Source organism: Sphingomonas sp. SL1004, from assembly GCF_057815015.1.
Window position 1 is genome coordinate 3,246,895 of record NZ_JBYMUX010000001.1, and the last position, 115,343, is coordinate 3,362,237.

The following is a 115,343-nucleotide window of genomic DNA, read 5'->3' on the forward strand; positions in this document are numbered from 1 at the left end:
CGGGTCCGACGAAAGCTATATCAGCCTGCCATTGGTGCGCTGAATGTCCTGCATTACCTCGGGTGCGATCCGGGGTAATGTAAGGAAAGAACTGTCCCGCTTATGGTGACGTTTGCTCGCGTAACTGGTTCTTAGGAGCGGTGGGTCATAACCTGTCGCACAACAGACCGGATCGCCGATGAAACGCCTCCCCCTGATCGCGCCCAACCCGCCCCGACTGAGCGAGCATCTCGACGCATTGCGGCGTGTCGAGGCGTCGGGCGTGTTCAGCAACAACGGCCCCGAGGTTCGCGCGTTCGAGGTCGGCGTGACCGATCGGCTGTTCGGCGGCCACGGCGCGAGCCTTGCGGTCGGCAACGCGACGCTCGGGCTGATGCTCGCGATCCGCCATGCCTCGGGCATGCGGACGGGCGGACTGGACCCCAAGCAGGGCACGCTCGCGCTGATGCCCGCGCTTACCTTCGCCGCGACCGCACAGGCGGCGGCATGGGCCGGGTTGACGCCGCTGGTCTGCGATATCGACCCCCATGACTGGGGCGCGTGCGCGTCGGAGGAGGAGCGGTTGCTCCAGCGTTACGGCGAGCGGATCGGCGTGGTCGTGCCCTATGCGACGTTCGGCAACGCGATCGACCTCGACCGCTACGTCCATTTCCAGCGGCGCTACGGCGTCGGCGTGGTGGTCGATGCGGCGTCGTCGCTCGGGACGCTCGACGATGCGGGGCTCGGCTTCGGCGCGCGCGCGCCGTTCGCGGTGGTCCATTCGATGCACGCGACCAAGACGTTCGCGGTGGGCGAGGGCGGGCTGATCCACAGCGGCGACGTCGACCTGATCGCGACCTTGCGCTCGATGGGCAATTTTGGGTTCGAGGGCAGCCGCAATGCGACGCTGCCGGGGATCAACGCCAAGCTGCCCGAGATCACCGCGATCATCGCGCAGGCAAAGCTCGCCGAGATCGACGCGATCGCCGATCATCGTACCGTGCTCGAGGACGCCTATCGCGACACGCTCGATACGTTCCAGTTCCAGGCGGTATCGGGCCGGCGTCGCGCGATGCAGTTCATGCCGGTGCTGCTCCCCGAGCATATCGCGCATCACCGCGACGCGATCGTCGAGAGCATCGAGGCGGACGGGATCGGCTGTGGGCGGTATTTCAGCCCGCATCTCGGCGAACAGCCCTGGTTCCAGGCGACCGCGATGATCGAGCCGACCCCGGTCGCCGACAAGATCGCCGGACGGATGCTGTCGCTGCCGATCACCGATGCGATGGCGGTCGAGGACGCGCGACGTGCGGCGCAGGCGCTGGCAACGGCGTGCGCGGCGATCGTCCGGCCGCGCGATCGGCGGGTGTCGGCGCGGGGGACCGGTGGCATGATCGCGTCGGTCATCGTGATCGGCGGCGGGCCGGCGGGGACCGCGATGCTGACCTCGGCGACCAAGCGCGGGCTGCTGCCCGATTTCGCCGCATCAGGGCTGATGGTGATCGAGCGCGGCAATGCGATCGGTGGCGGGCGTCTCGGTCGATACGCGATCACATCCGATTCGACGGCTCAGACGTTCCTCACCGCAGTGCGCGACAATATCCATCCCGAGCTGGCCCGGTTGGTCGATCATCCCGCCGGGCGTGCCGTCGCGGCGCATGCGGATGCGCTGGGCGTGCCGCTGACCGAGGTCGGGCCGCTGTTGCGCGCGACCGGCGATCGGTTGGCGGATATCGTCCGCGGCAATGGCGGCACGGTGCTGACCGGGCACGAGGCGCTGGGCGCGAAACGCGTCGGTGATGGCCTGTGGAGCGTACAGCTTCGTCGACTGGCCGACGGGCATATTTTTGATCAACTCGCGCGCAACGTCGTGGTCGCCACCGGCGGTCATCAGCCGCTCGACCGGCTGGCGCTGCAGCGCGTCGCCGGGGGCAGCCTGGTCGAAATGGCGAGCGGACGGCTGCTCCAGTCGGACGACGTGCTGACGGTCGGTGGGTTCGAGAAGGTCGCCGATATCCTGACCGGCAAGCGCAATCCCAGGATCGCGGTGATCGGCGGATCGACCAGCGCGCTGACCACGGTCGCGCTGCTGCTCAAGAGCCGCCCGGCACTGCCGCTCGGGGCAGGCGCGATCACGCTGCTCCACCGCCGACCGCTGCGCCCTTTCTATCATTCGGTCGAGGCGGCGCATGCCGAGGGCTTCACCGATTTCGGCGCCGACGACATCTGTCCGGTCTCGGGGTTCGTCTACCGCCTCGCCGGATTTCGTCTCGAAGCGCGCGACCTGGTGTTGCGGATGCTCGGCATCGACGGCCGCGCGCCCGATCCACGCGTCGCGCTGCACCGGATTGCGGGCGACGACGACGCTGCGGCGCGCGCGGTTATCGAGGACGCCGACCTTGTCGTCGCAGCGCTTGGCTATCGACCGATCGCGATGCCGATCGCCGACCGCGACGGCACGCAGATCCCGCTCGCCGCGCATGTGGGCAAGCCGATGGTCGATCGCCACTGCCGGATCGTCGATGCCGACGGCGTGCCGATCGCGGGGCTCTATGGACTAGGCCTTGCCGCCGGTTTCGTGCCTTGGGGTCCGCTCGGCGGCGAATGTAGTTTTACGGGGCAGGCCAATGGGTTATGGCTGTGGCAGAATGACGTGGGGCTGATGATCGTCGACCAGGTGATGGCATCGAAGGCAATGGCGGCAGCGTGAGTTCGACGGGAATGCAGACGACATCCGGCAGGGTCCGCTCGTGAGCACGACGATGGATGCGCCAGCGATCAGCGTGGTGATGGCGGCCTATAATGGTGCCGCCTTGATCGAGGAGACGCTCGCCAGCCTGCAGGCCCAGACGTTCGGCGATTTCGAGGTGATCGTGGTCGACGATTGCTCGACCGACGACACGCGCGACGTGGTGCGCGCCTGGCCCGATCCGCGCGTGCGGCTGGTCACGATGGACCGCAACGGCGGCCCGGTGCTCGCGCGCAACCGCGGCTTCGGCGAGGCGCGCGGCCGCTATATCGCCGCGCTCGACCATGACGATATCTGTCGCCCCGATCGCTTCGCGCGGCAATATGCGTATCTCGAGGCGCATCCGGATACCGTCCTGCTGGGTACCGCAGCCGAGCTACTGGTCGAGGGAAACGTCGGTCCGTCGAGTTATTCGCCGACGACCACGCCCGCGCTGGTCGCGTGGCTGACCTGTATCGAGAATCCGCTGGTCTGGTCGTCGACGATGATGCGGACCGAGATCGCGCGGCGGCTCGATCCGGTGACGCGGCCCGAACTGCTGTATGCCGAGGATTTCGATCTGTATCAGCGGATCCAGCATTTCGGCGCGATCGCGCGGCTCGACGAGGCGCTGGTGCTGTACCGGGTCCATCCCGGCGGCGTCTCGAAGCGGTTCGTCGATATCATGGAGGCGGCATCGGTCCGCGTCCTGGCCGAGCGCTATGCGCAATTGTTCGACGACCGCGCCGACACGGTCGCGCGGTTGGTCGTGATGCACAGCATGGCCAAGCGACCGGTGCCCGATCGCGCCGCGCTGGCGACGCTGGGAAGTGCGCTGAGCGTGATCCAGGCCGACTTCCTGGCGAGGCACGACTGCTCGGCGCACGACATCCGCCTGATCCGCTGGGAGACCGCGCGGCGTTGGGGCGACATCGGCCGCGCCGGCCTGCGCGCGGGCACCGTGCGGCTGGCGGATGTGCTGGCGGTACGGCCCGATCATCTCGGGCTGGGGTATGCCGGGCTCGAAGCGCTGCTGTGGTCGGGGATCGTCGGCGGCGTGCGACGGGCGCGCCGGCGAATGGAGCAAAGTCGAATGGCGCAGACTGCGGGGTAGTCTGAGGAATGGCGGTGGACGTCATCCCGAAAGACCCGTGACGCCAACTCCTGCCTTACCCCAGGCCTCGCCTTACCCAGACCCATGCCCGTTACCCCAGCGGAAGCTGGGGTATCTTACGAGGCGGGTGACGCGTGCCGAACCGGGATATCCCAGCTTCCGCTGGGATGACGATAATATCCCGAATGACGTCTTAGAGGCTTCAGACCTTCGCCGCGTAGATCATCCGGCCGGCGCCAAGCCGTGCGAACACCTGGTCCAGATCACGCTCGCCGACCGCGAAGCAGCCCTGGCTGCGGCCGAGCATGCCGTGGCTCTCGATCATGTCCTTGTTCGCGTACCAAGCCGAATGCACGACGATTGCACGATCGAGCGCATTGTCGTTGGTCGGATCGAGCCCGATCAGCCGCTGCGAGCGGCCATGCTTGCCGACGTAATAATCGTCGGTGACGAACGCGCCCTCCGACGAGGCGTTCGAGCCGAAGCGGTTCGAGAAGCGCTCCAGATAGCCGGTATGCGCTGGATCCGAGCCGCTGCCGTGCGCGACCAGCAACGACGTGCTGCGTCCGCTGGCGAGATCGACGAAGTGGAAGCGCGGCTTGCCCGAGGGTGCCGCAAAATCGGCGATCGCGATCCGGTCATGATGCTGGATGCGGCTGCCATGGCGGCTGAGCGATGCCATCGCCTGCCGCAGCAGATCCGGTCGCACCACGCGCGGGGAGGTGACCGCGACCGTGCTGCGCGGCAGCGGTGGCTGTGTCATCGGCTTCAGGTCCTGCGCGGTCAGCGCACGCCCCAGCCGTGGTGTTGCGGATACGGCGCATGGCACCGCAAGTGCCCCCGCCAAAACAAGTCCGTTCTTCAGCAGCGCGCGTCGTTCGCGCACAAGACCTTCGTCGTGCATCGATTTTCCCGAAATTGCCCCAGTTCCCGTAGACAGGGATATAGCCGATTTCCGGTGAACAATCTGCAACCATTTCCACTGGTTGTGGGTCCGTTCCCTCCAGCCACCCCGATCTAGGGCCGGTTCGTCGACTCCGATCACCAATGGCACGATCGAGAGAATCGTGCGTTCTGTCGGCCAAGGGGATCGAGACGACGGAAGGACGATCGGCATGGCAAGATCGGTAATTGGATTCGGCATCGCCCTCGCGCTGTTCGCTGGCGCGTGTCCGGCACTTGCCGCGTCGGGTGCCGGATCGGGCGTAGACAGCATTGCCTTGCCGATCGAGGAAGCCGCCACCGAACTCTCGCCGAACCAGTTCGTCTGGAAGGACAGCGGCACCGGTGAGGCCTTGAGCATCGTCATCAGCCTGTCGACGCAACGTGCATTCGTCTATCGCGGATCAACGATGATCGCCGCGTCGACGATTTCATCGGGCAAGGATGGCAAGGATACGCCGCTCGGCACGTATCCGATCCTGCAGAAGAACGCGGTCCATAAATCGAACCTGTATAACGATGCGTCGATGCCGTTCATGCAGCGGCTGACCTGGGACGGGATCGCGATCCATGCGGGGCGAAATCCGGGCTTCCCCGATTCGCATGGCTGTATCCGCGTGCCGCTCGGCTTTGCCAAGCAGCTGTTCGGGGTGACGACGCTGGGAACGACGGTTACGGTGACGGAGGATTTCGAGGGTGGGGTAGTGCCCGAGCCGCCGGTTGCCGATCAGGAGACCGCGATCGCCAACCTGCGCCAGTCGGTCTCGCTGGAGCAGTGATCCGGCGATAGGCGAGGGCGGCGCTCCCTTCCTTGTTCTCCCGCGAAGGCTGGAGCCCAAACTGGGTCCCCGCCTTCGCGGGAAACACTCTACGCCGCGATCGGGAGCCCCAGCTCGACCAACCGCGCGCGAAAATCGGCCGCATCGGTGAATAACACCGATTCGATTCCCAACGCCCGCGCCCCCGCCACGTTCGCCGCATTATCGTCGATGAACACCGCCTCCTCCGCCGCCAACCCGAATCGGTCGAGCGCCAGGCGATAGATCGCGGCATCCGGCTTCACCATCTTCTCCTCGCCCGACACGACCACGTCGCGGAACCGGTCGAACAGATGCGCTTCACGCGCACGGAAGGGTGGCCAGAACTCGTGGCTGAAGTTCGTGATCGCGAACAGCGGTACGCCAGCATCGTCCAGCTCGGCGACGATCTCGTGCATCTCCGCGATACCCGCGCCGATGCTCTCGTTGAATCGCGGCCCCCAGGCAGCGATCAGCGCGGCATGCTGCGGATACAGCGCGGCCAACTCCGCCGAGGTGTCGGCGAAGTCGCGGCCAGCATCGTGCTGGAAGTGCCAGTCCATCGTCACGACGTCGCGCAGGAACGCGTCGAGCGCCCGATCGTCGTCGATCAGGCGCTCGTACAGGATCCTGGGATCCCAGTCGTAAAGAACACGACCGACGTCAAAAATGACGGCGGTAACCAGGGGTTTAGCCCTGGCGTGCCTTGAAGCGACGGTTGGTCTTGTTGATGACGTAGGTACGGCCACGACGACGGATCACGCGGTTATCGCGGTGACGATCCTTGAGCGACTTCAGGGAATTGCGGATCTTCATGATCGATTCGCTTCTTTTCAAATCTAGGTGTGCGGAAAGACGGGATCGCCTAATGGCGGGGTGTGTCCAAGTCAAGCAACGGACACGCTCCTACCATCCGGGAACCCACTCGGCTGGTCGGAGCGTTACTATAGCGCAACATTCTAAGGAAGTCCCGATGGCGGTTCGTTCGATCCTGGTTCTGGCGCTGGCAGGCGCATCCCTCACCGCGTGCGCGACCGGCCCGTCGCTGCCGCCCACGGAAGTGCTGCGCTATCATCTCGGCGAGCCGATCGACCGCGGCACCATCGCCGTGCAACCGCTCACCGGCGGCGGCCCCGCCAGCCTCGAATTCAAGACCTACGCCGCCGCCGTACAGGGCGAGTTGCTCAAGGCCGGGTACAGCGTGCCGATGGCAGGCGCGAAGCCGCTGCTCGTCGCGACGGTCGGCTTCACCCGCACCACGCAGGCAGGCCCGCCCAAGCGATCGCCGATCAGTATCGGCCTCGGCGGTGGCGGCTTCAGCGGCGGTCGTGGCGGTGGCGGCGTCGGTCTTGGCGGCGGGGTGGGCTTCCCGATCGGCGGCGGCGGCAGCACCGCGATCCTCGTCTCCGAGCTGTCGGTGACGATCAAGCGCACAGCCGACCAGTCGCCCGTCTGGGAAGGCCGTGCGCAGTCGTTCGCCGACGCCCGCAAGGAAGATGCCCGGACCGATATCCAGGCCGACAAGCTCGCGCGCGCATTGTTCATGGGGTTCCCCGGCGAGTCCGGTCGCACTATTCAGGTGAAATGAACGCGCAAACCATGAGCCCCGTCACCGTCAACGCAGCCTTCGATGGCGGCAACATCCGTGTTGTCGCCATCGAGGGAGACCGAATCGACCTGGAGATCGTCACCGATTTCCAGTCCGATTTCTTCCAGTGGTTCTACTTCCGCGTGGCGGGGGCGGCTGGCCGCACCTTGACCTACCGCATCATCAATGCGGGCAAGTCGGCCTATCCGTTCGGCTGGCCGGGCTACAAGACGCGAGCCAGCACTGATCGCCAGGCGTGGCGGATGATCGAGACGCGCTACGCCGACGGCGTGCTCGAATTCGAGTTCACCGCGGACACCGATCTCGCCTGGTTCGCCTATTTCGCGCCGTACACGATGGAAATGCACGAGGCTCTGGTGGCGCGCACCGCGTTGCTGCCGGGTGTCGCGCACCGCGAACTCGGCCAGTCGCTCGACGGTCAGGCGATCGACTGCTTCACGATCGGCTCGGGACCGAAGCAGGTCTGGATCTACGGTCGCCAGCATCCCGGCGAATCGATGACCGAATGGTGGATGGAAGGTGCGCTCGAGCGGCTGACCGATTCGGCCGACCCGATCACCGCCGCGCTGCTGGCGAAGGCGACCTTCAACGTCGTCCCCAACATGAACCCGGACGGCACGCGCCGCGGTCATCTGCGCACCAACGCGGTGGGCGTGAACCTCAACCGCGAATGGCACACGCCGACACCCGAGAAGAGCCCGGAGGTCCTGTGCGTCCGCAACGCGATGGACCTGACCGGCGTCGACGTCGCGATGGACATCCACGGCGACGAGGCGATTCCCGCGAACTTCATCGCCGGTTTCGAAGGTATCTCCTCCTGGACCGACGCGCACGGCGAGAAATTCTACGAATACGGCCGGCGGCTCGCGGCGCACACGCCCGATTTCCAGACCGAGAAGGGCTATCCCAAGTCCGCACCGGGCACGGCCAACCTGTCGATGTCGACCAACCAGCTCGCCGAGCGCTTCGGCGCGGTGTCGATGACGCTGGAGATGCCGTTCAAGGATCACGACGCCAATGCCGATCCGGAATTCGGCTGGTCGCCCGAGCGGTCGAAACGGCTCGCGCATGCGATGCTCGAGACTCTCGCCGGCATGATCGACGAAATCTGACCTGATAACAATGGCTTGGCACGGTCTGGAGGCTTGGGTTCAAGCGCTGCGGACCGTGCGTTGGCCTAACCTTATCCTAACCTTTGAACCCTTCCGTTCAGTCCCGCCATCGCAGGAGCCCGAATGCCGACCCTAGTCCTGATCCGCCACGGCCAGTCCACCTGGAACCTCGAGAACCGCTTCACCGGCTGGTGGGACGTCGACATGACCGCCAAGGGCGAGGCCGAGGCCAAGGCCGCGGGCGAGCTGATGGCCGCCAAGGGCCTCGACTTCGACCAGACCTTCGTCAGCCTCCAAACGCGGGCGATCAAGACCCTCAACATCGCGCTCGAAGCGATGGGCCGCCTCTGGCTCCCGGTCGAGAAGGACTGGCGTCTCAACGAACGTCACTATGGCGGCCTCACCGGCCTCGACAAGGCCGAGACCGCGGCCAAGCACGGCGCCGAGCAGGTCCATATCTGGCGCCGCAGCTTCGACATCCCGCCCCCCGTGCTCGACGACGGCAGCGAGTTCGACCTGTCGAAGGACCGACGTTACGACGGCATCGCGATCCCCAGGACGGAGAGCCTCAAGGACACCATCGCCCGCGTGCTCCCGTACTGGGACGAGCGGATTGCCCCCGCGCTCAAGGACGGCCAGCGCATCCTGATCTCCGCCCACGGCAACTCGCTCCGCGCGCTGGTCAAGCACCTGTCGAACATCCCCGACGACGAGATCACGAGCCTGGAGATCCCGACCGGCCAGCCGATCGTCTACGAGCTGGATGCGGATCTGAACGCAACGGATCGCTACTACCTCAGCGAGCGCTGACACCCTCCGGGCAAGTGCTACCATCCCGGCGAAGGCCGGAGCCCAATTGGGAAACGTCGCTAACCGGTGGCGGCGCCCCGTTACTGCCACCTTTCCAATTGGGCCCTGGCCTGCGCCGGGGTGGTGTAGTTTTGCGTGGCAGGTACCACCCGACCACCAACAACGTTGCCCTAGCCCCCTACCGTCGCTAGGCACGGCGCTCCTTGAATCAGGGGGCGATCGTGGCTCTAGTCGGCATCATCATGGGCAGCACCTCCGATTGGGAGACGATGCGCCACGCCGCCGAGACGCTCGACGCGCTCGGCGTCGCCTACGAGACCAAGGTCGTCTCCGCGCATCGCACCCCGCAGCGCCTCTACGACTATGCGACCACCGCCGCCGATCGCGGCCTCAAGGTGGTGATCGCCGGCGCGGGTGGCGCGGCGCACCTCCCCGGCATGGCCGCATCGATGACGCACCTCCCGGTACTCGGCGTGCCCGTCGAATCGAAGGCGCTGAAGGGCATGGATAGCCTGCTCTCGATCGTCCAGATGCCCGGCGGCATCCCAGTCGGCACGCTCGCGATCGGCAAGCCCGGCGCCATCAATGCCGGGCTGCTGGCGGCTGCAATTCTCGCGACTTCGGATGACGCGCTCGCCACGCGCCTCAAAGCGTGGCGCGCCGCACAGACCGACGCCGTCGCCACCGACCCCACCTGACCCCATAGCCTAAGGACGCCGAGACATGACGCCGCTTCCCCCCGGATCGACCATCGGTATCCTCGGTGGAGGCCAGCTCGGCCGCATGCTCGCGACCGCCGCGGCGCAGCTCGGCTATCACACGCACGTCCTCGCCCCCGATCAGGAGAGCGTCGCCGCGCAGTCCGCCTCGACCATGACGCGCGCCGACTATCACAACCGCATCGTCCTCGCCGACTTCGCCGATGCCTGCGACGTCGTGACCTACGAGTTCGAGAACATCGACGTCGACCCGGTCGAATGGCTCGCAGACCGCGTCCCCGTCCACCCGAGCCCGCGCGCGCTCCGTGTCGCGCAGGAGCGGATCGGCGAAAAACGCTTCGTGGAGAGCGTCGGCGGCCGTCCGGCACCCTGGGCCGCGGTCGACAGCCTCGAAAGCCTGCAGGCGGGCCTGGAGGCGATCGGCACCCCCGCCATCCTGAAGACCGCGCGGTTCGGCTATGACGGCAAGGGGCAGGTCAAGATCGACACGCCGGCGGCAGCGCACGCCGCTTGGGACACGATCGGCGGCCCCGCGGTGCTCGAAGCCTTCGTACCGTTCGAGTATGAATTCTCGATCCTGATCGCCCGCGGCCTCGACGGCAGCATCGCCCGCTACGATTCGCCGTTGAACGTCCACCGCGACGCGATTCTACGCCACTCGACCGTCCCTGCACCCGCCGCCGTACTGGCACAGGCGGACGAAGCCGTTGCGTTGGCGCAGCGGATCGCAGCCGAACTCGACTATGTCGGCGTACTGGCCTGCGAGTTCTTCGTCGGTGCGGACGGCCCGGTCTTCAACGAGATGGCCCCCCGCGTGCACAATTCCGGCCACTGGACGATCGAAGGCGCCGAATGCTCGCAATTCGAAAACCACATTCGCGCGATCTGTGGCCTGCCGCTCGGCGCGACGACGCTGACGGGGCCTGAAGTGGCGATGGAGAACCTGATCGGCGCCGATGCGGACCGCTGGGCGGAGCTGCTGGCCGAACCCGGCGCGCATTTGCACCTGTACGGCAAAGGCACCGCGCGGCCGGGACGGAAAATGGGCCACGTCACGCGGATCCGCCGCTAACGCCGGTTCCGTTCTACACCCTCCATTCCGTTCGCCCTGAGCGAAGTCGAAGGGTGTGCCCCAGGCGAAGGTGCTTCGACTACGCTCAGCACGAACGGGTTGGGGGGCGATAAGCGCCTATGCGGATGGACCCGCATCTCAATCACAAGAAGAAGAAAATGGTGCCCGGAGACGGGGTCGAACCGCCGACACTGCGATTTTCAGTCGCATGCTCTACCAACTGAGCTATCCGGGCACGTCCGGTCTGGGACCGGAGAAGCGTCCGACCTTGCGATCGGAAGGGCGCGTTTAGTCGGGGTCTTCGGCGCTGTCCAGCCCCGTTTGCGAGATTGCGCGGCCGGGAATGCGATAGCCTTCGCCGAGCCACTGCAACAGGTCGCGGTCGCGGTGGCGGCTCGAGCAGAACGGCTTGTACTCGGCCACCGCAGGCTGGTCGCAGATCGGGCATTTGACGGTCGTCATCGGGCGCTCTCCAGTTCGTGGACGACGCCCGTACGGCGCGTGAGTTCCGCGAGCGAATCCGGGTGCGTCATCAGACGTGCATGGACGGCTGCGGGCAGGGTGTGACGGCGTGAGGCGGTCGGCGGAGTGCGTTCGAGCGTGCGGAGCGTCGCGCGGGTCGCTGCACCGACCGGATCGGCGCGGAGGATCTCGGGGATCGACGCGCGGGGCCTTGGCCGAACGATCTGGAGGAAGCCGAAGCCGTTCATCGCGGTCCGTTCGAAGGGTTGCGGCAATGATTCGTCGATCGCCGCGGCGACGGCGTTGCGCTGTGCCTTGCCGGCGAGGGTCGGGAAATCGATCCCGATCGAGCCACCGATGCCGTGTCGGCGAATCGCGCGCGCCACGACGTGCGCGGCAGCGATGGCGAGCGCATCCAGCGGCGGTGCCCCGTCGACGTCGAACAACGTCATAGCCGGCGTCGGCGACAGGCGGAGCGCGCCGAGCGGGAAGACGATCTCCCCACTCACAGCCTCGTCGAGAAGCTCGGACCAGCCCGCCGCCTCCAGCGCATCGGCTTCATGCGCGCGGGGGGTCAGGACGGGCAAGCCGGTCGCCACGAGGCGCTCGTACAGCGTCGGGGCGGGGCGGGGGGGTAGATCGGTCGGGACGGCCTTGGCAAGCTTCGCCCGGCCAGCTTCGGGGAGCGCCTCGCGGACTATCTCGACAGTGAGGCTGGCACCCTGCGTGATGCCGGGAGGCAGAAAGTTGATCAGCGCCTCGCCGCCGTCGAGCGTCACGCGGCCACGACGACCGGGAAGCAGTTCGACGAGCCGCGCGCGGGCGACCAGGCCGACCTTCAACGCGTTGCCGTCGTCGAGTTCGATCGCCGCTTCGAGAATCTGATCATTGTCTACCAGCGCGGCGCGCGCTTCGCCGATGCCAGCCTCATAAAGCCACTTGAGGCCGGTTTCAGGCAAGCGCGACGCCTGCAGTCTTCAACAACGCGCGCGTTTCGAACAGCGGCAGGCCGACCACACCCGAATGGCTGCCCGACAGGAAGCGGACGAACGCCTCCGCGCGACCCTGGATCGCGTAGCCGCCAGCCTTGCCGAGTCCCTCGCCGCACGCGAGATAATCGTCGATCTCGGCGGACGAGAGCGGCTTGAACGCGACGATCGTGTCGGCGATGCGGGTGCGCACCTTGCCGGTCGCGTCGATCACGCAGACCGCGGACAGGCAGTGATGGCGCCGGCCCGAAAGCTTGCCGAGCAGGTCGCGCTGGATAGCGAGCGTGTCGGCGGGCGGCAGGATACGGCTGCCGAGCGCAATCGTGGTGTCGCCGGCGAGTACGATCTCACCCTCGGCGCGCGCGACGGCGCTGGCCTTCTCGATGGCCAACCGGAGCGCGTAGGCGCGGGGCGGCTCCGCCTTGCGCGGGCTCTCGTCGATATCGGGGGATGCCACGCGCGACGGCACGACGCCAAGCCGCGCGAGCAGATCGCGGCGGCGGGGCGAGGAGGAGGCTAGGACCAGCACAGGTGCCTCGTCATGAAAAGCGGCGGGCGCAAGGCACCCGCCTCTTGATGAAAGCGGCAGGCGCCGGAGCGCCCACGGGCTTATTTGAAGCGGTAGGTGATGCGACCCTTGGTCAGATCGTACGGCGTCAGTTCGCACAGCACCTCGTCGCCGACCAGCACGCGGATGCGGTTCTTGCGCATCTTGCCGGCGGTGTGACCGAGAATCTCGTGGTCGTTTTCGAGCTGAACCCGGAACATCGCGTTGGGGAGCAATTCCACCACGCGGCCGCGCATCTCGAGCAGTTCTTCCTTGGCCAAATATAATCTCTGAATTGGGGGAATTTCGGGACGAGCGCCCTTACCGCAAGTTCGCGAAAAAGGAAAGCACGGCCGGAACGCAGTCACGAGCCCGATGCCCATGCCCGCTTGTGTGAATCGGATATCGGCGTTCCGTGTGGTGGAAACAAGGGCGATCCATCCCGGCATTCCGGCGGGGGCGGGGATGACGAGCTTGGGGCAGCCAGGAGTCACAGCAAGCTTGGCTGGTGCACGGTGGCCTCGCGTGCGGCACGGCGGAAGGCAGCGCGGTCGACGTTGGGGATGCGCGGTCGCTTGCCCTGGAACAGATCGGCCAGCGTCAGGATCTGGAGCTTGGGAAACGCCTCGTCGACGCCGGCGCGATAAATCCCGACCGCGGCGGCACGACGCTCCATCTCGCGCGTCGGCTTGGCGTTCATGATGAGGATGCCGATCGGCGCCTTCTCGCGCGCGATCGTCGCAGCAAGCGTCTCGACCATCGCGTTGTCCGGGTTGAGGCCGCCTTTCACAGACACGATCGCGCGGTGAGTCACCATCTTGCCCGACGCCTGATCATGATCGTTGAAGTAGATCAGCCCGTCGATCCCGCCGTCCGCACCCTTTTTCCTGCCGCCGAACGGGAGCGCGTCGACCATCGATACCGCCCACCACTGGAACTGGTATTTGTCGCGCAGCGCAAGATCACAGGCGGAGGCGAGGTCCTTCGGCGTGCCATCGACGGTGAAAGTGGCGGCGGGAAACGCATCCTTCATGCGCTTTTCGATCAGCGAAATGGCGAGGTGCGTGACGTCGATCCCGATCCAGGTTCGGCCGAGCTTCTGCGCGGCATGCACCGCTGTCCCGCACCCACAGAACGGGTCGAGCACGACGTCGCCTTCGTTCGACGACGCGGTGATGATCCGTTCGAGCAACGCCGACGGTTTCTGCGTAGGATAGCCCAGGCGTTCGCCGGACGAGGCGTTGATGATCGGGATATCCCACCAGTCGCCCAGCCTCACCCCGTCGGCGAGATAGATTCGATACGGCTCGGCATCCTTGCGCTTCTGCCAGCGGAACCAGCGTCCATCGTCGTCCTGACGATAGTGCGAATCCTTCTTTCCCGATGTCTCGCCATACGGAATGCGGATGTCGTTGAAGCGCCGCTGGTCGGTCTTGCCGTAGAACAACAGCGTGTCGTGGAGCCGCTGGAACCGGTTGCTGGCCGCGGTGTAGCGCCGATAGCACCAGATGATCTCGTTCGCGATCTGGCGCTTGCCGAAGATCGCGTCGAGCAGGAGCTTGAGGTAATGGCTCGCGGTCGGATCGCAGTGGAGATACAGGCTGCCAGTGACCTTGAGCACGCGGTGCAGTTCGAGCAGGCGGACCGCCATCATCGCCAGATACGCCATCATGTCGTTGTCGCCGAGGAACCCGCGCATCGCGTTGAGCAGGTCGAACGCCTTGGTGCTGCCGCTCCGCGCGACCTGGTCGAAGGCGTCCTCGGCGCTCTCGTTCCAATGCCAGGTATCCTCGAACGCCTCGATCTGCGCGTTCGAGGATTTGCCGTCGGGCTCCTTGAACAGGATGCCGTAATTGGCGTTCGAATTGAACGGCGGGTCGAGATAGATCAGGTCGACGCTCTCGTCGGCGATCTCCTTGCGGAGGACGGCAAGATTGTCGCCATAGAAGAGGTGATTCTCGGGGCGGTTGCGCATCGGTAGATGATGCAGGGCCACACTGGCATTCGTCCAAGCGAGATGGATCCACAGTCGGCGGGTTTCATCCGTTGCGGCGCAGATCCTGTCTTACGCCGGATTATACTTTGCCAGGAATGCACCCATCGCCTTCAGGAACTCCAGCCGGTCTTCCGCACGCGTGAAATGATGATCGCCGAGCGGCTGTTCGATGTATTCATAGGGCTTGCCCGCGTCCTTCAATGCGGCGGCCATCATCCGCGACTGCTTCACGGGGACGCGCCTGTCCTCCTTGCCGTGCAGGAGCAGGATCGGCATCGAGAACGACTGCGCGCCGAACCGCGGCGAGACGCTCCGATAGTCGGGCGCCTGCTTCTTCAGCCAGTCGCTGCGTGTCTTGCCGTACAGGAACTTGCCGTCATAGCGCTGCATCGCCTGCAGGTCCGACACGCCGGCATACGAGATCGCGCAGCGATACGGCGCCGCGTCGCCCGTGCCGTTGCGCTGCGCCGCACGCATTGCCGCATAGCCGCCATAGGACGCGCCGGCCATGCACACGCGCTTCGGATCGGCGATGCCCTCCTTCGCCAGATGCGTGATCGCATCATCGAGATCATCCTGCATCTTCAGGCCCCATTGCCCTTCGCCGAGCCTGGCGAACGCAGTCCCATAGCCGGACGAGCCACGGTAATTGGGCTGGACGACGGCATAGCCGGACTCGGCCAGATACTGTGTCCACCAGTCCCACTCTTCCGAATCACGCGCGAACGGACCGCCGTGCGGCAACACGATCAGCGGCAGGTTCCGAGCCGCATGTCCGCGTGGCAGCGTCAGCAACGCCTCGATCTCGACGCCGTCGCGCGCCGTGTAGCGGATCGTCGATACCGGCGAGAGCACGCGCGCCTTCAGCGCCTCGTTCTGCCATGCATAGCGCTGCATCGATCCGTTCGCGGTATCGTAGAAATACAGCGCGCCCGCCTGCGATGACGAACCGACCTCGATGAGGAACTTGGTCCGGGTGCGATCCCACGACACGATTCGCGCGTGGCGCTCGCCGACCGCCTTGTCGATCGATGCCTGGACCGCTTTCAGAACCGGGTTCAGCCAGACGATATGGCCGAAGCGGTCGGTCACGGTAATGCCGTCGATGTCGTCGCCCGCCGCGTTCTCGACCACGCCGTCGATGTCGTAGCGATCCGTGCCGTACAGCTTCTTGCCGAGCTTCAGGTCGGGCAGGGAAACCTCGTAGACTTCGTCGCGGCCGCCCGAATCGTCGGTCGCGATCGCGGTGCCGTCGGCACGGAAGGTGAGGGGCACGACGATGTCGCTCCTGCCGCCACGCGCGATGATCTTGAACGGGTCGTCGTTGGTGCCGCGGTACAGCAGCGCGGCCTTGCGCGTCTCGTCGTCGTAGCGATAGCCCATCCGCACGACACCGGCGCCGTCGGCATACCAGTCGAACACGTCGGCCTGGCTGCCCGCGACGGTTCTGGTCTTGCCGGTCGACAGATCGACTTCGGCGACCTGCGGATACCATTGGCTTTCGCTTTCGATTCCCGTCTGGCGCGAGAGCAGGATGCGCGGCGTGCCGTCACGCGCGGTCCACAGGACTTCGTCGGCGCGGACACCCGAATGCGTCCAGTCGATCCGGTTGACCTTGGTCATGTCGGCTTTGACGCCCAGGGTCCGCGTGACGTAGATGTCTTCGCCGTACAGCACGTCCTGCGAGCCGACGCCCACTGCGAGCCAGTCGTCGCCGACCCAGCGCCACCAGTTGATGTCGACGGTCGCTCCGGCTGACAATGCCCTGAGGTTCGCGCCATCGAACAGCGACGCGACGACCAGCACCTGCCGTCCGCCGACCGCCATCTTCGCGGCGATCCGCGTTCCGTCGGGCGAGAGCTTCGGCGTGTCCATGCCCGGCAGCCTCGCGAACGTTTCAACCGGGACGGGGCCAGCCGCCGAAATTGCCGCGGGAGGCTTGGGCCCGGAGGCTTGGGGCAGGACAGGCGCTTGGGTCTGGGCAGCGGCGAAGGCCGGCGTCAGGGCGCCGGCCAGCAAACAGGTACGCCATATACGCCACGCCATCGATACTCTCCCCCCGGCCATCCCCCGACGACCATCGAACCAAGAGTATCGTGTTCGGTTTTAGAGACAAGGGGGCGCGGCGGGGCGCGCGGGGCGGGGGCGCGCGCGGCGGGGGGCCGCTGCGCCGACCCTGAACTCTCCGGGAAACCGCGGTCAGCCGACTCAGCCGACTCCGCCGCCCGCCAGCGCCGCGAGCAGCAGCAACGCGACGATATTGGTGATCTTGATCATCGGGTTCACCGCGGGGCCTGCCGTATCCTTGTAGGGATCGCCGACCGTGTCACCGGTGATCGCGGCCTTGTGCGCTTCGGACCCCTTGCCGCCGTGATGGCCGTCCTCGATGTACTTCTTGGCGTTGTCCCATGCGCCGCCACCACTCGTCATCGAGATCGCGACGAACAGCCCCGAGACGATCACGCCCAGCAGCATCGCCCCGAGTGAGGCGAAGCCGGCGGCCTGGCCCGCCACGGCGGTGATGATGAAATACACGGCGAGCGGCGAAAGGACCGGCAGCAGCGAGGGCACGATCATCTCGCGGATCGCCGCCTTGGTCACGAGATCGACGGTACGGGCGTAGTCGGGCCGGCTGGTGCCCAGCATGATGCCGGGGTTGTTGCGGAACTGCTCGCGGACTTCCTCGACCACGGCACCGGCTGCGCGACCGACGGCGGTCATCCCGAACGCGCCGAACAGATAGGGAAGCAGCGCCCCCAGCAGCAGCCCGACGATGACGTACGGGTTGGACAGGCTGAAATCGACCGTGACGTCGGGAAAGTAGGTTGCAAGATCGGTGGTGTACGCACCGAACAGGACGAGGGCGGCGAGCCCGGCCGAGCCGATCGCATAGCCCTTGGTGACTGCCTTGGTCGTATTGCCGACCGCGTCGAGCGCATCGGTCCGCTGGCGGACGTCGTCGGGCAGGCCCGCCATCTCGGCGATGCCGCCTGCGTTGTCGGTGACGGGGCCGTACGCATCGAGGGCGACGACCATGCCGGCCTGGGCGAGCATCGCGGTCGCGGCAAATGCGATGCCGATGATCCCGGCGAGTTGGTACGCGACGATCACCGCGACGACGATGACCAGCGTCGGCAGCGCGGTGGATTCGAGGCTGATGGCCAGGCCCTGGATGACGTTGGTGCCGTGGCCGGTCTCCGATGCCTTGGCGATCGACTGGACCGGGCGGTGGTTGGTGCCGGTGTAATATTCGGTGATCCACACGATCAGCCCGGTCACGACGAGGCCGATCATCATCGACCAGAACAGGTCCATGCCGGTGAAGCTCTGCGTCAGCGACGGCGCGGCCTGCGTGGTCAGGTCGTCGGTCGTCGGATCGAGAAAGCCTGCGCCGCCGATCACGCGGTGGAGGTCGCCGAGCACGTATTGCGTGGCCAGGTAGATCGCCGGGATCGACAGGATCGTCGAGGTGAAGAACCCCTTGTAGAGCGCGCCCATGATGCTGCCGCCACCGAGCCGGACCATGTACGTACCGATGATCGAGGTGACGATGCACACGCCGCCGACGAGCAGCGGGAGGGTCATCAGCCGCATCAGTTCGGCGCCGCTCGCCTGAATCAGAAGCGCGATCGAGATCATCGTGACGCCGAGCGTGACGACGTAGGTCTCGAACAGATCGGCGGCCATGCCGGCGCAGTCGCCGACATTGTCGCCGACGTTATCCGCGATGACGGCAGGATTGCGGGGGTCGTCTTCGGGGATGCCCGCCTCGACCTTGCCGACCAGATCCGCGCCGACGTCCGCCGCCTTGGTGAAGATGCCGCCGCCCAATCGCGCGAAGATCGAGATCAGCGATGCGCCGAACGCGAGTGCGGTGAGCGCTTCGACGATGATCCGGTCGTTGGGGGCGTGGCCCGCGGGGCCGGTGAGGTACCAGAAGAACGCGCTGATCGCGAGCAGGCCGAGGCCTGCCACGAGCATACCGGTGACCGCGCCCGATCGGAACGCCAGCGTCAACCCGGCCTGCAACGACGTGCGCGCGGCCTCGGCAGTGCGGACGTTGGCGCGGACCGAGATGTTCATGCCGACATAGCCCGCAACGCCCGACAGCACCGCGCCGATGACGAAGCCGATCGTCGAGATCCGCCCGAGCGTGAAGAGCAGGATCGCCGCGACGATGAGCCCGACGATCGCGATCGTGGTATATTGCCGCCCGAGATAGGCCTTCGCGCCCTCCTGGATGGCGGCGGCGATGTCCTGCATCTTGGCGTTGCCGGGGGAGGCGGCGAGCACCTGTCGACTGGTGACGAAACCATATAGGACGGCGATCACGCCGCAGATCATGGCCAAATAGACGGTCGTCATACGGCGCTATCCCTCTTGTCAGGTCCTCTCCGGTCCCGACTTTGCCGAGTCCCGAAGGGGGGAGCCTATCAGTGCGGGGGCATTGCGCAAGTTATCCGCGCGGAGCGTGTTCGTAGCCGAGACTGGCGGGAAGCGGGACTGCGGTACCCGCGTCATGCAGCACGAGGCCGGATCCTTCGGCGAAAAGGCCGATTAGAGTGGCGTTGGTGACGAAATCTTGCGGTGCAGCAAAAAGGAGTTGGTAGTCGTCGCCCGCAGTGGCTGCGGCGAGCCGGTCGCCGGAAAAGGCGCGATAGGCGTCGGAGAGGGGGACGCGCGCGATGTCGATGCTGACGGCGAGGTTGCTGGCGCGTGCCATGCGCGCGGCATCGATGAGCAGGCCGTCGGAGACATCCATCATCGCGTGGACATGGGGTGCGAGGAGGCGACCCTCGGCCAATCGAGGGTGCGGGCGGCGGTAGGCCGCGAGCAGTTCGGGGGGGCCTTCCTGGCCGAGCGCGATCGCGAGCCCCGCGCCCGCGTCGCCGATCGTGCCGGTGACGTAGAGCGCATCGCCTGCCTTCGCACCGTTGCGGGCTGGGGCGGCGGCGTCGCTGCCGAACGCGGTGACGGTCAGGACGCGGGGGGCGTTGGGGGGGAGCGCGACGGTGTCGCCGCCGATGATGCGCGTGTCGAACGCGGTCAGACTTTCGGCGAGGCCTTCGAGGAACGCGCGGTCCCACGCGTCGTCGCCGAGCGGGTAGTTGAGGAGGATGCCTTCCGGCTTCGCCCCCTTGGCGGCAAGGTCGGAGAGGTTGGTCGCGACCAGCTTCCACGCGACGTCCTCCGCTGGGTCGCTCGGCAGGAAGTGCACGCCTTCGACCAGCGTGTCGGTGGTGACGACGAGCGGCCCTGCGTCGAGCAGCGCGATATCGTCGTTGAGGCCTCGCGCGGCAGGATGCAGCGGGAGGCGGCGTAAAGCGGCGATGAAGTCAGCCTCGGTCACGCAAATCCTCCCCGGAACGGGGAGGGGGACCGTCCGCAAAGCGGATGGTGGAGGGGGCGCGCCGCGAGCGTTGCGCCAGAGGGTTGTCTTCCGGCCGCCAAAGAAGGTCCGTAACGCTCAACCACCGGTACGCTTGCGGAAGCCCCCCTCCACCATGCTGCGCATGGTCCCTCCCCGAGTCGGGGAGCATTTAGGCACGCACCTCTTTCGCGATGCCGTCGAGCAGGCCGTTCACGAAGCCCGACTCGCGCTTGTCGTAGAACGCGTGCGCCACGTCGACATACTCGCTGATCACCGCGGCGACCGGCACGTCCTTGCGCGCAAGCAACTCATACGTGCCGACGCGGATGATCGCCTTCATCGGCTTGTCGAGCCGTGCCAGCGTCCAGCCCTTGGCGAGCTTGCCCTCGATCAGCACGTCGATCTCGCCGGCGCGCGCGTTGGCGCCGGTCACCAGGTCGTCGAAGAAATCGACGTCGGCCTCGGCATATTCGACGTCTTCGATCGTCGCGCCGAGCCGGTGCTGGTGGAATTCGTTGAGCAGGACGGGCATCGCGGTGCCCTCCATCTCGTGCTGGTAGGTCGCCTGGACGGCGGCGAGGCGAGCGGCGGCACGCGCCTTGGTGCGGGGGGCGGTTCGAGTCATAAGCGGTTGCCTGTAGGCGCGGGGCGCGTGTGTGTCAGCCCTTTGCGTTTCGCGCGCGTTGGCGAGGAAGAATGGTTCGCGCAGAGGCGCAGAGAGCGCGGAGGTGTATCGCTCGCCGCGGAGCGGCCCTATCATCACCAGCCAATAAGGAATCGAAGCGGCTGCGCCGCGCGCAACACCTCCGCGCTCTCTGCGCCTCTGCGCGAATAAACTAACTGTTGAGCCGCAGCCGCAAAGCCACTGATTTTGCGTGTGCGGGAAGGCCCTCGGCATTCGCGAGGGCGACGGTGGCAGGCCCGAGTTCGCGCAACGCGGCTTCGTCCAACGCCAGGAAGCTGGTGCGCTTCATGAAGTCGAGCACCGACAGCCCCGACGCAAACCGCGCGCGGCGTCCGGTGGGGAGGACGTGGTTCGGCCCCGCGACATAATCGCCGATCGCTTCCGGGGTGTAGCGACCAAGGAACACCGAGCCCGCATGACGGATCCGGTCGAAGAAGCCCTGCGGGTCGGGGATCGCCAGCTGGAGATGCTCGGCGGCAAGGCGGTCGACCAGCGGGATCGCGTCCGCCAGCGTGTCGACGACGATGATCGCCCCATTGGTCTCCCAAGCAACGCGCGCGACCGCTTCGGTCGCCAGGTCGCGCAACTGACGGTCGACGGCATCCGCGACCTTGTCGGCAAACGCGGCATCGTCGGTGAACAGGATCGACTGCGTGGTCACGTCGTGCTCGGCCTGGCTGAGCAGATCGGCGGCGGTCCATTCGGGGTCGTTGAGCGCGTCCGCGACGACAACGATTTCGCTTGGCCCCGCGACCATGTCGATGCCGACGACGCCGTAGACCTGGCGCTTGGCCTCCGCGACCCAGGCATTGCCGGGGCCGGTGATCACGTCGACCGGCTCGATCCTACCCGCGCCATAGGCCAGCGCCGCGACCGCCTGCGCACCACCGACGCGCCACACTTCGTCGACGCCAGCGAGATGCGCGGCGGCGAGGACGAGCGGGTTGATCTGGCCGTCCGGAGTCGGCGTGACCATCGCCAGACGGCCGACGCCCGCGACCTTGGCGGGGATCGCGTTCATCAGCAGCGACGAGGGGTACGCGGCACGTCCACCCGGAACGTAGATGCCGGCAGCGTCCACGGGCAGCCAACGTGCGCCGAGTCTCACACCCGCCGAGTCGACCGAGTCGCTGTCGAGAGGGCGCTGTTTCTCATGATAGGCGCGGATGCGAGTGGCGGCGAGCTCGAGCGCGGCGCGCAGGTCCGGATCGAGCGCGTCGAACGCGGCCTTGCAGTCGGCGGCGTCGATCTGCCAGCCGGTCGTTTCGAGATCGTGGCGATCATGCTTCTGCGTGAGGTCGCGGAGCGCGGCTTCGCTATCGCGGCGGACGGCTGCGATGATCGCGGCGACGTCCTGCGTGACGCCCGCGTCGGACTCGCGACGGTCCTCGACGAGTGCAGTGAAGCGCGTCGCGAAGTCCGCATCGGCCGTGGAGAGACGGATCACTTGCCCCCCTCCCGCAAGCGGGAGGGGCTGGGGGTGGGCACGCGCTCACCGCAGGCATCACGCTGGAGGATAGCGCGAGCCCAGCCCCCGACCCCTTCCCGCATGCGGGAAGGGGAGTAGAATAGCGCGCTCATGCCGCCATCTCCTGCGCTTCGACCGCGCGACGGAACGCCTCGACCAACGGCACCACCCGGCTGCGCGTTTTCATCGCGGCGCGGTTGACCACCAGGCGGCTGGTGACTTCCATGATCGTCTCGACCTCGACCAGGCCGTTCTCCAGCAACGTCCGCCCCGACGACACGAGATCGACGATCCGCGGCGCCAAGCCCAAGGTCGGCGCCAACTCCATCGCGCCGTTGAGCTTCACGCACTCCGCCTGCACGCCACGGCCTGCGAAATGCGCGGCGGTCACGTGCGGGTATTTGGTCGCGACGCGGACGTGGCTCCAACCGCGCGGATCGTCCTGTGCCGCCATCTCGGCAGGCTCGGCTACCGACAGCCGGCAATGCCCGATGCCGAGATCGACCGGCGCGTACAGTTCCGAATAGCCGAACTCCGCAATCACGTCTGACCCGACGATGCCGAGCTGCGCGGCGCCGTGCGCGACGAAGGTGGCGACGTCGAACGCGCGCACCCGGATCAGCGAGATCGCGGGATCATTGGTGGCAAACCGCAACGCGCGCGAATTTTCGTCCGAGAACGACGCTTCGGGATGCACCCCGGCGCGCGCGAGCAACGGCAGGGCCTCGGCGAGGATGCGTCCCTTGGGGACCGCGATGATGATCTGGGAGTCTGGCACGCGCCGGGCTTTACGGGGGGGGCATGGCGGGTGCAACAACCTGCGCATGGCAAATGTAAAGGCAAGTTGCTCGGCGTTCGAAATCCAGGCGGGGTATTGCGCGGCGATGGATGCACCAGTCACGGCGCGGGTTTGCACTGCGCTGGCAGACGCGCTCGATCGTGACAGCGAAACGGGGCGGCGGGTGCTCGACTGGGCGGGCGAGCCGGTTGCCGATGCGCTGGCGCTGCGGCTGGTCGGCGGATTGCACGCGCTGCACCGGTCGGGCGTCGATCCCGCGCTCTCGACCGTGTTCTCCGGTGCGGAGACAAACCCGGAGCGCGTCACGGTCATTTTGAAAGCTACGCTCATCGCGCACGATGCGGCACTGCTGCCCTGGCTCGACGGGCCGCCGCAGACCAACGAGGCGGCGCGGTCGGCGGGCATGATGACCGGTATATTGCACCTCGCCGAGCGGTACGGGCCGCGGTTCGAGGTGCTGGAGATCGGATCGAGCGCGGGGCTGAACCTGCTGATCGATCGCTATCGGTTCGATCTTGGCGGTGTGATGGTCGGGCCGTCCGCCTCGCCGGTGACGATCCGCCCCGAATGGCGAGGGCCGCCGCCGCCGAGCGCCCGGGTCGAGATCGAGTCGACACGCGGCGTCGATATTCACCCGGTGGACGTCGCCGATCCGGCTGCGGCGGCGCGGCTCGAGGCGTATGTCTGGGTCGATGCGATCGAACGCCAGGCGCGGCTCGCCAGGGCGATCGCGATGGTGCGCGAGAGTGGCGTCGATCTGATCGAAGGCGATGCGGCCGACTGGGTCGAGGCGCAACTTGCCGAGCCGCAGCCCGAGGGCGTCACGCGCGTGCTGATGCATTCGGTGGTGTGGCAGTATCTGCCGGCGGCGTCGCGCGAGCGGATCCGGGTCGCGATGGAGGTGGCGGGCGCGCGGGCTACGGCGGAGCGGCCGCTCGGCTGGGTGATGATGGAGCCGAATCGCGATCTGCACCGGCATGAGGTTCGCGTGCGGGGCTGGCCGGGCGAGCGAGCGATGGAACTGGTCGCGCTGACGCATGCGCATGGCGCCTGGGTCGAAGGTCTCGCCGCGCCGTACGAGACGCGCGAGTACGTCATGCGACGCGGGGCGTACGAGATGTAAATCCCCCCCCTTGCGGGGGAGGATTTCAGGTCGTCAGTAGAAGAAGCCGTTGTTGACCTGGGCAACGCGGCCGTTGCGCGTGTCGACCAGGACGACGTCACGGCCGTAGCGGACCCAGCGCTGATAGCCGTAGGCCGGGCGCGACAGGCGATACGTCTGATAGTCGTTGATCCAGTATTGGCGGCCGTAATAGTTCGGCGCGAAGCGGTAGCCGACGCTCACCGGGCGATAGTTATAGCCGCGCGGGCCGACATAGGCGGGGCGGCGATAGACGTTGCCGTGCGTGCGGCGATAGTCGCGCCAGTCCTCGCGGCGCTCCTGGCGATCTTCGCGCAGTTCCTGGCGGGCTTCGCGGATATCGCCGCGGTCGCCGTAGCGGCGTGCGCGCTGGAGATCGCGCTGGCTCTCGCGGACTTCGCGCTGGTCGCGGCGGACTTCGCCGTAGCTCTGCGCGGTCGCGACCGTGGGAACGAGGGTGGCGGCGGCAACGGCCGCGAGGATCATCTTACGCATGACTGCTCTCCTGTGTCTGGCGCCGTTCGAAACGGCATGACACGGGTTTTGCTCCCGTGCCGCTGAACGATCGCCGAATGTGGTCGTCAGGATTCAGACAGGTGTCGTGCGTTGGAGCGAGTACGGATAAACCAGCAAGTTTTCCGATCCTCCCCCGCCAGGGGGAGGTGGCGCCGAAGGCGACGGAGGGGGAGGACACGGAACAGAGGTTTCCCTTACCGCCCCCTCCGTCTGGCAAGCGCCAGCCACCTCCCCCTTGCGAGGGAGGATCGGGAGGGTTCTCAGATTCCCCAGCGGCGCATTGCGGCGATCACCGCGTCGGGTTTTTGCCATGGTACGAAATGGCCTGCATCAATCTTCTCGATCGTGAGGTCGGGGACATGGGCGGCGAGATCGAGCTGGCTCGGGAGCAGCGCGCTGTCCTGCATTCCCCAGATCACCAGCACCGGCATTCTGGTCGGCGGAAACGGCGCATCGAGGAAAGCTGGGCGGGGCGGGGTTTCGTCCATTGCGGGGACGACGATCGCGCTGGCGCGGTACCAGTTGAGCATCGCGGTGATCGCGCCGGGCTGACCCCATTCGTCGAGATAGGCGGCCTTGTCCTCGGCCATCGCGGCGAGATCGGCGTGTTTCGAGAAACTCGTGTCGAAGAAGGTTTCGAGCCCGATCGACTCGATGTGCCTTTCGAGATCGTGGTTGCGGAAGGCACGGATATACTGGCTGGCGGCGCGCTGTTCGAGGTCGTCGAACATGGTCCGCTGGAAGACGAGCGGGTGGGGGGCGTTGATGATGACGAGCCTGGCGATGCGCTCGGGGTGGCGCAGTGCGGCCATCCACGCGACCGCACCGCCCCAGTCGTGGCCGACCAGCGTGAAGCGGTCGATATCGAGGTGATCGGCGAGCGCGATGAGGTCGGCTACGATCTTGTCGGGGGTGTAGTTGTCGACGCCCTCGGGCTTGGAGGAGCGCGCGAAGCCGCGTTGATCGGGGGCGATCACGTAGTGATCGCGCGCGAGGTCCGGGGCGATGGCGCGCCAGGTGCGGTGCGATTCGGGGAAGCCGTGGAGGAGGATGACGGGCGGGTTCGCGGGCGCTCCCGCGATCGCGACGTCTAGGTCGACCCCGGTGGATAATGGGATGCGTTGTAGTGTCATCGTTCCCCTCCCGCTGGCGGGAGGGGTTAGGGGAGGGCCTACCCGTCGCGCTGCCTGCTGGTCATGCCCTCCCCCGACCCCTCCCGCAAGCGGGAGGGGAGATACGCCTTCCGCTCCCCTCCCGTACGCGGGAGGGGCCGGGGGTGGGCTCGCGGCCAGTTTCAAACGGAGCGGGCGGCGATAGCGCGTGCCCACCCCCTACCCCCTCCCGCTTGCGGGAGGGGAGAGATCAGGGATAGCTCACCGTCTTCGGGATCGCCGGAATCTCGATCCATTCCTTTTCGTCGCCGGGCACTTTCGGGAAATTGCCCGCGTTCCAGTCGCGCTTCGCCTGCTCGATACGATCCCGGTTCGAGCTGACGAAGTTCCACCAGACATGGCGTGGCGTCGTGAACGCGTCGCCGCCGCACAGCATCGCACGCCCGCCATGCGCGGACCGCAGTGTCGCGGAGATACCGGGGCGCAGGACGTAGAGGACTTGCGGCTCGAGCTTCACGCCTTCCAGCGTCGCCTCGCCCATCGCGAGGTAGATCGCGCGCTCCTCGGCCGCCGCGTCGATCGGCACGCTCGCGCCGGGATCGAGCGCGATGTCGGCGTAGATCGTCCCCGAATAGGTCGTCGTCGGCGCGGTCTGGCCCCACAGGCTCCCCATGATGATCCGCGAGCGTGCGCCATGCGCCTCGATCGTCGGCAACTGCGCCTTGGTGACATGCTCGAACGCGGGGTCGATCTCCTCGACCGCCTCGGGCATCGCGAGCCAGGTCTGGATGCCCGACAGGTTCGGCCCTTCGGCGCGCTCGTCGCCGGGCGAGCGCTCGGAATGGACGATGCCGTGGCCCGCGGTCATCAGGTTGACCGCGCCGGGCTCGATCCGTGCCTGCGTGCCGAGCGAATCGCGGTGGTCGATCGCGCCGTCGAACAAATAGGTGACGGTCGACAGGTTGATGTGCGGATGCGGGCGAACGTCGATGCCCTGGCCCACCTCCAGATGCGCCGGGCCCATCTGGTCGAAGAACAGGAACGGGCCGACCATGGTCCGTTCCTTGTTCGGGAGCGTGCGGTGGACCTTGAACCCGCCGAGATCGTGCGTCGACGGCAGGATGGTCTGGAGGACGAAATCATCGAGCATGGCGTTATCCCTTGGCAGGTTCCGTGGCGTCGAGGAGCTCGACCAGGTCTGTTGGATAGAGCGTTTCATGGAAGCCCGCGATGTCGTTTCGGGAAAACCAGCGGTGACCGACGAGCAGTTGCTTCTCCTGTTCGGTGAGCTTGCCCGCCTTCACCTCGCAGGTGTCGACGTCGATCCGGAAATAGCGTTCGTCGGCGGTGACCTCGACGCCTTCGAAGGTCAGGAAATCGATGGTGCGTTGCGCGACCTCGGGTCCGCAGTCGATGTCGAGCCCGACTTCCTCCCAAAGTTCGCGGCGGGCGGCGGCGGCGTAGCTCTCGCCGGGATCGACTGCGCCGCCGGGGGTGCACCAGAGCGGCGGGCGATCGGAGGGGGTGAAGCGGAACATGAGGACGCGGTTTTGGCCGTCGACGAGAAGGATGCGGGCAGCCGGGCGCAGGGTGCGCTCGCTCATCGATCCTCCCCCGCCAGGGGGAGGTGGCAGGCATAGCCTGACGGAGGGGGAGGACACGGAACGCCGGTCATCGCTTACCGCCCCCTCCGTCTCGCTGCGCGATCCACCTCCCCCTGGCGGGGGAGGATCGAAGGTGCGTCATTCTGCGTCGAGCTCGGGATACGCCCTGAAAATGCCGTCGGTGTTGAACGCCAACCGCCGGTCGCTTTTCAGGTACGCCTTGATCCCCGGCAGCTCGGCGACCTGATCGTGGAGGCGGATCAGGTTCGGATAGTCGGGTTCGAGCGTCTTCATCCGCTTCGGGAACATGTACCGCAGCCCCTCGACCAGCTGGAACAGCGACGTGTCGGCATAGCTCCACTTGTGATCGATCAGCCAGTCACCCGGATTGGCCTGCGCCGCATCCTCGAAATGACCGAGGAACTTCGGCAGGCGCTCCTCGCGGAACTGCTTCGCCGCACGCGCCGCCTCGGGCTTCTGGTCATCGTAATAGTCCATCATCGCGACCGGATGATGGACGTTGTGGACCTCCGCGACGAGGTCGGCGATCGTCAGCTGGAGCTGATTGAGCCACAGCCGGTCCGCCATGTTCGAGGGCGCGAGGCCGTGGCGCTCGCCGAGATACATCAGGATGTTGGCAACCTGCGCGATGACCAGACCGTCGAGCTTCAGATAGGGCGGCGCGAACGGGGTGCGGCCGGTGCGGTCGTTCAGATCGGCCATCAGGCCGTCCTCGCCCACGCTGCGCGCGCAATCCTCGTAGGCGATCTCAGCGCCTTCGAGTGCGAGCCGGACGAATTCGCCGCGCCCCTGGATGGAGGGCCAGTACCAGAGCTTGTACGCCATCAACTCTCCCCGGGTGCGCGGGCCTTGATGGCGAGCGCGTGGATCTTCGTGCTCAACAGTTCGGCGAGCGCCTGGTTCACGAGCCTCTGGCGGGCGACGCGATTAAGGCCTTCGAACTGCGGAGTTTCCACTTCGACGCGGAAATGCGTCTCGCCGGTGCCGTCGTCGCCCATATGGCCGGCATGGAGCCCGCTCTCGTTGACGACGATCAGGTGAGTCGGGGCGAGCGTTGCGGTGAGGCGCGCGGTGATCTGGTCCTGTACGGAGCCGGTGGCGAGGTCTGTCATGCTCCCTATATAGCCCGTTTTGAAAAGCGCGGGGAGCCGGTGGCGGACGACGATCGAAAAGAGCGGAAGGAACGCCCCAGCCCACGGTTTCACGGCCGCGTGGAAGGGACTGGGCGCGTCTGCATGTGGCGCGATTGCGAGGAGCCCGGCGAATTTCGCGCGCCACCACTGGAGGGACCGAGCGACGGCGGCCCGCCGCAATTCCGCTGGTTCTGCCTTGAGCATGTCCGCGCGTTCAATTCGGGGTATAATTTCTTCGACGGGATGACCGCGGATGAAATCCACCATGCCCAGCGACCGATGGCGGGCTGGGAGCGCGAGACGCGGGCGTTCGCGCATGGCGGCGGCGACACTCCACCCAAATGGGCGGATTTCGCGGATCCGATCGATGCGATCGGCGCGAGGTTCGGCGAGCGGATGACGGCGGCGCGGAAAGATGGCCGCGTGCTGTCCGATGGCGAGCGGCGGTCGTTGCGCGTGCTCGGGCTCAGTACGGACACCGACCGCTCGCAGCTGCGCAAACGCTACAGCGAACTCGTCCGGCGCTATCATCCCGACCGCAACGGCGGCGACCGCGCGCATGAATCGGAATTGCAGAAGGTGATCGCGGCCTACCAGCATCTGAAGGGCGCCGCCGCGTTCGCCTGACCTCCCCGATCTGCGGGCGCGTAACTCATGCTTACTCTGATCGATATTTCACGCCGCCCGATCCGGAACCCGCTGCTATCCCGGCGGTTCGTCTAACTCATCCGGTCAATCGCCCGACCAATCGTACAGCGGCGGTTGAGTAACAGCCCGCGCTTGGCCTAGAGCTACCGGGAACACGAGGCCAACATGACCGATATCCCGAATACCCAGCCAGACAGCCGCGAGACCACGATCCTCGACGCACCCGACCGCATGGTGAAGGTGCGCGAGATGTTCGGGATCGATTCCGACATGGAAGTACCGGCCTTCTCCGAAGCCGACGAGCGCGTGCCCGATCTCGATCCGGCGTACGTCTTCGATGCCGACACGACGCTCGCCGTGCTGGCGGGCTTCGCGCATAACCGTCGCGTGATGGTCCAGGGCTATCACGGCACCGGCAAGTCGACGCATATCGAGCAGGTCGCGGCGCGGCTGAAATGGCCGTGCATCCGCATCAACCTCGACGCGCACATCAGCCGCATCGACCTGATCGGCCGCGATGCGATCGTCCTGAAGGACGGTCAGCAGATCACCGAGTTCCGCGAAGGCCTGCTGCCCTGGGCGTTGCAGACCCCGACCGCGCTGGTGTTCGACGAATATGACGCCGGCCGCCCGGACGTAATGTTCGTGATCCAGCGCGTGCTGGAGACCGAGGGCAAGCTGACGCTGCTCGACCAGAATCGCGTGATCCGCCCGAACCCGTGGTTCCGCCTGTTCGCGACCGCCAACACGGTCGGCCTCGGCGATACGAGCGGGCTGTATCACGGCACGCAGCAGATCAACCAAGGCCAGATGGACCGCTGGAATATCGTCGTCACGCTCAACTACCTGCCCGCCAAGGTCGAGGCGCAGATCGTGCTCGCCAAGTCGGGCGAATACGACAAGCCCGAGGGCAAGAAGACCGTCGAGAACATGGTGCGGGTGGCGGACATGACGCGCAAGGGTTTCGTCAACGGCGACATCTCGACCGTCATGAGCCCGCGTACGGTGATCACCTGGGCGCAGAACGCGCTGATCTTCGGCGACGTCGGCTTCGCGTTCCGCCTGTCGTTCCTCAACAAGTGCGACGAGGCGGAGCGGCCGCTGGTCGCCGAGTACTACCAGCGCGTGTTCGGCAAGGACTTGCCTGAGAGCGTGGTGGGCAAGGCCTAAACCTTTGGCCAACGAAACCCCTCTCGATCGCTTCAAGGCGGTTCTTGCCGGCACGGCGCGTGCGATTTCGGAGGAGCCGGAGGTCGAACTCGCCTTCACCGCCGACGCGCCCACGCAGTCGGGCAAGCACATCAAGGTACCGATGCCGGCGCGCGCCCTGCCGCTGGAGCAGGTCGCGGAGGCGCGGGGGTTCGCGGACGGATTTGCGCTCAGGTTGAAGCACCACGACATCGCGCTGCATAACCGTGCAGCGCCGATCGAGGCGGTTGCGCGTGCGGTGTTTGATTCCGTCGAGACGGCCCGCGTTGAGGCGCTTGGGTCGCGCGGCTATGCGGGCATTACCGAGAACCTCGAACGCGCGCTCGACGTACGTCTGCGGGCCGACCCGATCACGCGCGCGCGCAACCGTGACGAGGTACCGTTGTCGACCGCGCTTGGCCTCATGGTGCGCGAGCGGCTGACCGGACAGGAATCGCCTGCGATCGCCGCGCCCGGCCTCGCGCTGCTGCGTGAGTGGATCGAGAGCAAGACCGACCTCGACGCGCTGGCCTTTGCGCTCGACGACCAGAAGGCGTTCCAGGGCCTTGCGCGGAAGATGCTGCAGGAACTGGAGCTGGTCGAGGGCGATCAGGTCCCCGAGGAGAGCGACGAAGGCGGCTCCGAGGACGAGGGCACCGACGAGCAGCAGCAGGACGAGGGCGACGAAGGCGACGACCAGGGCGAGGACGGCCAGGGCGAAGTCGAGGCGCGGGGCGAACAGTCCGAGCAGCAGAACGAGGAAAGCGACGGCCAGGAGCAGAGCGACGAGTCGATGGACGACATCGACGGCGAGCCCGGTGACGATGGCGAGGAAGGCATGCAGCCGGTCCGCCCGAACCGTCCTTTCGCGGACATGGGCGGCGCGTTCGACTACAAGCCGTGGACGACGCAGTTCGACGAAGTGATCGCCGCCACCGAGCTGTGCGACGCCGACGAACTGGCCCGCCTGCGCGGCTATCTCGACCAGCAGCTCGTGCACCTGCAATCGACCGTGTCGAAGCTCGCCAACCGGCTTCAGCGGCGGCTGATGGCGCAGCAGTCGCGCTCATGGGATTTCGACCAGGAAGAGGGCATCCTCGACGCGGCGCGGCTGGCGCGCGTGATCGTCAACCCGACGCTGTCGCTCAGCTACAAGGCCGAACGGGAGACCGACTTCCGCGACACCGTCGTGACGCTGCTGATCGACAATTCCGGCTCGATGCGCGGCCGCCCGATCTCGATCGCGGCGATCAGCGCGGACATTCTAGCACGCACGCTGGAGCGCTGCGGCGTGAAGACCGAGATCCTCGGCTTCACGACGCGCGCCTGGAAGGGTGGGCAGAGCCGCGAGACGTGGCTGGCCGCCGGGCGTCCGCCGCAGCCGGGGCGGCTCAACGACATCCGTCACATCGTGTACAAGCGTGCCGACGAGCCGTGGCGCCGCGCGCGCAACTCGCTCGGGTTGATGATGCGCGAGGGGTTGCTGAAGGAGAATATCGACGGCGAGGCGTTGATGTGGGCGCATGCCCGGCTGGTCGCGCGGCCCGAGGAGCGCCGCATCCTGATGGTGATCAGCGACGGCGCGCCGGTCGACGATTCGACGCTGTCGGTTAACTCGGGCTCGTATCTGGAGCGGCATCTGCGGCAGGTGATCGGCTGGATCGAGAGCAAGTCGCCGGTCGAGCTGGTCGCGATCGGCATCGGCCACGACGTCACCCGCTATTACGCGCGCGCCGTGACGATCATGGACGTCGAGCAACTCGGCGGGACGATCATCGAACAGCTTGCGTCGTTGTTCGATACGGCATGAGCGGCCAGTGATCGAAGCGCCAGCCGGCGGATTCCGCGGGCCGGTCAAGCGCTCGATCACGATCGCTGGCCATCAGACCTCGATCAGTCTCGAACCCGTCTTCTGGCAAGCGCTGGAGGCGACGGCAGCACGTCTCGCCTTGCCGCTATCCGCCCTCGTCGCGGAGATCGACGCGATCCGCATTGTGGCGGAGTATCCCCCCAATCTCGCTAGCGCCTTGAGATCATGGCTGTTCGCAAACGCCGTATGAGAATTAGTCGCAATAGCGTTGACAGTGAGAACGACTCTCAATAGCGAGCCCGCAACAATAAGGGGTTTCGCATGTCTGGTCTCTCGTCGCGTTCGTCTGCCGCGCCTGCATTTCTCGCGCTCTCCTGCGTGGGGTTCATCGCCAGCGCCCCCGCTTACGCAGCCGAGAAACCTGCCGATTCCGCCAAGACTCATGTGGTCGACGACCAGGAAAAGCAGCTCAACCGCGACGAAATCATCGTCAATGGGAAGAACGTACCTGCCACGACGCTGGAGAGCCCGAAGGCGACCCGCAGCCTGCTCGACACCACGCAGACCGTGACGATCATCGGCGACCAGACGATCCGCAAACAGAATCTGCTGACGTTGCGCGACGTGTTGCAGACGATCCCCGGCATCACCTTCGGCGCGGGCGAAGGTGGCGGTGGCTATGGCGACAGCATCAACCTGCGTGGCTATTCGGCCAATAACGACATCACGATCGACGGCGTCCGCGACAGCGCGCAGTATAGCCGCAGCGAGACGTTCAACCTGCAACAGGTCGAGGTGTATAATGGCGCGAACAGCGTGTTCGGCGGCGGCGGATCGGTCGGCGGCACGATCAATCTCATCACGAAGCGCCCGCAGGCGGAGACGCTGACGGTCGTGTCGGGCGGTATCGGCACCGACGATTATTATCGCACCACGCTCGATTCGAACGTCCGCGTCAGCGACCTCGTCGCGGTCCGCCTGAACGCGGTCGCGCACAAGAACGACATTCCCGGTCGCGACGTCGAGTATAACAAGCGCTGGGCGGTGGCGCCCTCGCTGATCGTCGGTGTCGAAGGTCCGACCAGCCTGACGCTGCAATATCTGCATCAGGAGGACGAGAACGTCCCCGTTTATGGTGTGCCGTACTTCCGCAATGCGGTGAACAATGGACCGCTGCCCGGCGCCGACAACTCGGCCTATTACGGCATCCGGAATCTCGACAAGCAGGACATCACCGTCGACCAGGCGACCGCCACGGTCAGCCACAGCTTTTCCGACAAGGTCTCGATCCGCAATCTGAGCCGGTGGCAGCGCGTCCAGCAGGATTCGTTGACCAGTGCACCGCAAGGCGTGTTCTGCCTGTCGACCGGGTTTCAGCCGCTGCCTGCGACCAACGTCGCGACCACTCCGCTCACCTGCGCCGCAGGCCAGGCAACACCCGGCACCTATTATCCGAGCGGCCCACGCGGTTTCGTCCGCAATCAGGAGAACCAGATTCTCTACAATCAGACCGATCTGCGCTCGGTCTTCGATACTGCCGGGCTGGAGCACACACTGGTGCTCGGTGCGTCCTTCTCGCAGGAGGATTATACGATCGTGACGGGCAATACGCTGCGTACCGCGACCGGTGCGACCGTCGCCCAGCCACCGATCAACCTTGCCAACCCGAACACGAATTATACCGGTGCATTCAACTTCATCGAGGCGGGGCGTTCGCAGGGCGAGACCAGCAATGCGGCCGTCTACGCTTTCGACACGATCAAGCTGATCCCGCAGATCGAGGTCAACTTCGGTCTGCGCTACGAACATGCCAAGGGGACGTTCCGCGCGGATACCTTCTCGGTCGTGACCGGGCCAACGCTCGGCGCCTACACGCGCGGCCTGAACCAGACGAGCGACGAGACGCTGTTTTCGTATCGTGGCGGAATCAACTTCAAACCTATCGAGACCGTCAGCCTCTATGCGTCGTACGGCAACGCGACGACGCCGACATCGGCGACCGTGCGGCTCGGGTGCGGAACGCTGATTGCGGCACCCGCCGGCCAGCTCGATCCGTGCGACGTGAAGCCCGAAAAAGCGGTGAATTACGAAATCGGCGCGAAGGCCGACCTGTTCTCGCGCAAGCTTCAGCTGACCGCAGCGGTGTTTCGCAACGAGCGCACCAACTACCGCGTCGCCACGAATGACCCGATCGTCACGACGCTCGGCGTCAACGACGGCCGTTCGCGCGTCGACGGGATCGCGCTCGGCGCCAGTGGCAGCATCAGCCACGCCTTCTCGATCTTCGCCAACTATACCTATCTGAAGGCCAAGATCCTCCAGAGTGTCTCGAATTTCTGCCTTGCCAACCCAGGACCGGTCAGCACCCGCGTGGGGACGACCGTCACGGTCACCAACCCGTGCGGCAATTCGCTGGCGGTGCTAGATCCGCAACAGGACCAGCAACTCACCAACACGCCCAAGCATTCGGGCAGCCTGTTCACCACCTACACGCTGCCGTTCGGTCTGCAGCTAGGCTACGGCCTGACCTATCAGGGGGCGTTCGCGCTTAACAACAGCGCATTGGCGACTCCGCTTGCGCCGACGACCGTGGTGACGCCGGTGTTCCATTCAGCGGATTACCTGACGCACCGCGCGTTCCTGTCGTATACCGTGGGCAACGGCCTGACCGCGCAGCTCAACGTGCAGAACTTTACCAACGAGAAATATTACACCGGCATCCGCAACAATGGCTGGGCGACGCCGGGCGAGGCGCGGTCGGTGCGGTTCACGCTGTTCTACAGCCTGTGATTCAAGCGTCCCGCGGCGGTTTGCCGGCGCGGGACTGCGGCGATAGGATGACGCCATGTTGATCGCGATCCCCGATATTCTCGATGCGGCCGGCGTCGCGCATGTCCGTACGCTCATCGATGCCGCGGACTGGATAGACGGCAACGCGACGTCGGGACCGCAATCCGCGCTGGCTAAGCGCAACGAGCAATTGCCGGAGGACTCGGCGGTCGCGCGCGAAGCTGGCGGGATCGTGCTCGATGCGCTGGGACAGTGCGCGCTGTTCGTCGCCGCCGCATTGCCGCTGAAAGTGTTCCCGCCGCTTTTCAACCGCTATGCCGGCGGGCAGGATTTCGGGCTTCATGTCGACAACGCGATCCGGATGAAGCGCGGCACCGACTTCCGGATCCGCAGCGATCTGTCGGCGACACTCTTCCTCGACGACCCTGCGACCTATGACGGCGGCGAACTGGTGATCGAGGATCAGTTCGGGCCGCAAAGCGTCAAGCTGCCTGCGGGGCACATGGTGCTGTATCCCGCGTCCAGCCTGCACCGGGTCACGCCGGTCACGCGCGGGGTGCGGACCGCGTCGTTCTTCTGGCTGCAGTCGATGGTCCGTGACGATGGTGCGCGGCGGATCCTGTTCGATCTCGACCAGGGTGTGCAGGCGGTCGCAGCGGCGCAGGGCCAGGGCGATCCGGCGACGGTGCGGCTGACGGGAGTGTACCACAATCTTCTGCGCCGCTGGGCGGATGCCTGATCCCCCCGTCACCCTGATGAAAGTCAGGACGACGGGCATCGCGGTGGATGGACTTGCGCCCGTCGGCCATGCCACGCTCGCCCGCACAGGGAGTAGAGAATGAGCAAGCTGGCGATGCGACGGGCGTGGTTCCAGGTCCACAAGTGGATCGGGCTAGTGCTGGCGGTCCTGATCATCCCGCTGTCGCTGAGCGGCGCGGCGCTGGTGTGGCACGATGCGCTCGACCGCATCGTCGATCCTGCGCGCTATGCAGTCACCGGCAAGACCGTGCTCGGCCCCGACAGCTATGTCGCGGCGGCACGCGCGGCGCTGAGGCATGGCGAGCGGATCGCGACGTTGACGATGCCCGACGACGGCGGTCCGGTGGTTGTCGCAGCCAGCTCGGCCGATGTGGCAGCCCGACCCGGTCCGCCGCAGCGGACGATGGTGTATCTCGATCCGCCAACCGCGCGCGTGCTGGAGGTGTCGCCTTCGAACGGCGGGCTCGTGCGTTTCCTCCACGGGCTCCACGGAAGCCTGCAGTTGCCCGGCGTCGGGCGCTTGATCGTCGGCTGGATCGGCGTGGCGATGATGGTGTCTTGCTTTACGGGGCTCTGGCTGTGGTGGCCGACGGTGGGCAAATGGACGCGGGGGCTGCGGTTCCGGCGGCACCGCGACGTCGAGACCAACCTGCATCATCTGTTCGGCTTCTGGATCGCGCTGCCGCTGTTCGTGTTGTCGCTGACCGGCGCTTGGATTTCGTTCCCACAGGTCTTCGGCAAGATCTCGGGCGACGCTTCGCGGTCGAGGGGTGGGCCCGATCGCGGTGCGATGATGCGCGCGCGGCCGTTGGCGTCACCCGCGCAGCCACTGGCGGTGGCGATCGGCAAGGCGCGGGGCCTCGTCGACACTGCACCGTTGCGGAGTGTCGCGTGGCCGACCGACCTCAGCGCGGACTGGACGGTAACGTTCAAGAGCGGGAGCACGCCGATCGGGGTAAAGGTGGCCGACGACACCGGTGGCGCGACCGCGGCACCCGCGCGGCCTCAAGGCGGCGTGGCACGGTGGATACGGCGGATCCACGATGGCACCGACATGGGTGCGCTGTGGCAGGCGATCATCTTCGTGGGTGGGATCCTGCCCGCGGTGCTGGCGGTGACCGGGGTGATCATGTGGGTGCGGGCACGCAAGTGGAAGGCTGAGCTGGCCGCGCGGCGGGCGTAACCTGTCCCTCGCCCCTTCGGGGAGAGGGAAGGAGGAGCTTTTCGGCGACGGGAGGGTGAGGGGCGGTTGGGACTCGCGCCCCGAGCCTCATTCCCCTCACCCTCCCACGCGCAAGCGCGCGCGGGCCCCTCCCTCTCCCCGTGGGGGAGAGGGGTTGGAGGTCACCGTCCCAATAGCACCCGCGCTTGCCCGGCGATCTGCGCCAGCATGGCCGCGTTCGGGACGGCCGCATGGCGCGCGCGGTCGATGACCGCCTTGAACTGCGCTACGCGTGTGGCGTTCGCCGTCAGCCAGGTCTCCACTGCACCTTGCGGATCCTGCGCGCCGCGGCGGGCGAGGAATTCGAGCCGCAACTGCTGGAAATCGCGCGCGAGGCCTGCGATCAGCAAGCGCTCCCAAGGGTCGGTGGGGCTGATCCGCGCCGCATTCGCCTGCGCCCAGTCGAGCCCCAGCGCCTGCCCCAGATGCGTGAACGCCCGCGTGAGGACCGCCTCGTCGAGCGTCATCCGCTCGCCGAGATCGGCCAAGCCGACCGCGCCGTCCATCTCAAACAGGCGAACGACCTTGCGCACCAGATCGCCCGGCGCACCGACCGCTTCGAGTTGCCCCGCGATACGATTGCTCTGCGCGCTCGCCTCTTCGAGCAGTAGCGCGGCGGTCTGGCTGTCGAGCTGCGTGATGCCCTTCGCCAACCGTGCGAGCACGTCGCCCGGTGCCGTTCCCGGTGCCGACACGCGCAACAGATCGGCGATCTGTGAGCGCGTCGCGACCGCCACCTCGTCGAACAGCGCGATCCGTGCCGCCTCGGGCATCACCGCGGTCTCGATCTCCGCCCACAGTGCCGGCAGGTCGAACAGGCGCTCGGCGACGACGAACATCGCCGCGATATCGCCCATCGCCGCGCCTTCCTCTTCCGCCAGTTCGAACGGGTAGAGAATGCCCAGCCGGTTGACGATCCGGTTGGCGAGCTTGGTCGCGACGATCTCGGGCCGCAGTCGATGCTCGTCGATCGCCGTCGCAAAGCGGTCGCGCATCGCCGCGGGGAAGGCGGCGTGCAGATCGGGCTTCAGCGCGTCGTCCCTGGCAATGTCGCCATGCTCGATCGCATCCTGCAACCCGAGCTTGGCGGTCGCCAGCAGCACGGCGAGTTCGGGACGTGTGAGGCCCAACCCATCCTGACCGCGACGCAGCAGGATGTCGTTCGACGCCAGCCCCTCGACCGCCCGATCGAGCCGCCCGGCGCCCTCAAAGATCTCGATCACGCGGACATAGCTCGGCATCGCCACCGCGCCGTCCGCCTCGGCGATCGACAGCGCCAGCGTCTGGAGCCGGTTGTCCTCCAGCACCAGATGCGCGACGTCGTCGGTCATGCTGGCGAGCAGCGTGTTGCGGTCCTCATAGTCGAGCCGCCCCTCGATCATCTCGCGGTTGAGCGCGATCTTGATGTTGACCTCGTTATCCGAGCAGTCGACGCCTGCCGAATTGTCGATGAAGTCGGTGTTGATCCGCCCGCCGCGTGCGGAAAACGCGATGCGCGCCGCCTGCGTGACGCCCAGGTTCGCGCCTTCGCCGATCGCGATCACGCGCAGATCCTCGGCATTTACGCGCAGGCGGTCGTTGGCCGGATCGCCGACCGCGACGTTCGCCTCGGACGCTGCCTTCACATAGGTGCCGATGCCGCCGAACCAGAGCAGGTCCGCCGGCGCCTTCAGGATCGCGGAGATCAGCGCGCCCGGCTCCATCTCACTTGCCGTCACGCCCAGTGCTGCCTGCACCTCAGGCGACAGCTTCACGACCTTGGCGGTGCGCGCGAACACGCCGCCGCCCTTCGAGATCAGGCTGGCCTCGTAATCCGCCCAGCTCGACCGCGGCAGCGCGAACATCCGGTTGCGCTCGTCCCAGCTGGTCGCCGGATCGGGATCGGGATCGAGGAAGATGTGGCGATGATCGAACGCCGCGATAACCTTCAGCGTCTTCGACAGCAGCATGCCGTTGCCGAACACGTCGCCCGACATGTCGCCGCAGCCGACGACGGTGATGCTCTCGCTCTGCACGTCGAGGCCACGTTCGGCGAAGTGCCGCTGGACGCTGAGCCATGCGCCCTTGGCGGTAATCCCCATCGCCTTGTGGTCGTACCCGACCGAGCCACCGGAGGCGAACGCGTCGCCGAGCCAGTAGCCGCGTTCGAGCGCCAGCGCGTTCGCCACGTCGCTGAACGTCGCAGTGCCCTTGTCGGCGGCGACCACGAAATACGGGTCCTCGCCGTCGAGGATCGTCACGCCGTCGGGATGCACGACCTTGCCCTCGACGATGTTGTCGGTGATCGACAGCAAGGTGCGGATGAAGATCCGGTAACTCTCGGTGCCCTCGGCCAGCCATGCGTCGCGGTTCGACGGGGCGGGGAGTTGCTTCGGATAGAAGCCGCCCTTCGCACCGGTCGGCACGATGACCGCATTCTTGACGCGCTGCGCCTTCATCAGCCCGAGGATCTCGGTGCGGAAATCGTCGCGACGATCGGACCAGCGCAGGCCGCCACGCGCAACCGGGCCGGCGCGGAGGTGGATGCCTTCGACGCGCGGCGAATAGACCCACACTTCGCGCCAAGGCACGGGCGCGGGGAGGCCGGGGATCAGATGGCTGTCGAGCTTGAACGCAAGCGCTTCCGAGGCGGCGGGCGTGAACGCGTTGGTCCGCAGAGTCGCCGCGATCAGGTTGCGATACGCGCGCAGGATACGATCGTCGTCGATCGCGGTAACCGCGTCGAGCCCGGCTTCGATCGCCTGATCCGCCTCAATCGCATTGCCGGGATGATCGGGGTGATGGACCGCAGTGAACCGCGCGATCAGAGCCGCCGCAACTTTCGGCGCACGCCGCAACGCATCGACCACGGTGGTCAGGCCATACGGAAGCCCCGCCTGGCGCAGATACCGGAACCACGCGCGGAACAGCACGATCGCCTCGGGACGCATGCCGAGTTCGACGATCAGCCGGTTGAACGCATCGTTCTCGGCAGCGCCTTCCAGCACCGCCGCGATCGCCCCTTCGAGTACGGGCGCATCGCTCTGCTGCGCGGCGTCGTTCGCCTCCAGCACGAAATCATGCACGAACGGCACGCTGTCGTCGCGCAGCCGCGTCGGCAGCTCGCCAATCACGCGGAAGCCGAAATTCTCCAGCACCGGGACCGCGTCCGACAGGGGGAGAGCGCCGCCGAGCTTGTAGATCTTGAGCTGCGGATCGGCGCCGGCTTCACCCGGAACCAGGCGTACGCCGCGCGCTTCCGGGTCGGCCAGCGCGGCGATCCGCTGGATATCCTCGGCGGCCTCCGCGGGCGTGCTGAGGTTGCGGTAATTCTGCGGGAACGCGGCCGCCCATTTCAGCGCGAGCCGTGCGGCGCGCGGCGGCGGCAAGGTCTCGACCAGCGCGGCCTCGACGTCCGACACCCACCCGCGCACCATCCGCTGTAACCGCAGCGCGAGCGGCGCGACGTCCGGCATCCGGCCATCGCCGCGCAGGTCGAGCGTGTAGCGGATCATCGCGACCTCGCCGTCCTCCAGCGCGATCGACCAGTTGAGCACGCTGGCATTCGCCGCCTCCGCCAACATGTCGCCGATCGCGACCCGGCGGGTGTTGGTAACGTCGTCGCGCGGCAGCCAGACGAACCCGAACAGGTGACGGCCGAGCGCGGACTCGACCAGCACGAGCGCCGGCCGCGGCCGATCCGCCAGACTCATCGCCGTCAGCGCAAGATCCTCCAGCGCATCAGGTGCGAACGCGATGACCAGATCGTGCGGGAGCGCGGTAAACGCATGCGTCAGCGCCTTGCCGGCATGACCGCGCGGGTCGAACCCGAACTTCGCCTTCATTGCGGCCAGGCGCGTACGCAACACAGGCACGTCCCGCGGCATCGCGGCGAGCGCGGCGCTGGTCCATAGGCCGCTGTAGATCGACAGCCCGGCAACCGTCGCGCCCTCCATCACCGGCACGACGACTAGGTCGAGCGGCACCGCGCGGTGGACGGTCGAAATCAGGTTCGACTTCAGCAGCAAGGGCGCATCGTTGCCCGCCTCGAACCACTTGATCGCCAGTGCGCGCGATGATTCGGCGAGGATCGGCACACGGTGTTCGTTGCGCGCGACGCCCAGTGCGGCGTGACCACTCCCGTCACGGAGCCAGATCTGATGCCCCAATAGCGTCAGGTGGCCGTTCAGGAACCACTGCAGCAACGCCGCACCTTCGCCCTCGGGCAGCTTCGCGATATCGTCGTCGAGGGCCGCCTGCATCGCGCGCCAATCGGTCACCGCCGCACGGACGTCGGCCAGCACCGCGGTCAGATCCTCGATCAATCCGCGACGGTCGCGTGCGTCAGCGCGCTCCATTTCCAGATAGATCATCGATTCGGGCCGACCTGCACCCAGGCCGTCCGCGTCGATCGCGTGCAGCGTACCGTCGGGCGCGCGCGTCGTTCGGACGACGGGGTGGATGATCCGATCGACCGCGATGTCCTGCGCGCCGATCGCCGCTGCGATCGAATCGACCAGGAACGGCATGTCGTCGTTGACGATCGCGAGCCGCATCCGCCGCCGCGTATCGTCGCCGCTGATAGGCTCGATCGCGATCGCCGGTGCGCCGTCGTCGCGGTGCGCGGCGGTCGCGGCGACGAACGCCGCGGCCTGCGCCACCTCGCTCGCACCGAAGTCCTTGAGTTCGCCCGGAAGGGCCCGTTCGGTCAGCCGGCCCGCAAGGGTCTCGGTGAGCGTGTTCAACGATTGGTTCGCCATAGGTCGGGGCCTATGCGCCCCCCGTCCGGCTATCTCAAGGCTTGTGGCAGGTGCGAAGGGATATGCTGCGCTGCAGCTAAATTGCCAGCTGTTCGGCAGCGGCAATCGCGGGCAAGTCGCCGCCGAAGCCGTCGAGAAAGCTCTGGAGCCCACCCGTCGGCACCTGGTGCCGCTGCGCATGCAACAGAACCGCGGTGAACTCGGTCAGGCGGGACGCATCGAAATCCGGACCGAATACCAACACGACGATGTGCATCATCGCGTTCGCTTGACCAAGGCGCGTCGCCGCCGGCAACGGCGCATAATCATCGCGTTCCCGCTCAGCCGACAGCGCAAGATCATGCGCGCGACCCAGCGTACGGCGAAGGGCGGCTTGCGCGCGCGTCTCGGTGGCACGAACCTGCGCGGCGCTTTCGCGCGCCATCGCCAGTTGCTCGCCGAGCGGGCCGGTAAGGACGTATTCGGCGGGCAGCGGATCGTCGAGCACGAGTTCGGGTACGGCATTCCCGCCCGCCTCGGTCGCCACGAGATCGGACGCCGCCTCGGTGTCGAACCCGCCGCTCGGCCCATCGGCCCAGACCTGCGCGACGTCGGTCGACTGGGGCGTCGCGCGAACCGCGGCGTCGAGTTCGGCCGCAAGCGTCGCCTGCATGTCGGCGTCGGCCAGTTCCTTCCAGTTGATCACGCCGTAGATGAAATCGATCGCATCGCCGCTCGATGAGAACGGCATCAGGATCCCGCGGTACAGCGTCGTGCGCCCCCGGCTGCTGACGAACTCCGCCTCGAAGCCGATCGGCGCGCGATTCGCGATGATCTGCAGATAATGATCGGTCAGCCGCGACAGCAGCGAGCGGCTTGGCACATCGGCGATCGTCGCGATCGGCCCGACCAGACCGCATTCCTCGCGCAACGCACGGCCGAGATAGGCAATCTTGGGATCGCCCATGCCGTGGCTGAAATCGAGCAGCACGCTGTGCGGCCCGAAATCGGTGATCGTCTCTGGCTCGAGGTCCGCGATCGACGGGTAGGGGCGTCCCTTCAGCAGCGAGACCCAGTGATTATAGGCGCGCACGTGCATCCGCCGCTCGTCGCCGCCGAGATCGAACATCACGTCGTTGACGCCGGCATCCGCGGAATCCTGCGCGCCGTCGCCCGTACAGGCCGAGGATGCGCCGCCGCCGCCACGCGCGAGCATCGTGGTCGCGTCCACGCCGCCGCTCCGCTCGTCGTCCAGCCCACGTACCGTATCCATGCAAGCGTCCCCAATCACCGAACCGGTTGTGCACCGCCCGTGGTAAACGATGCGTAAACGCGCAAACCGCTTGTCAGCGCAAAAAACCCCTGTTAATCGCCGCCCCCTCGACCGGAGACATCCATCGTCGGGCCGCTTTAGCTCAGCTGGTAGAGCATCGCATTCGTAATGCGGGGGTCACAGGTTCGAGTCCTGTAAGCGGCACCAGTCCATATAGAGAACATCTCTGGAAAACCGCAGAAATCTGCGGTAAACTGCTCGTCAGCGGTCCCACGAAATCTCACTTTGTTCCGCCGTGGCCCACCCAAAAGGGGCCACGAATCATGGGGCCACGAACGATGCAGGAGGCGTGGCCCCATGCTTACGGTTGTGCAGATTCGGGCGCTGAAACCGGCAGAGCGTCCCTATAAAGTTGCTGATGTCGATGGGCTGTATCTGCTGGTGCAGCCATCCGGCGCGCTGCTTTGGCGCTTTCGCTACAGATGCTGCGGTATCGAGCGGAAGCTTTCACTCGGCAGTTTCCCGGACGTCAGTCTGGTGCAGGCGCGCCGAAAGCGCGACGAGGCCAAGGCGGAGCTCGACGACGGGATCGATCCGGTCGAGGAGAAGCGCCAGCGGCGCCTAAAGGCCGAGCTGGCCGCGCAGACGACCTTCGAGCTTGTCGCGGAAGAATATATCCAGAAGATGGAACGCGAAGGGCGCTCGCCGGCGACCCTAAAGAAGGCGCGCTGGTTTCTTGAGCTCCTCGCCGGCATCGCCAAGCGTCCCATTGCGTCGGTGACGCCTCACGAACTTCTCGACGTTTTGAAACGCGTCGAGCGCCGGGGTCATCACGAGACGGCTCTTCGGCTACGATCCTTCGCAGGACGGGTCTTTCGCTATGGCTTTGCCACCCTTCGGACCGAACGCAATCCGGCAGACATCCTACGCGGCGCGCTCACCGTCCCGCGGGTCAAGCACCATGCTGCGATCGTCGAGCCCAAGAAGGTTGGCGAATTGCTGCGCGCGATCGACGGCTACACCGGGCGGCCGGAAACGCTGCATGCGTTGAGGATCGCGCCACATGTCTTCCTGCGCCCCGGTGAGCTGAGGCAAGCGAAATGGAGCGAGATCGATTTCGCGGAAAAGGTGTGGCGGGTGCCGGCCGAGCGGATGAAGATGAAACAGCCACACGCCGTGCCGCTATCTCGACAGGTGCTGTACCTTCTTCAGGATCTGCGATCGCTTGCGCGGGATAGCGAGTATCTGTTTCCAGCGCTTCATACGACCAAGCGGCCTCTGTCTGATAACACTTTGAATGTCGCGCTGCGCCGCCTTGGGTTTGAACATGACGAAATGACCAGTCATGGCTTCCGCGCGATGGCCAGCACCTTGCTCAATGAATCCGGGCTCTGGCACCCCGACGCAATCGAGCGCGCGCTCGCGCATGGCGAACGGGACAGGGTACGGGCCGCCTATCACCGCGGGGCGCACTGGGCTGAGAGAGTCCGAATGGCTCAATGGTGGTCGGATTACCTCGATCAACTTCGCGTCGGCGGAAAAGTGATCAAGGGCAAATTTCGGAGCCGCGCATGAGGACGCGGCGGCATTGTTAGCTATCGTCTCGGGGGTGCAACTCCACGCGGTTTGCGATCGCCCTTTGTTGCGCAGCTTCGCGATGGAATTTCGGTGATTTATAAACTGGAACCTGGTTTGTAAATGACATATAATGCTTAGCATGACTGAGCGTTTTACAGGTAAGCTAAACCAACTCCAGCGCTTGCCCGAACACGTGCTGGTCGATGCCGCATGGCTGGAGCGCCACGGATACTCGTCGTCGCTACGCAGCCAATACGTTAAGTCGGGCTGGCTCACTCAAGTCGCGCCACGTGTCTATCGTCGCGTGCAGGAGCCGTTGTCCTGGCAACAGGCTGTTATGTCGCTGCAGAGCTTCATGGGTTATCCGCTGACCGTGGGCGGGCGCACCGCTCTCGAAGAGCAGGGTTTTCGCCATTACCTCGGCGAACGGCACGAAGTGCATCTCTACGGCCCCGCCAAGCCGCCGGGCTGGCTCGCAAAGTTGAAGCTAGAGGTGCGATTTGTCTGGCACAACGCAACAAAGCTGTTTCCTGAGGAGCCGCTTGATCCGTGCGGACCGCGAGAAGCCTCCGATGACTTTTTACCAGCCAATTTTATGATCGGAGCTCAGGGCATGACATGGCCATTACGCCTGTCGTCCCCTGAGCGCGCCTTTCTGGAACTGCTCGACGAGCTGCCTGACCGTGAGAGCTTTCATCAAGTCGATGTGCTCGCGGAAGGGCTGGTCAATCTGAGCCCAACCAGATTGAAGCTGCTGCTCAGCCAGTGCCGTAGCGTAAAGGTCAAGCGGCTGTTCTTCTTCTTCGCCGATCGCCACCGCCACGCGTGGCGCCGTCATGTCGATCCCGCAGCATTCGATCTGGGTGCCGGAAAGCGGGCTCTGGTACCGGGCGGTCGCTTGTCGAAAGACTATGATATCACGGTCCCGGAGGATCTGCTTGGCCCTGCTTGATGCCTATCGCCAGCAAGTCGCTTTGCTGGTGCGCGTCCTTCCCTTCGTCGCGAGCGAACTCGAGTTCGCATTGAAGGGCGGAACCGCGATCAACCTGTTCATTCGCGATATGCCGCGGCTCTCGGTCGATATCGACCTGACCTACCTGCCCATCACCGACCGGACTTCGTCGTTGGTCGCGATCGATGCCGCAATGCTGCGGATAGCAGGCCAGATCACTGCGGGGATCAAGGGTGCCAAGGTCACCCCGAGCCGGCTCCAACCGGATAACAAGATCACGAAGCTCGTGGTTCGCCATGAACGCGTGCAGATCAAGATCGAAGTGACACCGGTTCTGCGCGGTGCGGTATACGCCGCCGAAATGCGGGCTGTGGCGCCGCGGGTCGAAGAAGCCTTCGGCTTTGCCGAAATTCAGGTGACGTCGTTTGCCGATCTCTACGCCGGCAAGATCGTCGCGGCGCTCGATCGTCAGCACCCGCGCGACCTGTTCGACGTCCGCGATCTCCTCGTGAACGAAGGCATCGACGATGCTCTGCGATCCGCCTTCCTCATCTACATTTTGAGTCACCCGCGCCCGATCGCGGAACTCCTGGCGCCGATACGCCGCGACCTCGATGACGAATATGCCCGAGGTTTCGTAGGCATGACCGACGAAGCAGTACCACTAGAAGCGCTGATCGAGACCAGGGAGGCTATCATCGCCGCCATGATCGGTGACATGCCGGATGCCCATCGCAGCTTCTTGCTAGGATTCAAACAAGGAACCCCGGACTGGGCAGCACTTGGCATGGAGGAAGCGGCGCGGCTGCCGGCTGTACAATGGAAGATTCGGAATCTGGAGCAGCTTCCCGAGGACAGGCGTCTTGGCTTGGCCAGTCGGCTAGAGAGAGTCCTCTACCCCGACTGAAAGCAACAGCGAGACACGGGCTGAGCGGATTCAAGAAGTTGACAGGAACCAGCGCGATCGATTCGCCGGAATATGCCCTCAATATACGGAAAAGCGTATTTCGTGCCCTTATGCGCTTTTCCGTATAAATTGCTCAGCGCGACCAGAAATCAAATCGCCTGAGGGCGAATGATATCGGCAGCCATTCAGTCTTGAGGGGCCAGAAAATACACGGGTACCAGCGGCAACCGCCGTCGCGCTACATCGGCAAGTTTGTCGTAGGTCTCGACCCACAGACTGACAAAGCGCTGTGCATCGATCAGTGTGATCCGTCGATTCTCTTGGTTGCGTGCGTATTGTTGCGCGTCCTTTGTGAACCCTGCCAGGCAGACATAGAGCCCGACGTCCCCGTTCGCGAGAGACGCGAGGAACGACTTCAACCCATCGCTATCAACCTTGGATTGCCAACGCTTTACCTGAACTTTGATGCGCGGACCCGTAGCGCCCAGCGGGTCAGTGAAGGCAATGACATCTACGCCGCCGTCCTTGCCTGGAGGAGATACCCAGGGAACGTGGTAGCCCATACCTCTTAGCAGATCTGCGACCATTTCTTGGAACTCGAAAGGATCGCTGGCGTGGAGAAACGCAGAGATTTCGGCCCAGGCGTGATCCTGGGCTGCTTCGACCGTGACGCTAAGCTTTTCAGCGGCCTCCTCGATAGCCACTGCGTCAACGCCTGACGGAGGCAATGCGAGCGCCGCATCTCTCCCATCCTTCCATAGTGCAGTCGCCGCAAAGCTACAGGGCGCGCCAGTTGCCCCAATCGAGCCGATCGGTAACGCCATCCGCCAAAGGATCGCGGCGATCGACCTGTTGTGATTAACTGGACCGCGTCATTGCTTGAAGCAATGATCGCGGTGCCAGGCTAGGAAATGGGGGTGCGGCCGGTCGGTCATCCGATTGGGCGTCAGCGCATAGCCGGTCTTGTTGATGACGGCGCGGATGCTCTCGGGATCGTTCGCCTGTCGCGACACCAAGATTTCGAGATCGTCGGCAACGCTCAGCAGGCCACGGTCGAACATCCAGTGTGCCGTTCCCGAAAGGGCCAGTCCATTGTTGACGATATCGGGACCGCCCGCCTCGACCGGGCGGATATGGGCGGCTTCGACCTCGGCACGCCCACCGCCGTTGATCAGTTTCAGGCCGGTGATCGCGCAGCGCTCGTCATAGGCGCGTAGCACGACGCGGCGGAAGACGCGGTCGCGCACGATCCGTGAGGTGAAGGTGGCAACACGCGTCCGATCTTGTTCGAAGGCGAACGGCATCGCGTCTTCGTGCAACCGGTCCTCCGGTTGCGCTTCCCCTGTTCGGGGCAGCAGCGGCGCATCATCATCGAGACCGCGCGTCACGATCCGGTTGAAGTCCGCCGTCGACACGGGGCGAACGGCAGATTGCGCCCGGCCTGAGATCTTACCCTGATCGTTCAGGATGCCACGTTCCGCAGGGCCGTCCGGCCCGGCAAACGGTACCGGCGTCGCGAAATCGAGATAGGAGCCGGGTTCGATGAGCGCGAGATACATGTCAGGGGCTGACGGATCGGGAATGATCCGCTCGACCTTGGCGACCGCGAAATAGCCCCGTGTGTTAGCGACCTTGCGCGGCTCGTAATAAAGGATCCAGTCGCCGATGCTTGGGGTCGCTCGACCGAGATATTGGGCGGGAAACTGGTATCGTTCCGCGGGACTGTCATCATAGATCGAGTCGACGCGGTGGATGAAGACGCCAAAAGCCATGCATCAGCATAGCGGCCGCGATTGTCGCGGCTAGCGGCGATCGCGGCGCGTCCATGATCCGCGTGTCCGTGATCTGGCCTGGTGGTGGTCAGATGGCGACGGGGCGGCTCTGCCAGATGGCCTTTGGCGCTTTGCGGGGATCAGGCGTCCGGATGATCGTCCTGATGGTAGAACCGAGGATTGCTGAGCCAGACCTTGATCGCGGACTCGCGCCAGCCGACGCACCGTTCGCTGATCGACACCTGTTCGGGAAAGGTGCAGGCCTGGAGCCGTCGGTACAATGTCGATCGGCTGAGACCGGTGCGGTCGAGTACGGTCTTCATCCTGAGGATGCGGTCAGTTTCGTCAGTCATGATGCCTCACTCCGTTGCGGCTGGTGTCGGGAGGTCTGAGCAAGGCGTCTCACCGTCTGGCGGGCAATGGCTGGGACGTCGGGCGAGCGCTATCCAGCCCGAAAGCGCCAAACAGATCCCATAAACTTGGCGCACAGGGCGTCCCCGCGCAGGCGCGGGGCGCGCTCTATTCCGCTGACGCTCCACCGAGCCGCATAACTGCGTCTCGTCGGCAGGGCCGTCACGATCGCTGACGCTTGGTCGGGCGTTGCCCGACATGCGGACGCCCGCGCTGCGCGCGGCCGGCATGGCGCTACCGCGCGTCGGATAGCGGGGGTGGGCGTCGCTGCCCTCTAGTCCCGCCGCGGCGGGTCGCAACACCGGCTGCGCCGATGCCCTCCACTCCGTTTCGGCCCTGCGGGTGCAGCCCGCCGCTCCGGCGGGACTGCCGGTTCGCTCCTGCCGCCCACCCCCGCCATTCCGGCGCCGGTTGCGGTGATTTTAAGGAGTGAGGACAATGGCAAAGGACACCCTGACCAAGACCACCTGCACCTTGTACGCCGAGGTCACCGACCGGATCATCGCGCAGCTGGAGGCGGGGCGGGTGCCGTGGGTACAACCATGGGACGGGTCGAAACTGGAAAGCGGGCTGCCACGCAACGCCGGGACCGGACGGCGCTATTCGGGAATCAACGTCCTGATCCTCTGGGCGACCGTGTTCGAGCGCGGGTTCGGGACGCAGGGGTGGCTCACCTACAAACAGGCGCAGGCGCTGGGGGGGAATGTCCGCAAGGGCGAGACCGGCACGACCATATGTTACGCCGATCGCTTCACGCCGAAGGACGAGCGCGACACACCCATTGCCGACGCCAGCGACGAGCATCGCCGGCAGGTGGCGTTCCTCAAGCGGTTCACCGTCTTCAATATCGACCAGTGCGAGGAGCTGCCCGACGCGCTGTCGGTCGGCGGTGGAGCGTTCCTCGGCGAGCGCGAGACCATCGAATGCGCCGAAAGCCTGATGACTGCGACCGGCGCGCAGATCTGCATCGGCGGCGACAAGGCGTTCTACATGCCGGCGGCGGATCGCATCCAACTGCCCCCACAGCAGACCTTCCACGATCAGGTGAATTTTTACCGGACCGCGCTGCACGAGTTGGGCCACTGGACGGGGCATCCGAGTCGGCTCGACCGAGACCAGAAGGGTGCGCCGCGTAGCGCCTCCTACGCCCGCAAGGAACTGATCGCCGAGATGTGCAGCGCCTTCATCTGTGCGGAACTGGGTATCGTGCCGACGGTGCGCCACGCCGATTATATCGGCGCGTGGCTGGACGTGCTGCGCGAGGACTCGCGGGCGATCTTCCGCGCCGCCAGTCAGGCCAGCAAGGCGGCGGACTATCTGCTGGCGTTCCGTGCCGATGCGAAAGGCGATGACGGGCATGACATGACCGCATGATCGACAGGCCTGCTAGCTGAAGGCGCGCGTGGCGCGCCTTCTTGCATTCAGCAAGGCTGGCAATGGCTTGGTTTGGCGCGCCTATCGGTATCATTCTCGAAAGCCCGGCGGGCTCGCTTCGCTCGCCGTCACAGGATCGGCGTTCGGTCCGCCGCGATCCGACAGCCGCTGCTTTAATCGCCCACGTGATCATCGACGCTGTAGAACATCGGGTTGCGCATCCAGTCACTGACCGCGGACTCGCGCCACCCCGTGCAGCGGGTCGCGATGCGTACCTGCTTGGGAAAGGTGCCGGTCTGAATTTTCCGGTACAAAGTCGACCGGGTTAGGCCCGTACGGTTGAGCACGGCGCCAAGACGAAGAATGCGGTCAGGTGTTTCGGTCTGCATGACAGTCTCCTGTACTCAGTGCGTTTAAACGTTCACCAGTGGCAGATCTTGAATATCCGATTTGTAGTGTCAAGTATTGGTAATTATAGGAGGAAGCGTATCGTGTTAAATATTCGGTGACGCCAAGGTGTATCTCCGGGCCGTGGTGATATTTTTACGGGAAACTGAGGCCGCGAGATTTATTTTAGTGGTCAGAATTGCAAGTATTGTTTGATCTAACTGTTTGCGGCTTGCTGTTGTGCTTCGGGTTCGTGTGGGCGGGTTTGTTAACCCGATGGCGCGCGGCCCACAACGTTTCCACAGTGCACTGACGACAGCGGTCTTTGGTCGCAGGTCGAAGAGAACCTAGAGTTTGGCAGCCGCCAACAGCTCGGAGGCAGAGGACTGCAGAACCCCCGCAATTCGCATAATGTTTAGCAAGGTAACGTTGCGCTCGCCCCGCTCAATTTTGCCCATGTGCGAGCGATCCAGCCCGGCAGCGTTGGCGACGGCTTCCTGGGAAAGTCCCATAGATGTTCTGCGGACGCGGATAGCTGCTCCCAGCGCGAGAAGCGCGGTTGAATTCGTCTGAGCTCCCGAAACCCTTGCCACTGGCCGAAACGTCGTTTGCCAGCGCATTTATGGCCACGGTATTTACGACCCATTTGTCTTATGGCACACTTGTCATCTGGATTGTTTTTGGAAAAGATTGGAGCCACGCCGTGGCTGAATCGGACGCAAATCGCTGGCAAGATGCTGATCGCGCGAGGGCACTTTCGGTCACAGGATTGTATCAAGACCATGCCGACTGGCTTCGGCGTCTGGTCGCCGGTCGTCTGCGTTTGCAGCCCGCCGATGTCGACGACATCGTGCAGGATACCTGGGTGCGCGCCGCTAGGCCCGGCGCTCCAGAGATCACACATCCGCGAGCGTTCCTGTTCCAAACAGCCCTCAACCTGTTTCGTGACGCCAAGCGTCGGGACACGGTCCGCCAGCAGCATTCAAGGACCATCACCGCCGATCACGGCGGCGGCATCGGTCACGGGATGTCGGAGCAGGAAGCCAAGGTCGAGCTGGAGCGTATCGTGCTCGACCTTCCCGACAAATTGCGTGACGTCTTCGTCCTGAGCCGTTTCCGGCATATGACCAATGCAGAGATTGCGGTGAAGCTCGGTATATCGGTCAAGACCGTCGAATGGCGGATGGGCAAGGCGTTGGCATACTGCATGAGCAGACTGCGCGACTAGGCGGCGGCATAGATCCATGAACGACAATGACGTGACCGGCGAGGACGCACGGGCGCAGGCGGCGCACTGGTATGCGCGTCTCCAGACGCTGCCCGTGTCCGCGCAAACGCTCGAAGAGTTTTTTGCGTGGCGCCGGATCGAGGGAAACCGCGACGCGTACATCGCCGTCGATCGCTTCTACAATCAAGCCAGCAGCCTTGCAGATCGCCCGGCCGTCCTGGCCGCGACCGAGCAGGCGATGAACCGCCCCGCGCATCGTTCCAGCAGTCGTGGCTTTTCGATCGGCACGTTGGCCGCCGCCGCGGTTGCGCTTCTCGTTGTGGGCGTCAACCTGGTCGCCGAGTGGCCTGCGGGCGGCGATCGATACGCGACCCAGATCGGCGAACAGCGCAAGCTAATGCTGGCCGATGGATCACGGGTAATGCTCGATACCGATACGGCCATGACGGTGAAGTTTATCGACGGCGCGCGCCGCGTTTCGCTCGAGCACGGGCAAGTCTATTTCACCGTCGCGCATGATCCTGCTCGACCCTTTACCGTTGATGCCGGCGACGCGCGGGTATTGGCAACGGGCACCCAGTTCGACGTGCATCGCGACGGAGACATGGTCGGCGTCACGCTGGTCGAGGGCAGTGTGCGCGTCAGTGCGGATGACCGCCCGGTCGCGCGCTTGCGCGCCGGGCAAGCGCTGACGCTGAACAGCGGGCGCGTCAGCCCCATCAAGGCGGTCGATACGGCGCCCGCCACGGCATGGACGCGCAGCCGGATCGTGCTGGACGGGATGACGCTTCGGGACGCGATCACCGCCGTCAATCGGTATGTCGATACGCCTGTTCGACTCGATGCACCGGGCTTTGCCGAGGCGCGGATCAGCGGCACCGTCGATACCGGCGATGCCCGCAGTTTTGCCGCCGCGGTCACCGCAGTCCTGCCGCTGAAATCGCAAACCGACACAGATGGATCGCTCAGTCTGCGGCAGTGACGGGATGCCGTGGCAGCGCTCCAGCCACGGCATCCGCATCAGGCGAGCTTGAGCCGCTTGCGCGGTGCTGGCTTTGCCTCGGTCGTCGTTTCCGCGGGGGCCGCCTGCTGACCCGGTTTGCGGCCCAGGCCGATCTTCTTCGCCATCGCCCGACGGCTTTCCGAATAGCTTTCCGCGACCATCGGATAGTCGGATTTCAGATTGTAGCGCGCGCGATACTCCTCGGGCGTCAGGCCGTTGGTCGCCAGATGACGACGCAGCGTCTTGTACGGCTTGCCGTCGATCATCGAGAGGATGTGGTCCTTCGACGCCAGCGACTTACGCACAGATACAGCCGGCTCGAATGCCGGGGCGGGTGCATCGGCTGGGATCTCGGCAACCGTGTCGTCAGCGAGCGCGGTGACTGTGTCATGCATCGCCTGAAGAAACGCCGGGACATCGTCCGCCGAGATGCGCGTGTTCGGATTGCCGAGCCACGCGATCGTCAGGTTGGTAACAGTTCGACGGCAGTCAGCGTCGATGTGGTTGCGGGTAGAGCGTCGTCAGACATGATATTTCCTGGATTCCGAGCGTACTGGCGCTGCATTGTTCTAGAACATCCATAATCGATCTATCCGTGCTGTCGATCAGGAGCGCGCGCCAGTCTCGCTTTTTGCTTGTGCCATATCGGTAAAGGCGCGCTGTCCCCGTCGACGCCACAGCAGGATCAGGTGTGCAGCGTCATCTGATCGAAGGCGTGCCGCGATGTCGACAAGCGCGCCGAAGATGACCGCACGATCATCCTCGGTAGCCTCGATCAGTCCGGCCTTTGCAACAAGGCCGCCCAGCTCGATCAGCTGGCGCGTGTGGTCGCGGCGCTTCACCTGCCAATCGCGCAGGTCACGGCGTGCCTGCATCACCGCCCGTCGGTTTCGTGCTGCTGCCGTCCGGCGAAGCGACGCGCGTGTTGTCGCGATTGCCGCGCGCAGTGCTTCGCGTCCTCGATCGAAAGAACGCATCGCCGCGCTCACCCCATCCTTCCAGGACAACCGCGTCTTGCATGTCGACCGCAGCGAGCAGGGCACCGGCAATCTGTTCGATCGGCAGGGTATCGGCGCCGGTCGCGATCACCAGCTCGCCGAGCTGCTGCACCTTGCGGGTTTTCAGCAACTGGGCGCGTTCACGTAGCGCCTTCATGTCCGAATCATAGTCGCGGGGTTTACGCATTGAACCGTCCTCAATGGTATATCAAGGACGGTTCAGTTAGAGAGGCAGTCGATCAGCGTAAATATCGTGAAATGCAGTGGGACGAAGTCGTCCCGAGATAGATGAAATCTTCGAGGGCGCGCTTATACGTCGTGCCGACGTCGCTTGTGTAGTGTAGATGGATCGCCGTCATGGCGATCTATCATTTCTCGGCAAAGATGATCTCGCGCGCAAACGGCTCCAGCGCGCTGGCCGCGGCGGCCTATCGCTCCGCGTCCCGGCTGCGTGACGAGCGGCTCGATCGCGCCCATGACTTTTCGAACAAGGCTGGCGTCGTCCATTCCGAAGTCCTGCTGCCGGACGGCGCGCCGGAGCATCTGCGCGACCGGGAGCGGCTGTGGAACGAGGTCGAGGCAATAGAGGTGCGCAAGGACGCGCAGCTCGCCCGCGAAGTCGAGTTCGCGCTGCCCCGCGAGCTGGACCAGGCGGAGGGCATTAGGCTGGCGCGCGAGTTCGTAAAAGCCGAGTTCGTCGACCGCGGCATGATCGCCGATCTCAACGTGCATTGGGATATCGGCGCAGACGGCATGCCGAAACCGCATGCCCATGTGATGCTGACCACCCGCAGCGTCGGTGAGGAGGGGTTCGGTCCGAAGGTGCGCGACTGGAACCGCACCGATCTGCTCGAGCGGTGGCGGGAATCCTGGGGTGAACACGTCAACCGCCGCTTGGCCGAACTCGATATCGATGCGCGTGTCGATCATCGCTCGTTCGAGCGTCAGGGGATCGACCTCGAACCGCAGCACAAGATCGGTCCCGCGGCATCACGCCGGCCGGGGCAGGGGCTGGAGAGTGAACGGCTCGACGAACATGTCGAGATTGCGCGATCCAACGGCGACAGGATCATCGCGCAGCCGGGGATCGCGCTCGATGCGATCACGCGGACGCAGGCGACCTTCACCCGCCGCGACCTGGCGATGTTCGTGCACCGCCATAGCGACGGTAAGGAGCAGTTCGACGCTGTGCTGTCAGCCGTTCACGCCAGTCCGGATATCGTCGCGCTCGGCAGGGATGGGCGCGGCGACGAACGCTTCACTAGCCGCGACATGATCGAAACCGAACAGCGGCTCGAGAACGCGACCGTCCGGCTCGACGCGAGCCGGCGCCACGGCGTCGACGAGCAGTATCGCAAGCTCGCACTGGTCCGCGCCGAGATGAAGGGCATGGTCCTGTCGTCCGAACAGCGCAGCGCCTTTGATCAGGTGACGAAAGGGCAGGGGATCAGCGTCGTCGTCGGCTATGCCGGTACCGGCAAGTCGGCGATGCTCGGCGTTGCGCGCGACGCCTGGGAGAGTGCCGGCTATACCGTCCGTGGTGCCGCGCTGTCCGGCATTGCCGCCGAGAACCTCGAAGGCGGATCGGGTATCGCGTCGCGCACGATCGCAAGCCTTGAACATCAGTGGAAGCAGGACCGCGAGATGCTCACATCGCGCGATGTGCTCGTCATCGATGAGGCTGGAATGGTCGGCACGCGGCAGATGGAACGCGTCATCGCGGAAGCCGAGAAGCGCGGTGCCAAGGTCGTGCTGGTCGGCGATCCCGAACAGCTTCAGGCGATCGAAGCGGGGGCGGCATTCCGGTCGGTTGCCGAGCGTCATGGTAGCGTCGAGATCACCGACATTCGCCGCCAGCGCGAGGATTGGCAGCGGACAGCGACGCGCCAGCTCGCAACCGAGCGGACCGGCGAGGCGGTCCGCGCCTATGAAGAGCACGGCGATGTCCATGTCGCCGAAACGCGCGATCATGCCCGTGCCGATCTGATCGAGCGCTGGGACCGTGATCGTACGGCCGCGCCGGACGCATCGCGCATGATCCTCACCCACACCAACGACGAGGTCCAGGCGCTGAACGAGGCAGCGCGGCAGCGGCTTCGCCTTGCCGGCGCGTTGGGCGAGGACGTCGCGATCCAGACCAGGCGTGGTGCCCGGACATTTGCCGCGGGCGACCGCGTCATGTTCCTGCAGAACGAGCGCGGTCTGGGCGTGAAGAACGGATCGCTGGGCACAATTCAGAGCGTCACGACCGCCCGCATGGCGGTGATGCTCGATGACGGTCGCCACGTTGCCTTCGACATCAAGGAGTATGCGCAGGTCGATCACGGTTACGCCGCCACCGTGCACAAGTCGCAAGGCGTGACGGTGGACCGTGTGCATGTTCTCGCCACGCCGGGTCTCGACCGGCACGCAGCCTATGTCGCGTTGTCGCGGCATCGCGATAGCGTCGACCTTCATTATGGCCGCGACGACTTTGCCGATCAGGGCAAACTCGTGCGCACGCTGTCGCGCGAACGGACAAAGGACATGGCGTCTGACTATGGGCGTGAGCCTTCGGCTTCGCCTGACCGAGCCTTTGCCGATCGTCGCGAGATACGTCTGCCGCCGCCAGTGACTGAGATAGCGAAGCCAGCACCGGCGCGGGCACGCGATCCGTTCGCGGGTCTCGACCTGCGGGCTACAAAGCCGTCGCCGGCGCGCGGTATGTTCGATGGGTTGTCGCTGCCATCGCAATCGCCCGGACAGGCGGGCGAGCCTGCCGGGTTGAACAATGCCGTACAGCGCTATGCGCGAGCGACCGCGGATATCATGCGAATGCGCAAGGACGGCTACACCGAGATGCCGCATCAGCGCATCGCGTTCGACAAGGCGCGCGACGCGCTCAATGCCGTGCGTCCCGAGGCGGCGCGCGATCTCCGCGCCGCGTTCGTGCGTGACACGGGGCTGGCCGACGAGGCAGCGAAAGGCCGGACCGCGACCGCGATCCGCGCGATGGTGCTGGAGGCTGAGCTGAGAGCAAGCCCCGAACGGCGCGCCGACCGGTTCGTCGACAACTTGCAGAAGCTCGCCAAGGCGCATCGCGCGCTACGCCATATGGGCGATGACGCTGGCGCCCGCGCAATCGGTGAGCAGATGATCGGACTCGGCAAGGGCCTTGAGCGTGACGCCCAGGCCGAGTCGCTGATCCGCAAGAGGCTGCCAGAGCTGGACAATACGGCCCGCGAGCCAGACTCCTTGTCCCACAGCATCCAGGAATATTTCGGCCTCTCGCGCAGGCGTGGGCTCGAGCGGTAGGTCTTGAATATGGATCAGATCAGCAGCCTCAATAAGCCTGAGAACGACGCGGCCACCGCGTTTGGCGAGGTTCGCGCCGAGATCAGTCTGCTGCGCCGTGCGATCGAGCGGCTTACCGATGAGCGCACCGCGCAGCCTGACTACTCGCCCAGCCTGGAGGCCATTGCAAAGCGGCTTGAGGATGTCTGCGTCTGGGCCAAGCGCGTGTCCGAACGGCCAGCGCTAGGGCTCACACCTACAACTCTGGCCCGCCAGATCACCGAGGCGGGCGAGTCCGCCCGTACCCGCGACAAGGAACTGCTCGATCGCGCCGCCAGGACAATGGATGACGCTGGCAGCAGTATCAATGTGCTGATCGCTCGGTCGCGCTCTGCCGCCGAGCAGGACCGCGAACTGAACCGTAACCGTATCGCATTCGGCGTAGCGGGCATGATGCTATGGGCGATCCTGCCGGGGGCTGTTGCCCGCTCGCTGCCAGTGGGCTGGGCCGTGCCCGAGCGGATTGCTGCGCGCATGCTGGGCACCGATATGTGGCAGGCTGGTCAGAACATGATGTTCAAGGCCGATCCGGCTCGATGGAGCCGGATCGTCAGTCATGAGCGTCAACGTGCGATGCAGGTTTCACAACCGGGGAGAGAAGCCGTATTTGTCGCGCGTCCGTGACCAAGACTTAGATCGAACTTAGTTCTGCCGTTCGATGCTCGCTCGCCCGATAACTGGCTCACTGATCATAATCGGACATTATGGTAACTATAGCGATGTGCTACACGGGCGGAATGCAGGGTAAATCGGACCAGCGGGCAGGTGCCGCATGAGCGAGATCGTCGTCCATCGCACCGACGGGGAGGGGCTTCCGGTCCGCGCGCGGCGTGGGATCGTCGAGCCGATCGATGCCCGCGTTACCCGGTTGTTGGGTCTTGCGCTGCCCGCTGATGCCGGCCCTGTCAGCGAGATCGGCTTCGCCGCTCAGCTTGGCGCTATGGCAGCAGCGAGCAAGGCGGCACTGGCGTCGGACCTTGCATGCTATCTGCGTTGGTGTGAGGACATCCGTGTCACCCCGCTGCCCGCCGAGCCCGAAAACCTGGTCCGCTACATCGCCATGCTCGAGACGCGGGGCGCCAAGCCGGCGACGGTCGCCCGGCGGGTTGCCAGTCTTGCCACCGCACACGGTCTGTCAGGCCTGCAGGAGAGGGGGCATGCGCCCACGAGCCACGTGATGGTCCGCGCCGCGCTCAAGGGCCTGCGCCGACGTCGCGGCGCTGCCCAGCGCCAGGCGGCCCCGTTGCGCTTCGGGGCCTCGCTCGATCCCCATACCAAGGGGTTCACGCTGACCGCGCTGCTCGGCGCCTGTGGCGGCGATCTGCAAGGGTTGCGCGATGCCGCCCTGCTGTCGCTCGGTTACGACGCTGGATTGCGCGTCAGCGAGCTCGTCGCGGTCACCGTCGCCCATATCGACCCGCACAGCGATGGTTCGGCGCTCCTGTTCATTCCGTCGTCCAAGACCGATCAGGAAGGGCAGGGGGCCTGGGGTTGGCTGTCTGCGGACACGATGCGCCGGGTCGGCGCCTGGCTGGTAGCGAGTGCCATCACCGAGGGGCCGGTCTTCCGCCGCGTTGGGGTTGATCGGCGCCGTCTGCGCGCCGCGGTTCCGCCGATGGCGTACGAGGCGATCCCGGGGCACACGCGGCACTGGCAGGAGAAGCTGAAGGGCAAGAAGGCCGAACCGGCGCGGACGGTGTATACCGTTGGTACCGCGTCGCTAAGCCGGCAGGGCGTCAACGGCATTTATCGGCGGGTGGCGCTGAGTGCGTTCGATCAGGGGCTGGTAGAGATGCCGATCGCGAAGGCTGAGGAGGCCGCGCGCGCTTTGTCGAGCCACTCGCTGCGTGTCGGCCTCACGCAGGATCTGTTTGCGGCCGGGGAGGACGGCGTTGGCATTGCACAGGCGCTGCGCTGGTCGTCGCCGTCGACGGCACTGCGCTATGGGCGGAAGCTTGCCGCCAGGAGCAATGTTGCGGCGCGTGTACTCTCTCGCATCAGGAGCTAACGGCCAAAGCCATGTCAGGCTGCTCCTCTGACATGTCACATTAACCGACCACTGAGCGCTGCTGACCGATCGATAATTCTTAAGCGATAAGCTTAGCGAAATCGGATTTCTTGCGAGGATGCTCATGGACCTGCAGAACCTAGAGAATGAGTAAACCTCTGAACGATCCGATTGACAGACGTATGGTTCCCCGGCGCGAGGAGTCACTCGACAAACGTCTTTGGTGGATGCGATCACGCCGTACTATTATTTTTTTGGTGGTGGTACTGATTGACGTCCTTATCCTGTTGGTTGTCCGGTACGGTACAACCAACGATAGCGACGCTGCAGGCAACGGTATGGCTCATGCCATTGATACAGCATTGTTCGAGCTTGGCGGATCTACGGTCTGCTTTGTTACGTTTCTGTACATCATCATTCCAAGCCGAAAGATAAGGTTTGTTCTAACAATCTTGATGATGCTGATCGCCGTGGCGTTGGCGGTAATAACCGCCTGACGAGTTGTGTATCATAGTAACGATACACTAGATAACCGGATTAAACAGCTAGCAATGTCGATTCTCCTCTAAGAACTGAACGTCTAATGAAATTTGGCTTTTGCCAAATAGCCGGCTGCTACGATTCAAATGAAATTTCCGATTGCTGATAGGCCACAACAGACGATGCTCGTTATGAACTATTCAGGCTCGATCATGCGGTGCTTCTCGCTGCTCCTAGGTTTCCTGGCTTGCGTGCCCGCGGCCAGTCAGGCGCAGCGGGCGGGAATATGGGAGGCCCAGACCAACGTCGCCGGTGCGTGGGTAGGTCAACCAGTTCGATATTGTGCACCTGCTGATGCGCCGTTGCACTCAATGAACTTATGGCCGGCGAACTGTACCGCGGTGAGAATCCGGAAGACGACCGCAGGGATCGTTTCCAAAGGTGAATGTCAAAGCGGCCAGCCCGGCACGCTGTGGATCATACAGCGAGAATTGTCGGGGGATCTAAGCCGCCAATATCGTTTCTCCACCGAAAGTCACTTGGAACAGGCAGGCAAGCCGGTGCAGTGGACGCAACGTGTTGAGACAATAAATCGCTTTATCGGACCATGCGAGGAAGCCGCCCAGAAAGCGGTATCCAACTCCATAAAACGACCTGAAGGTGCGTGGGAAATCCTAGGGTTTGCGCTGGTTTTCGTCCTGCAACTCATGGCGTTCGTCGGACTTATATATGCGACCTACCGCGGAATGGCTTGGCTGTCGTTGCGGCTGGCACGTCGCGCCTACGAAAGAGCCGTGGTAGCCAATATCACCGTCGACGAGGCAGGTGCGGCGACTATACCCGTACTTGCAACCTTCACGGGAGTTCGCGGCCTGCCGTGGTGGTATGCAATCGCGTCGAACAACGCCAAGCCGCTGCTCGTGATTGAACCTGGCGGCATTCGTTTCCGTGTCGTTTGCGAGCGCGAACGTCGTTACGGCGAGATCGAATGCGTCGATGTCAGGCAGGGCAGGGGAACCGTCAATCTCAGCTTCACTTTCCACGAATCATTGCTGAACTTCACTGCCAATCTCGGTGCCGTACCGCTGGCTGCCCATGTGCTCTCCCTGCTGCCTCAATCTATGCCGTTGTCCACGCGCGCCCTTGCTGTGAAGGCGATCAGCGTATGAATGGACTTATCCTGTCCATGTTTGTCAGCACGATTCTGAGCGGCGTGATCGCGACGGTCAGGGATCGTTCGGTAATCCTGTGGACGATACTAGGCGTGCTCACAGGCCCAATCGCCGTCGGGTTGCTCTTGTGCATTCCATCGCGGAAGGCTGTCTTGCCGCCAATATCGATCCGATCGCTCGCCAGTGAAATCCGCGAACTGGAAGAGTTACGGGAGCGAGGTCTCCTCTCCGACGAGGAGTTCGCGCAGGGCAAAGCGCGGGTATTGGCCTCGCCGCTCAAATCGGAGATCCCGCCTGCGCTACCGCCAAACCGAGCTTTGTCAGATAGCGGATGGACATGGGCGAGTTATCAGCCAGCTACCCGCGCAGCCTTTATCGATCTGGCGCAACGCCATCGCCTCAATCTACAATGGCAAGACGACGTGCCTTTCGAGGTCGTCTGCACCTTTCCCGTGCAGCCGAGGCTTTCCTTCGCGATCACGCTGGCGCTCGAGAAGGGCTCGATCCATTGCTGGGGCGACGGATGGGCTTTGGATGGCACGGCCCCGGGAAACCCGGAAATCGGCCTGCCGGCCGATCTCGCGGAAGGGCTGGGAGCGTTACTAGGAGGATCAGGCCGATTGGTGGTGCGAACTGCCTACCGCGACAAGTCCCCGTTCTGGACATCGTTGCAGGTGCCCCGGAATGGGCGTTGGCGGACGGTTCGGTATCAGTCAGGAATTCCCATTCTACCACTGTGGCGACGTATCGTTATCAGGAACGATGCCGTCTGACCGACAACGCCAATGAGTCTCTACCTCGATCGCGGCTGCCCAATTAGTTGCTCGGCCGAGAAACCGGGGGGCATGAAATAGCCATGCAATTCCGCGCCCTAACCTTCCTTATGTTTACAATGGTCGCTTGCGCGACGAGTGTCTGAACGAACACCTGTTCCCCTCGCTGGCCGCGGCGAGACGGATCATCGAGGCATGGCGGACGGACTACAACACCGTGCGTCCGCACAGCAGCCTTGGCGGGTTGGCACCCGCCGAGTTTACGAACCACCCCCGCCAAGGGCATATGGACACCGAAGCTAAGTTATCAGCGGCCTGAAAACGGGGAGCACGTCACTATCCGTCGAAGATTTGGCTTTGCTCGAACCCAATTTTACCCGCGAAATACTTCATCGCGAGCGCGTGTTAATAGCCGCTAACATGCCTATCCAGTACGTCTGGTTTCCCGAGGGCGGGGTCGCCTCGGTAGTTGCAGAGATGGCGGACAACGGCCCTACCGAAGTCGGCATTTTCGGTAGAGCGGGCTTCGCTGGCATCCCTCTATTGCTGGGTGCAGACAGCTCACCGCACGTCATATTCATGCAGGTTAACGGACATACCGGGCTGCGTATCGAAGCGCCTCTCTTTTTGGCCGCAGTAGACCGAAGCATCACCTTGCGGACCACATTGCTGCGGTACGTTCAAACATTCATAACCCAAACCGCTCACAGTGCCGTGTCAAACGCTCATCAGCGCATCGAGGCCCGCCTCGCACGGTGGCTTCTGATGTGCCATGACCGCAACGACGGCGACGACATACACCTGACACACGAATTTATGGCGATGATGATAGCCGCCGAGCGATCTGGCGTAACCGTTTCGTTGCACGTGCTGGAGGGAGCCGGAATGATACGGTCCAAGCGTGGCCGTGTTATAATTCTTGATCGAGTGAAACTTGAGGATCTGGCAGGTGATAGCTACGGGCGGCCGGAAGCGGAGTATCGCCATTTGGTTGCACCCTTTGGTAAGGACGCGCCTCGAATAGCCCTAGCCTGAATGGCGTTGATGACAGGTCGCGCTAACTAGGCCACGTGGACAAAGGTTGACGCGCGTCTGATCGGTTGATTCAAGGCTGTCTTTTGGAGGCGGCGTTGGGCGAGCGGATTGGGGTTTCGGATGATGAGTGGGCTCTGATCGGGCCCCTGCTGCCGTCGGAGCGAGGACGTGGCTGCCGACCCGCGGGAGACAACCGGCCCTATTTCGAAGGCATGGTGTGGATGGCGCGGACAGGCGCGCAATGGCGGCATTTGCCGGATGAATATGGCAAGTGGAACAGCGTGTTCCGGCGGTATCGTCGCTGGGTCGTGACGGGCGTGTTCGAAGCCATGCTGGAGACCCTGGCCGCTGTCGTCGAGCGGGATGTCAGCGCCGACATGATCGACAGCACCGTAGTCCGGGCGCACCACTGCGCCGTCGGGCTAAAAAAAGGGATCAAGAATTCGAAGGGCTCGGCCGTTCGCGAGGCGGCTTCACAACCAAGCTGCACGCCCGCTGTGATGGTCAGGGGCGACCGCTATGTTTCGTCCTGACGCCGGGCCAGGCCCACGACGTGAAGGGCTTCGGGCCCTTGTTCGGGATGCTGGCTGACCGGATCGAGGCCCTGCTTGCCGATAAGGGCTATGACGCTGATGCCATCCGCCAGGAACTCGCCAGGGCGGATGTCGAGGCGGTCATTCCAACCAGAAGTAACCGCCGCATACCGATACCGCATGATCGCGAGAAATACCGTTGGCGCAATCTCGTCGAGCGTTTGTTCAGCAAGCTCAAGAACTGGCGCCGTGTCGCAACGCGTTATGACAAGACAGCAGAGTCATATCTCGGCTTCGTCGCGCTCGCATCAGTTACGCTGTGGCTGCCCTTTGTCCACGTGGCCTAGGGCCACCTTCTGTTGGATATCCCACAGAACAGCTTAAGTCCTTGTGGTTATTACCCTGCTGGTAGATGACACCTTTTTGCTCGAGTTCTTAGCTTCTGAGCAACGTCAATCAATCAATGTGGTGTAGTCGTGACAGGTGATCGAGATAGTGCCAGGGAGGCTCAAAGGCTCATTGCCGAGCGAGACCGCCGGTATAAGCTTTTCCCCAGTGAAATCTTTGACGAGTTTCCCTGGAATATGCCGCTTCATCTCTTTGTTGCGATGGCCAATAATGCTGTTTTATCGGAAGAAAAGCTGTGCGAGCTTTCTCACGCAGGACAGCTGGTTGGACGGCGCTGGATTGCTCATCTTGTAAAAGACGGGCAAATCGAGGGCCGTCACGATGGTGAAGACGTGGTGCTGACCGCTACGGCTATCGACCGATTGCGAGATTACCTTCGTCGGCCAGCGGGTTGTGAGGATTTGTTTGTTGAAGAGTCCGCATAGTCTTCAGTATGTTAGTCCACAGTCAGCTTGACTGATCTAGAGCGCTGGGGCCGAATATGCCATCGATATCAAATTCAGACGCGGAAGAGAAGCTTTGCGCTGCCATCAGGCAGGCGCTTGCCCTTGCCGACGAGCTGAATGATACGCTCGTATCGGCTTTGCTTGGTCAGGCATTGGATGCTGCGCGATGCGATGATGCTCAACGCATTTTTTGACGCGGGCACCTGGCGGCTGGATCGACGTCGCACTGGAGATCGACGCTACATTCTAGGCGCCGCTACAGTGAAGTTCTTCCCGCGAAGGTTGCCGTAGCCGAAACAGGCCATCCCGCGCCACGGTGGTATTAGCAGCATCCGCGCGCTGATCCCGTGTGTCAACGGCATTGAAGGTCAGAACGGTAATGTTGCCATCCTAGGCGAGGCAGGGCGGGTGCAATTAGACCGATGTCGCTAATATTCTAAGTTTCGCAACAGCAGCCGGACGCAGGTTTCTGTAGATGTCAGCGCTAATTGGCACCCTCTGTCAGCGGTAAATGTCACAGCGCGACATGCCACAAGCGTTCTCGGAATTCGATCGAATTTTGGGAATCAACAACCCAAATTTCAAATCGGGCAAGTAGCGGTGAGCAACCTAGCCGTTTGCGGTGATTGCATTCGCAAGTTTCGAGATTTGTGGGCCATTAACTGCCGCGGGGAGTTTAGATCACATCCCAAATGCGGGATTAGATGCCTCAGATTTTAAGGTGATGCCGGTGACGAGTATAATTAGCAAAATCGAGGGAACGATTAACACTGCTGTCGGAAAGATCAAACAGAATGATGATGGTCATTCTTTCAACAAGGAGGGTGGTGAACAGGAAGAGCTTGGCAAAAGGCAATTGAACAATGGTTCTGAAAAGCATAATGTTGAAAAGGACGGCTGACCGCCGCTCCGTCTCCGATTGAAATGGCGATCGAGACGGCTGACACCGTCTCGACTGGGATGACGTTCCGAAATCAGCCGCCCGATTGTTGCCGCTATAATGTCATCGGGTGTGCACCGGAGCGTCAGCGGTAGCACGTTGGTATGAAATTCGGCGACAATATCATCCTGCTAACCAGATAAATGGCCAATAAAATTCCTTCTTCACCGACGCTTGATCGCAGGCGCTTGCTTACCTCAGCGCTTCTTGGAACCGGGATGGTTGCGCTCTCGGCCGAGACGGGTGCAGCGCTGGCTGAGCCACCACGTTCCATCGGTCCTATGACGGCCCAGGCCGAGGAAGGTCCTTACTACCTACCGCTGAATCTTACACGGGCCGACATCACCGAAGGACTGTCCGGTATCCCCGTAGATATCCGCTTTACCGTCGTTGACGAGACTGGCTTGCCGTACACCGGCGCGCTTATCGATGTCTGGCACTGTGATGCTCAGGGGGTTTATTCCGGGTTCGAGCAACCTGCGGGACAGGCTGTTACCGACATGAAAGGTCGGACATTCCTGCGAGGTGTACAGCGGGTCAATGCGGACGGGAGCGCGCTGTTTCATAGCATCTATCCGGGCTGGTATCATGGTCGAACCACCCACATCCATTTCAAGGTGCGGCATGGCAACCGCACCAACCTCACCTCGCAGTTTTTTTTACCCGATACGCTCAGCGAGTTCCTGTACAGTCAGGTGACGGCGTACCGGCGAGCAGAGCTACGCGACACACTCAACTCCGATGACGGCATCGCCATCCAGGTCGGCGACACTACGGAGGGAAGCGTTCGAGAGACGAAGGGCCGCTACCTTGTGACGCTGACCGTTCGTGTAGATCGTGCGGCCATCGCACAAGAAAACCATTTTGGTGGTCCAGGGGGACGACCTCCGGGCCCCCCAGGGGCGGGCCCGATAAGCGGCCCTGGAAACAGGCCGGGCGGTACAGATGGAAGACGCGGACCACCGCAGGAAGCGCCACCCCTAGAAGGCGAGCATCGGATCGCAGCGTTGCTGCCTGACGCTAAGCGAGTTGATCGTCCATGGGGATCAGGCGGTCCGCCTCCTGTTTAACGTATGGAACTCTGACCGGCGCGTTCGGTCTGACCGCCATGCTGTCTGTTCGGTTAGATTTTCGTCAATGATGATTAAACGGAAATGTTCGGGGTTTCTCAAAATTCTTGATCGTGTCCCACCGCGTGGTGTAGCTTCAGCGGCGTAGCCGCTTTGATCTCCGGACATGGCCGGGTCGATCACGCCGCCATGGACGACAACGTGACGGTGGGATCATCGCTCAATTGCGTCACGCTTTCCAGTGTCATGTAGCGCCCCCGCTGGACCGCCCACTCGTCATTCTGTTCTAGCAGAATGGCCCCGACCAGCCGGGTGATGGCATCCTCGTTGGGGAAGATGCCGACGACATTGGTGCGCCGCTTGATCTCGCCGTTGAGGCGTTCGAGCGGATTGGTCGAATGTAGTTTGGTGCGATGCTGTGGCGGGAACGACATGTACGCGAGCACGTCCTCCTCGGCAGTGTCCATGAGCTTCGCGAGCTTGGGGACATTGGGCCTGAGCTGATCGGCGACCTTGCGCCACTGACCCTTGGCGGCTTCGGGCGTCTCCTGTGCGTACGCGGTGGCGATGAAGGCCGAGACGACGCGCCGCCCGCTCTTGCCGGCATGGGCCGTAGCGTTGCGCGCGAAATGTACGCGGCACCGCTGCCACGTGGCGCTGAACACGCGTGAGACGGCAGCTTTGATGCCCTCGTGGGCATCCGAGATGATGAGTTTCACGCCGCGTAGGCCCCGCCGCGCGAGGCCGCGGAGGAAGTCTGTCCAGAACGTCTCGGCCTCCGACGCACCGATTGCCATGCCGAGCACCTCGCGCCTGCCGTCACTGTTCACGCCGACCGCAATGGTGACCGCGACCGAGACGATCCGACCAGCCTGACGCACTTTCAGGTACGTCGCGTCGATCCACACGTACGGCCAGTCGCCCTCGATAGGCCGGTCGAGAAACGCCTTCACGCGGACGTCGATCTCCTCGCACAGCCGGCTCACCTGGCTTTTCGAGATGCCCGACATTCCCATCGCTTTCACCAGGTCGTCGACCGACCGGGTCGAGATCCCCTGGATGTATGCCTCCTGGACAACCGCGGTCAGCGCCTTCTCCGAAAGGCGCCGAGGCTCCAGGAAGGCGGGAAAGTAGCTGCCGGTTCTCAGCTTGGGGATCCGCAGCTCAACGGTGCCAGCCCGCGTTTCCCAGTCCCGCTCGCGGTAGCCGTTGCGCTGGGCGAGCCGGTCACTGCTCTTCTCGCCATAGCCAGCGCCGGTCAGACTGCCGACCTCCAGATCCATCAGCCGCTGCGCGGCAAAGCCAATCATCTCACGTAGAAATTCCGCATCCGCGCTCTTTCCCACAAGCGCCTGCAGGTTCATTGTATCGTCGGTCATCGAAGGTCTCCGTTGGTTGAGTCTTGCAACCCAATCCTATCCGAAGATCTTCGATGGCCACCCGTGAACCTGACCGGCCGCTACGGCGCTGGATGATAGCGCGCGGCCGGTCAGCTTCACTACCGCTGAGCTACACCACCAGCGGGGACACGACCAAATTCTTCAGTGATAAGCCTAGGACAATCTTCCTCGGTGAGCCAATGAATTAAAGGTATAGGCTAGTTAGTCAAAGCAGACGTTATGTATGGACAGATCTTTGGCCGGAGTTGAGCACGTGCGATGCCCGGACCGTTGCCTCTTTTATTCGTCCTGACAGCGATTTTACTTCGTTTGCCACGATCGCAAAGCTCGTTCCCCGCTCGCCGGCTCGCGCCGCTTCGATCGAGGCGTTCAAGGCCAGCATCGACGTCTGCCGTGTCACCGTACCGATATCGTCGACGATCTTGGACAGTTCGCCGAGCGTATCTTCATGGGCGGTACGCCTGGTTTCTGCCTCCAGACGGAAACTGCGCGCGCGGTTGGATTCGGTCTGCTCTGCGACGCGCATGGCCGTCACATCGGTCGCGCACTTGACGATCTTGATGGTCTGACCGTGCTGATCAAGGATGGGATTGTAGGTTGCCTGCAAGTGAACATCGGCGCCGCTGCGGGTCCGCCGGCGATACTCCTGCTGCGCGAAATTTCCGGCACGAAGGCTACGCCACAACGCGACATATTCGGGTGATGTCCGGTCTTCCTCGGTGCAGAACATGCCATGATGGCGGCCTGTGATTTCCCGTAAGGAATAGCCCATGGTCGACAGGAAATTCTGGTTTGCCGTGATGATGATTCCATCGACCGTCATCTCAAGCCAGCACTGAGAGCGGTCGATCGCCTGTAATTTGCTTCTGTGCTCGGCGCTGTCGCGCAACTCCTGATCGGCGCGCTCCAACGCCGCGCCATTGAGAAGCACCGAATTCTCCAACGCGTATAGCGCGTAGAGCGAATGGGTCAGCCGGGCGAGTTTTACAGGATCGCCTGCGAACGCGGCGTAGAGCCTGAGATGGCGGGCATGGTAGCTCGCCAGCAGACCGGCTGTGAACGCGATTTCCGTCGCTCGGTCCTTGCTACTGGCGCGCCCCCTACGAACCATTTTGCCGATGAGTTTCTGGTTCAGGCCGCCTGAGAACTTCTCACAAGTATAGCGGACGTCCCGTGAAATCAGATCTTCGATAGCAGCGTTGCACAGGCGGTATGGCGTAGTGTCGCCGGCAAAGGGGGTCCAGAAACTACGGACATCCTGCTCCACGCCGGCCTGCAGGATTGGCCACATCTCGAGCAAATCCGTTTCGAGCGTGCCAGTCGGATCGAAGGCCTCACGTAGGACCTCGATCGTGTCCTCGTCGAAATGGGAATGATATACGGGGTTCATCGCGTCCTCTATTTGCGACTCGCCTACTGCAACATACTCAAAATGACCTTAATACCTATGAGCAGATATGCTGATCATGTCGCGCCAGGGGCGCCGATAAGGTCCAACGGGATTTCTTCTCGCCTGCGGGCTGCCGAAGTCGTGCAGAAACGATATTTTAAACCCGAAACGGGTGCTTAACACATTTTTAAGCGCCCGGGAGCAGCACCACTATTCCATAAGAGGTGGGCGATATGCTGCTCGTTCGAGACTATCCGATGCGCGACAACGAGGTCTCACGCGTTTTGGAAGCGCGGAAATACGCGACCGGTGACGAAAACCTCCAAAATGTCTTCGATTCCGTTACCCAGCTTTGCTGCAATCTGTTCCAAGCCGAGATCAGCCTGCTGTCCTTCATCGAGGATGATATCCAGATCGTAAAGGGCGCAGCCGGCCTTGCTGCAACGACTATCAAGCGGTCTGACTCATTTTGCTCGCATGCCATCCTATCGAGCGAGGTCATGGTCGTACTGGATGCCTCCAGGGACCTGCGCTTTCGCGCAAACCCTTTTGTCACGGCCGCCCCGTTCATACGCTTCTACGCAGGTGCACCGCTCAAAACCACGGCCGGGTTCAACATTGGCGCTTTGTGCATCGCCGATCCTCAACCGCGCCAGGATTTTCCGAGCGCAAGCCGTAGCCAGCTGGGTCAGATAGCCAAGCTCATATCGTCGAGACTCGATGAACTGATCTGTGGCCATGGCAACAGGGCAGAACCTCGACATGGCGTCGATCTGCACGGCATGATCAGCAGCTACGGCAAAAAACCGGTTTCCGCCGCCATTCAGAACATCTCAATCCGCGGCGCCATGATCCACGTCGCAGATACCCCGATACCAAGAGGCGAGGAGGTTGTGCTGTCGATCGGCACGACGGCTATCGTCGCCACCGTGATGTGGACCAGGGATGGCCTGATCGGGTTATCGTTCCACCGTCCGATCGACGAGGCAGACCTGGCGCGTATACAGAAGCCAGCCCGTAAACCGTCCTCCACCCCGCCTGGCCTGCGGGATGGCTCGTCGACCGCATTAGCGCGATAAACGGTGCGCTACGCAGGCCAATCGCCGTCCTTACCCGCGGGGCGCCATGTTCGGCGACGCTGGTTGCCTGCGGATGGCTTAATACCCATATCGGGAGCGCCTTACCCCCCGGGAAAGTACGCGGCACGTAAGACTACTAAAACGACTCGATTTCGAACCGAAATGGGTTAATCGCCGCGTACCGAATCTGAAGGCGCGGTATGCAGACGAGCTACAAGCAGTTGATCACCGAACATGACGCGATCGAGGCTGCCGCCAACGCGCTACTCGCAGCAGTCGACAAAGGCTATGCCAGCAGTACCGACCTGGCGGTCCAGCTACATACGCTCGCGATCGTTGTCGAAGACCATGTCGAGCGCGAGGATCTGATCATCGCTGGCCTCGACGAAACGCAGCTCTTAGGCCCCTGGATCGAGGCATGGCGTGAGGGAGCGGACGCGTTCGTGCGGTTGAAGTCGGACTGGACGAAATTTCTGAAAGCCTGGAACGCGGAAGCGATCCAGGATGACCGAATTGGCTTCAAGGCCGATGCCCACACTATCCTCGGTCGCCTGCGTGACCGTGTCCAGCTTGAAACCCGGGCCTTTTACGCCACGGCCCTTCAAACCGGCGCTATCGGCCTTCGCTAGTTCGGCAAGGCTCCGTGGGCGGCTTGCTAGTCCGTGTTACCCATCAGCCACGTCATAGCCGCCACGTCATCGTTGAAAAGCCGGTGGCCCGACGACGTTGCAACGCGGGTCGCTTGCAGCCTGGATAAGGCACTCGTCATCACGATGGCAGCGCGCGCGCCGAGCGTTTCACGTGCAAAGCGCAGCGCGGCTGCATGGCCATCGGCAATGTCACCCGACTGGATCGGGTAGTGCGACATATCGACCAAGATACGCTTACACCCGCCAGCCTGTCGGAGGACCGATGCCTGCTGCCCGACCTCTGCGCGGTATGTTGCCATGATCTCACGCGTCCAGAACCCACTGACCCGGACGATCAGAAGCTGCCGTGCCGGATCGCTGCTTATCTCGTACATTGCCCCACTCGCGTTCGAGAAAGCCTCAGCGTCGAGACGTAGCACAGAATAGTGGCAAGGCCATGCGTACCTCGGTAGCATGACCCGGCAAGCAACTCGTGGACGACCTATGGACGCGCATTTCTCGATCGTAATAGAACCGGAACGGTGTCTGGTACATATCATAATGGGTGGGTTCTTCAGTAATGAAGACGTGTCCGACTTTCGAGAGGAGCTGACCGAGCGTTTGTATAGACTGGGGTGTAGCCCCAACGATCATGTGACGTTGTGCGACGTCAGCGCAATGAAGATACAAACGCAAGACATGGTCGTCGTGTTTTCCAACGTCGTAGGAGATCCGGTTTTCCGGTCCCGTAAGCTCGCCTTTGTAACCGGATCGACGCTGGCTCGGATGCAGACACGGCGCCTTAGTAATCGAGAGGGTATCGCATACTTTACCGATGTCGATGAAGCGAGAACATGGCTTTTGCAAATATAAGTTTGAGGTAATTGTAAAAATTACACATCATTAACTGTCGTTCAGTTATCAAGGACAGTGGTCGATCATGCACCTCGGACCCGAAAGGATGCGAAAATGCTTCATCCTAGCGATACACACGCCCCCTCGTTGGATAGCGCCTTGCGCCTGATGCTGGGGGCGCTCGTTCTGCTGGACAAAGCTGGCGCCGATTACGCCGCGTGCAAGCTTCAACATGCGATCGATATCGTCCGCGCCCCCCCCACAAGCTTGAGGCTAACCCTTCTTGCCTTTTGCATGCCGGGCGTCGGCTTCGTCGATTGCCGCCAACAGATTGTCAAAGTTCGAAGACTCGTCGGGTAGAAATGCTCTGGAGAGTGCTTCCCCCACTGTGCGCAGGTGACGGTGTGGCTCGGCGTGCTTGGGGGATTGTTCGAGGTTGGCCATGAAAACCCTTTGAAGATCGGTACATAACGACCGACATCGCGAGTAGGCTTCCCTGAATTAAATCAGAATGTAAGGTTTTTTCTGTATTTCGACGACGACGCCCTCGTTATCAAAACGCGACTCTGATTGTAGTGAACAAAGGTAAGAGGAACGCCTACGAATGAGTCCTCAAAGCCGTGCGGAGCACGACGAACTGCGGCAAGCAATGCGACGCTATGCCGAATTGATGCGTAAGAGCAGTCAGGCCGACTATGCCGCATTATCGCGCGAACGAGTGCTGTTTTCGCAAAAGTTCAGTGCTCATGTTATAAACGAGGCCCGCCGGCTCTCGAGCACCGCGTATTCACATTCGGACTACGCACCTCTTATCACGGCCTATAACGACAAACTGACCGTCATTCGGCGTATATATAGCAGTCATATCGTATATTGGACGCCGGCAATGATATGTAGCGATTGGAAAAATTACGTAACATCGGTTCTCAAACTAAAGTCTGACTTAACAGCCCTGCTGCTATGGAAAGAGCACAGGTTGCCGGCTGGCGGTCAACCTCAAGAAAGGAAGGCGCTTACCTGATATCTCCACCGCGTGGGCATGCGACGCTTCAAAGGGCTGGTCTAGACTAGGATCTGGTCACAAAGTCTTTACTGCCAGCTGGTATTCGTCAACCATGTTCCACAGCCCTATCGCCTCGCCCTCCCAGCCAATGACGCGTTATCGGTCACGGGGCGATCTGCTCGATCGGGCCGGTTTATCGCGGTGCTTGCCCGGGCCAGAGCTCGATGCGGTCGCCGAGATGGCGCAGCAACTCCTCGGCAGCGATATCAGCGCGTTCTCGGTGTTGGACCAGGATTGGCAGTGGCTCACGGCGAAGTGTGGCATAGGCGCCGACAAGGCGCCTCGTGAGTATAGCTTTTGCGGTCGCGTGGTCGACGCGAACGAGCCTGTGATCATCCCCGACACACAGGCCGATCCGTTTTACCGCGATAACCCTATGGTTACCGGCGAACCCCATATCGGCGCTTATTGCGGGGTGCCCGTGATAACGCGGGGCGAAGACGGCACAGATCTCACGGTTGGCTCGCTCTGCGTCATCTATCGGCAACCGCGCCTCTTTAGTGACGATGATATTGTCGCACTGCAGAAGCTCGCAAATATCGCAGCAGCGCTTGTCGGCAGTCGCCTGGCAGCATTGGAACTGGTCGAGCTTGCGACAGAGCGCACCGATGATCTCCACCGGGTGGCGCGTATGCATAGGCAGCTGCATCAGGCGGAACGGATTGCCGGTATAGGCTCGTGGCGCTTCGATCTCGTCCACAATACCATCGAATGGTCGGATCAGGTCTATGCGATTCATGATCTTCCGCTGGGCGATACGCCACAGATCGAGCGCGCGATGGAATTCTATCCAGGACGGTCGCGCGCCATTCTGAGCGACGCGATCAATCTCGCGATCGAGCAAGGACGTCCTTTTGACGAAGAGATCGATTTCGTGTCGGCATTCGGGGCGGCCAAGCGGGTTCGCAGCATGGGGGAAGTCGAACTCTGCGATGGCCGTCCGGTCGCGCTCATCGGCGTGTTCCAGGACGTCACCCGTCGCTACGAGATGGAGCAGGCGTTACGGCGATCGGCACATACCGACGAGCTTACCGGACTGACCAACCGCGCCGGCTTCAACCAGGCGTTATCGGCAAGCATTGCGGGTGCCCATACGAACGGGACGCCCCTTGCACTGCTGATGATCGACTTGGACGGCTTCAAGGCGGTCAACGACCGCTGCGGCCATCTGAGGGGAGACCAGGTCCTGCGTACGATCGCGACGGCGCTACATGCCCCCTACCTCGCTGACTGTGTCACCGCGCGGCTTGGTGGCGACGAATTTGGGGTCATCGTCCGCGGGGTAGACCGGGATGCGGTATCGGCCTTGGTCATTAGACTGCTCGCAGACCTTCATCATTCGGTCGATATCGGTGACGCAGAGCAGCTTTGCGTATCGGGCACGATCGGTGTCAGCTGGCTGACGGCGGGTATGACCGAACGGAATCTGCTGCGTCAGGCAGACATCGCGCTGTATCACGGCAAGCATACAAAGCGCGGTACCGCGACGACCTATTCTGCGCTTATCGACCGTTGAAACGCCGTTGCCGGAGGGCAGGGGTCATCCGGTTGCAGCCACCCTGGGGTCGTCCAGAACGGCACCATTCTTGAAGGTGCCGATAATGGCGGGCCGGCCGATGTGATAGCCCTGCACGACATCACACCCCTCGGCGCGTAAGCGGTCGAGTTGTTCGGATGTCTCCACGCCCTCGGCCACCACAGGCATGCCAAGCCCTCGACCCAATCCAATCACAGCCTGAACGATGGCCAGGGATTGCGGGTTTTCATCCATGTCGCGAATGAAGGACTGGTCGATCTTCACCTTGTCGAAGGGGAAGGTGCGGAAATAGTTGAGCGACGAGTAGCCGGTACCAAAATCGTCCATCGCGACCGAGACGCCGAGCTGACGCAACTCGGTAAGCAGGCGGATGCCCCGAGCGGTATCCTTGATCAGCATGCCTTCGGTCACCTCTACCTCAAGCCGTGTCGGTGAGAGACCCGATTGTTTCAGGATCGCGCCTATCTCGGCGACGATACCGTCATCGTCCATTTGCGCCGGCGACAGATTGACGGCGACTTTCAATTCCGGGCTCCATGTCGCCGCCTCGTTTGCAGCCATCTCGAGCACGAGCCGTCCGAGGTCCGGCATGATGCCGCTCTCTTCGGCGATCGGGATAAACATCGCCGGTGCGATGCGGCCCAGACGCGGATGATCCCAGCGGGCTAAGGCTTCAAAGCTGATGATCCGTCCCGTTTGGGCATCGGCAAGTGGTTGGTACTCGACATGGATTTCGCCCCGCTCGAGCGCGCTTCTCAAGTCCGCCTCGACCTGCCGACGCTCGCGTGCGGCATCGTCCATCGCCGGCTCGAAGAAGCACCACTGATTGCGGCCATCGTTCTTGGCACGGTAAAGGGCGAGATCGGCATTGCGCAGCACCAGATCGCCGTCATCGGCATCGCCCGCTTGATGAATGGCAACGCCGGCAGAGGCGCCGATCCCAACGCCGCGGTCTCGAATGCCAAAGGGCCGTGCCAGCGTATCGATAGTTCGTCGTGCGATACGTCCGGCCGTCTCGCTGTCAGCAACGAGAATGGCGAATTCGTCACCGCCCAATCGGGCTACGGGACAGCGTGCTGTGGTCACGATGCGCTGTGCAGCTTCGACCAGAACTTCGTCGCCGGCCGCATGGCCGTAAAGGTCGTTGACGATCTTGAACCGGTCGAGGTCGAGGCAGATAACAGCCGGCGTCCCGCCGGAGGCGATACAGTCATCGACGATCTCGCCGAACCGCGTGCGGTTGAGCAGACCTGTCAGCGGATCATGATGAGCGAGATAGGCGAGGCGCTCGTTGGCTTCACGTTCTTCGGTCACATCCTGCGCAAAGCCCAACAGGATAGTCTGACCGTCGGGGCCAACAGATTTGATTTTGGTAGCCTCGATCTGTCGGACCATCCCGTCGGGGCGGGTGATGGTTCGATCGAGCATGATCGGCCCTACTGCCGCCATCGCGCGATCGGTATAATTTTGATATTCAGCAAGATCGTCGAGGGGGAATATTTCCCCCCATGTTTTGCCTACGATCTCTGCCTTGGTACGCCCACTCAGTTGCTCAAAAGCGCGGTTGACGAAAACGTAGCGATCGGATGCGGAGTTCTTCGCGTAGATCGCAGCCGGCATGTTGTCGACGATGGCATCGGTAAGCGCGCGGCCTGCCTCTCGCTCGGCCTGAAGGGCGCGGCGAACGGTCGCATCACGCAGGATGGAGACAACCGTCACCGCATCGCCCTCGCGGTGAACGGCCAGGGTCAGCTCGACATACACCTCGCTACCGTCACGTCGAAGGGCCGGTATCTCAACGGCCCGCATGGGTTGGGCTACGGGTGAGGCGACCAACCGCTCAAACCCCGCTGTGTGAGCCGTCCGCATCGCCTCAGGAATGATGAAGGTGATAGGCTGGCCCAAGGCGTCGTCACGAGACCAACCTAGCAAGGCCTCGGCTGCCATGTTCCAGTGGCTCACCTTACCGGCGCGATCGCAGGTGATGAATGCGTCCGTTGTGGTTTCGTCGATGACCGCTGCTGCCCGCTCGCGTTGGCGCAGTTCGCCAAGTTCGATCCGCTCGATGACCTGGCCTGCCATGAGCATCAACGCGCGCAGTTCGCGCTCGCCAAATTTTCGTGGCCGACGATCGATGATACACAATGTGCCAAACGCGATGCCGTCGCGGCCGATCAGGGGCGCGCCTGCATAAAACCGCGCGGCCATCTCGCCGAGCACCAGCGGGTGGTCGGCAAACCGCGGGTCGGCCGTCAGATCTTCGATGACGAGCGGCTGCGCGGTTTCGAGAACGTGACCACAAAATGCGATATGTTTGGGCGCGCTGCGCAGGTCGAGACCGACCTTGGCCTTCATCCAGACGTCGTTGCCGTCCTCGACGTTTACGAGCGCGATGGGGACGTCGAAGCGATCCGCGGCGATGGTAGCGATGACATCATATTCGGGCGAGGGCGTCCGTGGAATGCGCGTCGTGCCTATCGTTTCGACCATGTCGCCATCATCACCCTTGCCGCCGGACGCGTATGCCGACAGCGATCGATAGACCCGATATGGTTACTGTCTCGTGCATCTGGAGACGCGAGCCGGTTTTGCAAACCGGTACCCCAAGCTTGATTGAGATATGCTGCCAGGCACGTCTTGGTCGCAAAGGTGGCGATCGCGTTACTCCGAAGCGGAGCAGCAGCGTACCGATGGCATCCGATCGTGGCGGGACCGGACCAGCCTGCTGATACTATACCCCGCAAACCACGCCAGACAGGCTTCGTAATCGTGCAGTGGCCACGGACATTCTGGAATCGGAGCCACTGCTAGCAGTCCCGCCTGCAAGCCTTGCCTATGCGCGATAGCAGTCGGGTGAATGGAGCCATTCATCTGATAAAATTAAAAATATTTCACCGACCGGGCAAGGCCTTTATCTTAGTAAAGCGCGCTATCAGGCCGATGATGCTCAACGTTCAACGGCAGGGGCAACGATTCCCTGTTCGATCGAGATGACGTGTCCAACGTCGCATTCTCCACCTAGCCGAGCACGAACAGGACCTTTCAGCAGGCCTCGCGTCTCTCGTAATCATGACTGCCGTTATGCATCTACCTTTAGCCCGATTTAAGAAGCCGCTCATACATATGCTCCACGCGCCAGCTTCAGGTTCGCGCTAGGGGATGGTCCCCGCGCCCCGCCCGCCGGGACAACGGGCGGGGTGTTTCTCTCATGATACGCTACGCCGCTTTGGAACGTCCCTGCTCTTCGTCTTACCAGGGGAGGAGGGTTCGCCTCCCCCGGTTTGATGTATCAGGCCTCTTCGACTGGTTTGGCGGCACGAGGCTTCCGCGCAGCTTTAGGTGTTTCCTCAGCAGCCTTTGCAACGGTTTGACCAGGCTTCCGCCCGAGACCTATCGACTTGGCCATGGTACGGCGCGCTTCCGAATAGGTCGGGGCTACCATGGGATAGTCCGCCTTCAAATTGTAGCGCGCGCGGTAGTCCTCCGGGCTCAGCCCATTGGTGGCGAGATGGCGGCGCAAAGTTTTGTATGGCTTGCCATCGATCATGGAGATGATGTGGTCTGGCGACGCAAGCGACTTACGGGCAGTGACGGCCGGCTCATATGTCTGAACGGGCTCGTCAGTTTGCGCAGGAGCCTCTGCACCTGTTAATTGTACGACCGCGGCATGCATGGAAACCAGAAACGCTGGAACGTCATCCGCGTTCGTGCGTGTGTTGGGATTTGCCAGCCATGCCGCCGTCAGTTCGGATGCCAATTCAACTGCGCTGATCTCATCGTTCATTATAGTCTCAATATGTTAGGGGCTTACGCGGTTAGATCCGGAATGGACCATTTTCAAGCCACAGGCGCTTGGCGCATCCCGAAGCATTTTAGATCTCAATGTGAGATGGTCATACATCATCGAATAGCCAAGCCAGCGCCTCTTCCTCGGTATACGTGATGAGGACACGCCCTGGCGGTGCGATCCGCTCGGCCATCGAGGTCGGCAATGGCGGCGAAACGATGATCGCCGTGCGACGTGATGGAGAGTTTGCCTCGAACGATTTCCGGAACTCGGCAACCGTAACCGCCTCGGTCAGGAGCTTTTCCCGCATGTCGACCAGCGTTAGGAAATGGCCATGCCGGGCACCCCTCGCCTTCATCTGCAAAACCGCCTTGGCGTGATCAACGGCAAGACCGTCGGTCTGGGCATTGGCCCAGTCGCCCCACAGCGTCACCCTCATGAACTCACGGTCTGGATCGATCTCGATGCGATGTCCTGCTGGATGCATAGCGCCCCCTCCTCTTACCCAGCAGAAGAACAAGCTGGCAGTGCCTTTGCAACGTCATGGTCAACTATTTTTTCGTCGTTTTCCGCAAAGGCAGAGCAGTAAAGAACGCGGTACCATTATCGGAATTAATGGTGAAACGGGAATGTTGGGTTTGGAGAGGCGAGCGGACATTGAGCGACCGTTGACTCCCGCTACCAGAAGATATGATCGGTAATCACGCCGAATCTTACCAGAAAGCCTAGCACCGCGCCTATCATTAGTAGGGTCACGTACACAGCGATGGCTCGCGTCCGGCTTCGACGGTCCGTCTGGTAGCCCATTTTCGATTGCCTCTTAGCTACCCCTGCTGCCTACGTGAACGATACAACAAACGTCGGCAATCGAGCGTTCTGGTACGATCCCGCATTCTCGCGAGGGATCTAATTTCGAGAATGGCCCAACCTAATGGCGACCGCACGCCCTTGATGCAAAAATCATGATTTTTGCATCGGCAGTCTTACCCATCTCTCCCATTGCATAGGGCGTTGCGGACTTGCATCCTGCCGCAATGATCGAATTAATCCTGCTCGCTATCGCTCCCGTCGCTGGAAGTGCATCAACCGGTCCACTTTGCCTCCCTGTGGCATCCCCTACGTCGAAGCCGACCGCTTCTGCGATCGAGGATCATTGAGCGCTTCGTAAGGCAATTGGTGAACCGATGCCGCAATCACCTACAATGGTCATGCTGTACGGAATGGGAGGACACCTCTCAACAAGTGAATATAGCATGGTCGTTGTTCGATCTGCAGATGGCAAATGGCAAGGAACAGCGGTGGGCCGCAGCAAGATCTGGATAGAAGACGCTCCTTACAGTCCTATGCAACGGGCTGACTGGGTACTCGACAAGGCGGCGGGCCTTCAGCTTGATAAGGCGATTTCTCGTCGCTGCCCTGTCGGGCGCAAGGCTATCGATAAGCTAGGTGATTCCGGACCTCCACCACTAGGTTTGGTGCCGGAACGTATCGATGTCGTGACTCCGGGACACGCCCCCTCCACGTTCTATTCGGAGGAGGGAGAGGGGAAGATTGCCGCTCTTATTCGACCCCAGCATTAATGGTCAGTGGCCCAGGTATGATGCAAAATTTCCAAGGTTTTGCATCAGGACCGCAAAATGCCAAGCTGCTGTGGTCTGCTTCCGGATGGAAGATAGAAGACCGTCCTTTCCTCAGATGACGGCGAACGCACTCAAAGCTTGATTTTCCTCCATGACCGCTCGATGGTTTAGCTCCATTGGAAATATAGTCGCAACGAGGCGATCGATGAACCTTAACCAGGTCGCCACAAACGGATCAGCCATGGCATCCGGATTGTGGTCGAGCAGGGCAAAGTCCAGATTTTGGCTGCTAATGCGGCTCATTCGCGGTGCTTCGGCATTCCTGGTTCTGGCGCTTGGGTTCGTCATGCTGGCATCGCCAGCCAGCGCCCAGGATCGGACCGCCACGTCGGTACAGACCGCGTGGCGGCTGCTAGACTATATCTCGGTCGATTACGCCGGCGCGGTCGCAAAGGGTCGCGTCATCAGCGCCACCGAATATGCCGAGCAAAAGGAGTTCGCGGCGACGGTCGACGCGAAGGTGTCCGGCCTCCCCAACAGGCCGGAGCGCGCCACCCTCATCGCGGGCGTGACCCGCCTGCAAGCGTCGATCGCCGCCAAAGCGGACGGCGCACAGGTCGCCGATCTGGCGCATGGGCTCGCCGCCTCGCTGCTGCGCGCCTACCCCGTGCCGCTAGCGCCCAACTCGCCCCCCAGCTTCTCGCGCGGGCAGGCACTGTTCAAAGCGAACTGCGCCGCCTGTCACGGCATGGCCGGCGACGGCCATGGCCCCGATGCTGCCAAGCTCGCCACGCCCCCGATCGCGTTCACCGATGCCGCTCGCGCCCGCGAGCGCAGCACGTTCGCGCTCTACCAGGTGCTGACGCAGGGGCTCGACGGCACGCCAATGCGCGCGTTCGATGAACTGTCGAGCGACGATCGCTGGTCGGCCGCGCTTTATGCCGGGCACTTCGCCTTCTCGGACGCGCAGGCGGCGGAAGGCGAACGCCTGTGGAAGTCCGACCCGGCGCTCCGCCAGCTCGTCCCCGATCTGAAAACGCTGGTCGGCCTGACGCCGCAGGCGCTGGGCGGAAAGATCGGACAGGCCAAGGCGGACGCGGTGATGGGCTATCTGCGCCGCAATCCGCAAGCGGTGACGCAGGTGTCGCCAGCCTCGCTGTCGCTGGTGCGCGAGCGCATGGCCGCCAGCCTCGCCGCGTCACGGGCGGGCAACCGGACGAAGGCGAGCGAGCTGGCGCTGTCCGCCTATCTCGATGGCTTCGAGCCGATCGAGCCGGTGCTGGGGGCCAGCGACAACACGCTGAAGACCCGCATCGAGGGGTTGATGATCGAGTACCGGGCGGCGGTGCCCAAGGAGGACGCCGATCGGCTCGCCGATCGTCAGGCGGTTTTGAACGGCCTCTACGACGATGCCGAAGCGGCGCTGTCGCCCAATGCCGGCAGCTCGTGGTCCACCTATCTCGGCGCCGCGACGATCCTGCTGCGCGAGGGGCTGGAGGCGCTGCTGATCGTCGTCGCCATGATCGCGTTCCTTCGCAAAGCGGAGCGAACGGAGGTAATGTCCTATGTCCATGCCGGGTGGATCGGCGCGCTCGTCGCCGGCTTCCTGACATGGGTGGTGGCGACGTGGATCCTCGGCATCAGCGGGGCGAGTCGCGAGCTGACCGAAGGGTTCGGCTCTGTGTTCGCGGCGGTCCTGCTGCTTACGGTCGGTATCTGGATGCATGGCAAGGGGCAGGCCGATCAGTGGCAACGCTATATCCGCCAGAAGATGGCGAAGGCGCTGTCCGGCCGGTCGGCGTGGTTCCTGTTCGGGCTTGCCTTCGTGGTGGTCTATCGCGAGGTGTTCGAGACGATCCTGTTCTACGCGGCGCTGAGCGCGCAGGGGAATGGTGGCGCGATGCTGGCCGGTGCACTGACCACCTTTGTCCTCCTCGCAGGGATCGCCTGGGGGCTGCTGCGCTATAGCGGCAGGCTGCCGATCGGGCAGTTCTTCACCTACAGTTCGTGGCTGATGGCCGTCCTGACGATCGTGCTGGCCGGCAAGGGCGTCTCGGCGCTGCAAGAGGCCGGGATCATCGACATAGCGCCGTGGTCGGCGGTGCCGCGTTTCGAGTTGCTGGGCCTGTTCCCAACCGTCCAGACCGTCGCCGCGCAGGCGATCATGGCGCTGGCGATCGTGATCGGGTTCAACTGGAACCGGAGCAAGGCCGGTGCGGCCATGGCACAGCCGGCATGACGCCCGCGTCGCTGCGCGACCGCCTCGCGAAGCTGGTATTTATCCGCGTGCTGCCTAAGCTCGGCGCGCGATTGGTAGTGAAGCGATCCCCCGTCAGCCCTTCCCAATAAGGAACCACAATCGAGACGGCCGAAACGGGGAGGACGAGGGCTTCCTGCCTCAGCTGATCATCTTCTCAAAATCTGTTCTCGATAGGCTTTTCTCAAAAATGCCGAACAATGACGGAGAAACGGGAAAGCGGCTACGTCGCAAAAGTGCCGAGTTCGGGCGATGTGTACCGGCAGTTGCATTGGCTCGCGCGACCAATGCGTCGCTACGTTCGTTGCAACTGCTCGGGCAAACGTCATGGCCCCACATTGAAGGAGCAACACGATGTCGGACCTCAGCCTACACGACCTGTCAAAAAAGATGGCGAAGTTGGACTTTACGATGATGGCCACTCGCTCATCCAACGGCACCCTGACAGCCCGCCCGATGAGCAACAATGGCGATGTCGAATATCAAGGCGACAGCTACTTCTTCGCCTACCAAAATTCGCGGAAGATTACCGAGCTGCGCGCTGATCCGCACGTCACCCTCAGTTACACCGGTGCCGTTGGCATGCTCGGCGGGCCCCCACTGTTTGTAACTGTCGAAGGCGCCGCTGCGCTGATCGAGGACAAAGCCGCGTTTGCTGATCACTGGACCAAGGATCTCGATCGATATTTTCCCGAGGGCATCGACACACCCGGCATCGTCATGATCCGTGTGGATGCAAAGGCGATCCGCTACTGGGATGGTAGCGACGAAGGCCAGATCGTCGTCTGATTGAGCACCAAAAGTCGTACTATGTCGGACTTCCGCGGCGTTGTCGCGGAAGTCCTGAGTTTTGGACGTCTCGAATGTCGCCAATTATGCGACACGCGGTCCTTAAAGACAGGGCGCAGGCGGCCGGGGTTAACACCTCGCGGGCGTGGTTACCGTTCGTCAATAATTTCAGAGGATATGTTGCGGGTTAGCTGGTTGATGGTGCTTTTCGATGCTCAAGAATCTCCTCCATGAGCACCGACGCTCACTTGCGGTGAAGGGGCTTGGCGTCCTCGACACCCCCGCGGAGCCGAGCTTCGACCGCTTCGTCAACGAAGCCGCCTCCGCCTTCAATGCGCCGATTGCGCTTCTCTCATTGATCCATAACGAGGATCAATGGTTCAAGGCCACCCACGGTCTGGCCCTGTCGTGCATCCCCCGTGACAGTGGATTTTGCGGACACGCGATTGATCACGAAGGCGCTCTCGAATGCTGTGATCCGCAAAACGATCCACGCTTCGCTCATCTATCGGTGGTCACCGGCGACCCGTTCATTCGCTATTATATCGGCGCGCCGCTACGGATGTTGAGCGGTATCGACGTCGGTGCCCTTTGCGTTGTCGACACCATCACACGGTCACCGGCCTCCGCCGATCAACGCGCCTATCTGCTTGGCCTGGCACGCCAGGCAGCGATGGTTCTCGAAGGTCGGGGCGATCTCTGGCGTGCAGGGGCTGCGGCATGATGCAGGTGGCCTTATGTATCACGCAGCAACATGACCTGCGCCTCGTGTTTACGGCGCTACTAGTTTGCCTGATCGGATCGGCCGCAACCGTCCAACTGTTCGGGCGCATCCTGTCGGCGAGCGGTCCTAGCCGGGTAGGCTGGATCATGCTGACCGCGGTCAGCACCGGGACCATGGTATGGTCCACGCACTTCGTGGCGATGATGGCGTTCCGGACGCAGGCGCCTGTCGTCCTCGATCCAATCCTCACCCTGGCGTCGCTGGTGCTCGCCATTATCGTCGCGGCCCCTGGACTTGCTCTGGCTGCTACGAAAAGGCGGTGGGCAGGTGCCGCTGGCGGCGGGATCATCGGCGTCGCCATTTCGACGATGCATTATCTCGGCATGTCAGCATACCGGATCGATGGTCTTGTCACATGGGATTGGCGCTACGTCGTCGCCTCGGTTGTCCTTTCCTCGGTGCTTGCGGCAGCTGCATTCCAAACGATCAACGGTGCTGGCCGCTGGCGAAGGGCTCAGGCGGCAGGCTTACTCAGTCTCGGCGTGGCCGCTCTCCATTTTACCGGCATGGCATCGATGCATATCGCCGTGTTGAAACTGGGCGCCGGTCTGTCCGACGGCACCTTGTCTGCGCTCGGCGTCATAACAGCGGTTGCCGCCATGCTCATCGTCGGATGTGCAGCCCTCAGCGCCTTGATCGACGGCCATACCCAAGGTGAATCCTACCGGCGTCTACGGCGTATGGCGTTGCACGATGGGCTTACCGACCTACCAAATCGGATGAGCTTTAACGACGAACTCGGCCGAAGGCTCGCGATGCGAACAGGTCTTCCCTGTATGGCCGTCGTCATGCTCGACCTGTCGCGCTTCAAGGCCGTCAACGATACGTACGGCCACCAAGCCGGCGATCAGTTGCTGATCGCGCTGGCTGCACGCTTCTCGGTGATGCTGAGGCCGGGAGAGTACATCTCGCGCCTGGGCGGTGATGAGTTTGCCGGACTCATTTCCTATACGTCGGAGGGTGACCTGTCCGGCTTCCTCGAGCGTTTGTACGAAGCCTTTGTGGCTCCGTTCGAATTCGATCGGTTCACCGCCTCGATAAGCGCCAACATAGGCGTGGCACTGGCCATTCACGACGGTCGCGATGCCGACACCCTGCTCGCGAAAGCCGACTTGGCCATGTACCGGGCGAAGTCGCTGCATTCTGACGCGCCGTGTTTCTATCAGTCGGACATGGATGATGCCGTACGCGAGCGTCGCGAGCTGGCCAGTGATCTTCGCGACGCCGTTGCTGCCGGCGCCTTCGAACTGCATTACCAGGTTCAGGCATCGGTAAAGACCGGGGAGATCACCGGCTACGAAGCACTGATCCGCTGGCAGCACCCAGTAAGGGGCGCGATTTCCCCTGTGACGTTCATCCCGATCGCCGAGGAGAGCGGTCTGATTGTGCCGCTCAGCATCTGGGTACTGCGGCAGGCGTGTTTCGAGGCAGCCCTCTGGACCAATCGGCATGTCGTGGCGGTGAACCTGTCGCCGCTTCATCTTTCCGACCCGCGGTTGGTAGAGACAGTACGATCAGCCTTGATCGACAGTGGCCTACCTGCCGAACGGCTCTCGTTGGAGTTGACAGAAAGCGCCATCATTCATGATCGCCGCTTTGCCTTGAACCAGCTTCGCCAACTCAAAGCGATGGGGATCGCCATCGCGCTCGACGACTTCGGCGTCGGCTATTCCTCACTGGACGTGTTGCGGGCTTTCCCTTTTGACCGCATCAAGCTGGACGCCTCGTTCGTCGCTGAGATCGAACATAGCGAACAGGCGGTCGCCATCTTGCGGTCCGTTACGGCGCTGGGCACCAGCCTCGACATGCCCGTGTTGGCAGAAGGCATCGAGCAACCGGCACAGCTATCGATCGTAGCCCGGGAAGGCTGCGCCGCGATTCAGGGCTATCTGATCGGCAAGCCGTCCCGTTCGCTCGCCAGTCCCGATCAGGTTCGCCGGGCGATGCTGCTGGCACCGCGGGCCGTCGAAGAGGACGCAGCGTTCGGATGATCAGTGGCCACGCACGTGTGTCGGCCTTCCGCGGCGCGATACCTGTTACGTACGCAGGCGCTATCGGTCGATAACCGGCAGCACCTCAGTTGCAGGGCGCGCGAGCAGGTATCCCTGACACAGCCGGATGCCGATCTCTTTCAGCGTCCGCAATTCCGCGGCGGTCTCAATACCTTCGGCGATACAGCGAACGCCGATGGCGTCGGCGATACCGAGCACGCCTGCCACAATGGCACGGCGGGCAGCGGACTCATCGATCCCGCGTATGAGCGCCATATCGAGCTTCAGCATGTCGGGTCGAAGGTCTGCGAGCAGTCCGAGCCCTGCGTAACCGGCACCGAAATCATCGATCGCTGTCGTAAACCCGCGAGCCCGATAGGCTTCGATGATCCGCCGCACATGCGCCACTTCGCGCATCCGCTCGTCTTCGGTAAACTCGAACATCAGCCGCTTGGGATCGAACCCGACACGGTTAGCTGCCGTCAGCGATGCCCTGATACAGGCGTCGGGCTCATAGACGGCGTTGGGCATGAAGTTGATCGACAGCTTTGTGACGTCATCCGGCGGAAAGAGCCGCCCGGCCAGTTCGATCGCCTTGACCCGGCACGTCTGGTCGAACTTGTAGATCATGTCCGCATCGACACTGGCCAGCACCTCCCCGGCGGACTGCCCGTCCGCGCCGCGGACGAGGGCTTCGTAGGCGAAGACCGCCCCGGACTCGATGTCGACGATTGGCTGAAACGCCATTGTGATCGCCATAGTGAGGGGAGCACCGGTTCGACATCCCTGACACGCCTTCGACGTGGCAAGTGAGGTTGATCTTGCAGCATCAGCGGCGGTGATTGGCGAATACATCATGCAGATCCAAAATGATGCGCAACCGCTTAATTATGGCTGAAGCGATAGTCCGTTTCGGACATATTCTTAAGGTCGCGACGAATGGTGGCACTCTGTCATTGAAGCAGCGCTCTCGCAGATATTCAATGGGGAGTATGATCGGAGAAAGATCAGCCGATCTGAACCTCGAACGTTTGGATCAGACCCTCATGGTACCGATACATAAATCGAAGTTATCGCGGATCCAAATATGCGGACCCAGTCCATGACGCGAGCAAGCTCTGTCGTCACGCCGATTAACGCGCCGATCCCGGTCAGAATGAGGCTGGGGCAACTGTAATAAGAATCGCCTCCGCCACGTTCACGAGCAATACCGGGCCGGCCATAGCAGACTTCCTCATTTAGGATCGTGCTCAGACAACTTTTCAGCGAGGTGAAGGGCATCGGCCAGATAAGCCGCGATTAAACTTCGCTCTTGCAAATCCGCAAGTTGGAGTGCCCAAGCTATCGCTGCACGTAACGACTCGACATTTTGAGAATTCATCGCCGGCATACTCAATGTCCCGATTCGCACATTCAGCCGGCGTCATTACATACGGTTAATTTAGCAAACTTCACCCAAATCAAGGCAGCGAAAATTAATTCGGCCAAGGTCATGAAATGATTGGTGATCAGGCTCGCGGCAAGGCCGCTCAATGCATTTTAGACGTTCGCTCGCTACGGAAGGCCATGTTCCCTAGTGAGCTCTTCGACGAGTTCGCTTGGAATATGATGCTGCATCTTTTTGTCGGGCTGGCTAACAACGAATTGATGACAGAACGTGCTCTTATTGAGAAAGCCGGCGCGAGCGAAAACGCCGGTCGAAGGTGGATTGAGCACCTTGTAAAGGACGGTCAGGTGGCGGAACGCCATGACGATGACGATGTGATTCTCACCACAGACGCTATAACTCAGCTTCGAATATTTCTGGACGAAGTTCTAAATCGCAGTGACACTCCAGTACGCGAATGAGCGCTCGCGGAATGGTTAATTAGGTCGGCCGGCAGACCAACCGCTATGACGCCTTGACAGGCTGGATCAGCGGAACTGTGGGGTATCACACAAATCGTAGCGGCCGGTCTCTTTGTAGCCTATGCGGACCTATCGCTCGCCATTTCAAGGGCGTGAGCGACTGAGAGATGCTTGCGCTTTCGCCCCAAAGCCATGGGGCTCTAATGTCGCATTCGGATCAATCGACCAGTAAAAATATTCTCCTCGCCACTATGTTGGCAGATGATTTTGCTCGGCTGCGACCTGATTTTCAACGGGTTGATCTCAACCGCGGTGATGTAATAGTTCCGGCAAACGGGCCGGTTGATTACATTCACTTTCCCGAAGGTGGTGTAATATCGATCGTGTCCGATACGCCAGGCAAGGGACGAACGGAGGTTGGCATTATCGGCAAGGAAGGTGTGTCGGCAACGCATCTGCTGCTTGGCGCCAGCGATACCCCCCACGAAAGTTTCATCCAGGTTGGTGAAGCGACCGCGTTACGCATCACGACCGACAAATATCTTGCTGCTATTGAGCAAAGTGACACCCTTCGGACGATGTTACTTCGCTTCGTTCAGGCAATGATGATCCAGACAGCGCAGAGTGCGGCGACGAACGCGCATCAGCGTATCGAGGCACGGCTCGCTCGCTGGTTGCTCATGTGTCACGATCGCATGGATGGTGACGAGATTGCTCTGACGCATGATTTTATGGGGATGATGATCGCGGCGGAACGTAGTGGTGTGACGGTGACGCTCCATATTCTCGAAGGGGCGGGCATGATCCGATCAACACGGGGACGCGTGCTTATTCTCGATCGTGCAAAGCTTACGGATCTGGCCGGTGAAGGCTACGGCGTGCCGGAAGTTCAGTACAGCAGGCTGGTAGCGCCTTTCGGCAAGGGCTGGTGACAGGCACCTGATTAAACCGCATGTGATCAACTAACTCAGCGCAGGCAATTGTGCCCTATCCCACATAGCATAGCGAACGGCCGAGACGCGTGCGATCAAATCCATCTGTACCGCCTTTGATCGGTACTCATGGGGATTTACATGGTCGAGGATGATCGGTCCTATCATCAGCATCTTGCTGAAGCCGAAGTCGAGCGCGCCCAAGCGGCAACGCTACCGAACGTCGTGAAAGTATATTATCGGCTTGCCGAATCATATCTGCAAAAGATCACCCTTAACGCCTTCGTTGAGGCCGCGTGATCAGCTGTTTGCAGGCTGATACGTGCGTCGTATCCGTTACAAGTCGGTCGCTGTCGCTGCTGTCGGGCACTCGCCTGTTGTCATTTCAGTCGCTTACCCTCGACGAGCAATACGCGCTCAATGAGATCGCATTACCATCAACATCGATCGGACCCAATACCGACGTCGTGCGCGAAGGAGAGGCCTCCGATCGCCTCCTGATCATTACTAAGGGTTGGGCTTGCCGGTACATGACCACCAGAAATGGTGGTCGCCTGCTGTCGAGCTTGCTCCTTCCAGGCGACGTCGCGAATTTGGACGTCCTGCTGTTCGAGCGCCTTCATTACGGCGTCCGTACGCTCACAGAGGCAACAATCGTTGCCTTGCCGCGTAAAAAAATGTCAATGCTGGCTGCCGAACACCCCGGAATTGCACACGCATTGGCAAGCCTCGGGTTTATCGAGAATGCGGTTGTCAGCCAGCAAGCGCTGTCGATGGGCCGTCGATCCGCTACTGAACGGATTGCCCACATGCTATGCGAGCTGAGCGCTCGCCTCGACGCGGAGAGTGGTGGGGAAAGCAGCTATGCGTTCCCATTGACCCAGGAAGCGATCGGGGATGCGCTCGGGCTTACCGCTGTTCACGTCAATCGTACAATGCGGACTCTTCAAGCCGATGGTCTGATTACGCTCGTAAACCGGTGCATCACCATTCCTGACGCTCAGCGGCTACGCCAGCTTTGCGGGTTTGATCCGAGCTATCTCCACATGGCCTTGCCCGCAGATTCTCAATGAGCATGAGTTCGAGTCCGATCGCACAGCCCCTCTTGACGACCGCTCCGGCTCTTCAGGAGTCGTCGTCCCATGACGACCTCTTGCTGCGTGAAACGCACCACCGTTGCAGCAACGATCTGCAGCTCGTCGTTGGCTTACTGTCCTTGCAGAGCCGGCGTGCGACGAACCCAGAGACGCGCGACGCGTTGGCAGAAGCCATGGATCGTGTTGCGATACTTGCTCGGGCTCGTGCCGACCTGAACCAGCGAAGACAGCTTAGCTTGGAGCGTGCTCTCCGACAGGTGTGTGAAGCGCTGCACAGTCAGGCTGAGCCCCGTTCGATCCTTGTATCAATGCAGGCCGAGCATGACGAGGTACAGGGTCTTGCGCCGGACCACATCAGCACTCTCGCGCTCGTCGTGAACGAGCTGGCGACGAACGCAATCAAGCATGCGTTCCGGGAGGGGAAGTCAGGCCATATCAGTATAGCGGTTCAGCGTGATGGAGAGCGCCAAGCCGTCATTAGTGTCGACGATGACGGCCTGCCATTTCCGCAAGCAGACAACGCGAAGGGTATGGGATTGGGATTGGTCAAGCGTCTGGTCGAGTCGGCTGATAGCGTGTTGATCCAACCTACGCACGGGTCGAAGCGTTTCGAAATCAGGGTACCGATTAGGCCGGGATCGCCTTGTACGTGACAGACGCTCCACCCGAAAGCGATGCAGAATTGGGCGTATCGTCGGAAGCAGTCGCCATCGCGGCTGATCTGCTCGGACGATACAAAGATATGGCGCTTGGTCGAGCACGAATGCAGCTATACGCCGCCCTCAACGACAGAACTCCGCTGCAAGTTGATCTACTTTCTCAGGTTTGCTCTATTCTTATGAAGCGGACCAGGTCATTACATAAAACGGACTCAGATATACGCTAGCGCCGTCAGCCCTGCGCAAGCGTCCGAAAACACCCGTTTGTCGTACACCTGCGATGGCGACAGGGTTTTCCGCCATTCCTGCTGCCTAGCGACGACTTTTTAGAGAAAGCCGTCATTTAAGGACGGGTCTTGAGCGTCGGCTTAGCAGAAAGCTGTCGTAGCAAGCTCAGCTACCCCGCGTCGATGTCCGGGAAAGGTGGGTGGCTAGCGCTCGGCGTCTTTCGCGCGACGGCAAGGCGATCGCTTCCCCCGCCTTTTAGAAAGAAATAGGCCATCGAAAGAGTCTGGGTGACATCGCCCAGCAAAACGATCGATTACGCTGTTGATTTCATCATGGTAGGCCACTTGCATGACCGCATCCGATCGCGCCGAACAGAATTTGATCCTCCGCTGTCCGGAGCCGCTCAATGCGGAAACGCTCCCGGATAAATTGATCGCGTCCTTCCTGACGCCGCAGGCGAACTTCTACATCCGCAGTCACGGACCAACGCCGGCGCTGGCCGACGATCACCGTATAGCGCTGGACGGCTTGGTCGACCACCCGTGCTCCTACACGGTTGCCGAACTTCGGACGGCATTTGCGACCCGGACGGTGACCGCGACCATGCAGTGCGCCGGCAATCGTCGGGCACATCTTCAAGACGTGGAAAAGACATCGGGCGATCCCTGGGACGTGGGCGCGATCGGCAATGCGGCGTGGACCGGCGTGTCGCTCCGCGACGTGCTCGCCGCAGCTGGCATCCAGGACGGCGCGTCGTTCGTCGGCACTACGGGTGCCGACGACGTCGATGTCGATGGTGAGACGGTCCCGTTCGGTGCCTCGATTTCGATCGCTAAGGCGCTCGAACCCGACGTGCTGATCGCCTGGGCCATGAACGGCGAGGCGCTTGCCCCCGAACATGGCGCCCCGCTGCGGCTCGTTGTGCCGGGCTATGCGGGCGTTCGTAGCGCCAAGTGGCTAACGCGCATCGAGGTGCGAGATCGCCCGTCCGATGCGCCAATCCAGGCCAAGGACTACAAGCTCTTTCCGGCGTCGGTAGTGAAGGAGGAAGCAGATTGGGATCGCGGCCTGACGATCGAGGAGATGCCGCTCAACTCTGCGATCTGCTCACCCGTGGACGGCGCGCATGTCGGCGTCGGCGCATGCGGAATCGCGGGCTATGCGGTCGCCTTCGGCCGAGCGGTCGCCCGCGTCGAGGTCTCCGTCAATGGCGGCACCGACTGGCTGCAGGCGGAACTGACCACGGAACCCGATGCACCCTGGAGCTGGACGCAGTGGCTCGTCACGGTCGATCTGTCTCCTGGTCTCCACGTCCTGGTGGTGCGCGCCGTCGACGGTGCCGGGCAGATGCAGCCCGAACGGCCCGAGGCGATCTGGAACTTCGCCGGCTATCTCTCGACTGCCTGGCATCGCATTACCGTCACCGCCGGCTGATGGACGCGCCGCACGACGCCGATCGGGCCCATGCGAAGCTGGCGGAGAGCGCGAGCACGCTGAAGGACAGCGCAGTCCAGCAGGTGGACAGCGCCGACCGTCGCACAGAGCTTGCCGCAGACCGCACAATCCTCGCCGGCGAACGCACCTATGCCGCTTGGGTGCGTACCGGCTTAGCGGCACTCGCTTCCGGTATCGGCGCCCGCGCGCTGCTTAAGGACGTCGTGTTCCCGTGGCTGGCGACGGCGACCGGGACCATGCTGGTCCTGTTCAGCGCCTTTTGCTTCGTCGCCGCGGTGTGGCGAGAGATGGGCGCCGGTGCCCCGCCGCCAAGACCGGACATCAAGCGCCTGCCGGCCGCATTGCTTTTGATAGTGAACGGGTTTCTCATGCTCGTGTCGCTGGCCGTGCTCGTCGGCATCTGGACGGCGCGCTCGTAACGCAGCAACATAACCGGCGCTGCGAGCCGATCAGCTGCAGCAGCGCATCCGCGGCTTAGCGGCACCGCCAGCAAGTGATCCGTATTAGCAACAACATCTCTTCGGATGGGCACTTGCCATCGACATTCGTAACCGAAACAGATGCTTAGCTAAAAGATTTAGATTGGTCGTTCAGTGGGTGCTAACCTCGAGGAGGTAGCGCCGTCGGCAGAGCCGGAAAATGCTCGGCGCGAACTGTTCGCCTAGTGCTAAGCGACGGCACCCATTGCGCTTTCGCATGCGTTCTTGCGGTACGGGGGAGTTGGCAACGCTTATCGGTTTGCCTGCGCGTCAACCCGGCCGATATTCCGAACGCCCCTCGAGGTGTTCGTCGCGCATAGAAGGTTCGACGATGTGACGACGCCGCAGATCCTGTCCTTCACGTTGATCGCCTGTACGGTAGCAACGTTCGCCTGGGGACGGTTCCGCTACGATCTGGTCTCAGTCGTCGCGCTCGTTGTTGCGATGGCCATTGGTATAGTACCTGTGAAGGCTGCATTCACCGGCTTCACCAGCGACGTTGTCGTGATCATCGCATCCGCTCTCATCATCAGCGCGGCGATCGCGCGATCGGGCGTGATTGAAACCGCGATCGCCCCGGTGCTGGCACGGCTCAAGTCGTTGCCGGCGCAGGTACCAGCACTGGCGGGAGCGACCGCGATTCTGTCGATGCTGACAAAGAACGTCGGCGCGCTCGCGATCCTGATGCCGACCGCGATCAAGCTCGGCCGTTCCGAAGGAAGCTCGGCCTCGGCGCTCTTGATGCCAATGGCCTTCATGTCGCTGCTCGGCGGTCTGGTGACGCTGGTCGGGACGTCGACCAACATCATCGTCAGCCAGGTCCGCGAGGAAACAATCGGGCGGCCGTTCGGAATGTTCGATTTCGCGCCCGTTGGGTTGTCCCTGACCGCCTTGGGCTTTGTCTTTGTCAGCGTCGGCTGGCGCCTGCTACCGCGCGACCGACAGGGTAATACGCCGATCGAAGAGAGTGCGGCCGACGCCGCGTATGCGACCGAGGCTACGGTTCCCGACACGCTTGATGATACGTTCAAGACGATCGCCGATCTCGATCTGGCCAATGACGGCGTGACCCTGTCGGCGATTGAGTGTTCGAATGGCGAGCGGATCGAGGCGGACGCGGACGCGCCGTTGGTCGCAGGCCAAATCCTCATCCTGGAGGGGGACGACGAAGCCCTTGCCAGCCTGTTCTCACGCTTGCCTCTGTTGCCCGTGCGGCCCGACAATGACGTTGAGAAGGCCAAGCCCAATGAGGAGGTGCGATCGATCGAGGTGGTCGTGCAGCCGGATTCGCCGCTGATCGGTGGATCTGCCCGGCGCACGCGGATGCAGGACGAATACGGTGTCAAGCTTCTCGCAGTCGGTCGGCGCGACGAGCGGATTACCGAGCGACTGCGCGAGATCAGCATCAAGGGCGGCGACGTGCTGCTGCTGCAGGCGGGCGAGTCCGCATTGCCCGATTTCGTCCGGTCGTTGTCGCTGTTGCCGCTTGCGGAGCGCCGCGTGCAGCTCGGCAATACGCGCCAGCGCTTCGGGCCGATCGCAATCCTCATCGTTGCCATCCTCCTGATTGCGTTCCACGTCGTTCCCGTCGTCGCCGGGTTCTTTGGCGCCGCGGTCGCCATCGTTGCGGTTGGCGCGCTGCCGATGCGCGAGGCGTACGGCGCGCTCGAACCCGAAGTGCTCGTGCTAATCGGCGCGCTGACACCGATCAGCGAGGCGGTCCAGCATACCGGCGGCACCGGGCTGATCGCCGCGGGTCTGTCACACATGCTGACGGGTATTCCCGCGCTGATGGTGCTGGGCGTGTTGATGATGACGGCGATGGCATGCTCGCCGTTTCTCCATAACGCGCCGACCGTGCTGGTCCTGGGGCCGATCGCGGTGCTGGTGGCGAAGGGGCTACACCTTAACCCGGATCCATTCCTGATGGCTGTGGCGACGGGCGCCGGGTGCGATTTCCTGACCCCGATCGGGCACCAGTGCAACACGCTGGTTATGGGGCCGGGCGGCTACCGGTTTGGGGATTACTGGAGGCTGGGTCTGCCGCTGTCGTTCGTTGTCATCGTGTTTGGGACGCCCTTGATCGCGTGGTTCTGGCCGCTGGTCGGGCAATAATATGGTTGGTGACAAGCGCGGCGAACAGGCACAGACATTCGATGAGGCATAAGCCAAATGAATCCAGTTACTAAGTCGCAACACGCAAGGATGTCAGGCATGGCCGACCAGAAGGATCTTCCGCACGATTCTGGACCCGCTGGTGGGTGGGGCTCGATGAAAGGGATTTCGCAGATTTTTGGCGAGACCTGGCCTGCGGGTGGCGCGGTGCGCAGCCTTGGTCGCCTGAACAAGCCGAAGGGCGTGATGTGCGTGTCCTGCGCATGGCCGAAGCCCGCAAACTATTCGGCGTTCGAATTCTGCGAGAACGGCGCGAAGGCGACGATGTGGGAGCTGACCAAGGCGCGCTGCGCACCGGAATTCTGGCAGGATGACGCGCACACGGTCACAGCGCTGCGCGACTGGAAGGATCACGATCTCGAAAAGACCGGGCGGCTGACGCATCCGCTGCGCTATGACGCCGCAACCGATCGCTACGTTGCGGTCAGTTGGGAGGATGCGTTCGCGGCGATCGGCGCCACGCTCCAGTCGATCGATCGCGAGAGCGCGGTGTTCTACGCGTCGGGCCACGCCGGACTCGAGGCGTCGTATCTCTATGCGCTGCTGGCGCGGACCTATGGCAACAATAACCTGCCACAGAGTTCGAACATGTGTCACGAGACGACGTCGGTCGGCCTGACCAAAGTGATCGGCTCGCCGGTCGGGACGATCGTCTGGGACGATCTGGCCGAAACCGACGCGTTTTTCTTCTTTGGGCAGAATCCCGGCACCAACAGCCCCCGGTTCCTGCATCCGCTCAAGGACTTGAAGGATCGCGGCGGCAAGATCGTCACGTTCAACCCGGTGATCGAACAGGGTCTGGTGTCGTTCGTCGATCCGCAAAGCCCCGCGGCGATGCTGACCGGCAAGGAAACCAAGATATCGGATCAATATCACCAGCTGAAGGCGGGCGGCGACGTCGCCGCGATCCTCGGGCTGTGCAAGTGCGTGGTCGAGGCCGACGACGCGGCGCAGGCGGCGGGCAAGGCCGAGGTGATCGACCATGCCTTCGTCAAGCAGCACACCACTGGCTTCGACGACTTCATCCAGTCGTGTCGCGACGTGAGCTGGTCCGAGATCGAGCAGGAATCGGGGCTGACCGAAGCGGCATTGCGCGACGCTGGTCAGGTCTACATCGCCGCCGAAAAGGTGATCGGCGTGTACGGCATGGGGCTGACCCAGCACACGCACGGCGCGCTCAACATCGCGATGCTGGTCAACCTGTTGCTGCTGCGCGGCAACATCGGCAAGCCTGGTGCGGGCTGCTGCCCGGTGCGCGGGCACAGCAACGTGCAGGGCCAGCGCACCGTCGGGATCGCCGAGAAGGTTAAGCTCGTGCCGCTTGACAAGCTCAAGGAATTGTTCGGCTTCGATCCGCCGACCAAGGACGGCATGAACATCGTCGAGGCGGTCGAGGGGATGTTCGCGGGCAAGGTCCGCGCGTTCGTGTCGCTCGGCGGCAACCTGGTTCGCGCGGTGCCCGACCAGAAGCGCATGGAGCAGGCGTGGGCGGCGCAGGACCTGACCGTGATGATCTCGACCAAGCTCAACCGCAGCCATCTCTTTCCCGCCAAGCAGGCGTATATCCTGCCGTGCCTCGGCCGGTTCGAGGTCGACGAACAGGCGACCGGCAACCAGTCCATCACCACCGAAGACAGCTTCTCGATGATCAGCGCGTCGGTCGGTCACACCGCGCCGGTATCGGACATGGTCAAGAGCGAGCTTGCGATCGTGACCGGCATCGCCAAGGCGGCGGTGGCGCCATCCGCGGGTCTGAAATGGGACGAATGGACGGGCGATTACGGGCTCGTCCGCAACCTGATTGAGCACACCTATCCCGACGATTTCCGCGACTTTAACGCGCGGATGTACGAGGCTGGCGGCTTCTACCGCGGCAATGGCGCGCATGAACGGATCTGGAAGACGCCCGAAGGCAAGGCGGTGTTCACGACGCCCGGCCAGCTGAACTCGCTCGGGTTTAAGGATGCACCGGGGCGCTACCGGTTGATAACGATGCGATCGAACGACCAGTTCAACACGACCATCTATGGCTATTCGGATCGCCTGCGAGGGCTGGAGGGGGCTCGTGACATCGTGTTGATGAGCCCCGAGGATATCGAGGAGCGTGGGCTCCATGATGGCCAGAGCGTGACGCTGGTCACCGATGTCGACGCCGATGCCGATGATGGGCAGGACCGCAGGCTCGGGGGGCTGACGCTGACAGCTTACAAGCTACCGCGCGGGACGATTGCGTCCTATTATCCCGAGTGCAACGTGCTCGTTCCGATCGGCCATCACGACCAGCTGTCGAAGACGCCGGCATCGAAATCGGTGCCGGTGCGGGTCGAGGCGGGCTGAGCGCTCGGCGGGCGATATTCAGACGGCGGAAATGCATACCGGCGCGACGCGGCATCAGCCCGCACGCCGGGCAACGATCCGCGCGCGCTCATTGTCTCAGTGTTGTCCGCGGCCTTTGCCATCTTCGCGACGCCGATCAGATACCAGCCCAACACGATGGTGTATGCCGCGGCTGATTATTGCTTCTCCGAGTTCGTGAAATTCGGAGAAGCAATGAATATGACCGGTGGTTTGGCCCCCTGCTTCGCGATTAAGTGGCTCATCCGATAAGCAAGCCGTAACGCCAGCGGAACAACACTAGCGACAACCCGTTCGCTATAGATGCAGCCCGTCACGCCTCCGCCGGTTCGAAATCCGCTCGATCTGATCGTCGCCAAGCTTCACGTCGCGTCGAACGACTTCTTCCTTCAACTACCGAATATCCTCGGCGGTATCGTCTTCGTGCTGGCGGCGTGGTTCATCGGCAAACTTGTTTCGAACGGCCTGCGCGAGGGCTTTCATCACAAAGGTCTGGTCGATCTGGGCGGGGTGCTGTCATCACTTGTGTTCGGCCTGATTGTCGCCGCCTCCGTTTTGATCGCATCGGTTATTATCTTTCCGAGCGTGCAGCCCGCGACGATCATCTCCAGCCTCGGCATCGGTTCGGTTGCGATCGGTTTTGCGTTCAAGGATATTCTCCAGAACCTGCTCGCCGGCATCTTGTTGCTGATCAACCGGCCGTACCGGCGCGGCGACCAGATCGTGGTCAAGGATTTCGAGGGCACGGTCGAACACATTCAGAGCCGCGCGACGCTCATCAAGACTTATGACGGACGGCGGGTCATAATACCCAATTCGGACGTCTATACCTCGCCCGTCATCGTCAATACCGCGTTCCCGACGCGCCGTAGTCAGTTCGACGTCGGCATTGGCTATGGCGACGATCCGGAAGAGGCCTGTCGGATCTTTACCGAGGCGATCGCCAAGGTCGACGGCGTCGAGGCGGACCCCGCACCCGAAGTGCTCCCCTGGGGACTTGCTGACAGCTATGTCATGTTGCGCGCACGCTGGTGGACGGAATCCAAGCGGACTAACGTCGCGCACATCCAGGCGCGCGTGATCCTCGCGCTCTATAAGGCCGCGAAGGAAGCGGCGATCGACCTGCCGTATCCGACCACCGTCATGCTGTTCCACGACCAGAGCGAAGCGACCGACGGCGATCGGAAGGCGCAGCGCGAAGGATGGCCTGCAGGGGCGAACCCGCCTCCGCGTCGAGGCCGCGGCGCAGAGGGTGACGTTCCTATGACCGCGGGGCATAAGCCCGAGAGATGAATGGTATTGCAGTCGAACGTTCCGATCTGACCGATCGCTTGGCGCGACTGGCCCTGTACCGCTGGTGGCGCAGGTCGGTGGTAGCGCCGGTCGATCATGAATCGGTGATCGCCAGGATCGTCGAGGAAAGCGGCTGGTCGCCGCGCTATGCGTTCATGACGATGATGTCGGCGGGTATCGCGGTACTCGGTCTGCTGCTGTCGTCGCCGGCCGTGGTGATCGGCGCGATGCTGATCTCGCCGCTGATGAACCCAATTCTCGGCTTCGGGTTCAGCCTGGCGCTCTTCGATTTTCGCGAGCTGCGGCGTTCGCTGAAGGCTCTGGCGCTAGGGGCCGTCGCGGCGGTCGCATTCACCGCGCTGATCGTCACCATCTCCCCGCTCCAGGCACCAACCGCGGAGATCGTCGCGCGGACGAGGCCCAATCTATTCGATCTCGCGGTCGCGCTGTTCGCGGCACTTGCCGGCAGTTTCGCGATTATCCGTGGCCGAGGCGAGACGATCGTCGGTGTGGCAATCGCTACCGCTTTGATGCCGCCCCTTGCCGTGGTCGGCTATGGCATCGCAACGCACAACGTGCCCGTAGGAACGGGTGCGTTTGCACTGTTCATCACGAATTTCGTCACCATTGCCCTGTCGGCGACCGCGATGGCCCGCTTCTACGGGTTCGGCCATCACCTGTCGCGACGGCAGAGCTGGATGCAGACGATCGTCCTGCTGCTCGTCTTCGTCACGATGGCGATCCCGCTCGGCATATCGCTGAACAGGATCGGCCGCGAAGCGGTCGCCGTTTCGCAGGCCCGCTCGCTGCTGATCGGCAAGTTCGGCGATGATGCGCGGGTGACGCAGCTCGACCTGGACTTTGCCGCCAAACCTTTGGTCGTGCGTGCGGTGGTTATCACACCGCGTGGAAAGATGCAGAAGACGCCGATGATCCAAGCCGCGCTGGTCCAGGCACTGGGCCGGCCAGTTCGGCTCGACCTCGACCAGATCCTGCTCGAGCCCGGGGCAGGGGCTCTGGAGGCGCAGCGCGAGGAGCTTCGTCAGGCCGGCGAGACGTCGAGCCCTGAAACACAGCGCATGACGTCGCTGGCGAAGATGATCGCACTGGTAACGGGTGTCGCGGCTGACGACGTGACCATCGATCGCGATCATCGTCGTGCGACCGCGTCGGCTGCGGCGTTGCCCGGCGCGACTGTTGCGACCTACCGGACGTTGGAAGCTCGAGCTGCGGCCGAAACGGAGGGCTGGTCGGTCGTGATCGTGCCGCCGCAGGGGCCACTGCCTGAGATCGCCTTTGCCGACAACGTCGATGCGCTCGACTACACGGCGCGCGCAGCCGTCGCGACATCGGTCTGGGCGGCGCGGCGCTGGAACATACCGGCGCTTGGGGTGCCCGGCCTTCCAGAGGGTGACGCGTCGGCAACCCCGAGCCTGACCCAGCGAAGGGCTCTCGCCATCGCGACGCTGATCAGGGCACAGGGTGTCACCGCCGTTCCTGCACCGCCCGCCGGCCAGCGCTTTGCGCTTGCCACTAGCGTGTCGGCTGCTGCGCAGTGATCGCCGGTTTAGCGCTTACCCCGTTCGATGCCGCGGCAATCCTGATCGTACTGGCCGCGGCCCTCGGCTATCTTAACTTCCGCTTTCTAAAGCTGCCCTCGTCGATCGGACTAACGATCATGGGCGCGCTTGCCTCGCTGATCGTTGTCGGGCTCGACCGGGTGTTTCCGGGTGCGGGCTTCGGTCACGACGTGGTGCAATTCATCGCCGGGATCGATTTCCAGACGACGTTGATGGACGGGATGCTCTCGTTCCTGCTGTTTGCCGGCGCGCTGCACGTCGATTGGCACGAGATGGCGCGTGGGCGCTGGCCGATCCTCGTCCTCAGTACCGTCGGCGTAGTGCTGTCGACCTTGCTAATCGGCGGTGGTTTCCTGCTTCTGTGCCGGGCGATCGGCTTCGAATTACCGGCGATCTGGTGTTTCGTGTTCGGTGCGCTGATCAGCCCGACCGACCCGGTGTCTGTGATGAGCGTGTTGAAGCGCGCCGACGTCTCGCCCGCGCTGGAGGCGACCGTCGCAGGCGAGAGCCTGTTCAACGACGGTGTCGGCGTCGTCGTCTTCTCGATCCTGCTAGCGTCCGCCGTATCGGGCGAACCGTTCTCGATTCTACATGGCGTGCAACTGTTCGCGATCGAGGCGGGCGGGGGCATCCTGCTCGGTCTCGCAATCGGCTGGATCGCCTATCGCGCGATGTGCTCGATCGACGACTATAAGGTCGAGGTGATGATCAGCCTGGCGGTTGTCATGGGTGGCTATGCGGTCGCGCGGCCGCTCCATGCGAGCGGCCCGGTGGCGATGGCGGTCGCGGGGCTGATCATCGGCAATGCCGGCGTCGCGCACGCGATGAGCGATACGACGCGCGACTATCTGCATAAATTCTGGGACCTGATCGACGACATCCTCAACACCGTGTTGTTTCTGCTGATCGGGCTGGAGGTGGTGACGATCCCCGGTGATTTGCGCCTACTCGTGCTCGGCGTTGCGGCCATCCCGCTAGCGCTCGCGGCGCGCTCGCTGTCGGTCATCCTGCCGCTGCGCGCGATACGCCCGAAGCATCGCTACGGCCTCGTCGCGCCGGTCACACTAATCTGGGGCGGCCTGCGTGGCGGCATCTCGATCGCGCTCGCGCTAGGTCTTCCCGATGGCCCAGCGCGGTCGGTCATTCTCGCGGCGACCTATGTCGTCGTCCTCTTCTCCGTCATCGTCCAGGGCGGCACCATCAAGCGCGTCCTCGAATATCTGACAGCTAAGGAAACGACCCGATGAGGGCACGATTGCTCCGTTTCGCCAATCAATTGCGCGAAAGCTATTGGTTCGTCCCGACGGTCATGGCTGTCGCGGCTCTCTTGCTCGCCGCCGGCATGGTGTGGCTCGACAGCCATCATGCGACGGACTGGATGGACCGACTGCCATGGCTCTATGCGGCTCGCCCGGCTGGGGCACGCAGCCTGTTGTCGTCGATCGGCGGGTCGATGATCGGGGTCGCCGGTACGACCTTCTCAGTGACGATTGCTGCCGTCGTCTATGCCTCGGGGCAATATGGGCCGCGGCTGCTGAGCAACTTCATGTCCGATCGCGGCAACCAGGTGACGCTCGGCACATTCATCGCGACCTTCCTGTATTCGCTGATCGTCGTGCGGACGATCCGGTCGCCGGGCGAGGCGGCGGGCGAGCCGGCGTTCGTCCCGCAGCTCGCGGTCCTGGTCGGCGTGCTCCTAGTCCTGTGTTCGATCGCGGTGTTGATCTACTTCATCCATCACGTTCCCAGTCGCATCCACATCAACAGCGTGATCGAGCGGATCGGCGATCACCTCATCGAAGAGATCGACGAACGCTTTCCCGTTTTCATCGGCAAGCCGCTCGACGAACGCGAGGACGCGGGCCGGATCCCCGCCGCGTTCCGTCCCGACGCGGCTGCCGATGCAATCGAGCGGCGCGCAGGCATCCGGGCCAAGGATACCGGCTATATCCAGCTGATCGACGAGGCGGCGCTGATAGACACCGCCCGTGAAAAGGGACTGGTGTTGCGGCTGCAATATCAATCGGGCGACTTTGCACATCGCGGCAGCGTCCTGGTCGAGGCGTGGCCTGCCGAGGCGCTCGACGATCAGGCAGAGAGAGACCTGTGCGCGGCCTTTGCGATCGGATCGCGGCGCACCGGCCTGCAGGACCTGCGCTTCCTGATCGACGAACTGGTCGAGATCGCGGCGCGCGCGCTTTCGCCGGGCGTCAACGATCCCTTCACCGCCAATTCCTGCCTCGACTGGCTAGGGGCGGCGCTGTCCGATCTGGCCCGACGCGACCTGCCGTCGCGGTTGCGCGCCGATGACGACGGGCAGTTGCGGGTCATCGCGCATCCGCTGACCTTCGCCGCGTTCATCGACCGGGCATTCGGGGCGCTGGCGCAATATGCGTCGGCCGACATGATCGCGGGCAAGCGCTTCCTCGCCGCGCTGGGGGACGTCGCGCTGAGCTGTGACGCCGCCTCGCGTATCGCGGTGCTTGCCGATCACACCCGACAGTTCCGCGATCTCGCCGATGGTGCGCTGAAGGGCGCGAACCGCGATGCCGTTATCGAACGCGCCGACGAACTGCTGCGCGCGCTGGCACAACCCGATTACAAACGCCGGCTCCGCGATGGGCAGGCCTGGCTGGGAGGCACCGCATGATCGTCGCCATCGCACTCGTCGTCGCGCTCATCGTCACGCTGGCGCTCACGTTCGGAAAATTCGCGCGGAGCGACGGATGGCGCGCGACGGTCACGCCGCTGGCCTCGATCATCGGCTCGGGTTTCCTGATCTGCGGCCCTTTGCTTGCACGCGAGTTCGGCAGCGCCGCGATTCTAGCAATGGCGACCCTGCTAGCGATCGCCTACGCTGCTGGCTGGGTGATCCGCTTCAACATTGTCCACGTCGAAAACCACCTCGCTGCGGCATCGTTCAACGATCCGATCGCCTGGACTGCGCGTATAACTCAGGGCGTGCTCTCACTCGCCTATGCGGTATCCGTGGCTTATTACCTGAAGCTGCTCGCCGAGTTTTCGCTCAAGCCAGTTACGATCGACCCGGCGTGGCAGCCGGTCGCCGCCAACGTCATCGTGACCGTTATCATCGTCCTTATGACCCTGCTCGCGCTAGGTGGCAGCCTCAGACGGGTAGAGCATCTTGCGCACGGCACGGTGTCGATCAAGATCGGGATCATCGCTGGACTCCTCGTCGCGCTGGGGATCGCTTGGGCATCCAACGGCATTACGGACCCGTTGCCGCCAGTTCGCCTGTCCTGGGCTAGCATCCCCATGTTGCTCGGCCTGATCATCACCGTGCAAGGGTTCGAGACGTCGCGCTATCTCGGGCATGACTATCCACCTGAGATGCGGATCAGGACGATGCGGCATGCGCAGTGGATTGCCTCGGGGATCTACCTCGCCTTCATTGCACTGCTTACCCCGTTCCTGTCGCGCGCTGCGGCGACCGAAGGCGTTGCCGGGATCCTCGACATCATGGAACTGATTGCACCTGCGATGGGTATCTTCGTCCTTATCGGCGCGGTGTCCAGCCAGCTGAGTGCGGCTGTCGCTGACTCGATCGGCTCGGGCGGGCTGGTCAACGAGGTCTCACGCCGCAAGATCAGCGTGCCGATCGCGTTCACGCTGGCGGGCGCACTGGCGATCCTCGTCGTCTGGCTGACCGATCCGTTCCAGGTCGTCGCGCTATCCTCGCGCGCGTTCGCGTTGTTCTACGCGATGCAGTGCGTGCTGGCGTTGCTCGTGTCGATCAAATCGGGGGCAGGGACCATCCCACAGCGGATTGGTTTCGTCGCGATCGGTCTCATCTGCCTCGTCGCCGTGTTCGTCGGCGCGCCGGCGGAGGGCTGAGCCATGGCGAGAATGACCCGGCGCGCACCCACGTCCTCGTAAAGCGGCACGGGCCGACAGCGCCGGTCTGGCGACGGCGTGTCGCGATCCTTGGCGGGGCGATCGCGATCGGCGTCGTTTCGCTGGCGTTTACCGCATCTCGAAGACCACCGCGAGCCGTGCCCTGATGATGCCGCTCGTTGCCTCCGCACTGATGGCCGGCTTCGTCGTACAGACAATGTCGAAAGAGCGGCTATATCACATGCTGTCGCAAGGGTTGTTGTCCGGCAACGCGTCGGCGAGACCTTTCGGCCATGACTGGCGGGGTGAGTTGCCCGCGGCCCATTCCCAGCCCCTAAGCAGCAATTGCCGTCGCGCTCATAAAAAGCGCCATCGTTACCATCATGACGTTCTCGGTCAGCGACACGAACCCGAGTGGCACGTTGCTGCTGCCCCCGACACACGCGCATTTGAGATCGCGCTTGTCGATATAGACGGCCTTGTACACCGATGCCGCCCCAATCCCGCCAATGACTAGCGCTACGGGCGCCGAGAACCAGGTCAGGATGCCAGCGAGCATCAGGATGCCCGCGGCCAGTTCGGCAAATGGATAGACATACGCATAGGGGACATAGCGACGGGCTAGGAGGTCATAGCCGAGGAACATCGATGAGAAGCGCTCAAGATCCTGCAGTTTGAGCATCGCGAGCAGGCACATCGAAACCGCGATAAAGCGGCTCGCGTCCAGCAGGCCAATCAACGGCGCACCGGTCAGTGCATCAATGGCAAGCGTGAGCAGGGCAGCTACCGCGAATACCGCAACGACCGGCGTGTACGACGTGGCCTTGGGATCAGCGACACGCAGTCCGAAGTAGCGGCGCAGGTCGTCATAGCCACCGATCCGTTCGCCTTCGATGAAAATCTGTGGTGTCGTCACAACGCCATATTTGGCCTTGAGGGCGTCTTGCTCGCCGCGGGTCGTTAGCCACCGGTCATCGACGGCATAGCCCTCATGTTTCAAAAGATAGCGTGCTTTAAGGCCGAACGGACAGACATGTTCCGGCATCACCATCCGGTACAGAACGGCGCGTTTCAAATCTGTTCCAGTAGCGTGAGCAAAGTCGGTCGGCCTGGACATGGCGGCTCCTTGGGTAACGTCGATGACTACCTATATGGGGTCCGTACCACGGTACGGAATCAAGAGGTGTCATGACGACGATCGCAGGACTGGCCCGCGCAGGTGGGGTCGGCATCGAAACGGTCCGCTTCTACCAGCGGCGCGGACTGCTCGCGACCCCTGCGCGACCAGAGAAGCTCGGGCTTGGCAGCGGGGTCAGGCGATACGGGTCCGAGGACATTCGCCGTCTGCGTTTCATTCGTTCGGCCCAGACCGCCGGCTTCACGCTCGAGCAGATCGGCGAGCTCCTCTCGCTAGATGCGGCGACGGATCATGCACGGGCGCGCGGCTTGGCGACAGCCCAGCTCGCCGTGCTCGATGCCAGAATTGAAGAACTACAACGCGCCCGCGCCGCGCTTCATCATCTGGCAGAAGCGTGTGCGGGGACGCGTGCCGGTCTCTGCCCGATTATCGAGGCGTTCGATGCGCCAGCGCTCGAGGACGCCTTGTAAACCTCTTGAACATGACTGGCGGGACATGCGGTAATCGGACATGGGGCGGGACTATTAACCGCCTGGAGCACGCACCGTCCATGTTGAGAACAAATGCGGTCGCGCTGGGGCTTGCCATAGTGTCGAGCAGCTGCACGCAACCCGGTCAATCGACAGCCGGACACTCACCGGACGGGGCGATCGGGATCACTGCTGGTATCTCGCCAGCGGGCGCGTTCCAGGTCGCGATCCGTCATCGTGGAAAAACGCTGGTCGCTCCGTCACCCGCAGGAATCATGCTGGCGGACCGTCCCTTCAAGGCGCTCGCAGAGACCGCGCGCGAAACCATCGTTCCTGCGACCGGCTGCACGGGAGAGCGGGTCAGCGCCCGCGAAACGGTTCAGAATGGTCGCCAACTCATCCTGGAAACGAGCGCCTGCAATGACGGTGCCGCCTTCCGGCTCGTTGCTCCGGCGCGCCCGGGGGCAGATCCATGGCGTATCGCTGGCGAGAGCACCCGCTTCGTCACGGCACGCAATGACGCCTGCCTGGGGGTGCGCCACGCCAAGTTCTTCAACAGCCACGAGGGCGATTATCGGCCAATCCGCCTGCAGGCACTGAAACACGACGATCTCCTGGATCTGCCCCTGACGTGCGCGACCGGAACGGCGGGAGAAACCTACGCGCTCACCGAGAGCAATATCGAACATTATGCCGCAGCCTATCTGACGGGCACGGCAACAGGCGATAGCGTCTCGGTCCGCCTGACTCCGCGCCCCGTCGATGATCGCCTGGCGGTGGTCCTGCCAGCTGAACAGCGGGTCACGACACCGTGGCGCATCGTCATGATCGCCGACCGCCCCGAACAATTGGTTGAGAACAGGATGGTCCAGCGCCTCGCGGCACCGTCGCGGGTCGCTGACACGACATGGATAAAGCCTGGCAAGGCCGCGTGGGGGTGGTGGTCGGGGCTGCTAGCCCCCGATATCCCGAATGCGGGGCACAACATGGCGACCTACCGGCGCTATCTCGACTTCGCTGGGCGCATGGGGCTGCGCTACTACGTCATCGATCAGGGCTGGGCATCGAGGCCGACGGGTGAGGGGCAGCCCGCCGATGTACTGACGCCGTCTGATGGCATCGACGTCCCCCAACTCGTCGAATATGCCCGGCGTCGCGGCGTGCGAATATGGTTGTGGACCGACTGGAAATCACTCGACGGCCGCTTGGATGCGGTACTTGCACAGTGGCAGGCCTGGGGGGTGGCGGGAATGAAGGTCGACTTCATCTATCGTCAGGATCAGGCGGTCGTCGGCTTCTACCACCATCTTCTCGCCACGGCTGCCCGGCATCGGGTGCTCGTCAACATCCACGCTGCGTTCGTGCCGCGTGGACTGGAGACAACCTATCCAAACTTCCTCACCCAGGAAGGGGTGATGGGCAACGAGTATAATCGGTGGAGCCGCAAGGTCACCGCTGGCTATGACGTCCGCGCCGCTTACACACGCGCGACGATTGGGCCGATGGACTATACGCCGGGCGGGTTCCGGAACGTCACGCCGGCCGCGTTCTCGCCGAAGGCGCCCGCTCCCGAAGTCATGACGACGCGGGCACACCAACTCGCGCTCTTCGTGCTCTATCCCAGTCCGCTGACCAGTCTTGCCGATGCGCCCGTTGCTTACCGGACGGCCGATGGACGCTGGGCGCCAGGCGTGTCCTTCCTTCGCATGGTACCAACAACTTGGGACGAAACACGTGGCGTAGCAGGTTCTCTAGGACAGTGGATCGCTGTCGCCCGCCGCAAAGGGTCGCGGTGGTATTTGGGTGCGATAACCGACGGCACGGCGAGGACCGTTTCCCTGCCGCTTGGTTTTCTGGGGAGCGGACGATGGACAGTTCGTGCATGGGCGGATGGCGTATCGCCGACTTCGATCGATGAACGGACGGGCGAGGTCAACGCCGGCGGTCGACTGAGCGTAACGCTTGCAGCCAATGGCGGCGCTGCCCTCATGTTCGAACAACGCTGAACTGTAGTGATCTAAAAGGTCGCTCGGCGGAACGTGGTATCATACCGGACGTAGTAGCATTGCATTACGCATCTGCGCGTCGGCATTCGGAGGCTTCATGCCGTTACAATCTCCCCGACCCTCCGTCAGCGCTCTGCATCCGCTACACGTATTGCTTGGCGCATATCCGATCGCGTTCTTCAGCGGCGCCTTTCTGACCGATATCATCTACTTGAATACCGCGGTGATGATGTGGGCGAATTTTTCGGTTTGGCTGATCACCGGCGGACTTGTAATGGGCGTTGCCGCAGCGATTGTCGGGATTGGAGAAGCACTCTTCTCGCGTAACAAGTCGTCCCTGCGGCCGGGCTGGTTTCACTCCGTCGGGAACGCGCTCGTTCTCGGACTTTCGATATGGAACGCGTTTGTTCATAGCCGAGATGCATGGACATCAGTCGTTCCGACCGGAATTATACTTTCGGGCATTGTCACGGTGCTAGTCGTTATCGTGAACTGGCTGGGAACGTCGCACACCATACGTCAGCTTACGGGGAGCGTTCGATGATGCGCGGACTTGCTATTGGGTCTTCCGTTCTGGCGATAGCCGCTTCCGTTCTCCTTTCTGGCTGTGGCCGTGATCCGGCGCCCGCATCAACGCAGATCGGTGCAAACCCGCGCCTACCTGCGCACCAACAATATCTCTTGCCGCCAATGAAAGTTGCGCCGGTGTCGAGTTGGCAACCGAACGAAACGCCGACGGTCGCCGCGGGCATGAAAATAGCGGCGCTAGCGACGGGACTTGAGCACCCACGCCAGCCCTACGTACTTCCCAACGGCGATATCCTGATCGTTGAGGCGAACGGACCGGGTTACGAACCGATCACCCGGCCCAAGGACCTGATCATGGGGTGGGTGCAAAAGTACGCTGGTGCAGGCGCCAAGGGCGGAAATCGTATCACGTTGATCCGGGATGCGGACGGCGATGGCAAACCCGAGCTGAAAACCGTCTTTTTAGACCACCTCGTGTCGCCGTTCGGCGTCGCGTTGGTGGGCAACGATCTGTACGTGGCGAACACCGATGCGATCGTTCGATACCCCTATGTCACCGGCGAGACCAGGATTACGGTGCCAGGCCAGGTGCTGACCGAGCTTCCTGGCGGACCAATCGATCATCACTGGACCAAAAGCTTACTTGCGAGCCCGGACGGCTCGAAACTCTATGTCGGGATTGGATCGAACAGCAACATCACCGAGAACGGCATCGGTGAAGAGCGCGAGCGGGCCGCAGTGTGGGAAGTGGATCGCGCTAGCGGAGCCCACCGGATATATGCGAGCGGCCTCCGTAATCCCAATGGCCTGTCATGGGAGCCAACCACCAACAAATTGTGGGTCGTGGTCAACGAACGCGACGAGATCGGGCCGAACCTCGTTCCCGACTATCTCACCTCCGTAAAGGACGGCGCCTTCTACGGATGGCCGTACAGCTATTATGGCCAGCATGTGGATCCGCGCGTGATGCCGCAGCGTCCCGACCTGGTCGCCAAAGCGATCGCGCCGGATTATGCGCTGAGCAGTCACGTCGCGCCGTTGGGACTGACCTTCTACACAGCTGGCAAATTGCCCGGATACCAGGGCGGGGCATTCGTCGCCGAGCACGGTAGCTGGGATCGAGCCCCCTTCAATGGCTATAAGGTCGTATATATTCCCTTTGCCAATGGCAGGCCTGCGGGGAAGGCTCGTGATGTCGTGACCGCATTTCTGGACAGCGACGGCAAGGCGCGAGGCCGCCCGGTGGGATTGGCGGTGGACCGCATCGGTTCGCTCCTCGTTGCCGATGATTTAGGCAATACGCTGTGGCGGGTCAGCAGCCGCTGACCCTTGCTGCGAAAGGCAATTTGGCGTCACGGTCGCCGCTTGGCCCTAAAATTGGCGTTCGGAAGACCGTGAGGCTGGAAGGCCGTTTGCCTACTCGTTCGCGATCGGGACGTCGTGACGCGGTGGGATGATCGGCGTCGAATTCTCTGCCAATGGGACGTGAAAACGCAAATCGCGTTGAGGCACAGGCATAGTGACGCCGTGTTCGTTGAACAGGTCCCAAATACGAAAGAAAACGTCGCTCGTAACGTTTCCCACTCCTGCCTCCGGACTGTCGATCCAGATCCTTAGGTCGAACTCGACCCCGTTGTCGCCAAAGGCCTTGATCCAGCATACGGGCGCGGGTTCTGTTAGCACGCGTGGCGAAATGCTGGCGGCTTCAACCGCGAGCCGTTGGGCCAGCCTCAAGTCGCAATCAAAGGAGACGCGAAATCCTACATGAATCCTGACGTCCCGGCTAGAGAAGGACCAGTTCTCAACCTCGTCGGTCATTAGCCTTTCGTTCGGGATCAGATGTTCCTTGCCGTCCCGGGTCAGGACCGAGACAGCGCGAACACCGATCTTGTTGACCCAGCCAAAGGTATCACCGACTGCGATGACGTCGCCGGGCTTAATTGATCGGTCGAGCAGCAGGATCAGACCTGCGATCAAATTACCGAGCGTTTTTTGCAGGCCGAAACCGATCGCCAGCCCAAACGCCCCCGAGAAAACTGCCAACGCAGTAAGATCTATGCCCAGCAGGTCGATCCCGACGAAGATAGCAACGGTGACGACGGTGATCTGAGCAAGCTTCTGGAACAGTACCCGTTGCGCTGCATCGAGCAGACGTGCCCGGCTAATCCAGCGCAGGATAAAGCCGAGCAACGCGCGGGCGGCAATGAACAAGAATAGCGACAGACCAACCGCGTTGACGACGTCAAGCAACGAGATGCGGCGGGTGCCTACACGCATGTTGGCGCGGTCTAATCCCGCTATGAGCGGCGCCAGACCACCCAGGCGACTTGCAAGCACGATAAATAGCAACGCGGCTGCGATCAGCGATGCAGCCCGGCTCTGCAGTCCGAGCGAACGGGCAATCTCGTACGCAAACGCCGCAACGGCGATAGCGAGGCCCGTGGCGAGGAGGAGATCCGCTCCCTGGTCCAGCCCGCGGACACCAAGGAAAGCTGCCAGGACCATCGCTGTTACGCCAGAGCGTGTAAGTGCCATCAGTCGCGATGAAATTACGTCGGCCTGCCTCGGTGCCAAGGCAGGTAGAAGGTAACGGCAGGCAAGACGTGCTGCGAGGACTCCTAGAAGCAGCGCGGTGCTCAGGATCGCGGCAGCGGCAATCAGGTCATGAAAAGGGAGCGCCGTCCAGCCGTCCAAATAGGTCTGCCACCACGCATCGTGTTCCAATCGGCTCTCCACTGCGAACTCCCCACCTTCATTTGCCGCAAAGCCCGCCTGAGTGTTAGCCAGACTTTGCAAGCGCATCAGCCGCTGTGGACATGAAGACTACGTGTCTCAAGTAGCGTTGCCATCTGAAAACCATGCGAAGCAGCCGCTGTTAAACGGCCCGCCCCCAGGGTCAGCCAAGGGCGAGCCGACCAGCCGCTCTTTCCGGGAGTAGGCTGGCACAGGATAAACACGTTGCGGCTCTAGGGGTTCAAATTGGTCGGCTGCAATGCAATGCGCAAAATGGCTAGGCCGTCGAAAAGGCACCGTGCCCACCGCCAACCGCAGCCGTGTGGGAAAACACATGGTAGTCGCCATCAGGGTTAGCGACGGCGTTTTGCGACGATCGAGAGGCTGCAGTCCGAAATCACCTGTTTGTCGCACAATCATGATTCAGACTAGGTTTGTCGTACATGCGGTGGGATAACGTCGCTTATGTGCGCCATTCAAAAACGCGTTGACGAGTTCCATTTCCTTCCCTGGCTAACGACGAGTGCGATAACAACGCCATCTTACGAAGATGATCGATCGGACGGGGAAACGGGCTGTTAATTGCTTACCAGTGAGGATTTAGGCATCTTCACACAATTCCTCGGCGAAATGAGCTTGTTGCTCGCGAAATTCGGCCAGTTCCAGATGCATGGCGGCTACTGGCACGGCTTTCGCCAGCAGCGCCAAATGCACCTGGTCACGAGCTTTCGCATGGAGGTGATCTACCAGTTCTTCGCATTCAGTCATGTAGCGGCTATCGACGCAATAGGTTAATGGATCGCAGGTGTTCCAATCGCGGGCTACGTCCGGTCGGGGGATACGTGGCCGGCCGGATAATAACGATGGCCACCACGCTCGCGCTCATCTCGAACACGATTTACAGTGACAGATCAGCGGAGTTGATCGGCGTGAATCAGGAAGCGTACTGGATCCATCTGGCGACCAGCGCCGTCGAGATCGTCGGCACCGCTATAATCGTCATCGGCGCGTTTGGGTCGCTCATCGTTTTTCTGATCGGCATGGTGACTGGTCGGTCATCACGATCGGTCCTGACGTCCGACTTCCGATCCAGTCTTGGCCGTTCGATCCTGCTTGGTCTGGAGTTTTTGGTCGCAGCAGACATCATCAATACCGTTGCGGTTGAACCGACGATCGAAAGCCTGCTGGTACTCGCCGGGATCGTCCTGATCCGCACTTTCTTGAGCTTCTCACTTGAAGTCGAAATCGATGGAAGGTGGCCGTGGCAGAAGGCAGGTGGCGTCGACCGACAAGGCACGCCACCAACTGAAGCCTGACCCTGCTACTGTTTCGGGAGAGCGTCCAACGCATCGATCAGGGGCTGTTTCGATATCTCGATCGAACCGCGGTTGGGTCGGTCTAGGTCGATCGTCATTGCGATCAGACTGTCGACGTTGCGGTCGATCAGTCTTTCAGCTTCTTGCCTGCCTTCTCGAGCAGATTTCCCGTGGCGTCGGCAGCCTTATCCGCCCCGTTGGAAATTGTGTTTCCAGCGCGATCGGTAGTTGCTTCGATCCTGTCGCCTGCGTTCGACAGGTGGTCGCCGGCGCGATCCGCGGCATGGTCCGTGGACGCATCTACCCGGTCGGCTGCATTGTCGGTCGTTGCGCTAACGTCCGCTGCGACAGCGTTGCCGGCCTGTGCGGATTGATCGCGTGCATTCTGACTACAAGCCGTGAGGGAAGCAACTGCCAGAACGGCTAGTGTCAGTGAGGTGTAGAGCTTCATAATATTTCCTTCGCTCGGTTGGGAGTGGGTGGCTGACGGAGGTCTGCGACCTCGGTCTAGCCTTTGAGATCGGGTGCAAGCTCGGCAGCGACGACCGCCTCGACAGCTGCCAATCTCTGCTCCTGCTCGGTCGGCAACGATTGGGTAGCTCGGCGCATGGAGAGCTGGGCACCCGGCTCGATCGGACGAATGACGGCGTAGACTGCAGCCGCGACCGCACCGCCGATCAGTGGCGCCACGATGAACAGCCAGAGCTGAGACAGGGCCGCGGGCCCCGCGAATAGCGCTGGACCTATGCTGCGCGCGGGATTGACCGACGTATTGGTCACAGGAATCGAGACGAGATGGATCAGCGTCAGGCATAAACCGATGGCAATGCCGGCGAATCCGACCGGAGCAGCGAAGTCCGTCGCGCCTAGGATCGTCAAAACTAGTAACGCGGTGAGCGTTACCTCGATCAGGAACGCAGCGGACATGCTGTAACCGTCAGGAGAACGGGCGCCGTAGCCGTTCGAGGCAAAACCACTCGTGACCGCGTCGAAGTGGCCGGTGCCCGATGCGATAGCGTACAGCAATGCGGCCGCGAGGATGGAACCCAGGATCTGGGCTGCCATATAGCCAGGTGCACGTCGAGCGTCGAACTTGCGGCTAAGCACCATCCCGAGCGTGACCGCTGGGTTGAGGTGGCAGCCGGAGATGGGACCAACGGTATAGATCATCGCCAGCAGCGACAGCCCGAACGCCGCAGCGACCCCAGCGAAACCGATGTGCCCGCCTGCCAGAACAGCGCTGCCACATCCTCCAAATACCAGCACGAATGTGCCAATCAACTCCCCCAGATATGGCCTCATCGTCAGTCCTCTTTCGGTTTTTTATGCAGCCGAGCGAACGGCATCGCTGCCAATGCGCAGCTGGTCTATCTCGTCCACGGCGCTGGCTAGCGAACCGACGTAGCGGTCAGCCCCAAGCGCACGCTGGATCTCGGCATCGCTGAGCGCGGCTTCGCCCTGCGGCCACAACCCGACGACGATGCGGGCGGCCGGCGCTCGCTCCCGCAGGCGGCGAACAAGATACCGGAGCTGTGCTGGCGAGCCGGTCACCTCCAGATACGAGACCGCGATAACGGCGATACCGGTAAGGTCGAGCGTGGCGATACGATCGCGTGAGACATCGCCGTTGGGAATGATCTTCGCCATCGATCCCCGCTGACCGAGCAATTGGACCAACATGGCAGAAACGGCGTCGTCGAACGGACCGTGCCCAGCCACGCAGGCCACCGCGACCGGTCCCGCCACAGGTGTTTCGGCCTTTGCGCGCGGTGCCAAATCTTCGATCACGTCGAGCATCGAGCGCGTCATCTTCGTCGCGCCTGCTTTGTCGATCGTACCGCGCGCCTCATCTTCCACGGCGAGCTTAAGCCCTTCGAGCACGACGCCGTCATAATACTCGGTCAGCGAGCGGTCACCCAGCAGCGTTTCGGCCTGCGCCAGCGCCTCATCGGGATTATTCGCCAGAATCCGCTGATAGAAGCTCTCGACCGGCGTCAAAGCCGGTCGGTCGCCGAGCAAGACATCGAAAAACTCGAGGCTTTTCACATGGCGACCCATCACGACGAGGCACAGAGTGAGGGGCGTCGACATGATGAGGCCGATCGGCCCCCACAGCCACGTCCAAAAAATCGCCGAGACGATGACCGACACCGGCGAAAGCCCAGTGGAATGACCGTAGAGCAGCGGTTCGACGACATAGCCGGTGATCGGCTCGACGATGACGAAGAGCGCAATGACCTCGATCGTCATTGTCCAGCCGGGATCGACAGCAGCGGCAAGTGCCGCGGGTGCGACGGCTGCAAGGAAGGAGCCAATATACGGCACGAACCGGAGCAGCCCTGCCATAAGCCCCCACATCGCCGAAGATGGGACGCCGATCGCCCATAAGCCAAGTCCGATGACGACACCAAAGCAGGTGTTTACCGCCAACTGCGACAGGAAGTACCTGCTAAGGCGCTGACCGGCGTCGTCCATTGCCCGCGTCGTCCGGTGGAGGTCGCTCGATCCGAACACACGGATAAACCGGTCGCGCAGGTCCTCCTTCTGCATGAGGACGAAGATCGCGACGATGAGCACGATGACCGTCGTTTCCAGCGGGCCGAGGATCGGAGCCAGCACCGTCTTAGCTATGGTGAACGGCGAGGTGCTCTCCTGGACGACTTCAACGGGAACGGGCTTGCGGGGCCCTCCGGTCGCCGGACGCGCTGCGTCGAGGTTTGGCGAGGGACCAGCAGACGCTACCGCAGGCGCCACGGACTTGTTTCCGCCAAGCTGCTTCGTGATCGAAGCCATGCGCGACAAGGCAAAACCCTGGACGCCCTTCACCTTTGCCTCGATCGTTTGCGCATATTGCGGGGCATTCGCCGACAGCGAGGCCGCCTGACTGCCGATGAGCGTACCAATCAGCCCTAATAGGCCCAAGGCGGCCAGCACGGTCAGAATGACCGCCGGCGCGCGCCACAATCGGAGCTTCTGGAGCATGTTAACGACCGGCGAGAGAACAAACGACAGCATCACAGCAAGTGTGATCGGGATCAGCACCTCCTGACCGAAATAGAGCGCGGCGATGACCAGCGTTCCGACGGCAACGCCGGCCAGGGTCTTGAGTTCAGGCGCTGACACGGGCCGGATCTGTGCGGCACCTTCGGGCGCGGGTACGGCATCGCGACTACCGGTTATGACATCCTTGTAGCCTGCTACATTGTCGCCGTTGCTCATGACGTTGCTCGCTCTGCTAATTCATCGGCCGAAGCCCGTATTTTGGCTTGAGCGCGAAGGGTGAGCGCCGCACCGAGCGCAAGGCAAGCAAATCCGTGGTTCGCGCGGTGTCGCTGCCCCATCAACGTCAGACCCAGCGAGACGAGCGTCGCGGGTATAATACCGATCTGGACATCGCCGACGTGCCGGGACGCTCTGGATGCTATCGTGCCGGCAACGAGCGGCGCCAGTATCACTCCGCGATTAGCCGGCGCGTATGAACTCGGCGAAGCTGGTTCGGGCGCATCATTCGTGTCGTCGGACCCGTTTGCGCAGGTGTCGGCCATCACAGCCCCACGGTCGCCAATCGCGGTATCGGGCCCAGTCGTGGTGTCTTGCGCGGTTTGCCGTTCGATCTCGGCATTGAGCTCCGAGCCCAAGAGCACGACGAACGCAGTGACGTAGAGCCACATCAGAAACGAGACGACGGCACCGAGCGCGCCGTAGGTTGCATTATAACCGGCGAAGCGGCTTACATAGAGGCCGAACAGGAAAGTCGCGAGTAGCGCGCCGATGCTCGCAAACACCGCTCCTGGGGTCAACCATGTCCATTTCGCATCTTCGCGATCCGGCCCGTACCGATAGACCACCGCAACTAGTCCGCTCGCAATCAATGCCGTGAAGAGCCACAATCCTCCCGTGATGAGCGGCGCTGCAAAACCGGGCAGATGGATCAGGGTGCCGATCAGGCTCATAGCACCGATCGCGCTCATCGCGACGATCGCGACCAGGATGGCCCCGACGGTGAGCGCAAGAGAGAGCCCTGTGGTACGAAAAAAGTTCCGCGTTTCTCGCTCGCCGTAAGTCACGTTAAGCGCACCGATAATCGACGTTGCACCGCGCATCGCACCATAG

At 62.9% G+C, this 115,343-nt stretch carries 106 protein-coding genes, 2 tRNA genes and 2 pseudogenes (2 of these 110 only partly in view); 62 read left to right on the plus strand and 48 right to left on the minus strand.

Annotated features, from left to right (window positions below; translation table 11 throughout):
* From AC3D24_RS14895 to AC3D24_RS14905, 3 genes are all read left to right on the plus strand, one after another.
* On the plus strand, positions 1-43 hold the end of the coding sequence (locus tag AC3D24_RS14895) for a CocE/NonD family hydrolase (RefSeq protein WP_489031814.1). 1,865 nt of this gene lie to the left of the window's left edge; 43 of the gene's 1,908 nt are visible here — the last part of the coding sequence; its start codon lies beyond the left edge, outside the window; its stop codon occupies positions 41-43.
* Positions 44-178: 135 nt separating this feature from the next.
* Complete coding sequence (locus tag AC3D24_RS14900) at positions 179-2,689, plus strand: DegT/DnrJ/EryC1/StrS family aminotransferase (protein ID WP_489031815.1); 2,511 nt, start codon at positions 179-181, stop codon at positions 2,687-2,689.
* 40 nt (positions 2,690-2,729) lie between these two features.
* Complete coding sequence (locus AC3D24_RS14905) at positions 2,730-3,821, plus strand: glycosyltransferase family 2 protein (RefSeq protein ID WP_489031817.1); 1,092 nt, start codon at positions 2,730-2,732, stop codon at positions 3,819-3,821.
* A gap of 202 nt (positions 3,822-4,023) precedes the next feature.
* On the opposite strand, the gene AC3D24_RS14910 is transcribed toward AC3D24_RS14905, so the two are convergent.
* A complete protein-coding gene (locus AC3D24_RS14910) occupies positions 4,024-4,725 on the minus strand; it encodes a murein L,D-transpeptidase catalytic domain family protein (protein ID WP_489031818.1) in 702 nt (233 codons plus the stop codon).
* A gap of 211 nt (positions 4,726-4,936) precedes the next feature.
* Between AC3D24_RS14910 and AC3D24_RS14915 the strand changes: the two genes are divergently transcribed.
* A complete protein-coding gene (locus tag AC3D24_RS14915; protein ID WP_489031820.1) occupies positions 4,937-5,542 on the plus strand; it encodes a L,D-transpeptidase family protein in 606 nt (201 codons plus the stop codon).
* Between the two features lie 89 nt (positions 5,543-5,631).
* Here the strand turns inward: AC3D24_RS14915 and AC3D24_RS14920 are convergent, their stop codons facing one another.
* Both AC3D24_RS14920 and ykgO read right to left on the minus strand, forming a co-directional pair.
* Positions 5,632-6,246 (minus strand): HAD family hydrolase, encoded by a 615-nt coding sequence (locus tag AC3D24_RS14920; protein WP_489033171.1) that lies wholly within the window; start codon positions 6,244-6,246, stop codon positions 5,632-5,634.
* 4 nt (positions 6,247-6,250) lie between these two features.
* Positions 6,251-6,376, minus strand: coding sequence for a type B 50S ribosomal protein L36 (gene ykgO / locus AC3D24_RS14925; RefSeq protein WP_003046794.1), 126 nt, complete (start codon positions 6,374-6,376; stop codon positions 6,251-6,253).
* Between the two features lie 157 nt (positions 6,377-6,533).
* On the opposite strand from ykgO, the gene AC3D24_RS14930 reads away from it, so the two are divergent.
* The 5 genes from AC3D24_RS14930 to AC3D24_RS14950 all read left to right on the plus strand — a co-directional run bounded on the left by AC3D24_RS14930 (position 6,534) and on the right by AC3D24_RS14950 (position 10,882).
* Positions 6,534-7,148, plus strand: a complete 615-nt coding sequence (locus tag AC3D24_RS14930) for a DUF4136 domain-containing protein (RefSeq protein WP_489031821.1) — start codon at positions 6,534-6,536, stop codon at positions 7,146-7,148.
* 11 nt (positions 7,149-7,159) lie between these two features.
* On the plus strand, positions 7,160-8,281 hold the full coding sequence (locus tag AC3D24_RS14935) for a M14 family metallopeptidase (RefSeq protein ID WP_489031822.1): 1,122 nt from the start codon (positions 7,160-7,162) through the stop codon (positions 8,279-8,281).
* Positions 8,282-8,404: 123 nt separating this feature from the next.
* Positions 8,405-9,091 carry a 2,3-diphosphoglycerate-dependent phosphoglycerate mutase gene (gene gpmA / locus AC3D24_RS14940; protein WP_489031824.1) on the plus strand — a complete coding sequence of 229 codons (687 nt, stop codon included), beginning with the start codon at positions 8,405-8,407 and terminating at the stop codon, positions 9,089-9,091.
* Between the two features lie 242 nt (positions 9,092-9,333).
* On the plus strand, positions 9,334-9,789 hold the full coding sequence (purE, locus tag AC3D24_RS14945) for a 5-(carboxyamino)imidazole ribonucleotide mutase (protein ID WP_489033172.1): 456 nt from the start codon (positions 9,334-9,336) through the stop codon (positions 9,787-9,789).
* A gap of 25 nt (positions 9,790-9,814) precedes the next feature.
* Positions 9,815-10,882: a 5-(carboxyamino)imidazole ribonucleotide synthase gene (locus tag AC3D24_RS14950; RefSeq protein ID WP_489031825.1), complete on the plus strand. Its 1,068-nt coding sequence runs from the start codon at positions 9,815-9,817 to the stop codon at positions 10,880-10,882.
* Between the two features lie 159 nt (positions 10,883-11,041).
* Here the strand turns inward: AC3D24_RS14950 and AC3D24_RS14955 are convergent.
* The 12 genes from AC3D24_RS14955 to hisG all read right to left on the minus strand — a co-directional run bounded on the left by AC3D24_RS14955 (position 11,042) and on the right by hisG (position 23,178).
* Positions 11,042-11,117: transfer RNA gene (locus AC3D24_RS14955), tRNA-Phe, on the minus strand.
* Between the two features lie 53 nt (positions 11,118-11,170).
* The gene (locus AC3D24_RS14960; RefSeq protein ID WP_082441491.1) at positions 11,171-11,344 is read right to left on the minus strand and encodes a DNA gyrase inhibitor YacG; all 174 of its coding nucleotides are present in this window, start codon (positions 11,342-11,344) and stop codon (positions 11,171-11,173) included.
* A complete protein-coding gene (locus AC3D24_RS14965) occupies positions 11,341-12,303 on the minus strand; it encodes a ribonuclease (RefSeq protein WP_489031827.1) in 963 nt (320 codons plus the stop codon). Before AC3D24_RS14965 ends, AC3D24_RS14960 begins: the two co-directional genes overlap by 4 nt.
* A complete protein-coding gene (locus AC3D24_RS14970; RefSeq protein WP_489031828.1) occupies positions 12,296-12,862 on the minus strand; it encodes a Maf family protein in 567 nt (188 codons plus the stop codon). Before AC3D24_RS14970 ends, AC3D24_RS14965 begins: the two co-directional genes overlap by 8 nt.
* A gap of 80 nt (positions 12,863-12,942) precedes the next feature.
* Positions 12,943-13,161 (minus strand): translation initiation factor IF-1, encoded by a 219-nt coding sequence (gene infA / locus AC3D24_RS14975; protein WP_031441079.1) that lies wholly within the window; start codon positions 13,159-13,161, stop codon positions 12,943-12,945.
* Between the two features lie 209 nt (positions 13,162-13,370).
* Complete coding sequence (locus AC3D24_RS14980; protein WP_489031830.1) at positions 13,371-14,876, minus strand: DNA methyltransferase; 1,506 nt, start codon at positions 14,874-14,876, stop codon at positions 13,371-13,373.
* Positions 14,877-14,945: 69 nt separating this feature from the next.
* Positions 14,946-16,751 carry an alpha/beta hydrolase family protein gene (locus AC3D24_RS14985; RefSeq protein ID WP_489031832.1) on the minus strand — a complete coding sequence of 602 codons (1,806 nt, stop codon included), beginning with the start codon at positions 16,749-16,751 and terminating at the stop codon, positions 14,946-14,948.
* A gap of 333 nt (positions 16,752-17,084) precedes the next feature.
* A complete protein-coding gene (locus AC3D24_RS14990; protein ID WP_489031833.1) occupies positions 17,085-19,241 on the minus strand; it encodes a sodium-translocating pyrophosphatase in 2,157 nt (718 codons plus the stop codon).
* Positions 19,242-19,332: 91 nt separating this feature from the next.
* Positions 19,333-20,226 (minus strand): thiamine-phosphate kinase, encoded by an 894-nt coding sequence (gene thiL, locus AC3D24_RS14995; protein WP_489031835.1) that lies wholly within the window; start codon positions 20,224-20,226, stop codon positions 19,333-19,335.
* Between the two features lie 190 nt (positions 20,227-20,416).
* On the minus strand, positions 20,417-20,872 hold the full coding sequence (nusB, locus tag AC3D24_RS15000) for a transcription antitermination factor NusB (protein ID WP_056488135.1): 456 nt from the start codon (positions 20,870-20,872) through the stop codon (positions 20,417-20,419).
* A 211-nt stretch (positions 20,873-21,083) separates the two neighbouring features.
* The gene (gene hisD, locus AC3D24_RS15005) at positions 21,084-22,379 is read right to left on the minus strand and encodes a histidinol dehydrogenase (protein WP_489031837.1); all 1,296 of its coding nucleotides are present in this window, start codon (positions 22,377-22,379) and stop codon (positions 21,084-21,086) included.
* 130 nt (positions 22,380-22,509) lie between these two features.
* Positions 22,510-23,178 (minus strand): ATP phosphoribosyltransferase, encoded by a 669-nt coding sequence (hisG, locus tag AC3D24_RS15010; RefSeq protein ID WP_489031839.1) that lies wholly within the window; start codon positions 23,176-23,178, stop codon positions 22,510-22,512.
* 46 nt (positions 23,179-23,224) lie between these two features.
* Here hisG and AC3D24_RS15015 point away from each other — a divergent pair, with 46 nt between their 5' ends.
* On the plus strand, positions 23,225-24,322 hold the full coding sequence (locus tag AC3D24_RS15015) for a DUF2332 domain-containing protein (RefSeq protein WP_489031841.1): 1,098 nt from the start codon (positions 23,225-23,227) through the stop codon (positions 24,320-24,322).
* A 33-nt stretch (positions 24,323-24,355) separates the two neighbouring features.
* Here the strand turns inward: AC3D24_RS15015 and AC3D24_RS15020 are convergent, their stop codons facing one another.
* The 6 genes from AC3D24_RS15020 to AC3D24_RS15045 form a co-directional block, all read right to left on the minus strand.
* Positions 24,356-24,835: an RcnB family protein gene (locus AC3D24_RS15020; RefSeq protein ID WP_489031843.1), complete on the minus strand. Its 480-nt coding sequence runs from the start codon at positions 24,833-24,835 to the stop codon at positions 24,356-24,358.
* 281 nt (positions 24,836-25,116) lie between these two features.
* Complete coding sequence (locus AC3D24_RS15025) at positions 25,117-25,989, minus strand: alpha/beta fold hydrolase (RefSeq protein ID WP_489031845.1); 873 nt, start codon at positions 25,987-25,989, stop codon at positions 25,117-25,119.
* 229 nt (positions 25,990-26,218) lie between these two features.
* Positions 26,219-27,118, minus strand: coding sequence for a pirin family protein (locus tag AC3D24_RS15030; protein WP_489031847.1), 900 nt, complete (start codon positions 27,116-27,118; stop codon positions 26,219-26,221).
* Between the two features lie 4 nt (positions 27,119-27,122).
* A complete protein-coding gene (locus AC3D24_RS15035) occupies positions 27,123-27,572 on the minus strand; it encodes an NUDIX hydrolase (RefSeq protein WP_489031848.1) in 450 nt (149 codons plus the stop codon).
* A gap of 138 nt (positions 27,573-27,710) precedes the next feature.
* Positions 27,711-28,418, minus strand: a complete 708-nt coding sequence (locus AC3D24_RS15040; RefSeq protein ID WP_489031850.1) for a glutathione S-transferase — start codon at positions 28,416-28,418, stop codon at positions 27,711-27,713.
* Positions 28,418-28,705 carry a BolA family protein gene (locus tag AC3D24_RS15045; RefSeq protein WP_489031852.1) on the minus strand — a complete coding sequence of 96 codons (288 nt, stop codon included), beginning with the start codon at positions 28,703-28,705 and terminating at the stop codon, positions 28,418-28,420. The genes AC3D24_RS15040 and AC3D24_RS15045 overlap by 1 nt, the downstream gene beginning before the upstream one ends.
* Before the next feature lie 123 nt (positions 28,706-28,828).
* On the opposite strand from AC3D24_RS15045, the gene AC3D24_RS15050 reads away from it, so the two are divergent.
* The 7 genes from AC3D24_RS15050 (at position 28,829) to AC3D24_RS15080 (ending at position 37,104) form a co-directional block, all read left to right on the plus strand.
* Positions 28,829-29,353: a J domain-containing protein gene (locus AC3D24_RS15050; RefSeq protein ID WP_489031853.1), complete on the plus strand. Its 525-nt coding sequence runs from the start codon at positions 28,829-28,831 to the stop codon at positions 29,351-29,353.
* A 186-nt stretch (positions 29,354-29,539) separates the two neighbouring features.
* Complete coding sequence (cobS, locus tag AC3D24_RS15055) at positions 29,540-30,544, plus strand: cobaltochelatase subunit CobS (protein ID WP_056052421.1); 1,005 nt, start codon at positions 29,540-29,542, stop codon at positions 30,542-30,544.
* 4 nt (positions 30,545-30,548) lie between these two features.
* Positions 30,549-32,372 (plus strand): cobaltochelatase subunit CobT, encoded by a 1,824-nt coding sequence (gene cobT, locus AC3D24_RS15060; protein ID WP_489031855.1) that lies wholly within the window; start codon positions 30,549-30,551, stop codon positions 32,370-32,372.
* Positions 32,373-32,379: 7 nt separating this feature from the next.
* Positions 32,380-32,622, plus strand: coding sequence for a ribbon-helix-helix domain-containing protein (locus AC3D24_RS15065; protein ID WP_489031857.1), 243 nt, complete (start codon positions 32,380-32,382; stop codon positions 32,620-32,622).
* A 71-nt stretch (positions 32,623-32,693) separates the two neighbouring features.
* Positions 32,694-35,162 carry a TonB-dependent receptor gene (locus tag AC3D24_RS15070; protein WP_489031858.1) on the plus strand — a complete coding sequence of 823 codons (2,469 nt, stop codon included), beginning with the start codon at positions 32,694-32,696 and terminating at the stop codon, positions 35,160-35,162.
* Positions 35,163-35,217: 55 nt separating this feature from the next.
* A complete protein-coding gene (locus AC3D24_RS15075) occupies positions 35,218-35,901 on the plus strand; it encodes a Fe2+-dependent dioxygenase (RefSeq protein ID WP_489031860.1) in 684 nt (227 codons plus the stop codon).
* A gap of 99 nt (positions 35,902-36,000) precedes the next feature.
* Entirely contained in the window at positions 36,001-37,104 is a 1,104-nt protein-coding gene (locus tag AC3D24_RS15080; RefSeq protein ID WP_489031862.1) for a PepSY-associated TM helix domain-containing protein, read from the plus strand.
* 161 nt (positions 37,105-37,265) lie between these two features.
* Here AC3D24_RS15080 and AC3D24_RS15085 read toward each other — a convergent pair whose 3' ends face one another.
* Entirely contained in the window at positions 37,266-41,882 is a 4,617-nt protein-coding gene (locus AC3D24_RS15085; RefSeq protein ID WP_489031863.1) for an NAD-glutamate dehydrogenase, read from the minus strand.
* A 76-nt stretch (positions 41,883-41,958) separates the two neighbouring features.
* The gene (locus AC3D24_RS15090) at positions 41,959-43,134 is read right to left on the minus strand and encodes a PAS domain-containing protein (protein WP_489031865.1); all 1,176 of its coding nucleotides are present in this window, start codon (positions 43,132-43,134) and stop codon (positions 41,959-41,961) included.
* Between the two features lie 131 nt (positions 43,135-43,265).
* Between AC3D24_RS15090 and AC3D24_RS15095 the strand changes: the two genes are divergently transcribed.
* From AC3D24_RS15095 to AC3D24_RS15110, 4 genes are all read left to right on the plus strand, one after another.
* A tRNA-Thr gene (locus AC3D24_RS15095) sits at positions 43,266-43,341 on the plus strand.
* A gap of 150 nt (positions 43,342-43,491) precedes the next feature.
* Positions 43,492-44,709 (plus strand): tyrosine-type recombinase/integrase, encoded by a 1,218-nt coding sequence (locus AC3D24_RS15100; protein WP_489031866.1) that lies wholly within the window; start codon positions 43,492-43,494, stop codon positions 44,707-44,709.
* A 142-nt stretch (positions 44,710-44,851) separates the two neighbouring features.
* Positions 44,852-45,664 carry a type IV toxin-antitoxin system AbiEi family antitoxin domain-containing protein gene (locus AC3D24_RS15105; protein WP_489031868.1) on the plus strand — a complete coding sequence of 271 codons (813 nt, stop codon included), beginning with the start codon at positions 44,852-44,854 and terminating at the stop codon, positions 45,662-45,664.
* Positions 45,651-46,571, plus strand: a complete 921-nt coding sequence (locus tag AC3D24_RS15110; protein ID WP_489031870.1) for a nucleotidyl transferase AbiEii/AbiGii toxin family protein — start codon at positions 45,651-45,653, stop codon at positions 46,569-46,571. Before AC3D24_RS15105 ends, AC3D24_RS15110 begins: the two co-directional genes overlap by 14 nt.
* A gap of 185 nt (positions 46,572-46,756) precedes the next feature.
* On the opposite strand, the gene AC3D24_RS15115 is transcribed toward AC3D24_RS15110, so the two are convergent.
* From AC3D24_RS15115 to AC3D24_RS15125, 3 genes are all read right to left on the minus strand, one after another.
* Positions 46,757-47,275 (minus strand): restriction endonuclease, encoded by a 519-nt coding sequence (locus AC3D24_RS15115; RefSeq protein WP_489031871.1) that lies wholly within the window; start codon positions 47,273-47,275, stop codon positions 46,757-46,759.
* A gap of 168 nt (positions 47,276-47,443) precedes the next feature.
* Positions 47,444-48,343 carry an HNH endonuclease gene (locus AC3D24_RS15120; RefSeq protein WP_489031872.1) on the minus strand — a complete coding sequence of 300 codons (900 nt, stop codon included), beginning with the start codon at positions 48,341-48,343 and terminating at the stop codon, positions 47,444-47,446.
* Positions 48,344-48,483: 140 nt separating this feature from the next.
* A complete protein-coding gene (locus tag AC3D24_RS15125; RefSeq protein ID WP_489031874.1) occupies positions 48,484-48,696 on the minus strand; it encodes a helix-turn-helix transcriptional regulator in 213 nt (70 codons plus the stop codon).
* Positions 48,697-49,192: 496 nt separating this feature from the next.
* Between AC3D24_RS15125 and AC3D24_RS15130 the strand changes: the two genes are divergently transcribed.
* Complete coding sequence (locus AC3D24_RS15130) at positions 49,193-50,128, plus strand: ArdC family protein (protein ID WP_489031876.1); 936 nt, start codon at positions 49,193-49,195, stop codon at positions 50,126-50,128.
* A 173-nt stretch (positions 50,129-50,301) separates the two neighbouring features.
* Here the strand turns inward: AC3D24_RS15130 and AC3D24_RS15135 are convergent, their stop codons facing one another.
* Together AC3D24_RS15135 and AC3D24_RS15140 are read right to left on the minus strand one after the other, a co-directional pair.
* Positions 50,302-50,517, minus strand: a complete 216-nt coding sequence (locus AC3D24_RS15135; RefSeq protein ID WP_489031877.1) for a helix-turn-helix transcriptional regulator — start codon at positions 50,515-50,517, stop codon at positions 50,302-50,304.
* 345 nt (positions 50,518-50,862) lie between these two features.
* Positions 50,863-51,135, minus strand: a complete 273-nt coding sequence (locus AC3D24_RS15140; protein ID WP_489031879.1) for a helix-turn-helix domain-containing protein — start codon at positions 51,133-51,135, stop codon at positions 50,863-50,865.
* Here AC3D24_RS15140 and AC3D24_RS15145 point away from each other — a divergent pair.
* Together AC3D24_RS15145 and AC3D24_RS15150 are read left to right on the plus strand one after the other, a co-directional pair.
* Positions 51,102-51,743: an RNA polymerase sigma factor gene (locus AC3D24_RS15145; RefSeq protein ID WP_489031881.1), complete on the plus strand. Its 642-nt coding sequence runs from the start codon at positions 51,102-51,104 to the stop codon at positions 51,741-51,743. The two genes, AC3D24_RS15140 and AC3D24_RS15145, sit on opposite strands and share 34 nt — an antisense overlap.
* A 16-nt stretch (positions 51,744-51,759) precedes the next feature.
* Positions 51,760-52,725 carry a FecR family protein gene (locus tag AC3D24_RS15150; RefSeq protein WP_489031883.1) on the plus strand — a complete coding sequence of 322 codons (966 nt, stop codon included), beginning with the start codon at positions 51,760-51,762 and terminating at the stop codon, positions 52,723-52,725.
* A gap of 38 nt (positions 52,726-52,763) precedes the next feature.
* On the opposite strand, the gene AC3D24_RS15155 is transcribed toward AC3D24_RS15150, so the two are convergent.
* The 3 genes from AC3D24_RS15155 to AC3D24_RS15165 all read right to left on the minus strand — a co-directional run bounded on the left by AC3D24_RS15155 (position 52,764) and on the right by AC3D24_RS15165 (position 53,931).
* On the minus strand, positions 52,764-53,246 hold the full coding sequence (locus AC3D24_RS15155) for a Ros/MucR family transcriptional regulator (RefSeq protein WP_489033173.1): 483 nt from the start codon (positions 53,244-53,246) through the stop codon (positions 52,764-52,766).
* 105 nt (positions 53,247-53,351) lie between these two features.
* Positions 53,352-53,621, minus strand: a complete 270-nt coding sequence (locus tag AC3D24_RS15160) for a conjugal transfer protein TraD (RefSeq protein ID WP_489031885.1) — start codon at positions 53,619-53,621, stop codon at positions 53,352-53,354.
* Positions 53,605-53,931: a conjugal transfer protein TraD gene (locus AC3D24_RS15165; protein WP_489031887.1), complete on the minus strand. Its 327-nt coding sequence runs from the start codon at positions 53,929-53,931 to the stop codon at positions 53,605-53,607. The genes AC3D24_RS15160 and AC3D24_RS15165 overlap by 17 nt, the downstream gene beginning before the upstream one ends.
* 170 nt (positions 53,932-54,101) lie before the next feature.
* Between AC3D24_RS15165 and traA the strand changes: the two genes are divergently transcribed.
* The 10 genes and pseudogenes from traA (at position 54,102) to AC3D24_RS15215 (ending at position 63,911) form a co-directional block, all read left to right on the plus strand.
* Entirely contained in the window at positions 54,102-57,038 is a 2,937-nt protein-coding gene (gene traA / locus AC3D24_RS15170; protein WP_489031889.1) for a Ti-type conjugative transfer relaxase TraA, read from the plus strand.
* Between the two features lie 9 nt (positions 57,039-57,047).
* Positions 57,048-57,701, plus strand: a complete 654-nt coding sequence (locus tag AC3D24_RS15175; protein WP_489031891.1) for a DUF6118 family protein — start codon at positions 57,048-57,050, stop codon at positions 57,699-57,701.
* Positions 57,702-57,849: 148 nt separating this feature from the next.
* Positions 57,850-59,085, plus strand: coding sequence for an integrase (locus tag AC3D24_RS15180; RefSeq protein ID WP_489031893.1), 1,236 nt, complete (start codon positions 57,850-57,852; stop codon positions 59,083-59,085).
* Between the two features lie 146 nt (positions 59,086-59,231).
* Positions 59,232-59,582 carry a hypothetical protein gene (locus tag AC3D24_RS15185; RefSeq protein ID WP_489031895.1) on the plus strand — a complete coding sequence of 117 codons (351 nt, stop codon included), beginning with the start codon at positions 59,232-59,234 and terminating at the stop codon, positions 59,580-59,582.
* 129 nt (positions 59,583-59,711) lie between these two features.
* A complete protein-coding gene (locus AC3D24_RS15190) occupies positions 59,712-60,734 on the plus strand; it encodes a hypothetical protein (protein WP_489031897.1) in 1,023 nt (340 codons plus the stop codon).
* Positions 60,731-61,510, plus strand: a complete 780-nt coding sequence (locus AC3D24_RS15195; RefSeq protein ID WP_489031899.1) for an SHOCT domain-containing protein — start codon at positions 60,731-60,733, stop codon at positions 61,508-61,510. Before AC3D24_RS15190 ends, AC3D24_RS15195 begins: the two co-directional genes overlap by 4 nt.
* A 115-nt stretch (positions 61,511-61,625) precedes the next feature.
* Positions 61,626-61,829 (plus strand): annotated as a pseudogene (locus tag AC3D24_RS15200) (integrase core domain-containing protein); the annotation flags it as partial.
* Positions 61,830-61,867: 38 nt separating this feature from the next.
* On the plus strand, positions 61,868-62,545 hold the full coding sequence (locus tag AC3D24_RS15205) for a Crp/Fnr family transcriptional regulator (RefSeq protein ID WP_489031901.1): 678 nt from the start codon (positions 61,868-61,870) through the stop codon (positions 62,543-62,545).
* A 95-nt stretch (positions 62,546-62,640) separates the two neighbouring features.
* Positions 62,641-63,425: pseudogene (locus tag AC3D24_RS15210) on the plus strand (IS5 family transposase).
* A 129-nt stretch (positions 63,426-63,554) separates the two neighbouring features.
* Complete coding sequence (locus tag AC3D24_RS15215) at positions 63,555-63,911, plus strand: hypothetical protein (protein ID WP_489031903.1); 357 nt, start codon at positions 63,555-63,557, stop codon at positions 63,909-63,911.
* Between the two features lie 74 nt (positions 63,912-63,985).
* Here AC3D24_RS15215 and AC3D24_RS15220 read toward each other — a convergent pair whose 3' ends face one another.
* On the minus strand, positions 63,986-64,114 hold the full coding sequence (locus AC3D24_RS15220; RefSeq protein WP_489031905.1) for a hypothetical protein: 129 nt from the start codon (positions 64,112-64,114) through the stop codon (positions 63,986-63,988).
* A gap of 440 nt (positions 64,115-64,554) precedes the next feature.
* Between AC3D24_RS15220 and AC3D24_RS15225 the strand changes: the two genes are divergently transcribed.
* Positions 64,555-64,833, plus strand: coding sequence for a hypothetical protein (locus tag AC3D24_RS15225; RefSeq protein WP_489031907.1), 279 nt, complete (start codon positions 64,555-64,557; stop codon positions 64,831-64,833).
* A gap of 182 nt (positions 64,834-65,015) precedes the next feature.
* On the plus strand, positions 65,016-65,942 hold the full coding sequence (locus AC3D24_RS15230) for a dioxygenase family protein (protein ID WP_489031909.1): 927 nt from the start codon (positions 65,016-65,018) through the stop codon (positions 65,940-65,942).
* A gap of 179 nt (positions 65,943-66,121) precedes the next feature.
* On the opposite strand, the gene AC3D24_RS15235 is transcribed toward AC3D24_RS15230, so the two are convergent.
* Together AC3D24_RS15235 and AC3D24_RS15240 are read right to left on the minus strand one after the other, a co-directional pair.
* A complete protein-coding gene (locus tag AC3D24_RS15235; RefSeq protein WP_489031911.1) occupies positions 66,122-67,321 on the minus strand; it encodes an IS256 family transposase in 1,200 nt (399 codons plus the stop codon).
* A gap of 238 nt (positions 67,322-67,559) precedes the next feature.
* Positions 67,560-68,732, minus strand: a complete 1,173-nt coding sequence (locus AC3D24_RS15240) for a methyl-accepting chemotaxis protein (protein WP_426283997.1) — start codon at positions 68,730-68,732, stop codon at positions 67,560-67,562.
* A gap of 257 nt (positions 68,733-68,989) precedes the next feature.
* Here AC3D24_RS15240 and AC3D24_RS15245 point away from each other — a divergent pair, with 257 nt between their 5' ends.
* The gene (locus AC3D24_RS15245) at positions 68,990-69,811 is read left to right on the plus strand and encodes a GAF domain-containing protein (protein WP_489031913.1); all 822 of its coding nucleotides are present in this window, start codon (positions 68,990-68,992) and stop codon (positions 69,809-69,811) included.
* A 200-nt stretch (positions 69,812-70,011) separates the two neighbouring features.
* The gene (locus tag AC3D24_RS15250) at positions 70,012-70,440 is read left to right on the plus strand and encodes a hypothetical protein (protein WP_489031915.1); all 429 of its coding nucleotides are present in this window, start codon (positions 70,012-70,014) and stop codon (positions 70,438-70,440) included.
* Positions 70,441-70,466: 26 nt separating this feature from the next.
* Here AC3D24_RS15250 and AC3D24_RS15255 read toward each other — a convergent pair whose 3' ends face one another.
* Entirely contained in the window at positions 70,467-70,835 is a 369-nt protein-coding gene (locus AC3D24_RS15255; RefSeq protein WP_426283994.1) for a hypothetical protein, read from the minus strand.
* Between the two features lie 733 nt (positions 70,836-71,568).
* Positions 71,569-71,739, minus strand: a complete 171-nt coding sequence (locus AC3D24_RS15260; RefSeq protein ID WP_489031917.1) for a hypothetical protein — start codon at positions 71,737-71,739, stop codon at positions 71,569-71,571.
* 764 nt (positions 71,740-72,503) lie between these two features.
* On the opposite strand from AC3D24_RS15260, the gene AC3D24_RS15265 reads away from it, so the two are divergent.
* Positions 72,504-73,874 (plus strand): diguanylate cyclase domain-containing protein, encoded by a 1,371-nt coding sequence (locus AC3D24_RS15265; protein ID WP_489031919.1) that lies wholly within the window; start codon positions 72,504-72,506, stop codon positions 73,872-73,874.
* Positions 73,875-73,898: 24 nt separating this feature from the next.
* Here AC3D24_RS15265 and AC3D24_RS15270 read toward each other — a convergent pair whose 3' ends face one another.
* The 4 genes from AC3D24_RS15270 to AC3D24_RS15285 all read right to left on the minus strand — a co-directional run bounded on the left by AC3D24_RS15270 (position 73,899) and on the right by AC3D24_RS15285 (position 79,565).
* Complete coding sequence (locus tag AC3D24_RS15270) at positions 73,899-76,385, minus strand: EAL domain-containing protein (RefSeq protein WP_489031921.1); 2,487 nt, start codon at positions 76,383-76,385, stop codon at positions 73,899-73,901.
* Positions 76,386-77,184: 799 nt separating this feature from the next.
* A complete protein-coding gene (locus tag AC3D24_RS15275) occupies positions 77,185-77,679 on the minus strand; it encodes a Ros/MucR family transcriptional regulator (protein ID WP_489031923.1) in 495 nt (164 codons plus the stop codon).
* 109 nt (positions 77,680-77,788) lie between these two features.
* The gene (locus AC3D24_RS15280) at positions 77,789-78,169 is read right to left on the minus strand and encodes a hypothetical protein (protein ID WP_426283989.1); all 381 of its coding nucleotides are present in this window, start codon (positions 78,167-78,169) and stop codon (positions 77,789-77,791) included.
* Between the two features lie 1,204 nt (positions 78,170-79,373).
* Positions 79,374-79,565: a hypothetical protein gene (locus AC3D24_RS15285; RefSeq protein ID WP_489031925.1), complete on the minus strand. Its 192-nt coding sequence runs from the start codon at positions 79,563-79,565 to the stop codon at positions 79,374-79,376.
* Here AC3D24_RS15285 and AC3D24_RS15290 point away from each other — a divergent pair.
* From AC3D24_RS15290 to AC3D24_RS15305, 4 genes are all read left to right on the plus strand, one after another.
* The gene (locus AC3D24_RS15290) at positions 79,555-81,501 is read left to right on the plus strand and encodes an FTR1 family protein (RefSeq protein ID WP_489031927.1); all 1,947 of its coding nucleotides are present in this window, start codon (positions 79,555-79,557) and stop codon (positions 81,499-81,501) included. The genes AC3D24_RS15285 and AC3D24_RS15290 overlap by 11 nt on opposite strands.
* 372 nt (positions 81,502-81,873) lie before the next feature.
* Positions 81,874-82,308 carry a pyridoxamine 5'-phosphate oxidase family protein gene (locus AC3D24_RS15295; RefSeq protein WP_489031929.1) on the plus strand — a complete coding sequence of 145 codons (435 nt, stop codon included), beginning with the start codon at positions 81,874-81,876 and terminating at the stop codon, positions 82,306-82,308.
* Between the two features lie 211 nt (positions 82,309-82,519).
* Positions 82,520-83,032 carry a GAF domain-containing protein gene (locus tag AC3D24_RS15300; protein WP_489031931.1) on the plus strand — a complete coding sequence of 171 codons (513 nt, stop codon included), beginning with the start codon at positions 82,520-82,522 and terminating at the stop codon, positions 83,030-83,032.
* Positions 83,029-85,083, plus strand: a complete 2,055-nt coding sequence (locus AC3D24_RS15305) for a putative bifunctional diguanylate cyclase/phosphodiesterase (protein ID WP_489031933.1) — start codon at positions 83,029-83,031, stop codon at positions 85,081-85,083. Before AC3D24_RS15300 ends, AC3D24_RS15305 begins: the two co-directional genes overlap by 4 nt.
* Before the next feature lie 60 nt (positions 85,084-85,143).
* Here AC3D24_RS15305 and AC3D24_RS15310 read toward each other — a convergent pair whose 3' ends face one another.
* Positions 85,144-85,830: an EAL domain-containing protein gene (locus AC3D24_RS15310; RefSeq protein WP_489031935.1), complete on the minus strand. Its 687-nt coding sequence runs from the start codon at positions 85,828-85,830 to the stop codon at positions 85,144-85,146.
* Between the two features lie 750 nt (positions 85,831-86,580).
* Here AC3D24_RS15310 and AC3D24_RS15315 point away from each other — a divergent pair.
* The 14 genes from AC3D24_RS15315 to AC3D24_RS15380 all read left to right on the plus strand — a co-directional run bounded on the left by AC3D24_RS15315 (position 86,581) and on the right by AC3D24_RS15380 (position 103,039).
* Positions 86,581-86,931 (plus strand): hypothetical protein, encoded by a 351-nt coding sequence (locus AC3D24_RS15315; protein WP_489031937.1) that lies wholly within the window; start codon positions 86,581-86,583, stop codon positions 86,929-86,931.
* Between the two features lie 203 nt (positions 86,932-87,134).
* Positions 87,135-87,863: a Crp/Fnr family transcriptional regulator gene (locus tag AC3D24_RS15320; protein ID WP_489031939.1), complete on the plus strand. Its 729-nt coding sequence runs from the start codon at positions 87,135-87,137 to the stop codon at positions 87,861-87,863.
* A gap of 141 nt (positions 87,864-88,004) precedes the next feature.
* Positions 88,005-88,163 carry a hypothetical protein gene (locus AC3D24_RS15325; protein ID WP_489031941.1) on the plus strand — a complete coding sequence of 53 codons (159 nt, stop codon included), beginning with the start codon at positions 88,005-88,007 and terminating at the stop codon, positions 88,161-88,163.
* Positions 88,160-88,936 carry a Crp/Fnr family transcriptional regulator gene (locus AC3D24_RS15330; protein WP_489031942.1) on the plus strand — a complete coding sequence of 259 codons (777 nt, stop codon included), beginning with the start codon at positions 88,160-88,162 and terminating at the stop codon, positions 88,934-88,936. The genes AC3D24_RS15325 and AC3D24_RS15330 overlap by 4 nt, the downstream gene beginning before the upstream one ends.
* Before the next feature lie 32 nt (positions 88,937-88,968).
* Positions 88,969-89,613 carry a sensor histidine kinase gene (locus tag AC3D24_RS15335; RefSeq protein WP_489031944.1) on the plus strand — a complete coding sequence of 215 codons (645 nt, stop codon included), beginning with the start codon at positions 88,969-88,971 and terminating at the stop codon, positions 89,611-89,613.
* 582 nt (positions 89,614-90,195) lie between these two features.
* Positions 90,196-91,281, plus strand: coding sequence for a sulfite oxidase (locus AC3D24_RS15340; RefSeq protein WP_489031946.1), 1,086 nt, complete (start codon positions 90,196-90,198; stop codon positions 91,279-91,281).
* Complete coding sequence (locus AC3D24_RS15345; protein WP_373928354.1) at positions 91,281-91,721, plus strand: YidH family protein; 441 nt, start codon at positions 91,281-91,283, stop codon at positions 91,719-91,721. The genes AC3D24_RS15340 and AC3D24_RS15345 overlap by 1 nt, the downstream gene beginning before the upstream one ends.
* A 393-nt stretch (positions 91,722-92,114) precedes the next feature.
* On the plus strand, positions 92,115-93,896 hold the full coding sequence (locus AC3D24_RS15350; RefSeq protein ID WP_489031948.1) for an SLC13 family permease: 1,782 nt from the start codon (positions 92,115-92,117) through the stop codon (positions 93,894-93,896).
* Positions 93,897-93,995: 99 nt separating this feature from the next.
* On the plus strand, positions 93,996-96,293 hold the full coding sequence (locus AC3D24_RS15355; protein ID WP_489031950.1) for an FdhF/YdeP family oxidoreductase: 2,298 nt from the start codon (positions 93,996-93,998) through the stop codon (positions 96,291-96,293).
* 321 nt (positions 96,294-96,614) lie between these two features.
* Positions 96,615-97,604, plus strand: a complete 990-nt coding sequence (locus AC3D24_RS15360; protein WP_489031952.1) for a mechanosensitive ion channel family protein — start codon at positions 96,615-96,617, stop codon at positions 97,602-97,604.
* Positions 97,601-99,163 (plus strand): DUF389 domain-containing protein, encoded by a 1,563-nt coding sequence (locus AC3D24_RS15365; protein WP_489031954.1) that lies wholly within the window; start codon positions 97,601-97,603, stop codon positions 99,161-99,163. The genes AC3D24_RS15360 and AC3D24_RS15365 overlap by 4 nt, the downstream gene beginning before the upstream one ends.
* Positions 99,160-100,431, plus strand: a complete 1,272-nt coding sequence (locus AC3D24_RS15370; RefSeq protein ID WP_489031955.1) for a cation:proton antiporter — start codon at positions 99,160-99,162, stop codon at positions 100,429-100,431. The genes AC3D24_RS15365 and AC3D24_RS15370 overlap by 4 nt, the downstream gene beginning before the upstream one ends.
* Complete coding sequence (locus AC3D24_RS15375) at positions 100,428-101,834, plus strand: DUF2254 domain-containing protein (protein WP_489031957.1); 1,407 nt, start codon at positions 100,428-100,430, stop codon at positions 101,832-101,834. Before AC3D24_RS15370 ends, AC3D24_RS15375 begins: the two co-directional genes overlap by 4 nt.
* On the plus strand, positions 101,831-103,039 hold the full coding sequence (locus AC3D24_RS15380; protein ID WP_489031959.1) for a hypothetical protein: 1,209 nt from the start codon (positions 101,831-101,833) through the stop codon (positions 103,037-103,039). Before AC3D24_RS15375 ends, AC3D24_RS15380 begins: the two co-directional genes overlap by 4 nt.
* A gap of 334 nt (positions 103,040-103,373) precedes the next feature.
* Here the strand turns inward: AC3D24_RS15380 and AC3D24_RS15385 are convergent, their stop codons facing one another.
* A complete protein-coding gene (locus tag AC3D24_RS15385; protein ID WP_489031961.1) occupies positions 103,374-104,156 on the minus strand; it encodes a MauE/DoxX family redox-associated membrane protein in 783 nt (260 codons plus the stop codon).
* A gap of 71 nt (positions 104,157-104,227) precedes the next feature.
* Between AC3D24_RS15385 and AC3D24_RS15390 the strand changes: the two genes are divergently transcribed.
* The 4 genes from AC3D24_RS15390 to AC3D24_RS15405 all read left to right on the plus strand — a co-directional run bounded on the left by AC3D24_RS15390 (position 104,228) and on the right by AC3D24_RS15405 (position 108,507).
* The gene (locus AC3D24_RS15390; protein ID WP_253069764.1) at positions 104,228-104,647 is read left to right on the plus strand and encodes a MerR family DNA-binding protein; all 420 of its coding nucleotides are present in this window, start codon (positions 104,228-104,230) and stop codon (positions 104,645-104,647) included.
* A gap of 80 nt (positions 104,648-104,727) precedes the next feature.
* Entirely contained in the window at positions 104,728-106,653 is a 1,926-nt protein-coding gene (locus tag AC3D24_RS15395; RefSeq protein WP_489031963.1) for a glycoside hydrolase family 97 protein, read from the plus strand.
* Positions 106,654-106,750: 97 nt separating this feature from the next.
* Positions 106,751-107,197, plus strand: a complete 447-nt coding sequence (locus AC3D24_RS15400) for a DUF2231 domain-containing protein (protein WP_489031965.1) — start codon at positions 106,751-106,753, stop codon at positions 107,195-107,197.
* Positions 107,197-108,507 (plus strand): PQQ-dependent sugar dehydrogenase, encoded by a 1,311-nt coding sequence (locus AC3D24_RS15405; RefSeq protein ID WP_489033175.1) that lies wholly within the window; start codon positions 107,197-107,199, stop codon positions 108,505-108,507. Before AC3D24_RS15400 ends, AC3D24_RS15405 begins: the two co-directional genes overlap by 1 nt.
* A gap of 90 nt (positions 108,508-108,597) precedes the next feature.
* On the opposite strand, the gene AC3D24_RS15410 is transcribed toward AC3D24_RS15405, so the two are convergent.
* Positions 108,598-109,983, minus strand: coding sequence for a mechanosensitive ion channel family protein (locus tag AC3D24_RS15410; RefSeq protein WP_489031967.1), 1,386 nt, complete (start codon positions 109,981-109,983; stop codon positions 108,598-108,600).
* Positions 109,984-110,514: 531 nt separating this feature from the next.
* Positions 110,515-110,682: a hypothetical protein gene (locus AC3D24_RS15415; RefSeq protein ID WP_489031969.1), complete on the minus strand. Its 168-nt coding sequence runs from the start codon at positions 110,680-110,682 to the stop codon at positions 110,515-110,517.
* A gap of 95 nt (positions 110,683-110,777) precedes the next feature.
* Between AC3D24_RS15415 and AC3D24_RS15420 the strand changes: the two genes are divergently transcribed.
* Positions 110,778-111,230, plus strand: a complete 453-nt coding sequence (locus AC3D24_RS15420; protein ID WP_489031971.1) for a DUF1622 domain-containing protein — start codon at positions 110,778-110,780, stop codon at positions 111,228-111,230.
* Between the two features lie 127 nt (positions 111,231-111,357).
* On the opposite strand, the gene AC3D24_RS15425 is transcribed toward AC3D24_RS15420, so the two are convergent.
* The 4 genes in view from AC3D24_RS15425 to AC3D24_RS15440 are tightly spaced (at most 56 nt apart) and all read right to left on the minus strand, a layout consistent with a single transcriptional unit that may run on beyond the window.
* Complete coding sequence (locus tag AC3D24_RS15425; protein WP_489031973.1) at positions 111,358-111,681, minus strand: hypothetical protein; 324 nt, start codon at positions 111,679-111,681, stop codon at positions 111,358-111,360.
* Between the two features lie 56 nt (positions 111,682-111,737).
* Entirely contained in the window at positions 111,738-112,532 is a 795-nt protein-coding gene (aqpZ, locus tag AC3D24_RS15430; protein WP_489031975.1) for an aquaporin Z, read from the minus strand.
* Between the two features lie 21 nt (positions 112,533-112,553).
* Positions 112,554-114,449 (minus strand): AI-2E family transporter, encoded by a 1,896-nt coding sequence (locus AC3D24_RS15435; RefSeq protein ID WP_489031977.1) that lies wholly within the window; start codon positions 114,447-114,449, stop codon positions 112,554-112,556.
* Positions 114,446-115,343 carry the 3' portion of a YihY/virulence factor BrkB family protein gene (locus AC3D24_RS15440; RefSeq protein WP_489031979.1) on the minus strand. It continues 398 nt past the right edge of the window, so only the last 898 of its 1,296 coding nucleotides appear in the window; its start codon lies off the right edge, out of view; its stop codon occupies positions 114,446-114,448. Before AC3D24_RS15440 ends, AC3D24_RS15435 begins: the two co-directional genes overlap by 4 nt.

Coding starts and splice junctions, on each gene's coding strand:
- AC3D24_RS14900 (WP_489031815.1), top strand. CDS start 179: ATGAAACGCCTCCCCCTGATCGCGCCCAACCCGCCCCGACTGAGCGAG.
- AC3D24_RS14910 (WP_489031818.1), bottom strand. CDS start 4,725: ATGCACGACGAAGGTCTTGTGCGCGAACGACGCGCGCTGCTGAAGAAC.
- AC3D24_RS14915 (WP_489031820.1), top strand. CDS start 4,937: ATGGCAAGATCGGTAATTGGATTCGGCATCGCCCTCGCGCTGTTCGCT.
- ykgO (WP_003046794.1), bottom strand. CDS start 6,376: ATGAAGATCCGCAATTCCCTGAAGTCGCTCAAGGATCGTCACCGCGAT.
- AC3D24_RS14930 (WP_489031821.1), top strand. CDS start 6,534: ATGGCGGTTCGTTCGATCCTGGTTCTGGCGCTGGCAGGCGCATCCCTC.
- AC3D24_RS14935 (WP_489031822.1), top strand. CDS start 7,160: ATGAGCCCCGTCACCGTCAACGCAGCCTTCGATGGCGGCAACATCCGT.
- gpmA (WP_489031824.1), top strand. CDS start 8,405: ATGCCGACCCTAGTCCTGATCCGCCACGGCCAGTCCACCTGGAACCTC.
- purE (WP_489033172.1), top strand. CDS start 9,334: ATGGGCAGCACCTCCGATTGGGAGACGATGCGCCACGCCGCCGAGACG.
- AC3D24_RS14950 (WP_489031825.1), top strand. CDS start 9,815: ATGACGCCGCTTCCCCCCGGATCGACCATCGGTATCCTCGGTGGAGGC.
- AC3D24_RS14960 (WP_082441491.1), bottom strand. CDS start 11,344: ATGACGACCGTCAAATGCCCGATCTGCGACCAGCCTGCGGTGGCCGAG.
- AC3D24_RS14985 (WP_489031832.1), bottom strand. CDS start 16,751: ATGGACACGCCGAAGCTCTCGCCCGACGGAACGCGGATCGCCGCGAAG.
- AC3D24_RS14990 (WP_489031833.1), bottom strand. CDS start 19,241: ATGACGACCGTCTATTTGGCCATGATCTGCGGCGTGATCGCCGTCCTA.
- nusB (WP_056488135.1), bottom strand. CDS start 20,872: ATGACTCGAACCGCCCCCCGCACCAAGGCGCGTGCCGCCGCTCGCCTC.
- AC3D24_RS15015 (WP_489031841.1), top strand. CDS start 23,225: ATGGCAAATGTAAAGGCAAGTTGCTCGGCGTTCGAAATCCAGGCGGGG.
- AC3D24_RS15020 (WP_489031843.1), bottom strand. CDS start 24,835: ATGCGTAAGATGATCCTCGCGGCCGTTGCCGCCGCCACCCTCGTTCCC.
- AC3D24_RS15025 (WP_489031845.1), bottom strand. CDS start 25,989: ATGACACTACAACGCATCCCATTATCCACCGGGGTCGACCTAGACGTC.
- AC3D24_RS15030 (WP_489031847.1), bottom strand. CDS start 27,118: ATGCTCGATGATTTCGTCCTCCAGACCATCCTGCCGTCGACGCACGAT.
- AC3D24_RS15035 (WP_489031848.1), bottom strand. CDS start 27,572: ATGAGCGAGCGCACCCTGCGCCCGGCTGCCCGCATCCTTCTCGTCGAC.
- AC3D24_RS15040 (WP_489031850.1), bottom strand. CDS start 28,418: ATGGCGTACAAGCTCTGGTACTGGCCCTCCATCCAGGGGCGCGGCGAA.
- AC3D24_RS15045 (WP_489031852.1), bottom strand. CDS start 28,705: ATGACAGACCTCGCCACCGGCTCCGTACAGGACCAGATCACCGCGCGC.
- AC3D24_RS15050 (WP_489031853.1), top strand. CDS start 28,829: ATGTGGCGCGATTGCGAGGAGCCCGGCGAATTTCGCGCGCCACCACTG.
- cobS (WP_056052421.1), top strand. CDS start 29,540: ATGACCGATATCCCGAATACCCAGCCAGACAGCCGCGAGACCACGATC.
- AC3D24_RS15070 (WP_489031858.1), top strand. CDS start 32,694: ATGTCTGGTCTCTCGTCGCGTTCGTCTGCCGCGCCTGCATTTCTCGCG.
- AC3D24_RS15075 (WP_489031860.1), top strand. CDS start 35,218: ATGTTGATCGCGATCCCCGATATTCTCGATGCGGCCGGCGTCGCGCAT.
- AC3D24_RS15080 (WP_489031862.1), top strand. CDS start 36,001: ATGAGCAAGCTGGCGATGCGACGGGCGTGGTTCCAGGTCCACAAGTGG.
- AC3D24_RS15085 (WP_489031863.1), bottom strand. CDS start 41,882: ATGGCGAACCAATCGTTGAACACGCTCACCGAGACCCTTGCGGGCCGG.
- AC3D24_RS15090 (WP_489031865.1), bottom strand. CDS start 43,134: ATGGATACGGTACGTGGGCTGGACGACGAGCGGAGCGGCGGCGTGGAC.
- AC3D24_RS15100 (WP_489031866.1), top strand. CDS start 43,492: ATGCTTACGGTTGTGCAGATTCGGGCGCTGAAACCGGCAGAGCGTCCC.
- AC3D24_RS15105 (WP_489031868.1), top strand. CDS start 44,852: ATGACTGAGCGTTTTACAGGTAAGCTAAACCAACTCCAGCGCTTGCCC.
- AC3D24_RS15120 (WP_489031872.1), bottom strand. CDS start 48,343: ATGGCTTTTGGCGTCTTCATCCACCGCGTCGACTCGATCTATGATGAC.
- AC3D24_RS15125 (WP_489031874.1), bottom strand. CDS start 48,696: ATGACTGACGAAACTGACCGCATCCTCAGGATGAAGACCGTACTCGAC.
- AC3D24_RS15130 (WP_489031876.1), top strand. CDS start 49,193: ATGGCAAAGGACACCCTGACCAAGACCACCTGCACCTTGTACGCCGAG.
- AC3D24_RS15135 (WP_489031877.1), bottom strand. CDS start 50,517: ATGCAGACCGAAACACCTGACCGCATTCTTCGTCTTGGCGCCGTGCTC.
- AC3D24_RS15140 (WP_489031879.1), bottom strand. CDS start 51,135: ATGCGCTGGCAAACGACGTTTCGGCCAGTGGCAAGGGTTTCGGGAGCT.
- AC3D24_RS15150 (WP_489031883.1), top strand. CDS start 51,760: ATGAACGACAATGACGTGACCGGCGAGGACGCACGGGCGCAGGCGGCG.
- AC3D24_RS15160 (WP_489031885.1), bottom strand. CDS start 53,621: ATGCAGGCACGCCGTGACCTGCGCGATTGGCAGGTGAAGCGCCGCGAC.
- AC3D24_RS15165 (WP_489031887.1), bottom strand. CDS start 53,931: ATGCGTAAACCCCGCGACTATGATTCGGACATGAAGGCGCTACGTGAA.
- traA (WP_489031889.1), top strand. CDS start 54,102: ATGGCGATCTATCATTTCTCGGCAAAGATGATCTCGCGCGCAAACGGC.
- AC3D24_RS15175 (WP_489031891.1), top strand. CDS start 57,048: ATGGATCAGATCAGCAGCCTCAATAAGCCTGAGAACGACGCGGCCACC.
- AC3D24_RS15180 (WP_489031893.1), top strand. CDS start 57,850: ATGAGCGAGATCGTCGTCCATCGCACCGACGGGGAGGGGCTTCCGGTC.
- AC3D24_RS15185 (WP_489031895.1), top strand. CDS start 59,232: ATGAGTAAACCTCTGAACGATCCGATTGACAGACGTATGGTTCCCCGG.
- AC3D24_RS15190 (WP_489031897.1), top strand. CDS start 59,712: ATGAAATTTCCGATTGCTGATAGGCCACAACAGACGATGCTCGTTATG.
- AC3D24_RS15195 (WP_489031899.1), top strand. CDS start 60,731: ATGAATGGACTTATCCTGTCCATGTTTGTCAGCACGATTCTGAGCGGC.
- AC3D24_RS15230 (WP_489031909.1), top strand. CDS start 65,016: ATGGCCAATAAAATTCCTTCTTCACCGACGCTTGATCGCAGGCGCTTG.
- AC3D24_RS15235 (WP_489031911.1), bottom strand. CDS start 67,321: ATGACCGACGATACAATGAACCTGCAGGCGCTTGTGGGAAAGAGCGCG.
- AC3D24_RS15240 (WP_426283997.1), bottom strand. CDS start 68,732: ATGAACCCCGTATATCATTCCCATTTCGACGAGGACACGATCGAGGTC.
- AC3D24_RS15245 (WP_489031913.1), top strand. CDS start 68,990: ATGCGCGACAACGAGGTCTCACGCGTTTTGGAAGCGCGGAAATACGCG.
- AC3D24_RS15250 (WP_489031915.1), top strand. CDS start 70,012: ATGCAGACGAGCTACAAGCAGTTGATCACCGAACATGACGCGATCGAG.
- AC3D24_RS15255 (WP_426283994.1), bottom strand. CDS start 70,835: ATGTACGAGATAAGCAGCGATCCGGCACGGCAGCTTCTGATCGTCCGG.
- AC3D24_RS15260 (WP_489031917.1), bottom strand. CDS start 71,739: ATGGCCAACCTCGAACAATCCCCCAAGCACGCCGAGCCACACCGTCAC.
- AC3D24_RS15270 (WP_489031921.1), bottom strand. CDS start 76,385: ATGGTCGAAACGATAGGCACGACGCGCATTCCACGGACGCCCTCGCCC.
- AC3D24_RS15275 (WP_489031923.1), bottom strand. CDS start 77,679: ATGAACGATGAGATCAGCGCAGTTGAATTGGCATCCGAACTGACGGCG.
- AC3D24_RS15280 (WP_426283989.1), bottom strand. CDS start 78,169: ATGCATCCAGCAGGACATCGCATCGAGATCGATCCAGACCGTGAGTTC.
- AC3D24_RS15290 (WP_489031927.1), top strand. CDS start 79,555: ATGCGGCTCATTCGCGGTGCTTCGGCATTCCTGGTTCTGGCGCTTGGG.
- AC3D24_RS15285 (WP_489031925.1), bottom strand. CDS start 79,565: ATGAGCCGCATTAGCAGCCAAAATCTGGACTTTGCCCTGCTCGACCAC.
- AC3D24_RS15295 (WP_489031929.1), top strand. CDS start 81,874: ATGTCGGACCTCAGCCTACACGACCTGTCAAAAAAGATGGCGAAGTTG.
- AC3D24_RS15300 (WP_489031931.1), top strand. CDS start 82,520: ATGCTCAAGAATCTCCTCCATGAGCACCGACGCTCACTTGCGGTGAAG.
- AC3D24_RS15305 (WP_489031933.1), top strand. CDS start 83,029: ATGATGCAGGTGGCCTTATGTATCACGCAGCAACATGACCTGCGCCTC.
- AC3D24_RS15310 (WP_489031935.1), bottom strand. CDS start 85,830: ATGGCGTTTCAGCCAATCGTCGACATCGAGTCCGGGGCGGTCTTCGCC.
- AC3D24_RS15315 (WP_489031937.1), top strand. CDS start 86,581: ATGATTGGTGATCAGGCTCGCGGCAAGGCCGCTCAATGCATTTTAGAC.
- AC3D24_RS15320 (WP_489031939.1), top strand. CDS start 87,135: ATGTCGCATTCGGATCAATCGACCAGTAAAAATATTCTCCTCGCCACT.
- AC3D24_RS15325 (WP_489031941.1), top strand. CDS start 88,005: ATGGTCGAGGATGATCGGTCCTATCATCAGCATCTTGCTGAAGCCGAA.
- AC3D24_RS15340 (WP_489031946.1), top strand. CDS start 90,196: ATGACCGCATCCGATCGCGCCGAACAGAATTTGATCCTCCGCTGTCCG.
- AC3D24_RS15345 (WP_373928354.1), top strand. CDS start 91,281: ATGGACGCGCCGCACGACGCCGATCGGGCCCATGCGAAGCTGGCGGAG.
- AC3D24_RS15355 (WP_489031950.1), top strand. CDS start 93,996: ATGGCCGACCAGAAGGATCTTCCGCACGATTCTGGACCCGCTGGTGGG.
- AC3D24_RS15360 (WP_489031952.1), top strand. CDS start 96,615: ATGCAGCCCGTCACGCCTCCGCCGGTTCGAAATCCGCTCGATCTGATC.
- AC3D24_RS15365 (WP_489031954.1), top strand. CDS start 97,601: ATGAATGGTATTGCAGTCGAACGTTCCGATCTGACCGATCGCTTGGCG.
- AC3D24_RS15375 (WP_489031957.1), top strand. CDS start 100,428: ATGAGGGCACGATTGCTCCGTTTCGCCAATCAATTGCGCGAAAGCTAT.
- AC3D24_RS15380 (WP_489031959.1), top strand. CDS start 101,831: ATGATCGTCGCCATCGCACTCGTCGTCGCGCTCATCGTCACGCTGGCG.
- AC3D24_RS15385 (WP_489031961.1), bottom strand. CDS start 104,156: ATGTCCAGGCCGACCGACTTTGCTCACGCTACTGGAACAGATTTGAAA.
- AC3D24_RS15390 (WP_253069764.1), top strand. CDS start 104,228: ATGACGACGATCGCAGGACTGGCCCGCGCAGGTGGGGTCGGCATCGAA.
- AC3D24_RS15395 (WP_489031963.1), top strand. CDS start 104,728: ATGTTGAGAACAAATGCGGTCGCGCTGGGGCTTGCCATAGTGTCGAGC.
- AC3D24_RS15400 (WP_489031965.1), top strand. CDS start 106,751: ATGCCGTTACAATCTCCCCGACCCTCCGTCAGCGCTCTGCATCCGCTA.
- AC3D24_RS15405 (WP_489033175.1), top strand. CDS start 107,197: ATGCGCGGACTTGCTATTGGGTCTTCCGTTCTGGCGATAGCCGCTTCC.
- AC3D24_RS15410 (WP_489031967.1), bottom strand. CDS start 109,983: ATGCGCTTGCAAAGTCTGGCTAACACTCAGGCGGGCTTTGCGGCAAAT.
- AC3D24_RS15415 (WP_489031969.1), bottom strand. CDS start 110,682: ATGACTGAATGCGAAGAACTGGTAGATCACCTCCATGCGAAAGCTCGT.
- AC3D24_RS15420 (WP_489031971.1), top strand. CDS start 110,778: ATGGCCACCACGCTCGCGCTCATCTCGAACACGATTTACAGTGACAGA.
- AC3D24_RS15425 (WP_489031973.1), bottom strand. CDS start 111,681: ATGAAGCTCTACACCTCACTGACACTAGCCGTTCTGGCAGTTGCTTCC.
- aqpZ (WP_489031975.1), bottom strand. CDS start 112,532: ATGAGGCCATATCTGGGGGAGTTGATTGGCACATTCGTGCTGGTATTT.
- AC3D24_RS15435 (WP_489031977.1), bottom strand. CDS start 114,449: ATGAGCAACGGCGACAATGTAGCAGGCTACAAGGATGTCATAACCGGT.